The sequence below is a fragment of the Nostoc foliaceum FACHB-393 genome, assembly GCF_014698505.1.
Taxonomy (GTDB): Bacteria; Cyanobacteriota; Cyanobacteriia; order Cyanobacteriales; family Nostocaceae; genus Nostoc; species Nostoc foliaceum_A.
The window spans coordinates 1-115343 of sequence record NZ_JACJTD010000022.1 but is presented as its reverse complement, the minus strand read 5'-3'; the positions used below and the strand labels follow the sequence as shown (position 1 = coordinate 115343).

The 115343-nt window shown below is 40.4% G+C and carries 121 protein-coding genes and 2 pseudogenes (1 of these 123 running past the window's edge); 66 read left to right on the top strand and 57 right to left on the bottom strand.

From position 1 onward, the window contains the following. Both H6G92_RS19280 and H6G92_RS19275 read left to right on the top strand, forming a co-directional pair. Window positions 1–6698, top strand: partial view of a hypothetical protein gene (locus H6G92_RS19280; protein ID WP_190895222.1) — the 3' portion only. 1174 nt of this gene lie to the left of the window's left edge; the window shows 6698 of its 7872 coding nt (coding positions 1175–7872); the start codon falls outside the window, past its left edge; its stop codon occupies window positions 6696–6698. A 7-nt stretch (window positions 6699–6705) separates the two neighbouring features. Further along, window positions 6706–7476: a hypothetical protein gene (locus H6G92_RS19275; protein ID WP_190895221.1), complete on the top strand. Its 771-nt coding sequence runs from the start codon at window positions 6706–6708 to the stop codon at window positions 7474–7476. Here H6G92_RS19275 and H6G92_RS19270 read toward each other — a convergent pair. Then, window positions 7473–7718, bottom strand: coding sequence for a hypothetical protein (locus tag H6G92_RS19270; RefSeq protein ID WP_190895220.1), 246 nt, complete (start codon window positions 7716–7718; stop codon window positions 7473–7475). The genes H6G92_RS19275 and H6G92_RS19270 overlap by 4 nt on opposite strands. Window positions 7719–7980: 262 nt before the next feature. Between H6G92_RS19270 and H6G92_RS19265 the strand changes: the two genes are divergently transcribed. After that, window positions 7981–8769: a response regulator gene (locus H6G92_RS19265; RefSeq protein WP_190895219.1), complete on the top strand. Its 789-nt coding sequence runs from the start codon at window positions 7981–7983 to the stop codon at window positions 8767–8769. 4 nt (window positions 8770–8773) lie between these two features. On the opposite strand, the gene H6G92_RS19260 is transcribed toward H6G92_RS19265, so the two are convergent. From H6G92_RS19260 to H6G92_RS41325, 8 genes are all read right to left on the bottom strand, one after another. Beyond that, the gene (locus H6G92_RS19260; RefSeq protein WP_190895218.1) at window positions 8774–9394 is read right to left on the bottom strand and encodes a DUF6753 family protein; all 621 of its coding nucleotides are present in this window, start codon (window positions 9392–9394) and stop codon (window positions 8774–8776) included. Window positions 9395–9449: 55 nt separating this feature from the next. Further along, window positions 9450–10256, bottom strand: a complete 807-nt coding sequence (locus H6G92_RS19255; protein ID WP_190895217.1) for a hypothetical protein — start codon at window positions 10254–10256, stop codon at window positions 9450–9452. A gap of 23 nt (window positions 10257–10279) precedes the next feature. Beyond that, entirely contained in the window at window positions 10280–11191 is a 912-nt protein-coding gene (locus H6G92_RS19250) for a chromosome partitioning protein ParA (RefSeq protein WP_242059216.1), read from the bottom strand. A gap of 890 nt (window positions 11192–12081) precedes the next feature. Beyond that, window positions 12082–12528, bottom strand: coding sequence for a hypothetical protein (locus tag H6G92_RS19245; protein ID WP_190895216.1), 447 nt, complete (start codon window positions 12526–12528; stop codon window positions 12082–12084). Between the two features lie 198 nt (window positions 12529–12726). Next, on the bottom strand, window positions 12727–13893 hold the full coding sequence (locus H6G92_RS19240) for a hypothetical protein (RefSeq protein ID WP_190895215.1): 1167 nt from the start codon (window positions 13891–13893) through the stop codon (window positions 12727–12729). A 309-nt stretch (window positions 13894–14202) separates the two neighbouring features. Further along, window positions 14203–14394 (bottom strand): CbtB domain-containing protein, encoded by a 192-nt coding sequence (locus H6G92_RS19235; RefSeq protein ID WP_190895214.1) that lies wholly within the window; start codon window positions 14392–14394, stop codon window positions 14203–14205. A gap of 191 nt (window positions 14395–14585) precedes the next feature. Further along, the gene (locus H6G92_RS41330) at window positions 14586–14792 is read right to left on the bottom strand and encodes a hypothetical protein (protein ID WP_242059214.1); all 207 of its coding nucleotides are present in this window, start codon (window positions 14790–14792) and stop codon (window positions 14586–14588) included. A gap of 14 nt (window positions 14793–14806) precedes the next feature. Beyond that, complete coding sequence (locus H6G92_RS41325; RefSeq protein ID WP_242059213.1) at window positions 14807–14953, bottom strand: hypothetical protein; 147 nt, start codon at window positions 14951–14953, stop codon at window positions 14807–14809. Window positions 14954–15019: 66 nt separating this feature from the next. On the opposite strand from H6G92_RS41325, the gene H6G92_RS19225 reads away from it, so the two are divergent. The 8 genes from H6G92_RS19225 to sigB all read left to right on the top strand — a co-directional run bounded on the left by H6G92_RS19225 (window position 15020) and on the right by sigB (window position 27011). Next, window positions 15020–15337 (top strand): anthrone oxygenase family protein, encoded by a 318-nt coding sequence (locus tag H6G92_RS19225; protein ID WP_190895213.1) that lies wholly within the window; start codon window positions 15020–15022, stop codon window positions 15335–15337. A 691-nt stretch (window positions 15338–16028) separates the two neighbouring features. Then, window positions 16029–17123 carry a cysteine synthase family protein gene (locus tag H6G92_RS19220; protein WP_190895212.1) on the top strand — a complete coding sequence of 365 codons (1095 nt, stop codon included), beginning with the start codon at window positions 16029–16031 and terminating at the stop codon, window positions 17121–17123. Between the two features lie 29 nt (window positions 17124–17152). Continuing rightward, window positions 17153–18478 (top strand): hypothetical protein, encoded by a 1326-nt coding sequence (locus H6G92_RS19215; RefSeq protein ID WP_190895211.1) that lies wholly within the window; start codon window positions 17153–17155, stop codon window positions 18476–18478. Between the two features lie 676 nt (window positions 18479–19154). Further along, window positions 19155–20855: an efflux RND transporter periplasmic adaptor subunit gene (locus H6G92_RS19210; protein ID WP_190895210.1), complete on the top strand. Its 1701-nt coding sequence runs from the start codon at window positions 19155–19157 to the stop codon at window positions 20853–20855. Window positions 20856–21067: 212 nt separating this feature from the next. Further along, window positions 21068–21694, top strand: coding sequence for a class I SAM-dependent methyltransferase (locus H6G92_RS19205; RefSeq protein WP_190895209.1), 627 nt, complete (start codon window positions 21068–21070; stop codon window positions 21692–21694). A gap of 61 nt (window positions 21695–21755) precedes the next feature. Further along, on the top strand, window positions 21756–24911 hold the full coding sequence (locus H6G92_RS19200) for an efflux RND transporter permease subunit (protein ID WP_190895208.1): 3156 nt from the start codon (window positions 21756–21758) through the stop codon (window positions 24909–24911). Between the two features lie 163 nt (window positions 24912–25074). After that, on the top strand, window positions 25075–25761 hold the full coding sequence (locus tag H6G92_RS19195) for a SanA/YdcF family protein (RefSeq protein WP_190895207.1): 687 nt from the start codon (window positions 25075–25077) through the stop codon (window positions 25759–25761). 251 nt (window positions 25762–26012) lie between these two features. Further along, a complete protein-coding gene (gene sigB / locus H6G92_RS19190) occupies window positions 26013–27011 on the top strand; it encodes a sigma-70 family RNA polymerase sigma factor SigB (RefSeq protein ID WP_190895206.1) in 999 nt (332 codons plus the stop codon). Window positions 27012–27040: 29 nt separating this feature from the next. On the opposite strand, the gene H6G92_RS19185 is transcribed toward sigB, so the two are convergent. Both H6G92_RS19185 and H6G92_RS19180 read right to left on the bottom strand, forming a co-directional pair. Continuing rightward, window positions 27041–27658, bottom strand: coding sequence for a hypothetical protein (locus H6G92_RS19185; RefSeq protein ID WP_199344879.1), 618 nt, complete (start codon window positions 27656–27658; stop codon window positions 27041–27043). A 211-nt stretch (window positions 27659–27869) separates the two neighbouring features. Then, on the bottom strand, window positions 27870–30671 hold the full coding sequence (locus H6G92_RS19180) for a heavy metal translocating P-type ATPase (RefSeq protein ID WP_190895205.1): 2802 nt from the start codon (window positions 30669–30671) through the stop codon (window positions 27870–27872). A gap of 132 nt (window positions 30672–30803) precedes the next feature. On the opposite strand from H6G92_RS19180, the gene H6G92_RS19175 reads away from it, so the two are divergent. From H6G92_RS19175 to H6G92_RS19165, 3 genes are all read left to right on the top strand, one after another. Beyond that, on the top strand, window positions 30804–31208 hold the full coding sequence (locus tag H6G92_RS19175; protein ID WP_190895204.1) for an ArsR/SmtB family transcription factor: 405 nt from the start codon (window positions 30804–30806) through the stop codon (window positions 31206–31208). Window positions 31209–31494: 286 nt separating this feature from the next. Next, window positions 31495–32820 carry an Nramp family divalent metal transporter gene (locus H6G92_RS19170; RefSeq protein ID WP_190895203.1) on the top strand — a complete coding sequence of 442 codons (1326 nt, stop codon included), beginning with the start codon at window positions 31495–31497 and terminating at the stop codon, window positions 32818–32820. An 86-nt stretch (window positions 32821–32906) separates the two neighbouring features. Beyond that, entirely contained in the window at window positions 32907–33590 is a 684-nt protein-coding gene (locus H6G92_RS19165) for a tetratricopeptide repeat protein (RefSeq protein ID WP_190895202.1), read from the top strand. A gap of 424 nt (window positions 33591–34014) precedes the next feature. On the opposite strand, the gene H6G92_RS19160 is transcribed toward H6G92_RS19165, so the two are convergent. Then, window positions 34015–34701, bottom strand: coding sequence for a serine/threonine protein kinase (locus tag H6G92_RS19160; protein WP_190895201.1), 687 nt, complete (start codon window positions 34699–34701; stop codon window positions 34015–34017). Between the two features lie 300 nt (window positions 34702–35001). Here H6G92_RS19160 and H6G92_RS19155 point away from each other — a divergent pair, with 300 nt between their 5' ends. From H6G92_RS19155 to H6G92_RS19140, 4 genes are all read left to right on the top strand, one after another. Beyond that, a complete protein-coding gene (locus H6G92_RS19155; RefSeq protein WP_190895200.1) occupies window positions 35002–38121 on the top strand; it encodes an efflux RND transporter permease subunit in 3120 nt (1039 codons plus the stop codon). 186 nt (window positions 38122–38307) lie between these two features. After that, window positions 38308–38841, top strand: a complete 534-nt coding sequence (locus H6G92_RS19150) for a hypothetical protein (protein WP_190895199.1) — start codon at window positions 38308–38310, stop codon at window positions 38839–38841. A 306-nt stretch (window positions 38842–39147) separates the two neighbouring features. Continuing rightward, window positions 39148–39477: a DUF190 domain-containing protein gene (locus H6G92_RS19145; RefSeq protein WP_190895198.1), complete on the top strand. Its 330-nt coding sequence runs from the start codon at window positions 39148–39150 to the stop codon at window positions 39475–39477. 9 nt (window positions 39478–39486) lie between these two features. Then, window positions 39487–40401, top strand: coding sequence for a cation diffusion facilitator family transporter (locus H6G92_RS19140; protein WP_190895197.1), 915 nt, complete (start codon window positions 39487–39489; stop codon window positions 40399–40401). 226 nt (window positions 40402–40627) lie between these two features. On the opposite strand, the gene H6G92_RS19135 is transcribed toward H6G92_RS19140, so the two are convergent. Then, entirely contained in the window at window positions 40628–41596 is a 969-nt protein-coding gene (locus H6G92_RS19135) for an arsenic resistance protein (protein WP_190895196.1), read from the bottom strand. A 556-nt stretch (window positions 41597–42152) separates the two neighbouring features. On the opposite strand from H6G92_RS19135, the gene H6G92_RS19130 reads away from it, so the two are divergent. The 11 genes from H6G92_RS19130 to H6G92_RS19080 all read left to right on the top strand — a co-directional run bounded on the left by H6G92_RS19130 (window position 42153) and on the right by H6G92_RS19080 (window position 52741). Then, window positions 42153–42908, top strand: coding sequence for a CemA family protein (locus H6G92_RS19130; RefSeq protein ID WP_313889983.1), 756 nt, complete (start codon window positions 42153–42155; stop codon window positions 42906–42908). 126 nt (window positions 42909–43034) lie between these two features. Further along, on the top strand, window positions 43035–43499 hold the full coding sequence (locus H6G92_RS19125) for a DUF2808 domain-containing protein (protein ID WP_190895194.1): 465 nt from the start codon (window positions 43035–43037) through the stop codon (window positions 43497–43499). Between the two features lie 363 nt (window positions 43500–43862). Further along, a complete protein-coding gene (locus H6G92_RS19120) occupies window positions 43863–44351 on the top strand; it encodes a DUF2808 domain-containing protein (RefSeq protein ID WP_190895193.1) in 489 nt (162 codons plus the stop codon). Between the two features lie 250 nt (window positions 44352–44601). Continuing rightward, a complete protein-coding gene (locus H6G92_RS19115; protein WP_190895192.1) occupies window positions 44602–45075 on the top strand; it encodes a DUF2808 domain-containing protein in 474 nt (157 codons plus the stop codon). Window positions 45076–45185: 110 nt separating this feature from the next. Next, a complete protein-coding gene (locus tag H6G92_RS19110; protein WP_190895191.1) occupies window positions 45186–45665 on the top strand; it encodes a hypothetical protein in 480 nt (159 codons plus the stop codon). Window positions 45666–45741: 76 nt separating this feature from the next. Next, window positions 45742–46065 carry a hypothetical protein gene (locus H6G92_RS19105; RefSeq protein ID WP_190895190.1) on the top strand — a complete coding sequence of 108 codons (324 nt, stop codon included), beginning with the start codon at window positions 45742–45744 and terminating at the stop codon, window positions 46063–46065. 134 nt (window positions 46066–46199) lie between these two features. Beyond that, window positions 46200–46385 (top strand): hypothetical protein, encoded by a 186-nt coding sequence (locus H6G92_RS19100; protein WP_190895189.1) that lies wholly within the window; start codon window positions 46200–46202, stop codon window positions 46383–46385. Between the two features lie 324 nt (window positions 46386–46709). Then, window positions 46710–48398 carry an iron uptake porin gene (locus tag H6G92_RS19095; RefSeq protein WP_190895188.1) on the top strand — a complete coding sequence of 563 codons (1689 nt, stop codon included), beginning with the start codon at window positions 46710–46712 and terminating at the stop codon, window positions 48396–48398. A 552-nt stretch (window positions 48399–48950) separates the two neighbouring features. Next, window positions 48951–49703: a two-component system response regulator RppA gene (gene rppA / locus H6G92_RS19090; RefSeq protein WP_190895187.1), complete on the top strand. Its 753-nt coding sequence runs from the start codon at window positions 48951–48953 to the stop codon at window positions 49701–49703. Further along, entirely contained in the window at window positions 49690–51105 is a 1416-nt protein-coding gene (gene rppB, locus H6G92_RS19085) for a two-component system sensor histidine kinase RppB (protein ID WP_190895186.1), read from the top strand. The genes rppA and rppB overlap by 14 nt, the downstream gene beginning before the upstream one ends. 109 nt (window positions 51106–51214) lie before the next feature. Beyond that, window positions 51215–52741 (top strand): TolC family protein, encoded by a 1527-nt coding sequence (locus H6G92_RS19080; protein ID WP_190895185.1) that lies wholly within the window; start codon window positions 51215–51217, stop codon window positions 52739–52741. A 23-nt stretch (window positions 52742–52764) separates the two neighbouring features. On the opposite strand, the gene H6G92_RS19075 is transcribed toward H6G92_RS19080, so the two are convergent. The 3 genes from H6G92_RS19075 to H6G92_RS19065 form a co-directional block, all read right to left on the bottom strand. Continuing rightward, a complete protein-coding gene (locus tag H6G92_RS19075) occupies window positions 52765–53295 on the bottom strand; it encodes a WD40/YVTN/BNR-like repeat-containing protein (RefSeq protein WP_242059211.1) in 531 nt (176 codons plus the stop codon). Between the two features lie 155 nt (window positions 53296–53450). Next, a complete protein-coding gene (locus H6G92_RS19070; protein ID WP_199344878.1) occupies window positions 53451–53771 on the bottom strand; it encodes a hypothetical protein in 321 nt (106 codons plus the stop codon). A 96-nt stretch (window positions 53772–53867) separates the two neighbouring features. After that, window positions 53868–54356: a heavy metal-responsive transcriptional regulator gene (locus tag H6G92_RS19065; protein ID WP_190895184.1), complete on the bottom strand. Its 489-nt coding sequence runs from the start codon at window positions 54354–54356 to the stop codon at window positions 53868–53870. A 279-nt stretch (window positions 54357–54635) separates the two neighbouring features. Here H6G92_RS19065 and H6G92_RS19060 point away from each other — a divergent pair, with 279 nt between their 5' ends. Continuing rightward, a complete protein-coding gene (locus H6G92_RS19060) occupies window positions 54636–54887 on the top strand; it encodes a thioredoxin family protein (protein WP_010993969.1) in 252 nt (83 codons plus the stop codon). A gap of 126 nt (window positions 54888–55013) precedes the next feature. Here H6G92_RS19060 and H6G92_RS19055 read toward each other — a convergent pair whose 3' ends face one another. The 6 genes from H6G92_RS19055 to H6G92_RS19030 all read right to left on the bottom strand — a co-directional run bounded on the left by H6G92_RS19055 (window position 55014) and on the right by H6G92_RS19030 (window position 60373). Beyond that, window positions 55014–55892: a hypothetical protein gene (locus H6G92_RS19055; protein WP_190895183.1), complete on the bottom strand. Its 879-nt coding sequence runs from the start codon at window positions 55890–55892 to the stop codon at window positions 55014–55016. Between the two features lie 34 nt (window positions 55893–55926). Beyond that, the gene (locus tag H6G92_RS19050; protein WP_104902096.1) at window positions 55927–56130 is read right to left on the bottom strand and encodes a hypothetical protein; all 204 of its coding nucleotides are present in this window, start codon (window positions 56128–56130) and stop codon (window positions 55927–55929) included. A gap of 106 nt (window positions 56131–56236) precedes the next feature. Then, window positions 56237–56431: a heavy-metal-associated domain-containing protein gene (locus H6G92_RS19045; RefSeq protein ID WP_190895182.1), complete on the bottom strand. Its 195-nt coding sequence runs from the start codon at window positions 56429–56431 to the stop codon at window positions 56237–56239. A 240-nt stretch (window positions 56432–56671) separates the two neighbouring features. Then, window positions 56672–57085 carry a heavy metal-responsive transcriptional regulator gene (locus H6G92_RS19040; RefSeq protein ID WP_190895181.1) on the bottom strand — a complete coding sequence of 138 codons (414 nt, stop codon included), beginning with the start codon at window positions 57083–57085 and terminating at the stop codon, window positions 56672–56674. Window positions 57086–57194: 109 nt separating this feature from the next. Further along, on the bottom strand, window positions 57195–58100 hold the full coding sequence (locus tag H6G92_RS19035) for a cupredoxin domain-containing protein (RefSeq protein WP_190895180.1): 906 nt from the start codon (window positions 58098–58100) through the stop codon (window positions 57195–57197). 11 nt (window positions 58101–58111) lie between these two features. Further along, window positions 58112–60373 carry a heavy metal translocating P-type ATPase gene (locus tag H6G92_RS19030; RefSeq protein WP_190895179.1) on the bottom strand — a complete coding sequence of 754 codons (2262 nt, stop codon included), beginning with the start codon at window positions 60371–60373 and terminating at the stop codon, window positions 58112–58114. A gap of 652 nt (window positions 60374–61025) precedes the next feature. On the opposite strand from H6G92_RS19030, the gene H6G92_RS19025 reads away from it, so the two are divergent. Together H6G92_RS19025 and H6G92_RS19020 are read left to right on the top strand one after the other, a co-directional pair. Then, window positions 61026–61733 (top strand): DUF305 domain-containing protein, encoded by a 708-nt coding sequence (locus tag H6G92_RS19025; RefSeq protein WP_190895178.1) that lies wholly within the window; start codon window positions 61026–61028, stop codon window positions 61731–61733. Between the two features lie 309 nt (window positions 61734–62042). Next, window positions 62043–63434 carry an MFS transporter gene (locus H6G92_RS19020; RefSeq protein ID WP_190895177.1) on the top strand — a complete coding sequence of 464 codons (1392 nt, stop codon included), beginning with the start codon at window positions 62043–62045 and terminating at the stop codon, window positions 63432–63434. 240 nt (window positions 63435–63674) lie between these two features. Here the strand turns inward: H6G92_RS19020 and H6G92_RS19015 are convergent, their stop codons facing one another. Both H6G92_RS19015 and H6G92_RS19010 read right to left on the bottom strand, forming a co-directional pair. After that, entirely contained in the window at window positions 63675–65900 is a 2226-nt protein-coding gene (locus H6G92_RS19015) for a hypothetical protein (RefSeq protein WP_190895176.1), read from the bottom strand. Between the two features lie 558 nt (window positions 65901–66458). Then, on the bottom strand, window positions 66459–67643 hold the full coding sequence (locus H6G92_RS19010; RefSeq protein ID WP_190895175.1) for a hypothetical protein: 1185 nt from the start codon (window positions 67641–67643) through the stop codon (window positions 66459–66461). Between the two features lie 522 nt (window positions 67644–68165). Between H6G92_RS19010 and H6G92_RS19005 the strand changes: the two genes are divergently transcribed. Then, window positions 68166–68618, top strand: a complete 453-nt coding sequence (locus tag H6G92_RS19005) for a helix-turn-helix domain-containing protein (protein ID WP_190895174.1) — start codon at window positions 68166–68168, stop codon at window positions 68616–68618. 85 nt (window positions 68619–68703) lie between these two features. Here H6G92_RS19005 and H6G92_RS19000 read toward each other — a convergent pair whose 3' ends face one another. The 17 genes from H6G92_RS19000 to H6G92_RS18920 all read right to left on the bottom strand — a co-directional run bounded on the left by H6G92_RS19000 (window position 68704) and on the right by H6G92_RS18920 (window position 81701). Next, entirely contained in the window at window positions 68704–69210 is a 507-nt protein-coding gene (locus tag H6G92_RS19000; protein ID WP_190895173.1) for a hypothetical protein, read from the bottom strand. 270 nt (window positions 69211–69480) lie between these two features. Continuing rightward, window positions 69481–70746, bottom strand: coding sequence for a hypothetical protein (locus tag H6G92_RS18995; protein ID WP_190895172.1), 1266 nt, complete (start codon window positions 70744–70746; stop codon window positions 69481–69483). A 269-nt stretch (window positions 70747–71015) separates the two neighbouring features. Continuing rightward, window positions 71016–71504 carry an ATP-binding protein gene (locus tag H6G92_RS18990; RefSeq protein WP_242059209.1) on the bottom strand — a complete coding sequence of 163 codons (489 nt, stop codon included), beginning with the start codon at window positions 71502–71504 and terminating at the stop codon, window positions 71016–71018. 25 nt (window positions 71505–71529) lie between these two features. Continuing rightward, a complete protein-coding gene (locus tag H6G92_RS18985; RefSeq protein ID WP_190895171.1) occupies window positions 71530–71988 on the bottom strand; it encodes a hypothetical protein in 459 nt (152 codons plus the stop codon). Continuing rightward, window positions 71978–74149 carry a DNA translocase FtsK gene (locus H6G92_RS18980; RefSeq protein WP_190895170.1) on the bottom strand — a complete coding sequence of 724 codons (2172 nt, stop codon included), beginning with the start codon at window positions 74147–74149 and terminating at the stop codon, window positions 71978–71980. Before H6G92_RS18980 ends, H6G92_RS18985 begins: the two co-directional genes overlap by 11 nt. Before the next feature lie 10 nt (window positions 74150–74159). Continuing rightward, complete coding sequence (locus H6G92_RS18975; RefSeq protein WP_190895169.1) at window positions 74160–74987, bottom strand: glycoside hydrolase family 24 protein; 828 nt, start codon at window positions 74985–74987, stop codon at window positions 74160–74162. A gap of 26 nt (window positions 74988–75013) precedes the next feature. After that, a complete protein-coding gene (locus H6G92_RS18970) occupies window positions 75014–75685 on the bottom strand; it encodes a M23 family metallopeptidase (RefSeq protein ID WP_242059208.1) in 672 nt (223 codons plus the stop codon). After that, window positions 75669–76010, bottom strand: coding sequence for a hypothetical protein (locus tag H6G92_RS18965; RefSeq protein ID WP_190895168.1), 342 nt, complete (start codon window positions 76008–76010; stop codon window positions 75669–75671). Before H6G92_RS18965 ends, H6G92_RS18970 begins: the two co-directional genes overlap by 17 nt. Continuing rightward, on the bottom strand, window positions 76010–76501 hold the full coding sequence (locus H6G92_RS18960; RefSeq protein WP_185579984.1) for a hypothetical protein: 492 nt from the start codon (window positions 76499–76501) through the stop codon (window positions 76010–76012). Before H6G92_RS18960 ends, H6G92_RS18965 begins: the two co-directional genes overlap by 1 nt. A 22-nt stretch (window positions 76502–76523) precedes the next feature. After that, window positions 76524–77093 carry a hypothetical protein gene (locus tag H6G92_RS18955; RefSeq protein WP_190895167.1) on the bottom strand — a complete coding sequence of 190 codons (570 nt, stop codon included), beginning with the start codon at window positions 77091–77093 and terminating at the stop codon, window positions 76524–76526. A 4-nt stretch (window positions 77094–77097) separates the two neighbouring features. After that, window positions 77098–77940, bottom strand: a complete 843-nt coding sequence (locus H6G92_RS18950) for a phage terminase large subunit family protein (RefSeq protein WP_190895166.1) — start codon at window positions 77938–77940, stop codon at window positions 77098–77100. A 10-nt stretch (window positions 77941–77950) separates the two neighbouring features. Continuing rightward, window positions 77951–78169: a hypothetical protein gene (locus H6G92_RS18945; protein WP_011316696.1), complete on the bottom strand. Its 219-nt coding sequence runs from the start codon at window positions 78167–78169 to the stop codon at window positions 77951–77953. 61 nt (window positions 78170–78230) lie between these two features. After that, complete coding sequence (locus H6G92_RS18940; RefSeq protein WP_039744742.1) at window positions 78231–78491, bottom strand: hypothetical protein; 261 nt, start codon at window positions 78489–78491, stop codon at window positions 78231–78233. An 8-nt stretch (window positions 78492–78499) separates the two neighbouring features. Then, complete coding sequence (locus tag H6G92_RS18935; protein WP_190895242.1) at window positions 78500–79051, bottom strand: hypothetical protein; 552 nt, start codon at window positions 79049–79051, stop codon at window positions 78500–78502. Between the two features lie 22 nt (window positions 79052–79073). Further along, window positions 79074–79472, bottom strand: a complete 399-nt coding sequence (locus H6G92_RS18930) for a hypothetical protein (protein WP_029631351.1) — start codon at window positions 79470–79472, stop codon at window positions 79074–79076. A 394-nt stretch (window positions 79473–79866) separates the two neighbouring features. Beyond that, on the bottom strand, window positions 79867–80451 hold the full coding sequence (locus tag H6G92_RS18925; RefSeq protein ID WP_190895165.1) for a hypothetical protein: 585 nt from the start codon (window positions 80449–80451) through the stop codon (window positions 79867–79869). A gap of 5 nt (window positions 80452–80456) precedes the next feature. Beyond that, a complete protein-coding gene (locus H6G92_RS18920; protein ID WP_190895241.1) occupies window positions 80457–81701 on the bottom strand; it encodes an AAA family ATPase in 1245 nt (414 codons plus the stop codon). Window positions 81702–81786: 85 nt separating this feature from the next. Between H6G92_RS18920 and H6G92_RS18915 the strand changes: the two genes are divergently transcribed. The 4 genes from H6G92_RS18915 to H6G92_RS40385 all read left to right on the top strand — a co-directional run bounded on the left by H6G92_RS18915 (window position 81787) and on the right by H6G92_RS40385 (window position 83551). Next, window positions 81787–82587, top strand: a complete 801-nt coding sequence (locus tag H6G92_RS18915) for a peroxiredoxin-like family protein (protein WP_190895164.1) — start codon at window positions 81787–81789, stop codon at window positions 82585–82587. Between the two features lie 146 nt (window positions 82588–82733). After that, on the top strand, window positions 82734–83060 hold the full coding sequence (locus H6G92_RS18910) for a DUF5674 family protein (protein WP_313889984.1): 327 nt from the start codon (window positions 82734–82736) through the stop codon (window positions 83058–83060). Next, window positions 83060–83410, top strand: a complete 351-nt coding sequence (locus tag H6G92_RS18905) for a hypothetical protein (RefSeq protein ID WP_190895162.1) — start codon at window positions 83060–83062, stop codon at window positions 83408–83410. Before H6G92_RS18910 ends, H6G92_RS18905 begins: the two co-directional genes overlap by 1 nt. A gap of 9 nt (window positions 83411–83419) precedes the next feature. Beyond that, a complete protein-coding gene (locus H6G92_RS40385) occupies window positions 83420–83551 on the top strand; it encodes a hypothetical protein (protein ID WP_277926759.1) in 132 nt (43 codons plus the stop codon). Window positions 83552–83601: 50 nt separating this feature from the next. Here H6G92_RS40385 and H6G92_RS18900 read toward each other — a convergent pair whose 3' ends face one another. From H6G92_RS18900 to H6G92_RS18885, 5 genes are all read right to left on the bottom strand, one after another. Further along, entirely contained in the window at window positions 83602–84297 is a 696-nt protein-coding gene (locus H6G92_RS18900) for a GIY-YIG nuclease family protein (protein ID WP_242059206.1), read from the bottom strand. Window positions 84298–84351: 54 nt separating this feature from the next. Next, window positions 84352–84534 (bottom strand): competence protein CoiA family protein, encoded by a 183-nt coding sequence (locus H6G92_RS39580; protein WP_242059204.1) that lies wholly within the window; start codon window positions 84532–84534, stop codon window positions 84352–84354. A 177-nt stretch (window positions 84535–84711) separates the two neighbouring features. After that, window positions 84712–84915: a hypothetical protein gene (locus H6G92_RS18895; protein ID WP_190895161.1), complete on the bottom strand. Its 204-nt coding sequence runs from the start codon at window positions 84913–84915 to the stop codon at window positions 84712–84714. Between the two features lie 609 nt (window positions 84916–85524). Next, window positions 85525–86115: an ImmA/IrrE family metallo-endopeptidase gene (locus H6G92_RS18890; RefSeq protein ID WP_190895160.1), complete on the bottom strand. Its 591-nt coding sequence runs from the start codon at window positions 86113–86115 to the stop codon at window positions 85525–85527. After that, the gene (locus tag H6G92_RS18885) at window positions 86112–86471 is read right to left on the bottom strand and encodes a helix-turn-helix domain-containing protein (protein ID WP_094351998.1); all 360 of its coding nucleotides are present in this window, start codon (window positions 86469–86471) and stop codon (window positions 86112–86114) included. Before H6G92_RS18885 ends, H6G92_RS18890 begins: the two co-directional genes overlap by 4 nt. Before the next feature lie 165 nt (window positions 86472–86636). On the opposite strand from H6G92_RS18885, the gene H6G92_RS18880 reads away from it, so the two are divergent. The 5 genes from H6G92_RS18880 to H6G92_RS18860 are packed head-to-tail and all read left to right on the top strand — an operon-like array spanning window position 86637 to window position 90332. Beyond that, window positions 86637–87110 carry a multiubiquitin domain-containing protein gene (locus H6G92_RS18880; RefSeq protein ID WP_242059201.1) on the top strand — a complete coding sequence of 158 codons (474 nt, stop codon included), beginning with the start codon at window positions 86637–86639 and terminating at the stop codon, window positions 87108–87110. Beyond that, window positions 87085–88269 carry a ThiF family adenylyltransferase gene (locus H6G92_RS18875; RefSeq protein ID WP_190895159.1) on the top strand — a complete coding sequence of 395 codons (1185 nt, stop codon included), beginning with the start codon at window positions 87085–87087 and terminating at the stop codon, window positions 88267–88269. The genes H6G92_RS18880 and H6G92_RS18875 overlap by 26 nt, the downstream gene beginning before the upstream one ends. Before the next feature lie 4 nt (window positions 88270–88273). Continuing rightward, window positions 88274–88702, top strand: a complete 429-nt coding sequence (locus H6G92_RS18870; protein WP_094351996.1) for a DUF6527 family protein — start codon at window positions 88274–88276, stop codon at window positions 88700–88702. Between the two features lie 47 nt (window positions 88703–88749). Then, on the top strand, window positions 88750–89652 hold the full coding sequence (locus H6G92_RS18865; protein WP_190895158.1) for a nucleotidyltransferase domain-containing protein: 903 nt from the start codon (window positions 88750–88752) through the stop codon (window positions 89650–89652). Then, on the top strand, window positions 89649–90332 hold the full coding sequence (locus H6G92_RS18860) for a Cap15 family cyclic dinucleotide receptor domain-containing protein (protein WP_190895157.1): 684 nt from the start codon (window positions 89649–89651) through the stop codon (window positions 90330–90332). The genes H6G92_RS18865 and H6G92_RS18860 overlap by 4 nt, the downstream gene beginning before the upstream one ends. A 508-nt stretch (window positions 90333–90840) precedes the next feature. Here H6G92_RS18860 and H6G92_RS18855 read toward each other — a convergent pair. From H6G92_RS18855 to H6G92_RS18845, 3 genes are read right to left on the bottom strand one after another with little or no spacing between them, the layout of a single operon-like run. Beyond that, entirely contained in the window at window positions 90841–91692 is an 852-nt protein-coding gene (locus H6G92_RS18855; RefSeq protein WP_190895156.1) for a hypothetical protein, read from the bottom strand. A 14-nt stretch (window positions 91693–91706) separates the two neighbouring features. Further along, complete coding sequence (locus tag H6G92_RS18850) at window positions 91707–92501, bottom strand: hypothetical protein (RefSeq protein WP_190895155.1); 795 nt, start codon at window positions 92499–92501, stop codon at window positions 91707–91709. A gap of 20 nt (window positions 92502–92521) precedes the next feature. Beyond that, window positions 92522–93556 (bottom strand): hypothetical protein, encoded by a 1035-nt coding sequence (locus tag H6G92_RS18845; protein ID WP_199344877.1) that lies wholly within the window; start codon window positions 93554–93556, stop codon window positions 92522–92524. A 233-nt stretch (window positions 93557–93789) separates the two neighbouring features. Here H6G92_RS18845 and H6G92_RS18840 point away from each other — a divergent pair, with 233 nt between their 5' ends. Next, entirely contained in the window at window positions 93790–94377 is a 588-nt protein-coding gene (locus H6G92_RS18840; RefSeq protein ID WP_190895154.1) for a hypothetical protein, read from the top strand. 62 nt (window positions 94378–94439) lie between these two features. Beyond that, window positions 94440–95954, top strand: a complete 1515-nt coding sequence (locus tag H6G92_RS18835; RefSeq protein ID WP_242059200.1) for a DNA cytosine methyltransferase — start codon at window positions 94440–94442, stop codon at window positions 95952–95954. Here the strand turns inward: H6G92_RS18835 and H6G92_RS18830 are convergent. Next, window positions 95911–96108 (bottom strand): hypothetical protein, encoded by a 198-nt coding sequence (locus H6G92_RS18830; protein WP_190895153.1) that lies wholly within the window; start codon window positions 96106–96108, stop codon window positions 95911–95913. The genes H6G92_RS18835 and H6G92_RS18830 overlap by 44 nt on opposite strands. A 284-nt stretch (window positions 96109–96392) precedes the next feature. On the opposite strand from H6G92_RS18830, the gene H6G92_RS18825 reads away from it, so the two are divergent. From H6G92_RS18825 to H6G92_RS40380, 3 genes are all read left to right on the top strand, one after another. Continuing rightward, a complete protein-coding gene (locus H6G92_RS18825; protein ID WP_242059195.1) occupies window positions 96393–97241 on the top strand; it encodes a 2Fe-2S iron-sulfur cluster-binding protein in 849 nt (282 codons plus the stop codon). Window positions 97242–97330: 89 nt separating this feature from the next. Beyond that, the gene (locus H6G92_RS39575) at window positions 97331–97678 is read left to right on the top strand and encodes an MOSC domain-containing protein (RefSeq protein WP_313889982.1); all 348 of its coding nucleotides are present in this window, start codon (window positions 97331–97333) and stop codon (window positions 97676–97678) included. A 10-nt stretch (window positions 97679–97688) separates the two neighbouring features. Further along, window positions 97689–98003: a 3-alpha domain-containing protein gene (locus H6G92_RS40380; RefSeq protein ID WP_277926758.1), complete on the top strand. Its 315-nt coding sequence runs from the start codon at window positions 97689–97691 to the stop codon at window positions 98001–98003. Window positions 98004–98164: 161 nt separating this feature from the next. Here the strand turns inward: H6G92_RS40380 and H6G92_RS18815 are convergent, their stop codons facing one another. Beyond that, window positions 98165–98800: a hypothetical protein gene (locus H6G92_RS18815; protein ID WP_190895152.1), complete on the bottom strand. Its 636-nt coding sequence runs from the start codon at window positions 98798–98800 to the stop codon at window positions 98165–98167. A gap of 98 nt (window positions 98801–98898) precedes the next feature. Beyond that, window positions 98899–99723: a hypothetical protein gene (locus H6G92_RS18810; protein WP_190895151.1), complete on the bottom strand. Its 825-nt coding sequence runs from the start codon at window positions 99721–99723 to the stop codon at window positions 98899–98901. A gap of 420 nt (window positions 99724–100143) precedes the next feature. Between H6G92_RS18810 and H6G92_RS18805 the strand changes: the two are divergent. Next, window positions 100144–100383 (top strand): annotated as a pseudogene (locus tag H6G92_RS18805) (hypothetical protein); the annotation flags it as partial. An 82-nt stretch (window positions 100384–100465) separates the two neighbouring features. Continuing rightward, complete coding sequence (gene msrA / locus H6G92_RS18800; RefSeq protein WP_190895150.1) at window positions 100466–101143, top strand: peptide-methionine (S)-S-oxide reductase MsrA; 678 nt, start codon at window positions 100466–100468, stop codon at window positions 101141–101143. 49 nt (window positions 101144–101192) lie between these two features. On the opposite strand, the gene msrA (H6G92_RS18795) is transcribed toward msrA (H6G92_RS18800), so the two are convergent. The 3 genes from msrA (H6G92_RS18795) to H6G92_RS18785 all read right to left on the bottom strand — a co-directional run bounded on the left by msrA (H6G92_RS18795) (window position 101193) and on the right by H6G92_RS18785 (window position 102944). After that, window positions 101193–101684: a peptide-methionine (S)-S-oxide reductase MsrA gene (msrA, locus tag H6G92_RS18795; RefSeq protein ID WP_190895149.1), complete on the bottom strand. Its 492-nt coding sequence runs from the start codon at window positions 101682–101684 to the stop codon at window positions 101193–101195. A gap of 297 nt (window positions 101685–101981) precedes the next feature. Then, window positions 101982–102578, bottom strand: coding sequence for a peroxiredoxin-like family protein (locus tag H6G92_RS18790; RefSeq protein WP_190895148.1), 597 nt, complete (start codon window positions 102576–102578; stop codon window positions 101982–101984). 177 nt (window positions 102579–102755) lie between these two features. Then, a complete protein-coding gene (locus H6G92_RS18785) occupies window positions 102756–102944 on the bottom strand; it encodes an NAD(P)-binding protein (RefSeq protein ID WP_390666296.1) in 189 nt (62 codons plus the stop codon). Between the two features lie 74 nt (window positions 102945–103018). On the opposite strand from H6G92_RS18785, the gene H6G92_RS18780 reads away from it, so the two are divergent. Then, entirely contained in the window at window positions 103019–104056 is a 1038-nt protein-coding gene (locus H6G92_RS18780) for an AIPR family protein (protein ID WP_242059221.1), read from the top strand. 51 nt (window positions 104057–104107) lie between these two features. On the opposite strand, the gene H6G92_RS18775 is transcribed toward H6G92_RS18780, so the two are convergent. Further along, complete coding sequence (locus H6G92_RS18775; protein ID WP_190895147.1) at window positions 104108–104590, bottom strand: hypothetical protein; 483 nt, start codon at window positions 104588–104590, stop codon at window positions 104108–104110. A 258-nt stretch (window positions 104591–104848) separates the two neighbouring features. On the opposite strand from H6G92_RS18775, the gene H6G92_RS18770 reads away from it, so the two are divergent. The 16 genes and pseudogenes from H6G92_RS18770 to H6G92_RS18700 all read left to right on the top strand — a co-directional run bounded on the left by H6G92_RS18770 (window position 104849) and on the right by H6G92_RS18700 (window position 114251). Continuing rightward, window positions 104849–105931, top strand: a complete 1083-nt coding sequence (locus tag H6G92_RS18770; RefSeq protein WP_190895146.1) for a tyrosine-type recombinase/integrase — start codon at window positions 104849–104851, stop codon at window positions 105929–105931. A 141-nt stretch (window positions 105932–106072) separates the two neighbouring features. Further along, complete coding sequence (locus tag H6G92_RS18765) at window positions 106073–106762, top strand: hypothetical protein (RefSeq protein WP_190895145.1); 690 nt, start codon at window positions 106073–106075, stop codon at window positions 106760–106762. 301 nt (window positions 106763–107063) lie between these two features. Further along, complete coding sequence (locus H6G92_RS18760) at window positions 107064–107594, top strand: hypothetical protein (protein WP_190895144.1); 531 nt, start codon at window positions 107064–107066, stop codon at window positions 107592–107594. A gap of 27 nt (window positions 107595–107621) precedes the next feature. After that, window positions 107622–108170, top strand: a complete 549-nt coding sequence (locus H6G92_RS18755) for a GNAT family N-acetyltransferase (protein WP_190895143.1) — start codon at window positions 107622–107624, stop codon at window positions 108168–108170. A 22-nt stretch (window positions 108171–108192) separates the two neighbouring features. Beyond that, window positions 108193–108732: a hypothetical protein gene (locus H6G92_RS18750; RefSeq protein WP_152591053.1), complete on the top strand. Its 540-nt coding sequence runs from the start codon at window positions 108193–108195 to the stop codon at window positions 108730–108732. Window positions 108733–108802: 70 nt separating this feature from the next. Further along, complete coding sequence (locus H6G92_RS18745; protein WP_190895142.1) at window positions 108803–109102, top strand: HNH endonuclease; 300 nt, start codon at window positions 108803–108805, stop codon at window positions 109100–109102. Window positions 109103–109237: 135 nt separating this feature from the next. Then, window positions 109238–109405 (top strand): hypothetical protein, encoded by a 168-nt coding sequence (locus H6G92_RS18740; protein ID WP_190895141.1) that lies wholly within the window; start codon window positions 109238–109240, stop codon window positions 109403–109405. A gap of 87 nt (window positions 109406–109492) precedes the next feature. Beyond that, window positions 109493–110095, top strand: coding sequence for a siphovirus Gp157 family protein (locus tag H6G92_RS18735; RefSeq protein WP_190895140.1), 603 nt, complete (start codon window positions 109493–109495; stop codon window positions 110093–110095). A gap of 432 nt (window positions 110096–110527) precedes the next feature. Further along, a complete protein-coding gene (locus tag H6G92_RS18730; protein ID WP_190895139.1) occupies window positions 110528–110977 on the top strand; it encodes a hypothetical protein in 450 nt (149 codons plus the stop codon). Window positions 110978–111325: 348 nt separating this feature from the next. Continuing rightward, a complete protein-coding gene (locus H6G92_RS18725) occupies window positions 111326–111700 on the top strand; it encodes a hypothetical protein (RefSeq protein ID WP_190895138.1) in 375 nt (124 codons plus the stop codon). Between the two features lie 372 nt (window positions 111701–112072). Continuing rightward, a complete protein-coding gene (locus H6G92_RS18720; protein WP_190895137.1) occupies window positions 112073–112441 on the top strand; it encodes a hypothetical protein in 369 nt (122 codons plus the stop codon). Window positions 112442–112511: 70 nt separating this feature from the next. Continuing rightward, window positions 112512–112790 (top strand): hypothetical protein, encoded by a 279-nt coding sequence (locus tag H6G92_RS18715; protein ID WP_190895136.1) that lies wholly within the window; start codon window positions 112512–112514, stop codon window positions 112788–112790. Between the two features lie 2 nt (window positions 112791–112792). Continuing rightward, window positions 112793–113071, top strand: a complete 279-nt coding sequence (locus H6G92_RS18710; RefSeq protein ID WP_190895249.1) for a hypothetical protein — start codon at window positions 112793–112795, stop codon at window positions 113069–113071. A gap of 82 nt (window positions 113072–113153) precedes the next feature. Continuing rightward, window positions 113154–113267: pseudogene (locus H6G92_RS39565) on the top strand (HNH endonuclease); the annotation flags it as partial. A gap of 187 nt (window positions 113268–113454) precedes the next feature. After that, window positions 113455–113895, top strand: a complete 441-nt coding sequence (locus H6G92_RS18705) for a hypothetical protein (RefSeq protein WP_190895135.1) — start codon at window positions 113455–113457, stop codon at window positions 113893–113895. Between the two features lie 134 nt (window positions 113896–114029). Next, window positions 114030–114251, top strand: a complete 222-nt coding sequence (locus tag H6G92_RS18700; RefSeq protein WP_190895134.1) for a hypothetical protein — start codon at window positions 114030–114032, stop codon at window positions 114249–114251. 93 nt (window positions 114252–114344) lie between these two features. On the opposite strand, the gene H6G92_RS18695 is transcribed toward H6G92_RS18700, so the two are convergent. Continuing rightward, a complete protein-coding gene (locus H6G92_RS18695; RefSeq protein ID WP_190895133.1) occupies window positions 114345–114779 on the bottom strand; it encodes a hypothetical protein in 435 nt (144 codons plus the stop codon). Between the last annotated feature and the right edge of the window lie 564 nt (window positions 114780–115343).

Below are 115343 nucleotides of genomic sequence, written 5' to 3'. Positions count from 1 at the left end.
GCAAAACACTGACGTTTGAACGGGCAATGGTCATTCCCTGCAAAGACCTACAAAATGGGGAAATCTGCATCCCGCATTATCAAAGCGGGGAAGAAGTTCTCAACTTCCGCTCCCCTTTCCTCAACTCAAATGGTCTGTGCGTCTCAACTAACAAAGTTGTAGAAGATATCCTTGGGCCTGATGGTCAACCTCTCGCGGGTGCGATCGCTGTCTCAGACGAAACAAGCGATCGCATTTATAACCGTCTAAACGAGCAAATTAAATCTGTCCTACCCGAAGCCCAAAGTAAAAATCTCCAATTAGAAGGTATTGAAAATTACTTAGATAAAAATATCGACAAGCTCGAAACTAAAGACAAAATCGAGTTTACCAACAAATTTAATGAGTATATTTTAGAACTAAAGTCAGCTGGTTACGAACTAGAAATTCTTCCTCAAGAGTCCGAACAAGAGCGTCAGGCACGCGACTACGATGGTGATTGTATTGGCTTTGAGCGGGCAAGTAGGTATCCAAACCTCACTGCCGAGGCAAGGGAGCGCAACCTGCCTGAAAACGCTTACGATCCAACTGTTAAACTCAAAAAACAATCTTTTTACCAGGAAGATGGCAGTCAGCCAGAATTTGAAGAAATCGCCATCCACATGAGCGATGGCATTAGTGTCGGTGTTATCAACAATCACCTGACCTCAATCGAGGCGTTAGAGTCAGAAATTACTATCCTGAAAAACTTTGGTAGCGAGAGAGAGCAAATCGAGTACGTACAGCAGGTAGCCAAACACTACGAAGATTTATTTAAAACAGAAGCCTGGGCAAAATCCAAGGGTATTGAAGGGAAAGAGCTTCCTGTCAAGTATCGCGGTTACATGGAAGAGTTTATCAAAACTGTTCGGCAAGAACCCCTAAACCAGGTCAATGCACTGGTGGCAATGAATACTAACATCGAAATATACCGCGAAATGATTGCCGAGGCAGCATTTCAAAACCAAATTGCAGTTGACCTCTTCAAAAGTGCCAAAAAACCCGAAATGCAAATTATCCGCAACAACAGTCGGATTCTCCACCGGGAAGTTAACTATATTAAGGATAAGAAGAAAGATGTCTATATTGACAATACAATTCAACCGACGGGATACTCGCCTGTTGAATTACTAATTGCTCAAACCAACCAGTATTTTGAAAAAGCTCGTCTCGAATCGCGTGAAATCGCTCAATTTGAAGCTTTATTTAAAGGTGTCGAGTTTTCTAACGAACAGCGATTAAGAGCTACTCTTGTAAAAAAAGAATTCGACAAATCCTTTAACCAAGCGAGTCAGCTATCTAGACAAAGAGAAACTGAAAAAGGGCCGTCTGCAAATATTACCCTTGCTAATGGCAATCAAGTAAGTGTAACTAACCTTTTACAGTATGACAACGAATTTATCTGGAAAGCTAATAAAATTACAATCAAGCTATCAGAAATATTTGAAGACAAGCGCAACAGTAACCGCCCACATAAATATGTAGTTTATGCCCAAATTAACGATGAAACTGAGAACAACAAACCCAAGTTTAGGGCATTAGGAACACTTGCTAAGGAGCAAGAAAATAAAGCTGAAGAGATAGGAATTGCACTTGGACAGGAAGTAACGTCTAACAAAATAGCCTTCCAAACTGAACTTAGCGAAGGTCAAATTAAACTTCTTTACCAAAAAGCCTACCAGATAGCAGAAGAATTTTACAATTCAATTCCAGAAGGACAAAAGCTAGCAATGGCAGCTGCTACCTGGGCAGTATCAACTACTCGTGAGAGTAGTAATGATAAAGGTAGCGATTACCAAAAGAAAGTTTCTAATTTCGCCTTTGCGTCGTTCCCTCAAGAGATTATCAGTCAGTTAGACACACTCAAATTTAACGAGTTTAGTATCACTGGCTTCGACAGAAGTAGTGAATTGTTTCATGAAAATAAACCTCAAAATATTCGATTTAATCTAGCTGAAGATGGGAAAAGTGTCATTGAAATCCAGAATCAGGAAGGTAATTACGAAACATTTGGAAATATAGAACAAAGTAACGCCCGATTACCAATTGGTAGTGTTGCTATTGCCAGCATTGAAAAAGGTGAAGTTTATACCACCTCTGTTACAACCAAAGTACCCGGACTACCAGAACTTACCTTCAAAGTAGGTGAAGTTAATAAGTTTGGAAATTCCCAGAGGTTCAATAATGAACCTGTAATGTTAACAATTGAAAAGGTTGATCTTATTCGTGAAGACTATAGTATTTATCTTCAAAATGGTAATAAACCTGAGAAACTAGGCAACATTGATAATGAATCAATCAAGGAGGGTATTGCTCAAGGTTGGCTAGCAGAAAAACCTGGTAATGGGCAACAGTTACAGCTTAAAATTCAAACCATCATCACCGGACAAAATGCCTATGCAATAGCAGAGACATCTAAGGGAAATTTTTTACGAATTAATATTACTAATCCAAAATACAAAAAACAGGAGATTAGCAACCAAGCATTTAAAGAAAGTTTAGTTAGAGCATTTGATAAAAAGCACATTTATATTGCTAAAATTGGTGATCAATCACTCGGTATTATTGGTCAGCATACTGAACGCCTCGAAGCCGAGTTAAATAGAGAGAATGTACAAAGACAGTGGCAAAGGAAAGAAAGTAGCACTGTACAAAAACTAATTGATACAGGTATTATTCGCTTAAACCAACAACGAACTACTATCCCTGTAGAAATTACCAGTAATGAAAGTACCTGTAAAATAACTATTAATCCAGAAACAGTAGAGTATCCCGATAAATGGGTTAAGCGCAGTCAGCTTATCAGTAATGAGCAGCCTGTGAGAAATGAACAGCAAGAAAAACGTAACCAAATAATCGGTAAAATTAACGAACGTCCTGCAATCATGTTCCAAGATAAAGAACAAAAATTAGTAGGGCTTTTAGGATTAGCAGTTGATGAAAATATAGCCGAAAAAACCAAAAAGTATCTCGAAAAAGTAGGAGTATCATACGAACAGCTTGCCATATCACAAGCTCGATTAGAAGCCAAAAAAGGTATGACTGTATTCGTACTTGATGAAAGTACTATTAGTGACGAACTAAAACAAACCTTTATTGACCGTGCTGGTGGTAATATCAAGAGTGCAGATACATCATCACAACCCACTCCATTCGTTCCAGAACAAACTGTATATTTTTATAACCCAAACCAACAATATAGTTCTCCAGATGGATCGCAGGTAGAAACTAAAGAAGCTCTCGGATTAGTTGTTCCCGCACAAGACGCGATCGCTGTAGCTACTTGGCTAGAATCAAAATCTACTGAAAATCATTATTTTATTGAGAGTAACACAGCTACATTTATTTTTAATAAAAATGAAATTCTCGAAGAAATAAACAAAGAATTAAATAGTTTACTTGGAGAACCGATTAATATCGGTGAAGTTGATGGATTTGACCGTTACGAACAACTTAGTGCAGAGTTAAATCAAAAAGTTGCGGCTGAAGGTAGTCGTTTAGAATTAAACCAAATTCTAGAAAATAGTGAGTACAAAAAAGCTCTACAAGCACTACCTAACCGTCCAAGAGAGCTTAATCAAGAAGATTCTCCAGTACCAATTATTCCTGCAAAAGCTGTACCAGAAAATAATATAACTAACATTCAATCAAATACTAACGCTACAGTTGCAGGTATTTCACAAGTTTACAAAAACGCAGTTGATATACAAGTATCAACAAACACAAAATTAGAAGCTGATAACCAAGCAATATTACTACCAAACTCGCGCCAAGCCGATCAAACCAAAGCTATCGAAATATTGGGTAAGGTAAGCGAGGAAAAAGTAGAACAGCTGCGATCGCACCTTGAAACCCACCTCAAACCTATACTTCAAAACGATAAATCCAACTATGCACTACTAAGACAAGTCGCATGGGTCGGTGCAAAATGGGATTTGAAGGATAAAGACTTCAAGCCAGGGGTACAGGACGACAAGTTAATGGAACTTGTCAAGCAAGTATATCCTGATGCTGATATTGTGCTGGTCACTTACTCCGAGAACCCCGGCGCTGGCATCAACTACCACCGCGATGACTCCTATGCCGCAACGGAAGCCCGCAGCATTAATATCGGAAATTGTGATTGGGGGTATCGCGCTGCTAAGGAACGAATGGCATGGACTAGGGAGGAAAATCAGGACGCACAATACCAAGAGTTTAAACTTGAGTCGGGTACTGTAACCCGCTTTAACTGCAAGAACGAACACGCTGCACTCAATACTGAGGCTGGCAGATGGTCTATCAACATCTGGTCAATTAAAAATGACCTGGGCAGAGAAAACAGCGATCACCAGAAATTTGAAAACTTCCTCGCCTCAAACCAACCTCCTCGTGCAATAGTCCAAAGCAACAGCGACCTTACCATCAAAACTAACGAGTGGACACCTGGGGGAGAAATTAAAGTAGAACGTAGCTATACAAGCCTCAGAGAAGTCACCCGAAACATACCTTCACACCCTTCAAACCAACCAACTGTAGAAGAAATTATCGCCATTGGGAATTCCACTGCGGCACGCGCTGCTAACCCTCAGATTCCAGGCAACCCGACTATATCTGGAAAACCAGTACCAATGGTTTATTCGCTGCATCTGCACGGCGAATCTTCCAAAGTACCAGCTGATACAACTATCGATGCCATGCGCGGACACGGTAGAATACACACCACCAGAGGTGTAGATTACCAAAAAACTTATGGTGTCAAAGAGGGAGATATTGCGATCGCCCAAGGTAAAAACGGCGAGCAAGTTGCTTTCCGAGTGGGTAAGCAGTACAAAATTACCCCCGAAATGATTCAAGATCCAAGTTACCAGCAAGCCTGGGCGAAATGGGAAAAACATTCATCTAAAGAACTTACCCAAACCCAGGCGAGTAAGAGTCAGGTATATGGCTTATTCATGGAGCCTCTAGGGGATTATGTCAATGGCAAAATTGTTCCGTTCCCAACCATTCAAAAACAACCTGCAACTCCAGTAAATATCAGCCCCGACTCCAAAGATGGTCTTGGAGTAGCACTCAGCCTTGCCACTGCACTCGCAAAAGAACAAGGCAAGCTGCAAAACGATTACCAAGTTTCAGTCAATAATAATCCAGAAGCCCCCGCCGGACGATATGGAGTAGAGAACCACAGCCAAAAACCTGAAGGAGTAGCATACGCATCTGCCGAACACGCATTTAACCACCAAAAGCAGTTGCATCCATCAGCTGATGAATACAAGTTAATGGTAGAAGTGCTTCAGGCTAAACTCGAACAACACCCCCGGCTAACAGAGGCGATCGCCAAACGCGGAGGAACTGAGTGGCTGGAAAACTGTACCGCAGCTGCTACAACGGGGGGAACCCCAACGGACAGTTCGCTCAAGTCGGGAAACCCGCTCACGCGACTGTCCTCCGCAACGCACCGCCTCACCAATATAACTAACGCCCAGGATAAACAGTGGGAAGGTAAGGGTAAAGAATCCGCATTTATTCAAGCCCTCAGCGAAGCATACACCAATGTAGTTGAAAAGTCACAACAAACTACAGCAAAAACTCAGCAGGAAAAATCCGAACAGACTGATCGTCCGCTAACAAATCCACTGTCCCAACTCGAACCCATAAACGCCGCCGTCGCTGAACACATGAAAAAAGATATTGCGATGGCACAAATAGCCACCCAGTTTATCGGTAAATCAGCTGCGCCCCCCGAAACACCTTCAAGCACCCGTAATTACGAGCAAGCATGGGGAGAACGCGCCAACACAGGAAATTACTCAAAAGACGACATCATTATGGTATCCGGGTCTGGCCCGTGGCGCGGAGTAAGAAGCGAGGGAATTACCCAAACATTTGAAAATCACTACAAACCGTTACTTAATAAGGCAATAGAAGCGAAAAGCTCTTTCATAGTCGGAAACGCACAAGGAACTGATCAATTAGTTCAAAATTATCTTCAAGAAAAAGGGTACAAGCTAGAACAAACTTCCCAAGGATACGCTGTATTTAATCCTGTAGAAAATACCAAAATTAGTACCAACACTATTTCTTCCAATACACAAGTATCACATAACCCATTTCTTGCTAAAGACAAGAGCATTTTCCCTCCACAACAAAGTCAACAACCAAATATTGACCAAGCACTCGCATCACCTTCTCAACCCAGAATACAGCAGGTTGGAGCGATGGATAACATTATCGAGCGGATGAAAGCTAATACAGTGCAAAATCTTCAAGACTGGTATATAGCATCTGAAAAACTCGGTAAATCAGAAACATATCTCAATAGAATTCATGAGATAACTGATTTATACATAAAAGAAAATATCAGTCTTGAGAACGCTTTTAAGGCAATGGAGCGAGATATTAAGGAGCTAGAAAAAATTAATGAAATCACCAGTCTTGCCCAAAGTTTAGTTAAAATCATTGGACAGGAAGATATCAATGGCATTATGTCAGTACAAACAGAAAAATACCAAATTGCTACAAAAGCCCAAGACAAAATTTACTTAGTTAAAGATAAAAATGACAATATATTATTATATGTTAAAGAAGGAAAAACCCAAGTAAGTAACATCAGTGATGAAACATTACAAGATTTTAAACTCATGAATTTACGCATAAATAATGCGCTCAAAGATGTCAAAAAAGATTTAGTGGAGAGGTAATTTTAGTATGAAACAACTAATCGAACTTCCAGTAGAAGGTTTAACCCCAGCGATGCAAGCCAGTCTCCTAAGAGAATTGATAAAACAGCTTAACATCCCTGATGATAAATTTGAAGAATCTGCAAAAAAACCTCCAACGGCTGAGGAACTAAAAGAGGCTGTGCTACGGTTTAATTCGGAAATTAACAGAATCAGTGAAGTAGTGCAAGATGAAGTAAAAGTAAACTCTACAGAAATTAAACCTATCACTTTTGTTAATCAAGTTAATCAAGAGTTATCTTCACAAGCCGAAGCAAGCCAGTTCACAGGAATGACAATTGAACCAGATGTTCTAAAAAACCCCACAAATAAAAATGACGACAATAATGGCAACCCAGTAGAAGAGAGTCTAGAAGATAGAGTACAATCTCTTACCGCCGATTTCCAAATTAGACAGTTTGTTATTCCTGTAATTTTAGACCGCTTAGATATATTTGGAAAATCAGATAAAGAGACACAAGGTATCATTTATAAAAGTGAAGAATATACTGCAAGTCTAAAATTAGAAGAAGATTCGCAAACTCTTAGCCTTGATAAAAATTTGCCTGATTACGAAGAAAGTCGAGAGGCACTCTTGGCATCTCGTGACAATAACTCAGAAGAGTACTCTATCATCATTAATAATCTCACCAAAGAGGAATTTGAACGTTTCAAGACTCTGTTCAATGAGCAACAAGCACGCCGCGAACAGAGTCAAAAACAATTCAAAAACCAGGATTCTGGTAAAGAGCTAGATTAAATCAACCCAAACCACACACCATACATAAAAGCTATAAACCCAAAAATTAGCTTTTTATTAAAACTCAGGGGAGTCTTAGGACAAATAACAACTGCAACAGCAAAATAGTAAAAGGACGTAGTAAAGTCAAAAAAGCTCGTCGGGTTAACAGGCAATCTGCCTAACCCGACTAAACATAACATCCCCATCAAAGACCAAACAACAATATTTTCTATCCATCCTAAAACTTTATCGCCTTTCATAAAAAATTATCTATTCCTCCATCAATTCGCTGATAACTATTAATTAAAACCAGTACTGATAAATAAAATCATCTAGTCAATATATTGCTTAATGAAAACTACACAAACCACCCCATTACTTTGTAAAGTTTTTACAAATAATAATAAAGATTTTAAATAAGCTAATTATTTTATAGTAATTGTAAAGATTAAAAATTCTAAAAAAGGTAAGTGCTATAAGTATTATTATCAGGGAAAATACCAAACCAAAAAAGCATATAATATGAAACCTATTAATGTTGTCATCATTGAAAATGAGAACATATCTAGGATTGGCGCGGCAACAATATTATCTGAAACTGGTGCAATCCAAGTCTGTGGCGTTGCCAAATACGGAAAACAAGGAATAGAAATTGTTGACAAAGAAAAGCCAGATATCGTAATTATAAATATTGATTTACCGGATATCGATGGCATTGATGTAATAAGTGCAATTAAATCCAAACACGCATCAATTAAAATTGTGGTTATGACTGCAAATAGCAGCCGAGATACCATTAACGCAGCAATTAGTAATGGCGCAGACTGCTACTACTGTAAAAATAGCCTTAGAGAAGAAGTCGGAGAAAGATTCGTTGAAGCAGTAATGGCTGCGTACAATAATGAATCATGGATTGACCCAACTATTAATCGTATTCTGATTGATAGTCTCAGGTCAAATGACATACCCGATAGAAATACACTAGATTTGTTAAGTGATTTCTCTACTAAAGAAATCACTGTTCTTAAATTAGCTGCCGGAGGCATGAAAAATAATGAAATTGCCAATGTAATGTATGTTTCAGAAGGTACAGTAAGGTCATATCTACATAATTCATTTATCAAGCTAGGAGTTAAAGATAGGTTAAACGCTATCCGCGAAGCAATCCGTCTGGGAATCCTTAGCTTTACAGACATGAAAATTGAAGAAGAAGTTACTCAAGAAATCCGCACAAGAGTCAAAACCAACCACAAAAGTCAAAAAGATACAGCTAAAACGAGTAATAAGGGATACAAAAGCTGGGTTGCCTAGAAAATTAATCAACTGCAATTATGCAGCCACCTGAATACTTTTTATGCTGGCGGCAAGTTTTAATGATGGCGGCGTTTCTAACATAAATACTACGTGCTATCTTACCTTCATTGGATTTAGCCCAATCCAGAAGCTTTTTATCTTCGGGTTGTAAGATGGCAGATCCAGAAGCCGCCTGCTGAAAAGTTACACTTCCAGCAATGGTCTTATATGTAAAAACACCAATTGCAGTCCCTAAGGCCAGTACAAAACCCAATATCCCCGCCACTTGTGCCAATCGCCAATTACTTACATCCAAGTGAGGCAAAGCCCCGCCAGCTTGCTTAGTCATCTTAACCAGATCCTTCGCCGCTTCTGCGATCGCACTCTTTTGTTGCTGTATTGCCACTTTAGAAGCACTATTAAGCTTATCGTCTACCATGTCAGTCCAACCCACCACAAGGGAGTCAAGCCTACCTGGTAGTTGCTGCAACGCAAACTGAGTTGTACCTAGTTCGGCGTATAGGTTAAACAAGGGGTCATCAGGCCGAATACCCAATTTAAGTATCCAATCAGTAACCTCTGCTTTTTTTTCTTCAGAATATTCTGCAACAACTTTTTCAACAACTTTTGCAATATTGGTCATAGGTTGTTTAAATAGTCAATTTGAAATCTCACTGTTAATTTGGTAAAGCAAATAATTACCATTTCTCAGATTCAACATCTTCAGTTACATCAAGATTGGAAGGACTTTGTTTATTTGCACTTACAGAAGCTAATTCTGCACAGTTCGTACTCAACCCTAGATAATTAGAAGCTATTCCATTAGAAACAATAGATTTATGAAAATTCTCCATCCAGTTGAATACTATCGAACGCTGAATAGTATTAAGAGGAGAGTTAGTTTCAATAAGTTGAGTATAAGGTAAACTAGCATCCTCAAGCAACTGGTAAAAGTCATTATGCAATCCACCTAAAACTAGTTCCAAGCCGTTTAATTTTTTAATATCAGCCTGGAATTGACTCCCCTCATAGTGTCTAAATTGCTTGCCAAAGTAATGATTTTGGATAACAACATAATCAACCTGGCTACCAAAATGCTGAGATAAATCCTGAAGATAATCTTCAACACAGTCTTTACGGTGTGATATCGGGTGCAAGAAAGTAACACGATATCCCAGACAATTAAGATTTTCTATCAGTGAAACATCCCTCTCAAAAAACTTGAATTCTCGGAGGTTTTGACCTGGCATATCAGTCAAAATAACTTCAATTTTTGGAAACATTTCTAAGTCGAGTAATAACCTATCAGAATCACCCCTAGAGAATCCCAAATGGTTTATCTCAAAGCGTTGTGTTTGATACATCGATAGCTTATTGCGATGCCCGTGGTAGAAAACACGCACATTGAGTTTATTTTTCAAGTACAACTCTAGCAAGAGCCTAGAAGCTGTAGACTTACCTACACGAGCATCACCCGATGTAATCACAAAACGCTTTATAAACATAATAAACTAAGCAAACTACTAAATTAAGCAGCTATATTTTCAGATTGTAAATTTGAATCTTGATTTTTAGCTTTTTCTTCATTTTCTCTAAGCTCTTTAGACTTTTCAACAACTGCGGGATAGTAACAATCATCTGGTTGTATATCAAAGCCAAATAAATTAAATGCTGGCTTAATTTGGGCTTCAAACTCAGCAAGCCAAGATTTAATTCTCGATTTAATCACAATATTTGTTCCTTTATGAGTCTGACCTTCATTAAATGTCAGAGCATGGCGGTCAATAAAGTCGTAGGATTTGTAGAATAAATCTGGCATCACAAGTTCTACCAAACCTTCTGCAAGCATATTTTGACGCAGAAAAGCGTCATTATATCGCTCAAATTTTTCTTCTTCACCATGAAATAAGTTCTTGACAACAACATAATCTACTTGATTTTTACAAAGTTCACGCAGTTTTTCTAGAACATTTATGGAATCAAGAACCCTACTAATCACTGAAACCATCGTAACTTGACAATTAATATCGGTTTTAAGCACTTCAAAAAATGAAAGCTCTTTGACATAACTCTCAAAGAAACCTCCAGATTGTGCTGGTAAGTCTAATAGGGTAATAGGACAATCACTCTCATCTAAATTAATTAATAAGTCGTCAGCACCACCTCTATGGAAAATATCAATGTAACGTATTATCGGTCGGTAGTCTTTTTTGAAATATCTTTCTAACTGAGGATTTCTTAAGTCAGCTTCATAAGTAACACAAGGTAAGTTTTTATTAATGTACAGTTGAAATAGCGCTCGTGCAAAGGTGCTTTTTCCCACACCACCTTTATCACCTGTGACAATTATTAGCCGCTTTTGAGGTTTACTATTATTACTATTGGTTGTATGATCATCCGACATGACTTTTTTACCCTTCTTGGTTCTATTTTGAGACATAAAAATCCTCTACAAAGCAAATACACTTTGTTGATATAAACCGAAATTTTTAAACCTTATTTTTCATAAAAAATCATTTGTAATAGTTGAAACACGTTTAGTATAAGCAAGCTTTAACGATGAAACTAATTGGTTATATAGGTTATCTGCAAACCACATAAAATGGCTACATCATTCTATGAATACTTCCAGAATAAATAATCATAAATGTACTTATGCAAAAAAATTAATATCTGTATCAATTCTAAAATGCTCATATACTTGCCCTGATAATTAGCTATATAAGGAGGCAAATAAATACTCATTATTCAATGAAATCTGACTACTCTGTTTTACATAGATTGGTTCTATTATATAAGCTATATCTCAAAAAGAAAATCAACAAAAATTCAATATTTAACGAACATTCGTTGATATATAAATTAGTAATAAATTTCATACAGTTTGCTTTAAATACGGATGGCTACATATTTATTAATAAATTCAATAACTTCATAAAAACTAATGTTCAATATTTTCAAAGTTTGGGTAAACCCTTATTCTAAGAAAGTTTAACTATACCTGAGACACGCGATTTAATTAAGGGTATTAAAGCTAAGTATTTAACATCAGAACAATCTGAATCGAAAGAAGTAAAAGTAATTATTCAAAAAATCAGTAGTGGATTATCTGAGATAACTTTAGCTAATGCTAGTCGTGAACAACTTCAATCTTTACAAGAAATCTTGGAGCAGAAATTAAATGAAATTCGTAAGTTAATCGGATAAAACTTTTTTTATTTGGACTGTACTGACTCAACAGCCTGCTCCAACTCAATCAGCTAATGGTGCAAAAACTTAAACTCAAAGCCAAAAAAATTAAAATTTAAGTATGCTGTCCCTTTCAATGTACTAGCTTGCTAAACCAGGCAAACCCCGCATCTGACGTAGAGCATTTAAGCAGGGTGGGCAATCGCAGCCGAATAAAGCTATGGAAGTTTCACTCTCTTCATCAGTGAATTCTAACTCAGGAAGCTCTTGGATAGAGGCATAGGCTAACTCTACAGCCCTACCCTGCTCTAGTTGGGCTTCGGGAGCGGTAAACTCTATAACTCTATCCTCATTTGGTTGACCTTGGGCTGGTTTCACCCCTGGTGTAGATGCAGAAGCAATAGTATTGCTAACCCGTATGCAGACCATTTTCTTCGTTGCTGAGTGGGGGGATTGTATACAAGAAAGACGGTTGCCTGCTGCATCCACTGTCTGATTTGCTTGAGATGGTTGAGTCATCATGACCATAGAGATCACAGATGCAAACAGTGCAGGGCTAGAAAATAAAGTGAGAAAAAATTTGTTCATTTATTCAAAAAAGTTTGTGACTGCTCACACCTTTAAATTATTACTGAGTAATTTCTATATAAATATAGTTGATATCTCAGTAGATAAAAATAGTAATGGGAATTTTACCAGAGTTTGTTTATGTTTATAACGTCTAGAGAGCGTAGAGCTAGCGAGGCTTTACAGGGGCGCACGACTCACGCTCATGCACTGATGCTACTAATTTGTCCTTGAAAGTGGTTTTCGCCAAGACTGTATTAGCAATCCAATTGCCATACCAATGCCGACAATAGCAGTAAAGTAGAATAAACCAATGAACCGGATATAAATCGGTGGTGCGATTCCTTCAACTTCAACTGACTGCGCCACTTTCACCGATGGAAATTGACGGTTAGATCCAGGTTTGGGAGTTGCTTCTACCTCGACTTTGTGGGGTGAGCCATCAAAAAATTGCTCCTGCCATATTAACTTGCCCTGTTGGTCGGGAATACCTTTGTAGGCAAAGACTGTTAAATTATCTTCAAGAGCGATCGCCTTCACTTGTAAAACTACATCCGTCAGAGGCTGTCCTGTTGCAGTATCCTTGACCTGCAACGCTAAATCCGCAAGTTTTCCTACAGTCGCGTTTTTATCGCCTTCAATGCGGACTTCCACCCCCTGCGATTTTTGCGTTGATGGTGCAATGGCTTCAGTACTGCTATTGTGTTTGCTGCCGTGAGCCTCTGCGACTTCTGCACTAATGTTAATAAACAATAGGGTGACTATAGCTACCACTGTCAACGCACTTAACAATAGACGGACTGACTGCGGCGCAATTTCTCCTTGTCGCAGTTGTTCTTGTCCGCCAATAACCCAACCGCCTAATAATCCTACTGACAGTAAAATAGCTGCAATAACAGCAGTATATTTATATTTGACTGGATTTTCCCGGACATTCAGATTCAAGGTTTGCTCATAAGGAGCGAAAGCATTTGCTACTAAGGGTGAGACATTCACGCGCAGTTGGTAATTGCCACGGATGGGTAATATCTGCTGAATTTCTAGCTTTCCATCAGGTGCGCCGGCATCCATTTCCAGCAATTTTGTTCCCTCGATAAAGGGAAAATCTGTTGCCAACCAAGGAGTTGGCGGCGGTGTCAGAATTTGTAAGCTAATTTTGGCATTTTCTAACGGTTTACCCACAGCATCAACAGCTTGTAGTGTCAGGGTAACGGGAGATTGTGGTTTTTCTGTTCCTGCTTCAAAAGGATGAATACGTTCTAGTGGTGGATTGGTGGAGAGTAGCACTCTGGGTGGAGGAGTTTGGGAAAATCCTACAAAGGAGTAAAGAATTGACAACGCGATGCAAACAGCGCCAATCATCCCAAACAGTCGATATTTTTTCATAAAACTCAACTCTAAGTGTAGAAACCTGTATCTTTGGTGACTGGTACTTTGATAGCGGTAGGTGAAACTTACCTTACTTGATTCAGCGTCTATTTATCAGCAGTGGAGGAATTCCAGTCAAAAATTTAGTAATTAATTAGACATGAGATGAAATTAAAGTTAAGCGATGTAGAGATTGAAAAGAAAATATCTCTACATCGCCTAAAATTCTTTTCCAGCAAAGGCATTAGTGCGAAAAGAGCGGCATTACTTTCTCAAGTGTCAAAGCATTACCGAATTCACCTAAAACATCTGGGAATTCTGACAATTTTAGTGACACGCAACACCTAAAGTGTGGTGACGCGCTGAGTGTGCTGTGTTATGAGCCGCCGGATAAGTAGAGAACAACACAGTCCAGATAATCAAAGAAGATAACAGCATATAAAGCGTTACCTGCACAGGCTTGGATAGGGTAACACCTGCGGTCTTTTGTAACACTGAAGTAGAAGAAAAAACAGTCATTTTGAACCTGCTATGAATAATTGGGATAATTTATCAATCAAAGGAGATTTTGCCACTTGATTGCAAAAAGATATACCATAAACTTTGTATTTGACAAGTGTGTATAAAATGTGTTTTATCCCAGATTAGCCACTTGTTTTTTTAACTATTTTCATCATCAGTTTATACACTATCTTCTAGGATGGTGAATATCAACAGAGTAAAGGTGAGAGTGGGGTATCAATTTGTGTTGATGAGGATAAGTATATCGCACCTGCATAATCATTTTCACCAATCACTAGAGGAATTGTAGCTTGGTAAGTCGGCGTGAAGAAGGCATTGAAGACGTTAAGAGCAAATATTAGAATATACACTTGCCAAACCTGCGTCACAAAAGGTAACAGACTGACAAGAGCCATCCGTACACAATGCGTTACCACCAGTATCTGCGGTCAACACGGTCAGCTAAAACTCCTGCCAAGCGAGACAGCAAGACAAACGCAGTAATCCGCAACGTCAACACAAAGGCAAGTACAACCGCGCTATTATCTCCAGCTAACTCGAAAGCAAACAGAGCCAAACCTACCCAAGTAAGCGCGTACAGTTGGGCCTTTTATACGCACACTTTATGCAGATGCCAGGGAAATTGTCATTACCTCTTGATTGCCACATCTTGGTACAAAATCAAGTAATTAGCTACAAAATCAAATTAGCTTTCATTGAGATTCCCTCTGTTGTCTTTGCTATGCTGGCAACTCTTTTGATTCGCCCTCAGCGAAAGTCTTTCTGGCTCACCTTAGTTGGATTAGTTTGCATGATTCTGATGTGGCTTATCTGGGCATTATTTATTCAACCGATTAATCAGCAAATTGATACTTGGATTCCAGTTAATGCTCCAAGTAACTGGGCTGAACTTCGTTATCAGTGGCATTTTTACCATTTGGTTCATCTCGGAATTGCATAGCTGGGGATGCTGGCACTAACCTTATCATTGTTAGTTGCAAAAAGAGTGAAATGAGAAGTAGAGTAGAAAGTTACATTAAGAACTTAATGACCCAGGTTTAATATTTTGATCACCCTAATTGAATCGTCTGAAATTTAGGAGTCTCAGACCCTTGCTGTGTTGTATCAAATCACTGCACCAAATAGGGTTTAGACTATGGACTGTCTGCAACTCACAATTTTGTACATCGAAAGTGGCAGTGGTACTAAACAGTTTTTTCGGGGTATAAACCATATCATAACTACTGCTATTTGAAAAAATATTTAAGATTTTATTTTAAATTTCATCTTGTTTTCATAGTCAGCATTCAACATAGAAATATAAGTTCTACTCAACTATGAATAGAACTTATATTTTTTGTAATAGGCTTGAATAAATGACTCTATTAGACATGAATTCCTCCCTAAGAGTGATATTTTGTCATTCTGACACACCATTTGCTACAGCACAAAAGCCAATTTACAAATAACTGCGGTGGCTGATGTAATTAGACATTGCAATAGAGCTATACACAACATCCTCTTCATTTGCAATCTCACTAAAATTAGGCTGTAAATATAATAGAAAATAGGCCTTATTGAGTGAGCGAGTTCATGAAGCAGTACTTACGGTAATTTTGCAAAATTACTCATTCTTTTAGTAGATGTTAAATATGAATTATCTCACCCAATCTTCATCGTTCAAGAACTTTTCTAGCTCTGAATGTAACAATCATAATAGATACAAAAAGATTGGCTCTGTAGATGTTACCCAAGCACTGGGAAATGTACCGATTGTACGGCTTGGAAACATCTCCCGTGTATGTCTTGAATCAGAATGTTTATTGAAGCTTGAGAGCTGCAATCCTGGAGGATCAATTAAGGAGAAAAATGCGGTTTACCTCGTTACGCGTGCGGAGGAGGAGGGACTTCTTACACCTGGAGGTACAATTATCGAGTCAAGTTCAGGCAATTTTGGCGTTGGGCTGGCAATGGTGGGAGCGGCACGAGGGTATCGAGTCATTATTGTAGTTGATGCAAAAACTGCTCCACCATTTCGACGAATGCTTCAAGCATACGGTGCAGAACTTGTGGATGTACCTCTTCACGAAGCAGACGAATCGGGATCTATGCAGAAGGCACGAATGAAAAAAGCAAAGGAGCTGGCTGCAACTATTCCTCATGCTTGGTATCCGTGTCAGCACTTAAATCCTCTGAATCATGAGGCACATTTGTACTACACGGCGCGTGAGATTGAAGCCCACTTTTCTTCTGACCTTGATGCCGTGGTGGTTGGTGTTAGCACTGCGGGGCAGATAATGGGAATTGCCCGCTATCTTCTACCCCGGTTTCCTGGACTGCACGTTGTTGGTGTCGATGTTGAGGGGTCAGTGATTATGGGAACACCAGCAAAACCATACAAGATGACAGGTATTGGGTTATCATTTTTTCCACCTAATCTCGATCTCTCGCTCCTAAGTCGTGCTTATGTAGTGCCTGAAGCGATCGCCTACTCGGTGTGCCATGCACTTGCACGTCGTGAGGGATTACTTCTGGGTGCGTCAACTGGGGCAATTGTGGCTGGTGGTTTGCATCTGGCGCGTGACCTTGGCCCCGATGCACGTATTCTCATGATCAACCCCGATAGAGGCGATCGCTATCTTGAAACTGTGTACGATGCCAATTGGCTTTCTCATAACGGGTTTGCACTGATGGAGGGGGAGCATCTTGATGATGCGATCGCCTCACTGAGTCCCGTGTATTTTTAGTACCTCATCGGATAGCATTAAAAAATTTCATGAATACCCCACCCCAGCTTGAGGAAGGTAAGAACGCACTTCAAAAGCGATCGCTCCTGACGCTACTCACCCAATTTATCCCTCTTTCTCTGTCCGATGTAGCCATGACCCTTGGTGATCCGCTTCAGACAGCAGCACTCAGTCGCCTTGCATTCCCTCAAGAAACCTTAGCAGGAGTAGGTGTCGTCAAGGCAGTTGCTGTATTTCTGGAAAGCCCCATCATTATGATCCTTCATGCCTCAACCGCACTGGGGAACCATAGCGCGTCTCGGCGTGCGCTTTGGCAGTTTACAATGATTGCAGGACTCTCCCTCAGTGGGATCTTTCTGGTACTCACCTGGGAGCCTTTATATAACTGGCTTCTTCTTGATGTATTTGGAGTCAGTTCTTTCATCGCCACACGAGGCAGAACTCCCTTTCTTTTGATGTTCCTGTGGCCGTTCGTCATTGCTTGGCGACGATTCTTTCAAGGGCTTCTGATCCGCGCTCGAAAAAGTGTTCCTGTAGGATGGGCAAGTGTTGCACGATTTACTTGGGTAATTGTAGCCCTGGCGATAGGAGTGAATCTTAAAAGTGATGGGGCAGTGCTTGCGGGTATTACTATGATGGGAGCAATACTTATTGAAGCAATGCTAGTCACATGGTTCTGTTCGCGTCTTAGTATTACCTCTATTCTTGACCAGCAGACACACCAGGATATTAAGAAGCTTCCTAAAACCTTTCAAGGTGTCACATTTTACTATCTTCCCCTTGCCTCAACAATGCTGGTAATCTGGGGTGCGAGGGCAATACTCTTGAGTTTCGTTGCTCGCTCATTCGATGGTAGTCTTGCTCTTGCCGTATGGCCTGCTGCCTGGGGACTGGTTCTTTCTATTGCCAACGGTACACGAATGGTTCAGCAAGTAGTAATTTCCTCTTATGAAGAGACTTCAAAGCAGACACTTGCTACTTTCGTAGTTCTTGTCGGTTTGGGTTTTACCTCGATACCGTTTTTTCTGGGGTTTACCAGCCAAGGATTCTCGCTGCTTCACCAGTTTTTTGGTGATAATCCATCTCTTGTAGAAGCAGCAATTCCAGTCATACAAGTGCTTTCGTGTTTACCCCTCCTCCTTGCACTCCAAAATACATTTCAAGGGCTTCTGATTCACCGCGCAAAGAACTGGTTCATTAATCTGGCAACATTAATTGCGGCTGCTCTCACCTTGATAGTATGTGGAAGTCTCATTTTCACCGGACATAGTGGAGCTACTTCAGCAGCCTATGGAATGATTGCAGGAATTGTGAGTGAAATTCTGGTACTTATTTTCGCACTGCAACGTCAATAATTCAGTGCAAAAATGGCGTTGCCGAATTGAATGATGAAATTCCAAATACAGGAGCGATCGCACTAGACAAACTACTATGGTGTATGGGTTATAGATGTTTGCATGGGTGCGATCGCTCCCTATTTCTAATTTACAGTTTTCCACTCGCTTCAAGGTTATACCAATTCTTTGTAAGGCTGCGCCAAACCTTTTTTACTTCTTCTTTCTTTGCGTCCTTGACGTCCTTCTCTACGAGACGTTAAGCGTTGGCGGAAGCCGACGCACCAGAAGGCGGTTCGTTTTTATTTCTTGCACTTCAGTCCTAATATGGTTTAGCGCATCTTCATACAGACTTGGTATTATACATGGCTACAAATTTTGGATTCATCTGCCGTATTAATTGCCATACAAGCGTTTTAGAGTAGATAGCACATTTGTATGATGTAAGTTCATCTGAAAGCTGCAATATTTTCCTGATTTACCCTCACAACACTTTCACAGTTATGTTCTTAATTTCATCCTAATTTCATATCTGTGTGAAAAACTATTAAGTTAAGTGGTTAAGTTGGCTTCGTGAACAAATTCCAAGAGCAAAACCGCTTGCTTGCCAAAAGCGGTTCTCGAAATCCCGCTTAAAAAGTCAACCAACGTCTAAGCACAAATCCAGACCATAGTAACTCAAGGACACAAAATAGCGATGGGAATCTCTAACAGTCTCCAACCACCTACAGTAATTCGTTGTGTTTCCGGCACAGTTCTGAGCCTTTTATTACTGACAACTCCCACGGCTGTGTTAGCTGGTGCTGGACACGATCATACTGGTGGAAGTTCATTTCAGGGTAGTGGAAGCGAAGCAAGTGGTTCTGTCGAAGTTGATGCCGAAACCGCCCAGAGGCTAGGAATTAAAGTCGAGCCAGTGAAACGGCAACGGCTAGCTTTGGGTATTAAAAGCACTGGACAGATTGAAACCTTACCTAGCCAAAAAGTGGAAGTGAATACCCCAATTACAGGGGCAAAAGTGGTTGAATTGTTGGTGGAACCCGGTGCTGTAGTCAAAAAAGGTCAACCCCTTGCCGTTGTCACCAGTCCTGACTTAGTGGAGTTACGGGTTAGTTCCCAAGAAAAACGAGCGGAAGCTATAGCTTCTTTGCAGCAAGCGCAAGCCGATTCCAAATTAGCTCAACAAAATTATCAAAGATATTTACAAATATCTAACGCCGACATTGCCCAAGCCCAAAGCCAGGTAGCATTTGCTGAAGAAAAATATAATAAAGATTTACAGTTAGCTAATGAAGGCGCTTTACCACGTCGCAACGCGCTCGAATCTCAAACACAATTAGCGGAAGCAAAAGCCAAACTCACCTCAGCCGACAGCAGACGAGATATCATTGAAAGCGAAGCCCAAATGAAACGCGCCCAGTCTGCTGTTCAAGTAGCACAAGAGCGTTTACGTCTTAGTGATTCTGCTTATAATACTAGACTGCAACAAATAGGCAACCGTCCTAACGCCAAGGGATTGGTGACAGTGACTGCTCCCATCTCCGGTAAAGTTGCCGATCGCCAAGTTACCCTTGGTCAAACTTTTAATGATGCAGGTGGCACACTCATGACTATTGTCAATGATAGTCGGGTTTTTGCCACAGCCAATATTTATGAAAAAGATTTAGACAAAGTAAAAGTAGGTCAAAGAGTAAGTCTAAAAGTTGCTAGCTTACCAGACCGTACCTTTTCTGGAAAGATTACACAGATTGGTGCGGTAGTACAAGGGGAAACACGGGTTGTCTCAGTACAAGCTGAAGTAAATAACCCAGGTGGACAACTCAAACCTGGAATGTTTGCGGAATTGGAGGTACTAACAAACCAATCATCCGCACCTATCTTGGCGGTTCCTAGCTCGGCTGTAGTAGATGCGAATGGGAAAAAAATGGTCTACGTCCAAAATGGGAATGCTTTCCAATCTGCGGAAGTGACCTTGGGTCAAACCTCTGGGGACATGGTTGAGGTGAAGACGGGTTTGTTTGAGGGAGATGCGATCGTCACCCAACGTGCGCCCCAACTTTACGCTCAATCATTGCGGGGTGATAGTAAACCAAAAGAAGAAGAACCCAACGAAGAAAGTGGTTCTCACGCAGAAGAAACTGAAGTTCAAACTAACAGTTTCCCAGTACCTTTGTGGTTAACAGCAGGTGGAGGAGTAGCACTTGCGGTAGCTGCTTTCATGGGAGGTGCTTTTTGGTCTAATCGTCGTACCCGTTTAGTACCAGCAGGTAATTTAGAGTACGACGGGTTCAATTATGAAACAGAGGTTTATCTCGACAACCACAAGCAACCAACCATATCTACTTCTGATAAAAATGTTGAGGAGCATGATCGTCCTCGACATTCAGATGGTGGTTAGTGATTAGCAAAGTTGCAGATAATAAATACCTGAAGTTTGGTTCTGCTAGATTTTCTAACATCAAGCCAACCTACAACAAGACTATTTAGATTGTGAACAAAACAGTTTATAAATCTCACGCTACAGACGCAAAGAGTATAAGAATGTAGTTTGTTCATATCCTATGTAGAAATGCTGTAAATTTATAAAAACTATCAACTCCCTGTGTACTTATGAGTGAGACAGTAGTTCGCCAACAGTATGACCAAATGGCGCATTTCTATGACCAGCGGTGGAATACTTATATCACCAAGACACTTGCTTTTCTCAAAACTTGGGCGCATATTTCGCCACAAGCCACAATTCTTGATGTCGCCTGTGGAACAGGGGAATTTGAGCATTTACTACTCAATGACAATCCAACACAACAGATTATGGGAGTAGATATTTCTGAAAATATGCTGCTGGTTGCTAAACATAAATGTCGTAATTACCTTAATGTCTCGTTTTCCATTGCATCTGCATCGGCATTACCTTTTAGTAGTAGCAGTTTTGATGTAGTTGTATCTGCTAATTCGTTTCACTATTTTGATGACCCCGATGCTGCATTGGCGGAAATGAAAAGGGTTCTCAAGCCTGATGGTAAATTAGTAATTTTGGATTGGTGCAGAGATTATATTTTGTGTAAAATATGCGACTTTTTATTGAAAGTATTTGATTCAGGACACAAGCAGTGTTACTCCCAAGCTGAATTTCATCAACTGCTTACTTCCTCAAACTTTGAAATCTGTAGGGCAACTAAAGTTCGCTTTGGGTTGATTTGGGGCTTAATGCTAGCAACAGCCACACCTAATATTTAAATTTTTTCACTCGTTTATCACAAAGAAACAAAACCTTCGCCATTTCTTAACCAAAAACCAAATGATTAGTACAGTTGCTAGATGGGTAATTTATCGACGCTGGCTCGTAGTAATTGCTGCGCTCATTTCCACATTAGTCATCATCTTTAATACCATCCCCAAAATGCCGCTGGATGTTTTTCCAGCCTTTGCACCTCCCCAAGTTGAAATTGAGACAGCAGCCCCTGGACTAGCGCCAGAAGAAATCGAATCTTTGGTGACATTACCAATTGAAAGTACCATTAATGGGACTCCAGGCTTAACTACGGTTCGTTCCTCTTCTTCAGCAGGACTTTCTGTAGTCAGAGTTGTTTTTGGCTGGGGAACAGATATCTTTCAAGCCCGCCAGTTGATACAAGAACGACTGCAACAAGCCATAAGTAAGCTACCAGAAGGAGTCGAAACCCCACGAATTGCCCCCACAAGCTCCCCCATCGGTACTGTATTAAAGTACGCCTTGACTGTGGAAGGGGAAGGCAATAACCAATCTGCTACTAAAATCGACCTCATGGAAGTCCGCAGAATTGTTGATTGGCAAGTAACGAATCGCCTCTTAGCAGTTCCCGGTGTCAGTCAGGTACTTGTGTATGGCGGCGATGTGCGTCAGTATCAAGTGTTAGTAGACCTCAATAAACTACAAGCTTTTAATGTATCTTTACAACAGGTAAGTGAAGCCGTACAAGCGGCAAATGTCAATGCTCCTGGTGGCTTTTTGACTACTCCTGACAAACAAACTTTAATTCGGGGAATTGGGCGGATTGAATCCCTTGATGATCTTCAACAATCTGTCATTGTCGCCCGTCAAGGAACGCCCGTCCGGTTGGGAGATGTCGCCGAAGTGCAAATTGGTGGTGCTGTGAAAATCGGCGATGGTAGTTTAAATGGGAAAGATGCTGTTGTGGTGATGGTGAATAAACAACCGCTAGCTGATACTCCCACCGTCACCCGTGCTATTGAAGCCGCAATATCTGAGCTAAAAGCAGGTTTACCGAAAGGAATTAAAGTAAATCAAACCTTCCGCCAAGCAGATTATATCGATGCTTCGGTGGAAAATGTCAGGTCAGCCTTGGTGGAAGGTAGTATCATTGCAGCAGTTATCCTCATCCCTTTTTTAATGAATTGGCGGACTCTGGGAGTTGTGCTGTTGAATTTTGCCCTGACTTTTATATTTTCATTGCAAGTATTATCTTTTTTAGGCTTGGGGCTGAATACAATGACTTTGGGAGGATTAGCGATCGCCATTGGTACAGCGATCGATGATGCCATTGTCTATGCAGAAAATGTTTTTCGTTTGTTGCGACAAAATAAATACTCTCCCAACCCTAATCCAGTACTGGAAATTGTTTTTGAAGGAGTACAGGAAGTCCAAGAATCTCTGATTGGGGCAACTTTAATTACTATTGTCGTCTTTTCTCCAATATTTGCCCTCGCTGGTGTGGAAGGTCGGATTTTTGGCCCGATGGGTCTTAGTTATCTGGTGGTAGTTATAGTTTCTAGCTTAGAAGCGCTGCTTGTAAGTCCGGCTTTGTGTGCAATTTTATTACCTCACGATAAAATGTCAGCAAGGGAACCCTTTATACCGAGAATTTGCAAAAGGATTTATTACCTTTTTCTCGATTTTGCTATCAGCAATTCGGTAGTTGTTATTATTGTGGCTGCGGCGGGAATGATAGCAGCAATTATAATTTTCCCAACTTTAGGACGGGCATTTCTACCTGAATTTCAGGAATCAACTTTAGTAAATACCTTAGCACTTTACCCAGGTACATCTTTAGAAGCTACCAATAGTGCTGCTTTTGCTTTGGAAGATAAACTCAAAGACGACCCTAGATTAAAGTATATTCAATTACGCGCCGGACGCGCCCCCAATGATCCGGATGCTGCACCCGTGAATTTGGCTCACCTTGATATTGGGTTAAGTGACAAAGGAATGAAAACTCGCGCAGCTACTGTGGAATGGTTGCGGGAAGAGTTTAACAAAATACCAGGCGCTGCATCCAATATTGGTGGATTTATTTCTCACCGGATTGATGAAATTTTGTCTGGAGTGAGGAGTCAAATCGCAGTCAAAATTTTTGGTTCCGACTTGGAAGAACTCCGCAAGCTTGGAAAGCAAGTTGAAGACGCAATGAAATCTGTTTCGGGAATGGTAGATTTACAACTCGAACCACAAATTCCTATTGAACAAATTCAAATTAAGTTTGACCGGGTTGCTGCATCTCGTTATGGTTTAACTATTGGACAATTATCTAATATTATTGAAACTGCGCTTAATGGAAGAACAGTCTCTCAAGTTTTAGAGAAGCAACAAAGCTTTGATTTGGTTGTGTGGTTGCAACCACAGTATCGCAAAAATCTACAAACAATTGAGAATTTGTTAGTTGATACCCCTGATGGGAATAAAATTCCCTTAGCTAAAGTTGCTACGGTTGCCTATGGCACTGGGCCTAATACTATCAATCGGGAAAATGTTTCGCGTTTAATTGTGGTGTCTGCTAATGCTAAAGGCAGAGATTTGCGCTCTGTAGTGACAGATATTCAAAATAAAGTTAAGGCACAAGTTCAACTTCCTTCAGGTTATTTTATCCAATATGGAGGTCAATTTGAAGCAGAAGAACGAGCCTCACAAAATATTCTGGTTTTCAGTGCTATTTCCTTTGTTGTAATCACAGTACTAATGTATCTTTCTGTGAAATCAATCGCTTCAACAGCAATGATTATGATTAACCTGCCCATTGCATTAGTGGGTGGTGTAATTGCGGTAGCTTTTACAGGTGGAATTGTTTCTGTAGCCTCATTGGTGGGGTTTGTAACTTTGTTTGGTGTGGCTACTCGAAACGGATTATTATTAGTAGATAATTACACCTCAAAAATTGCGTTAGGGATGTCTTTAAAAGAAGTATTAATTTCTGGGTCAATGGAACGACTAAACGCTATTTTGATGACATCTTTAACTTCAGCTTTGGGTTTAGTTCCGTTGATAATTTCAGTGGGGCCAGGGAAGGAAATTTTGCAACCTCTTTCGATTGTAGTGTTAGGTGGGTTGTTTACTTCTACGGCGTTAACTTTGTTGGTTTTACCTGCTTTATATTCTAAGTTTGGTAGGTTTTTGTTACCTAAGCGAAGTGCGACTGTTGTGGAAAATGGAAAGGTAGCTGGGGTGGTGGTGGAGAATTAATTAGCATCACTAAGTTAACCGCACATGGGACAGCAATTTTGATAAATATAGCCAGTGAATTCCTTTGCTGGCTCATAATATAAGCAGTAATTTATAGGTACACATAAACTTCCGATAGGGTGTGTCGCTGATCAAATGAAATACTCTATACAATATTACTTCTATGAGATTTTCTGAAAAAACTATAGGGAAAAAATATTTCAAGTTTTTCTGTCGCCTGCGATGGATTTTGCTAGGTTTAGTAATTAGTGTGTTAGCAAAACCTTTAATAGCAACTGCTTATATAGGTTTAATGACGAATGGCTCCCGCTACGTTCAACCAGAATTAGTCCCAAAAGAACAGGTTGCAATAGTATTCGGTGCAGGAATTCTTCCGAATGGTAATCCCACACCGATGTTGTCAGACCGTGTAGAAGCTGCTGTCAAACTTTATAAAATGGGAAAGATTAGTAAACTCTTGATGACAGGAGATAACAGCACAGTTTTTTATAATGAAGTCAGGTCTATGCAGAAATATGCTCATGATTTGGGTGTACCGATGAAAAACATTAGCTTAGACTATGCAGGTTTCAGCACTTATGAGAGTTGTTATCGCGCTCATAAGGTTTTTGGTGTACATAAGGCTGTTGTTATCACCCAAAATTATCATCTTCCCCGCACTGTTTATACCTGTAGCCAATTAGGGGTGAAGACAGTTGGTTTAGGAACTCCAGATATAGAAATTTATGGACTACGGGGAATGATTCCCGATTTAGTGCGGGAAATGTTAGCGAATGTCAAGGCTTTGTGGGAAGTTTACATTACCCTTCCCCGACCTACTTTTTTAGGACGTTTTGAGCCTATTAATTGAGTATTTTACAAATTTCACTCAGTAGTTAGACGCAGAATTAATCACAAAACTAGCACTAATAACAAAACCCAAAGCTGCAATAAATAAAATAATCCAAATCTTTGGATTCGCTCTCAAGTTTTCATTAGTAAATTCTGGTAATTTCCCAAAATCTAGTTTTATTAAAAGTGAAAATTTATTATCTCGATTAATTTGTGTTTATTGATGATTATGTAAACATTTGAATTTATTCAATGGAGGATAACCTATTCATGTCTAATTCAGCATCCCAAGTAACTAAACTTAAGAGCAAGAATAACGAATTTTCATCTACAGCAGATATAGTGCGTATCTATCTTCGTCAAATTGGACGTATACCTCTGTTAACCCATGAAGAAGAAATTTTTTTTGCTAAACAAGTTCAGCAAATGATGGCAATTATTACTGTGAAGGAAGAACTATCTGAAAAATTACAGCGTGAACCCACTCTGCAAGAATGGGCTGACAAGATGCAGTTGAAAGAAGATGTGCTGCTGCAACAACTAAGTCAAGGACAAATTGCCAAGCAGAAGATGATTCAGGCTAATCTGCGGCTGGTGGTGTCTATTGCTAAAAAATACCAGAAACGCAATATTGAGTTTCTAGATTTAATTCAAGAAGGTACATTGGGGCTAGAACGAGGGGTAGAGAAATTTGATCCAACTCTTGGATACAAGTTTTCTACTTATGCTTATTGGTGGATTCGTCAGGGAATTACACGAGCGATCGCACAACAATCCCGCACCATTCGTTTACCCATTCACATGGCTGATAAGCTGAACAAAATTAAGCGTGTTCAACGAGAGTTATCTCAAAAGCTTGGTCACACCGCCGACGTGACTGAAATCGCCCAAGCGCTTAATCTGGAACCCAGTCAGATTCGAGAATGTTTGCAGTTTGCTCGTCAACCTGTTTCCTTAGATATGGGAATTGGGCCTGAGCAGGATACTCAATTGCAGGATATGCTGGAGGATGATGGAATATCTCCCGAACGCTACGCGGAGCGGGAATTACTCTATCAAGACGTTCACAATCTATTAGCAAAGCTGACTCCCCAGCAAAAGGAAGTATTAATCTTGCGCTTTGGTTTAGCAGGTGGACACGAACTTACTCTGGTACAGATTAGTCAACGTATGGGCATTTGTCGGGAACGAGTGCGACAAGTGGAACAACAAGCTCTCACACTTCTACGAAGATATGGGGTTAACTCACGCAGCTATCTAGCTGGCTGATGCTCCCTAGTTTTGAAAGCTTGTAGTAGTTATTTGACTTTCACCCTTTGCTTCATCCACCAAAAGGTTCCCAAACCTGCAATCATGACACCGAGCGCCATAGCTCCAGTAAACCATTGATTTCCAGAGTTGGTTGACTGACTGGATGATAATTCTTGCTCAGTTTTTTGAGAACTTGTAACTGGTGCTGGTGTCGATGCTGCTACACCACTAGCCACTATTACCTCATACTGCATCTGGAAGGGTTTAAAATTACTTTCGACTTTGGGAGTGCAACCTAACTCTAACTGATAAGCTCCTGTCTTAGGAAAAACAACATCTGCACCAGGAATACCCTGATATCTCTCAACTGAAATCGCTTGCACCGTAGGCTGTAGTACAGGCGAATCTTTCTGTTTACGAGGTTGAGAGTAGACAGCCATTTGGCAATTCGCCTCCGACACTGGCAAGATTTTCCCTCCCTTGCGGGTAAGTGCAATCCAGACTCTCGCTGTTTCTCCTGCTTTGGGACTGTGATTTGGTTCAACGTGCCAAGTACCAGCCACATCCCCCGATAGTTTAATGTTATGTGCTAACACTGGGGTGACAAGCAGTGACAGAAATACCGCTCCCATCAAGCTTATATTAATCTTTGATTGGTGTGACATTGTGGTGTATGGCAGCTGGTAGTCGAATTCTTAACTATGGCGATCGCTTCTGTCAAGAGACAAGGTGTCAGACTGAACCGAACGTCATAGCTTGCAAGTAAGTTAAAACTGCCTCAAAAACTGTAAATTTGTACTTCATGCAAACGAAAACTGCTGTATCTTTAATTATGGCGTTCGCGTAGCGGCTGCTTTGCAGCATCGCCCGCTAATATTAATCCTCAAAAAACTTGCTTCTAAACAGCCGCATTCCATTCGCGGTCACTAGTAAGGAAGTTCCTGTGTCTGCTAAGACGGCTACAGCTAACCCAACAAATCCAAAGGTTCCCAACAGCAGAAATAAACCTTTTGTGACTAAAGAAAAGACAACATTCTGTTGAATTACAGATACAGTGCGACGGCTTAGTTCTACTGCATAAGCAAGTCGTCTGAGGTCGCTTCCCACGATCACGACATCTGCTGTCTCCAGAGCAATATCTATTCCACCAACCGCAAAACTGATATCCGCAGCAGCAAGCGCAGGGGCATCGTTAATACCATCCCCAACCATACCTACTACTCCTTTTTGACGCAGGAGTTGAATTTCTTCAAGTTTATCTTCGGGTAGTAGTTCTGCTCGGTACTCTGTAATTCCAACTTGCTGGGCAATCTGTTTAGCAACAGCAGTACGATCGCCCGTCAACATCACCAACCGCTTTAATCCAACCCGCCTCAACTGTCGCAGGGCTTCTGTCGCTTCCAAGCGGATGCCATCGGAAAGTGCGATCGCTCCTAATAACCCTTCGTTTGTTCCTATCAGCACGGGAATTTGACCAAGTTGTTCAATTTCAGCTAACAAAGATTCAGCTTCACCAGATAAGCGAATACCTTGGTCTAAAAACAACCTTTGATTGCCTATGAAGTACAACTGCTCCCTCAAGTTCGCCTGAATCCCTTTCCCAGGTAGTGCTGTAAATTTAATAGGTGCTTCTAACTCCATGCCTTGCTCATGAGCCTTGGCTACAATTGCCTTGGAGAGAGGATGCTCAGACTGCTGCTCAACTGAAGCTGCAATCTGTAACACCATGTTTGCGCTTACCTTGCCAAGGTCATAAACCTTTTGTACAACGGGTAGCCCTTGCGTAATTGTACCAGTCTTATCAAAAGCAAAAGTAGTCAAACGTCCGGCGGTTTCCAGCGCATTACCTCCTTTGAACAAAACGCCCTTACGAGTTGCTGCACCAATGGCGCTGACAATTGAAACAGGAGTAGAAATTACTAAAGCACAGGGGCAAGCTATTACTAACATCACTAGCGCCCGATAAACCCAGACGTTAAAAGGTTGAGCAAAAGCCAAAGGCGGAATTAGGGCAATGGCGATCGCAATCAAAATTACAATTGGGGTGTATATCTCTGCAAACCGATCTACCCACTGCTGAGAAGGAGCGCGACTTCCTTGAGCTGATTCTACCAAATGAATAATTTTAGAAACAGTTGTATCACTAACAGTGTGAGTTACTTTTACTTCTAAAAAGCCTGATTGATTCAATGTTCCAGCAAAGACAGTATCGCCTTTTTCTTTATCTTCTGGAATTGACTCTCCTGTAATTGGCGATTGATCAATGGCACTGCTACCAGAAATAACTATGCCATCCAACGCCACGCGCCCTCCGGGTCGAAGCGTCAAAATTTCACCAACTTGAATACTTTCAACGGGAACTGTAACTTCTTTATTCCCCCGCTTGACAGTAGCAGTAGGTGGAGTTAAATCCATGAGAGCGCTAATAGCATTGCGCGTGCGACCAAAGGTGAAAACTTGCAGTGTTGTACCCAAAGAAAACAAAAACAGGACTAGCGTTGCCTCAAACCAGTCCCCCAAAATTACTGCCCCAATAACTGATATGGTCATCAGCAGATTCATATCGGCACGGCGCAAGCGCAACTCAAACAAACCTGCCCGTGCAATAGGATAGCCTGCAATTACTATGCCAATTCCATAAAAAGCCCTTGCTATCCAGATCGGTAATGCCAAATGTTGAGTCAGCAAACCCAGGACTAACCCCAATCCCGCTAAAATTACGCTCTGTCCTCGGCGGTTGTTAATCCAGAATTTCCAGCTTGCTGGGTCGCGTTTTTGAATTGGTTTCGAGACTGAATTATCGTGGTCACGACTGTGGGTATGTTGATGAGAGCTTGCTTCACCAATCTGTTCAAATGTATAACCCAGAGTCCGAACTCGATCTGAAATTGTCTGTTCACTAACCTGTTGCGGATCGTAAGATACTTGCATTCTTTCAGTCGCAAAGCTAACCGATACCTCTATAATTCCGGCGATTTGCTGCAAGCCAACTTCAACGGTTTTACCACAGTTGCCACAATCCATCCCACCGATTTTTGCTTGTAGTTTTTGAGGAGAAGCTACTTCCAAATACTCATGGTCGCTGTCACGGGAGTGGGTGTTATGGTGGTCATGGTTGCCATTACAGTCAGAGGTGTGATTATGGGGCTTTACTTCATGACTCTGTTCAACTGTATAACCTAAAGCTTTAACTCGGTCGTAAATTGTTTTTTCACTAACCTGTTGCCGGTCATAGGATACCTGCATTCTTTCAGTCGCAAAGCTAACCGATGCCTCTAAAACTCCAGCGATTTGCTGCAAGCTAACTTCAACAGTTTTGGCACAGTTGCCACAATCCATCCCACCGACCTTTGCTTGCAACTTTTGATTAACGTCCGCTTTAACGTGGTCGTGATTATGGTCGTATTCACCTTCACAAGAATCGCTGTGATTATGAGACTTTAGTTCACCACTCTGCTCAACTGTATAACCCAAGACAGTTATACGATTTATAATTTCAGCTTCTCTCAGGATCTCCGGGTTATATAAAACTTTGGCTTTTGCAGTTGCAAAGCTCACTGAAGCTTCCATCACACCGGGTAGCTGTTGCAAACTGGCTTCAATCGTCTTAGCACAGCTTCCGCAGTCCATACCATCAACTTGCAAAAACTGGGTTTTGAGGTCAGGGGTTTGAGTCATAGCAGCTTTACATAAAAAACTACAAAGTTAACTGCCAATATCTTACTACAACAATTGAATAATTATTCAATTGTACAATGGTTATCATTTTAGATACTATAAAATTGATAACCATTACTTACGCACAACACCATGAACAAGAACAAGGCAAAGCAAGACTTCGACAATCGACAAAACTCTGATGTGCCAAGCTGTGACACTCATTTAGTGCATTTAGATAATGTACGTTCAACTCAAACGCAAATATTAGCAACTTCTAAAGCACAGCAAATAGCAGAAATTTTTTCAATCCTAGCAGATCCGAATCGCCTACGCCTCCTCTCAGCTTTGGCTTTCCAAGAGTTGTGTGTTTGCGATTTAGCTGCATTAACAAAAATGACCGAATCAGCTGTTTGTCATCAACTGCGATTATTTAAAGCGATGCGTTTGGTCAACTATCGTCGAGAAGGTAAGAATGTCTATTACAGTTTGGCTGATAGTCACATCATTAATCTATACCGTTCTGTAGAGGAACACCTAGATGAATCAAATCTTTAGTTGCTGATTGGTCATTTTTTTACCTCTCATAATTAATCTAGGTAATTCATCAATCAAAAAGCATTGTGCAACTTGATTGCAAAAAAATTCTTTACGAACTTCAAATTTTATTAGATTTTTGTTCTATCAAAAGTATAAAAAATACAAGAATTATTGGTGAAAGACAAGATTTCATAAGTAAAAATCTTGAGAAGATTAATATTCATGCCAGATATTCCCAAATAATGAGAAGAATATGAAAAGATAAATTATGAAAATAATATGAAAATATTAAACGGCAAAGTAAATGACTCCCCCAGAAAACAGACCTAGCTTACCAGAGGTTCACCGCAGTATAAAAGTCCCTAACAGCAACAGCTTTTGGCGCAAGATGCTAGCTTATGCAGGGCCAGGGTATTTGGTTTCAGTCGGATACATAGACCCTGGAAACTGGGCAACAGATATCGCTGGGGGGTCAAAGTTTGGTTATACTCTGTTAACAGTGATCCTGCTGTCGAACCTGATAGCAATATTGCTGCAATCTTTGTGTGTACGTTTGGGAGTTGCTACGGGGCGAGATTTGGCGCAGGCCTGTCGGGATTATTTTGGACGAAGGGTAAGCTTTTGTTTGTGGATACTGTGTGAGATTGCGATCGCAGCTTGTGACTTGGCAGAATTACTGGGAAGTGCGATCGCCCTGCAACTTTTATTTGGTATTCCCTTGATATGGGGTGTGTGCATCACTGCGCTGGATGTCCTAATATTGCTATTCCTGCAACATAAAGGCTTTCGCTATACAGAAGCCTTGGTAATAATGCTGGTAGCAACCGTAGGCTTCTGTTTCACAGCAGAAATTCTCTTCTCCCGACCTGATATGGGAGGGATTTTATTGGGATACCTGCCTAAGAAAGAAATTTTACAAAACCCAGAAATGCTCTACATTGCCATTGGCATTTTAGGCGCAACAGTGATGCCTCATAACTTATATTTACACTCCTCTATTGTGCAAACCCGTGATTGGCAACCTAGTACTGAAAAAAGATGGGAAGCAATTAAGTTTGGCACGATTGATTCAACTTTTGCTTTGTCGTTGGCACTATTTATTAACTCAGCTATTTTAATTGTGTCTGCGGCTACATTTCATTTTTCTGGTAATCAGAATGTGGCAGAAATTCAAGAAGCTTATAAACTGCTTTCACCATTGTTAGGTGTTAGTGCTGCTAGTGCCATCTTTGGGATTGCCTTACTTGCTTCTGGGCAAAGTTCGACACTAACTGCAACTCTAGCTGGGCAGATTGTAATGGAAGGCTTTTTACAATTTCGCCTTCCATCGTGGTTACGGCGTTTAGTTACCCGTCTGCTTGCTATCATTCCAGCGTTGATTACAATTATTATCTTTGGGGAACATAGCACAAGCAGCCTCATAGTTCTTAGTCAAGTTATCCTTAGTTTGCAGTTACCGTTCGCAGTAATTCCATTGGTGATGTTTACGAGTAACCGTCGCTTAATGGGAGAATTTGTGAATCCTTTGTGGCTCAAATCTCTAGCTTGGCTGGTTGCTATTATTATCGTCGGGTTAAATGTTTGGTTGCTATTACAAAGTATTTTGGTTTGGTTGGGTTTCAATCTCTAAATCTGTTTAAACCGCTTAGGATGGATCTAGTCGAGGATAATCCCGCGCATCTGTCTTGATATATCTATCAAGGAGAAAGTCAAGCTATGAACTATATTCGCAAAGCTGCTACCATCTTAGGAATAACAACTAGCGTACTGAGTGGAATACCTGTTGCTGTCCATGCTGCACAGGAAGCACCAACGCGCATCCAACAGATGAATTTTCAGGAATACTATAATCAGGGAGTGCAAAAGCTTGAGCAAGGTAACTTCAACGGCGCAATAGAAGATTTTAGTCGGGTAGTACAGTTAAATCCCCGATACTATGAAGGTTTTTGCCTTAGAGGTTTAGCAAAGTCTCAATTAAAAGACTTTAAAGCAGCCGTTAGCGACTTTGATCAAGCACTGCGACTCAACCCCAACCATACAGATGCTTACAACGGTCGAGGAACTGCTCATGCGGAACTAGGAAGCATTGAAGCAGCTATTACCGACTTTAACCAGGTACTTAGAATTGATCCGAAGTCTGTAGATGCTTACTACAATAGGGGCTTTTTGAATTATAAACAGGGAAATCATAAACTGGCGATCGCAGATTTTAACCAAGCCCTACAAATCAACCCCAATTTAGCTGATGCCTACGGCAACCGAGGACTTGCTGAATACGCTTTAGGCGATCGCAAAAGCGCCATTAATGATTTAGAGCAAGCTGCAAGTCTGTTTCAACGGCAAGGAGATACCCCAAGGTATCAGCAAACACAAGCTCTCCTTCAGCAGATTCAGATGTAACTAATTCAAATGATTATCAAACCCAACTTTTCAAAAAACCTTACGAAATAGTTGGGTTATTCAATTTTGTTATCGAATTGTTGAGGAAACTATGGGCTGCTTTAGCTCAATTTTTTCCAGTTATTACCGCCATTTTGTGATTGAAAGACATTATTGATAGTCTGCTGATTTAGCTCATACGCGCCAAAGTGTAACACCCGCTTGTGTTGTCACTTTCTCTATTATTTTTCCCCTGGCGATTGAATTGTCTGACAAATGAGACTTGGGTATGATAACCGAGTTCGACTTTAATAAAAATGAACTTAATTCTTGATAAAATTTAGTTTTTGTGAATAGCGTTCCCTTGGCTATACAATTAACTCTAGATTGGGTACTTATTTCGGCTAGAATATAAACACTTAAGTCTGTTTGATTGCTAGATAAATTACCGTTGCTTTAGCCCGGTGAGGATGTCAAGACAGGAAGTTTTGAAAGAAGTTCCTAAACGATAACATTTGCGGATCATATCTAAGGCAAAGTATGGTACGCGCAATCGAAGTGGGTAAAACACGGGGAGATATAGGCAGTAATAAGCCTTTTTCAGGTCATTCCACTTTGAGCAGGCTTCTGGATGCAGAAAATCTGAGATGTCTACAACTAATCCTTTGCCTTGGTGCATCATGACATTACGACCGTGGACATCATGAGGGTGGAGTCCACGACTTTGAGCATAGTCAAGAGCTTTATCGATGTCCTGTATTACTTGTTTGGGAATAGGTAAACCCAAGTACATACAATCATAGAGCGTTGTTCCATAAAGCCGTTTCAAGACTAAAAAGGCATCTTTGGCATAGAAACATTCAGAGAATGCCGGATGAGAACCTAGACGATGGTAAACTTCTACTTCCTCTTCATAGCCTGGCCGTCCTGGGGCATAAATCTTGACTACAGACTCAGGGTGGTTAGGGTGATAGACTACTGCGGCATAATTTCCTTTACCAAGCAGCCGCCAGGGTTTTGGAAGATAGCTAACCTTGATTGGATTCCGGGGATTGACGCTTTCAATTTGTAAGCTAGGCAGTAGTTGCTGATAAATACTTTCAAGCAGCTGCTTTGGAGGCGATTTGTCCATATTGGATAAGTATCTTACACCCAAGAAGAAATTAAACTACTTTATGTCAACTATTACGGTAACAATTGGAATCATGTAAAATCATCAAGGCTGACGTTTGCTATCCTACTGTTGATGGTTTAATCACAATGCTCAAAAATTCATCCCACGCTTCCTTTTGGGTGAGATGTGGGGCAACTTTAAGTTTAAGCTAAAAATTTCATCTCAATTTCATCTTCATTTGGGAGAGTAGGTAAAGTACTTAATCTTTAAACTTACCTTAGCTGCACAGCAAGCAGACATCCCTTAAAACGTTTAAAAATGCTTAATTCTATTGTTAAATGGTCGATCGCTCAACGCTGGATAGTAGTTATTGCTTCCGTCCTCATATCAGTTTGGGGCTTTCTCGTCCTTACGCAAATGCCACTGGATGTATTTCCCAACTTTGCTCCACCGCAAGTGGAAATTATGACCGAAGCCCCAGGACTTGCACCAGAGGAGGTTGAATCCCTAGTTACTCGACCGATAGAAAGTGTGATTAACGGCACTCCCGGACTAGAAACATTGCGTTCTGCCTCAGCTGTCGGTCTTTCATCTGTGAGAGCGACTTTTAGCTTGGATACAGAAATTTATCGCGCCCGCCAATTGGTAACGGAACGGTTGCAACAAGCACGCAGTCAACTACCGCAAGGTGTGGAAAACCCAGAGGTTCTGCCTGTTAGTTCACCTTTGGGATGGACTGTCAAATATGCCTTTACTTCTGAAACCACTCCGATGATGGAGGTCTGGCGGATTGTCAATTGGCAAGTGAAAAACCGCCTGCTTGCTGTCCCTGGCGTAAGTAATGTCGTCATATTTGGTGGGGATGAGCGTCAGTATCAAGTGTTGGTAAACCCAGATAAACTAAAAGCGTTTAATGTTTCCCTTGATGATGTCACCAAAGCAGCACAAGCAGCCAACGCTAATGCACCAGGGGGATTTTTAATTACTCCTGACCAAGAGACATTGGTGCGAGGGGTTGGACGGATTGAATCTATTGAACAGCTAAAGAAATCAGTAATTAAAGCCAAAAATGGCACGCCAATCCTGTTGGAACAAGTGGCGGATGTCCAAATTGGTGCAGCGCTCAAACGCGGCGATGGCAGTTTTGCGGGTAAAAAAGCGGTAATTTTGACAGTCAACAAACAGCCAGCAGCAGATACGCCAAAAGTAACGAAGGCAGTTGAGACAGCAATCGAGGAAATTCAAGTCGGTCTGCCCAAAGATGTGAAAATTACAACTACTTTCCGTCAGGAAGATTTTATCGAAGCCTCACTCAAAAACGTTGAAGAAGCTTTGCGTGATGGCACAATCATCGTTTGTGTGATCTTGATTTTATTTCTGATGAACTGGCGCACAGTGATTATTAGTTTGAGCGCGATTCCTGTATCTTTGTTGTTGGGAATGATGATCCTGAATTGGACAGGACAAGGCATCAATACAATGACTTTGGGCGGACTTGTTGTTGCGATTGGTTCAGTGGTGGATGATGCAATTGTCGATATGGAGAACGTCTACCGCCGTTTGCGAGAAAATCAGATAGCAGGCAATCCTGTACCACCACTGCAAGTTGTTTTTAATGGCTCAGTGGAGGTGCGGGTAAGCGTACTGTTCTCGACAATCATTATTGCAGTCGTCTTTGCACCAATTTTTGCTCTTTCTGGTGTAGAAGGTCGGATTTTTACACCGATGGCTGTAGCTTATCTGCTGTCAATTGGCGCTTCTACCTTAGTAGCACTGACATTGACTCCAGCACTGTGCGCCCTTTTGCTAGTAAATCGGCGTTTACCAAGTACAGAAACTTGGGTTGAACGATTTTCCCATCGCCTGTATCGTCCACTTTTGAAATTTTCTATTCGTCGCCCCAAGATTATTTTGACAGGTGCGATCGCTGCCTTTGTGGCTTCAACGATGATTCTACTCTCGTTAGGGCAAGTTTTTTTACCAGAATTCCAAGACCGCTCTTTGGTAATCGCCGCAGTTTTAATGCCTGGTCAATCTCTGAATGCGACTAATCAAGTAGGGTTAGCGATCGAAGAAGCCCTGAAAAAAAATCCTGGGGTTGAAACGGCTCAATTGCGCTCTGGGCGGGCTGTAGGGGATACTGAGGTAGCTGGTGTAAATGGGGCGGAAATAGATATCCAACTCAGCGAGGAGGGGGCAAAAGATCGAGAAAAAACAATTGAAATGATTCGTAAAGAATTTGATAAAATTCCCGGAGTCGTTCCCAATATCGGCGGGTTTATTTCGCACCGGATGGATGAGGTACTCTCAGGTGTACGGAGTGCGATCGCTGTGAAAATTTTTGGCCCCGATTTGGAAGAACTCCGTACCCTTGGTGAACAAGTACAATCAGCTATGGGCCAGGTTTCGGGTCTAGTAGATTTGCAACTAGAACCGCAAGTACCAATTAAGCAGGTACAAATTCAATTCGACCGCGATGCAGCAGCCCGCTATGGTTTAACTATTGGCGAATTGTCAGAGGTAGTAGAAACTGCACTGAATGGGCGAGTCGTTTCCCAAGTATTGGAGCAACAACAAACCTTTGATATGGTGGTTTGGTTGCAAGAAAAATACCGTAACAATATTGAAATTATCGGTAATTTGTTAGTTGATACACCCAACGGACAAAAAATTCCTTTAGCCCAAGTCGCAAAAATCAACTATGGTACAGGCCCCAATACCATCAACCGCGAAAACGTCTCCCGCTATATTGTCGTATCCAGCAACGTGGGTGGACGAGATTTAGGTTCTGTAATTAAGGATATTCGGGACAGAGTTAAGCAACAGGTGCAATTACCCGCTGGATATTTTATTGAATACGGTGGTCAATTTGAAGCCCAAGAAGGAGCGACGAAAACTTTACTTTCGGCTGGGGGATTAGCATTTGTTGCGATCGCAGTCCTGATTTACTTTGCTGTCAAGTCGATTCCTGCCACCATCATGATCTTGATAAACTTGCCCTTGGCGTTAGTGGGTGGAGTCATTTCCATCGCCTTGACTGGCGGTATTCTCTCTGTAGCTTCAATGGTAGGATTTATTACCTTATTCGGCGTTGCTACACGCAATGGACTATTACTGGTTGAGAACTACAATTCTAGGATGGCAGAAGGACAGCCTCTACGACAGGCTTTGATGGAAGGGTCGGTAGAAAGGTTGGCTGCTATCTTAATGACGGCGCTATCATCAGCTCTGGGTATGGCACCCTTGGTAATTGGTAGCGGAGCCGGAAAAGAAATCCTTCAGCCACTAGCCGTTGTGGTTTTAGGTGGATTGTTTACCTCGACTGCTTTAACTCTTTTGGTACTTCCGGCTTTGTATGTACAGTTTGGTAGATTTTTAGTTCCAAGAAAGGCTGAACCAATTATTCAGCCAGAAATTGCAGGAGAAGCCAGAGCCTAGTACCGCAAGGCGGAATTTGAAATGGGCTACGCCTCACTACGCTAACGGAATTAGGAATTCCTAATTCCTATACTCCAAGGGTTTCATGGTTACTGAGCTTGCCGAAGTATTGATTTGAAATGGGTGGTTTACTTACAACGTGCTGCATTAGTTTTTAATTCACAAAACATCAAGGAGTTTGAATTCATGAAATTTCTGAAGACCAGTTTAGTAATTGTTAGCAGTATAGGATTAATTTTTTTGGGTGCTTGTGGTAGTGGGAATCAAGCTGCTAACTCGGAAAGTGCTACCAAGACAGCAACTACAGAAACAGCTGCCAAAACTGAACCCGTTGCTAAAACTGGGGAAGCGCATAATGAAAACGACGGTCATGGCCATGATCAAAAAGGTGGTCATTCCAATAGTGGAGAGAAGCGTAGCAGTCAAGTTGTAAATTCGGGCAAATATCATTTAGAGTTCACACCAGATATAGAAAAAGATTCTACTCATTTAGATATAAGCGTACACGGAGAGCAGGATCAAGCAATTACTGATGCCAAGCTCACGGCTCAAGTTCAGCTACCAGATGGCAGTAACAAAACCCTACAAGTTCCTTATAATACCGAGGAAAAGCAATATACAGTAAATCTGCCTGTAACTGCAACGGGAGAGTATAAAGTTGTTATTCAAACGGATGTAAAAGGTGAAAAATTTAATGGCCGCTTTGCCTTTAAACGATAATCCGAGCAATTGAAGAAGAATTCAGGAGTCAGAATCAAGACGCTCGCAGACTCGCTACCGCTACGCTATCAGTCGCAGGTCTGAATCCCCGACTGATAGCGTAGCGTTAGCGAGTCATCGAGCGTCTTGAAGACCACCAAATCTACGATTTGGTGGGGGTATTAAACCCGGTTATTCATGCGCCAGTCGTACAAAATTCATTCTGTTAGCGGATAGCTAAGGTTTAGCCCATTCTGACTCCTGACTCCTGAATTCTGTTTGATAAATAATTAGCGATAATAGCGATACCAGTATAGGAAAAGCTATATGACAACATGGAAACAATTAACAATTTATGTTAGCGAGTTGGATTGTTGGGAGCATCAACCCCTTCATCAAATTCTGCTCGGAATGGCTCGCAGACAAGGATTAACAGGGGTAACGGTAGTGCGGGCAATTTCTGGATATGGCAAACATGGCGTTTTTCGTACTCTAAATAAGCTAGACCCATCTATTGAGTCATCTGCACTACCGCTTCTCGTTACAGTTATTGATAGTGAAACTGCAATAACCGAATTTTGTTCCTTGGTCAAACATATGCTTAAAGACAAGTTTGTTACTTGTCAAACCATAGAAGTTCTCTCCACCGAAGTGTGAAAAACAGTCATGTCTCATAATCATAGTCATGGACACGACCACGGTGGCAGTAATTACAACCGTGCTTTTCTGATCAGTGTCGCTCTCAACACTGGTTTTGTCGTCATCGAAGCAACCTATGGCATTGTTGCTAACTCCCTTGCCTTGATTGCCGATGCGGGTCACAATTTGAGTGATGTTTTGGGTTTACTACTTGCTTGGGGAGCAAGCATCCTCGTCCGTCGTCGCCCGACATCACGTCGCACTTATGGGCTGCGTCGTTCTTCAATTTTGGCTGCGCTTTTAAACGCCGCCTTTCTCCTAGTTGTTTCTGGCGGTATTGGCTGGGAAGCAATTCAACGGTTTCGTGAACCTGCTCCGGTAGCAGGAGGAATAGTAATTACAGTAGCAGCTATAGGAGTTTTCATTAACACAGTGAGTGCCTTGATGTTCTTGTCGGGGCGTAAAAGTGACTTGAACATCAGAGGCGCATTCTTACATTTAGTTGCAGATGCTGCGGTATCTGTAGGGGTTGTACTAGCTGGTATTGCAATTATTGCTACAGGTTGGCTGTGGTTTGATCCAGCGGTGAGTTTGATTGTTACTGTGGTGATTGTAGCTGGCACTTGGGGACTTTTGCAGGAATCCTTGAATTTAATTACAGATGCTGTACCAGCAGGAATAGAACCTTTGGCTGTCCGTACTTATCTAACCGAACTCCCTGGCGTGGCTCAAGTTCACGACCTACATATTTGGGCAATGAGTACCACAGAAACAGCACTCACTGCTCACCTTGTCATTCCAGCAGGTTATCCTGGTGATACTTTTTTAGCACGGGTAGTCCGTGAGCTTCACGACAATTTCAGCATTGAACACCCAACTATTCAAGTGGAGACAGGCGATCCTAGTTACCAATGTCCTTTCGCTCCTGATAACCTAGTTTAAGTCAATTGTTAGGTATTTAGTAATGGCTATACACTTAGCTACATCTAGTAGTAATTCGTCTTTCTCAATAAAGCTCGCCCATTCGCATCAGAACTACCAAGTATTATTCCCACATTTGATGGGTCTTCCAGGGAAAAACCTGTGTTCATAATGCTACGACTCTTTATAATGTTAAGCTATTCGCTTTAAACGTCAAGCTGAATATGCAATTGTAACGCCAATTTAGCTATTTCTCCATCTGAGAATACCGCCCTTTACGACGCAGAAAGAGCAACAACTGGGAGACTAGCACCATGACAGGCAGTTCGATAAGTGGTTCAATAGCCAAAACAAGGGTAATCAAAGGACGATCAGGAAAAACAGATGTAGCGATCGCTAATGCAAGGGGTGAATTGCGTGCAAGTGTTGTACAACTGAAACAAGCAAAATCCTCGTAACTAAAGTTGCCGAATCGTGAGATTACTTGAGTCAGCAAAAAGGTAATTACATAGAAAATAAGAATAGGCGGTAACATTTTTAGCAGTACATCTGGACGCTGAATTAGGGTTTGCCCCTGCGAGGCAAATACCGCTGTAATTGCCAAACACAGAAATAGCGTTTGCCCTGCTGCTATTTTCAGTGGAATTTCACGCCAAAACCCGTTTACCTTTGGTATTAACCACTTAGCGATAAACGCTAAAAGCATAGGAACAACTAAAACCAGTGCAATGCTTTCGAGAAAAATCGCTGTATCAATCTGCACCAATTTTCCAACAAAAACTAACAGATAGACGGGTAGGAGAACCACTTGCAAGATCATATTCCAAGGAAGGAAGGCTGTAGCTAAAGCAACATTTCCTTTGGCAATCCCTGTAAAAATGAGATACCAGTCAGTACAAGGTGTGACCATCAGCATAATTAGCCCAACCCAAAGATCGGGAGAGTCCCGTAGGAAAATAGCTCCCAATCCCCAAACAAAAACAGGTGTCCAAATAAAGTTAATTCCCAAAATAAGTCCGGTCATCTTGTAGTTTTGAAATGCCTGACCTAAACGATTAAGTGGAATATTTAGAAACACCCCATAGAGCATGACCATCAAGGATGGAACAATCAAAGATACAGCATTTTCCTCAACCCATTTGATTTGTCCCAGTATCAGCCCAATTAAGATGGCAATAATAACAAATACAGATTGAAGTTTTTCAGTCAAACTCATCTTGGGATGTCTCCATTAAGTCTTTGAAGAGAACAATAAATAGAGTTGTCGGGAAATAAAAGATGAGTTAAGCATTTGTGAGGAAGATGGAGATTGTCATATTGCTTCTGCGCTTTCCTCTACGTCCCTCTGCGTTTAAAAACATTGATCCTGTACCTCACTCAACTGGGAATTGCTATATATGTATCAAGTATTTTTTGACGGAAATCGAGGGAATATGCTTTTATTTTTACCTTAATAAGATGCACAGGTTTATTTAATTAAGTGTACTTCATTAGACCGGGAAACGCTATAAATAGGTACTGTATGAACAAAAGTTTGATTTTTTATTATTGAATATTTAGTATTATATGATTTATTTCATCCTAATTTCATCCTGATTATATATAGTAACTTTTAGGAGCTTATGCCTTGGCTTTTCTCCACACTATTCTCAGGCTTTTTAGTTCAGCTACAACGGTAATGCTAATAGCCTGACTTTATCGAACAAATGAGAATGAAACCTAATCCAAAATCTCAAAAACTTAGCTTTGTTCCTCGGTCGATACTACAAACTGTGGGAAAGCTAAAACAAGCACTAGAGCCAAATGCAGAGCATAAGGTTGTTGAAGAGTTTCGCGCTTCTCGTCAGAGAACAATTAGTTCTCTCCGTTATTTGTTAATTCTATTTATTGTTCCATTATTAGTGAATAATCTGTTTAAAACATTTGTAATCCAACCTTTGATTTATAAATACTGGAGCCAAGAAACATCAAAAATTTTCTTAAATTCTTATCAAGAAGAAAAAGCCTTAACCGAATTGAAAAAATTTGAGCGAAAAATTCAATTTGAAGTACTCCTGGGAAAAGCTCCAGAACTTTCTTCAAATATTGTAGAACAGAAGGTCAAAGATAAGGCTATTGCGTTATCCCAAAAATACAAAACTGAAAGTATTGATGCAGTTGCTAATATCTTTGCTGATATACTTTCATTATTGTCATTTATTATATTATGTGTCTTTGGTAAGCAGCAGCTTACCACTATTCAATTTTTTAGTGCCGACTTAATTTATGGCTTAAGCGACTCCGCGAAAGCTTTTTTCATTATTCTCGCTACTGATATCTTTGTCGGCTATCACTCTACCTATGGTTGGGAAATAATTTTAGAAAACACCTCAAAGCATTTTGGTCTTCCAGAAAACAAAAGTCTGATTTCACTATTCATTGCTATTGTCCCAGTTGTCATGGATACAATTTTAAAATATTGGATTTTTCGCTACGTCAACCGCAGTTCTCCTTCAGCCGTAGCTACCTACCATAGCATGAATGAATAATTTTCCCAAACCAGCCAAAATTTCATCTTGATTTCATCGTGACCTGTCAAACTCATAATGTAAAGGTTCGTTCAATAAGCAAAAATATGTAGCTTATTTTACATAAAATTTACTTAAAAATTCCAGATGAAGAAAACATTGATTTACACAGGTACAGTGTTTGCTCTTGCCACTACAGCTTTCATTTCTTTTAGTCATGCAAGTGCTAAAGAGACTAATATTGAGAATAATTTGCAATATCCAACTAATAGTTGGCGGCTTGTCAAACATACTTTTCGATTAAACATCCCCCAAAACAACAACGCTCTTTCTCAACTTATTATTGAAACTCCATCTACTGTAGCAGTGAGTAATGACATTGATGTCTTCGATGCAAATGATCAGAAAATTAATACTAATATTTCCGTCAATAACAAACAAATTATTATAGATTTTCCTGAAAAGGTTATTTCTAACACTAAACTCTTAGTTAATTTTAATCAAGTTCAACAACCAGTGACAGGCCCAGCTTCTGTATACCACTTTTCAGCGAAGGTTGTTGGTAGTGAGGTAGAGATTCCCGTTGGTGTAGCTCAATTCCCTACATTTTAATCCTTAAGTTTTGAAATTCATCAAAAATTTCATCTTGATTTCATTCCGACCTGTCAAACTGATCAATAAAGGTAGTATACCTTTTGAACTTCAAACGGTAAACAAGTTAACGGTAATATTTCTAACTTCCTTTAATTAACGTGTAAGCGTAGACTGACTTTTCATGGAAATTTTTGAAAATGTTGGTATTACGAGGTGTAAGAGTGTAACAAATTCAAACCTTTACACATAATCTTTTTTTCACATTGTGAAAAGTAAGAAACGTAGAAGGTAGTTAATTTTAGTTTTACCAGATTGTTCCGTATTGATTTATCACAGGTTCATTTTGATTTGTTGACATTAGTGATTAAGTGAGGAGAAAACATGAAGAAAGTGCTAGTTTACGTTGCTATATCTACTCTAGCTGCTGCACTTTTAATTCCTACCAACTATGCAAGTGCTAATGAAGAAGATGGTAACGTTCCTCATGTTGATGGTAACTCTCAATTTCCTCAGACTCGCTGGATGCCTGTTAGACATACTTTGCGAGTACACGTTCCCAAAAACAGCAAGAGTGTTTCGCAGTTAAAAATTCAAGTTCCAAATACTGTCAGATGGAGTTATGATACTAAGAATGTTGTTATAAACGAAGAGAATGGTCGCAAAATTAATACTAATGTTTCTGTAAATGGCAAAACTATACTGCTAGCTTTTGCCGAACCAATTGTTCCTAATACTAAACTAAAGATTGACATCAAGAATGTAAAACAACCATTTCTTGGTAATGGCCCTGTCTACCATTTATCTGCTAATATTGTTGGCATTAATGCAGAAATACCTATAGGTGTAGCTAGATTTCGTGTAAATCCTTAAACTTAGCGCTATTCAATAAATAAAGTTCATGACATTTAACTTATAAATAAGTTAAATGTCATGAACTTTTTTGATTTTTTAAACCTATATTTCAAATATTATTAATCATCAATAGTTTTAATTGTTGCATTTAATAACTATATTTTAAATTTTACTTAACATAAAAATATTTCATCTCTATTTCATCAATACCTTTCACAATTATAGATATAGAGGTAATTAACCGATTAACAAAACAAGGAGAATATTGATGAAAAAGCTGATTTACACATTTGTTTTTACTTTAGTTTTCGCATCTTCAGTTCCTACTGCTTGGGCGAAAAATCCAAATGATGCTAAATTTTCCCATCTCGGAAATAGTGCTGCTGTTCCTAATAATGCCCGTACCCTAGATGCTACTCATAAGTTTGATGTTCATGTCCAAGGTAAAGCACTTTCAGAATTGGCGATTGATTTACCAGAGGGGGTAAGTATTGATAAAGGAATTGAAGTCCAAAATAAATTAGGTCAAAAAATTCCGACAACGGTTTCCATTAACAACAGAAAAGCTACAGTAGCTTTTTCGGAACCAGTAGCCCCTGGTACAAGCATATCAATTCGTATGAAAGGAGTTAATACTCCAGGTTATGAAGAAACTTGGCATTATCCAGTATCTGTCAAAAAGGTTGATATGAAAGAAGAAATTCCACTTGGTTTAGCCCGTATTCAGACTTACGGTGGCTAGGCTAAGTAACTGCTGTTAATTTTAGCTGTGGCTGTTAACTAAATTAATCGGTCGCTATAGGGTGGGATGGTGGATCTTCCTTACCCTACATTATCTTGCCGGAGTTAGTTATGAAAAAGTTAATTTATGCGGGTGCAGCATTTTTTCTAATAGTAACTTCTTCATTTCCATCTGCTTGGGGAAGCGAAAACAAGGACAATTCCAAAGTCTCCTATATTGGTAATGGCGTAGCATTTCCTAGCACTGTTGGGTTTCCAGGTGCTACCCATGAGTTTCAGGTTCATGTTCAAGGACAATCTCTATCAGAACTGGCTATTGATTTACCTGATGGTGTAAGCATTAACAAGGGAATTGAGATTCAAAATCAATCTGGTAAGAAAATTGATGCTCAAATTTCTGTAAATAAACAAACAGCTACAGTGATTTTCTCCCAAGCTGTGGAACCCCAGACAACGCTATTAGTTAAGCTGCAAGGTGTTAATACAGCATTTCGTAACCACGTTTGGCTGTACCGAGTATACGGCAAAATGCCTAATCTAACAGCACAAATTCCTCTTGGTACAGCTCGAATTCAAACTTCCGGTCGTTAAGTACTCAAACTTGGCTTACCAAGATTATTTCATCCAATTAGTAGCATAAATTGCTTATTGTTTGAGGATTTTAGCTATGAAGATACTTGTCATCCGAACTGCATCTATTTTGGCAATTCCCTTGGGAATAGCTTTACTTCACGTATCGTTGGGTTCTGCTGCTTATGGAAATGCAGATACCTCAAAAACAGGAGTTTGTCAAAATATTCCCCCAGCAAGACCCACTGGCGGAGCTAGTTTAGCAAGACTACAAGCTTTACAAAAATGTTATAAAGGGCTTCCACAAGGTACAGTACAACAATCCAGTAAAACAGGAGCCTGTGCAAATATCCCACCAGCAGAACCTACTGGCGGAGCAACTTCAGCAAGACTCCAAGCCTTGCAACGATGCTATAAATAAATTTCGCCGCAAACCACCACTCTATCTAAATAAATACTGTGAGTCTGTGAATTTATTCCCTCGGCATGTCTTGCTGGAGGACATAACTATGAGCAGGCTCCTAGTTTGGGTCTGCTTTTCTTTAATAGCAGTAAATGAACAACAGCCCTAGCGATCGCCGCCGTTCATGCGCTGGCATTCGCTTCAATACACAATTAGCTTTACAGCTCAATCCTTTATCTAATTCCCATGTACTTGCTGCTACCTCTCTAACCACAGTTTTAAAGCTAATGCCGATCTACGTTGCTCCAATACGCGATTTTTTTATACCCACTGGCTGAGTCCACTAGAGTTAGCCATTTCTCTATAATTTAGTGTTTTGATGTTTGTTTAGATTGAACTGAGAAACAAGTTTCTCAAGTGGTTTTTACTCGTTGAATTTATTTGATTAAGTAATTTGTAATTTCATCCTAATTTCATCATACTATGCTTTAACTTTTCTGGGATATTGACTTGACAACTATCTAATAAAATGCTCAATTTACTCGCCAAGTTTGTTTTATTCAAAATTTTAAATTTCATCTTAATTTCATCCTCCTCTGAGAATCTAGTTATAGGGGTATACCCCATAACACTTATTACTTTGGTGTGAAGAGCAAACAGTCATGTCTAAGTTATTTTGGAAATGCCTACTAATTAGTCCTGGAGTTTTATTAGCCAACTTAGCTTTTTCAGGAGCAACAATAGCGGCTGAAACTCCTGTTTCAACTGAAGTTAAACAAGAAGCAACCTCTCTTCCAAAAGATTCTTCTTTAAGCCAAATTCAACAGTACAGTGGTGAGACTGGCCAAGTCACATCCGTTTCGCAGTTTTCTGACGTGCAACCCACAGACTGGGCATTCCAAGCATTGCAATCCCTAGTTGAACGTTACGGTTGTATTGCTGGTTATCCCAATGCGACTTACCGAGGTAATCGTGCTTTAACTCGTTATGAATTTGCTGCTGGTTTGAATGCTTGTTTAGATAGAGTTAATGAACTGATTGCTACAGCAACTGCTGACTTAGTAACAAAACAGGATTTGGCTACCCTACAGCGTCTGCAAGAAGAATTTTCTGCGGAACTAGCTACTTTGCGTGGTCGTGTAGATGCTTTAGAAGTACGCACTGCTGAGTTGGAAGCTAATCAGTTCTCAACTACCACCAAGTTAATTGGGGAAGCAATTTTTAATGTATCTAATGTTTTTGGTAGCGATCAGAGGGCAGTTCCTTCTGGTATAGATCCAAGTACTGCTCCCGACCTAGATTCTAATACTATTCTAACTGACCGAGTTCGTCTGAGATTGGAATCAAGTTTTGTTGGTACAGACCTGTTGCAAATCCGTTTGCAATCCCGGAACATCACTCCCTATGACACAAATGTGACGGGTACTAACATGACCCGCTTCGGTTTTGACGGAAATCAGAACAATGAGACTGTCATCGATAAAATTAACTATGCTTTCAACCTGAGTAACGCAGTGCGGGTCAAAATTGATGCGGCAGGCGGTAACATATACGACAACATCAATAACTTTAACCCTGATCTTGCCAGTGATGGTAGGGGCGCTTTGTCTCGCTATGGTCGATTTAGCCCTATCTATCGCACTGGTTTCGGTGGTGCAGGTGCAACCATAATTTTCAATCCTACAGGAGCTTTCACTGCATCTGCGGCTTACATAGCTCGCACAGCTAGCAATCCTGGTTCAAATGGAGGTCTGACAAATGGTGCCTATACAGCCCTTGGTCAGGTAGCTTTCAGTCCTAGTGATGCATTTAATATTGGTCTTACCTACGCTCACAGCTATCAAAATAGTTTATCCAGTGTAAACATGTTTGAGGGTACAGGCAGTGTTTACGCAGGTAATCCGTTCAATGGAGTTGCTACTACTGCCAACCACTACGGTATAGAAGCTACCTTCAAACCCAGTTCCAAGTTGACTATTGGTGGTTGGTACGGTTACAGCAACGCTGAAGCCAAGGGAAGTGGTACGGGTGTAAATCAAGGTGATGAAGCATCAATGAATTACTGGGCTGCAACCCTAGCCTTCAAAGACTTTGGTAAAGAAGGCAATTTGCTTGGTCTGATCTTTGGTCAACCACCCAAAGTCAGTGATAATGATGCATTCGCTTCCGCCGCAAGAACTACTAGGCGTGAAGATAACAACACCTCTTACCACCTAGAGGCTCTGTACCGCCTACAGATCAACAATAATATTTCCATCACTCCTGGTTTATTGGTCATCTTCAATCCAGAGCATAATAATAACAACGACACCATCTACGTTGGTACACTACGTACCACTTTTGCTTTTTAAAACGCCTAACAGATAATGGTTAATAGCTATTAGCTATTAGCTATTCTCATTTGGATAAATTTTAGCTCGCCTGCGGGCGGGCTTTTATATGGAAAAATTAGCAATGTCTTGAGATTTTTAATTGATATAAATAAGGGTTGTTTTGTTTAGGGTGATATATCAAAACTAATGCTTATTTGCTAATACATGAACGAAGTCAAAACCCTAGCTTTTGATTTGTGTATTGTAGTTAGGTTTAAGTGCAGTTAGAGATTTCCTCATCTGACTTAATATTTCATCTTGATTTCATCTTTACCTGTCAGAATAAAAAATAACTCAGTAGACCTATTGCAATTAGTTAGATTTGTTAACTTCTCTAACTGAGTATCACTCACACCAATTGAGCAATGGGATATACTGAGTTTTTCTTATAGGTTATCTACTGCTAAGGCGTAGCATCTGTTTATGATCTTAGATGGCTTGCTTGTATACATGATTTAATAACTCAGAATTTCATCTTAATTTCATAAACTTCTGTCAATCTATTTCTAAGGGATAACCCTGTTATTAACTATGCTGATTTCACAAAACTGCCACGAACCTCTAACTTTTCAATTTGATATGCGTGTGTTGCTAGTCGAAGATGAGTCAGATTTGGGCGCTGCTATTAAGCGAACGCTGAAGCAGCAAAAGTATTTAGTTGACTGGGTAATGGATGGTAATGAAGCATGGGCATATTTAGAAAATAGTTCGGCACAATATACAGTGGCGATTTTAGATTGGATGCTCCCAGGATTTACTGGTTTGGAATTGTGTAAAAGGCTGCGTTTAAAAGGAAATTCTTTGCCTGTCTTGATGCTCACAGCTAGAGATAGCATGGAAGATAAAGTTGCTGGTTTAGATGCGGGTGCTGATGATTACTTGGTGAAGCCTTTTGGAATGGCAGAATTACTGGCAAGGTTGCGGGCATTGCAGCGGCGTTATCCCCACTTACAACCTCAACAACTAACCGTTGGTAACTTTACTTTAGATTACAGCAATAGTACAGTTGTCGGTCAAAATACGACGGGCGAAAAACAGGAAATTTCTTTAACTAATAAAGAATTCCAACTGGTGGAATATTTTATGAAGCACCCCAATCAAATTGTTACCACCGAACAGATTCGCAATCAGCTTTGGGAAGTAAGTGCAGAACCTGCTAGCAATGTGGTAGCAGCGCAAGTACGTTTGTTGCGTCGCAAACTAGCCTGCTTCGACTGCACCAACCCGATTGAAACTTTGCACGGTATGGGATATCGTCTGAATGTGACTAATGAATCAAAATAAACTGTTTCGAGGAACTCGTGTTCGTTTAGCTCTGTGGTATGCCCTCGTCATGGGTTCAATTTTAAGCGTTTGTGCTTTTGGTGTCTATAGAGCTGTTTTCCATGCCCATGTGGTAGCCTTAGACAGTGAAATTGAGTCTGTAGCCGGAACACTGCATGACACTATTGAGTTTAAGCTCAGGCAACCTGGGAGTTTGGAACCTGTTGTACAGCAGCTATTCCCAAATATAAATATATGTAGAGTTGGAGCCGGCTGTACTCAACAGCAGTCAGATACTAAACGCCATTTTCTAGGTGTAGTTAATAAAGATCACTACTATGTGCGTTTTTTTGATATTTCAGGACGCTTGATTGCTACTACCGGCAATTATCCAGAAGGACTGTCTACTGTCTTCAGCAATGAAAAATGGTTATTTCTCAAAGACAGCAAAGGCAATGATTATCACCAAAATTCTTTAATGCTACACACCCAAGATCATCGGGATTGGGGCTATATGCAGGTGGGGCGAAGTCTTGAAGAATTTAATCGTTATCTGGATAGTGTGAAATTAAGTTTAGGTTTGGGATTGCCGATCGCAATGGGTATGGTTGCAGTTGCTAGTTGGTGGTTGGCTGGTTTAGCTATGCAACCAATTTATCAATCTTATCGACAAATTCAACAGTTTACAGCAGATGTTGCACACGAATTGCGAACGCCTTTGGCTGCAACAGGCGCAACGGTGGAATCAGCGCTTTTAATGTCGCATCTGGATGAAGAAGAAACGCGGGACATTCTGCGAACTATCCACCGTCAGAATCAGCGACTTATTACTTTGGTTGTAGATTTATTATTATTAGCTCGTTTAGATAGGCAACACTTGCTAGTACAACTAGAAGAATGTTGTCTAAATGATATTGTCAGCGATTTAGTCGAGGAATTTGAAGCGATGGCAATTGCGGCAGGTGTAATGCTGCAATCTAGGATCAAGATAAATGAGCCAGTAAATATTGTCGGTGATAGTGACCAGCTTTACCGTTTGGTTTCTAATTTAATTGTCAATGCAATTCAGTATACACCCAAAGGAGGGGAGGTTACGGTTTGCCTGGGTTGCAGTGACCATCATGCTGTGATTCGAGTTCATGATACGGGTATTGGTATCCCAGAGAAGGAACTGACTCGAATTTACGATCGTTTTTATCGGGTGAATAGCGATCGCTCTCGTAGCACTGGCGGTTCTGGATTAGGATTGGCGATCGCCTCTGCAATTGTTCTGGTACACCACGGTAGTTTGAATGTGCAAAGCGAATTAGGTAAAGGTAGTACTTTTACCATCGAACTACCGTTTAATGTTATCCACCTAAATAGCGATCGCTCTTTTTCGCCATTTAAATGGCTGTTTCGCCGCTTACGCCAATCTAAATAGAAGATTTCGTATTTAACCTATAGGTTTTCTATCTTTTGTTACTACCCCTGCTTTTAGAGTGTAGTCATTTTTTGCTGTGTGGTGTGAATTACAGGAGTTTAAATAATATATGTCAAAGTATCGTTATCTAGTAATTGCGGGTATTAGTTATGTATTTACCTTAAGTGATTTTGCTGGTAGTTCAGTTCAACCTGTACGTGCTTTGACTCAGCTTCAGAGTAGTCAAACAGAAAAAGTTGCTTCTCAAGCAGACTCATTACTAACTGCTCAGTCTGCATCTCCCACTCCGACTTTACTCGATAAACTCAACCCTAATCCAAATTCTCTCCAGTTTCCTACCAAACCAGAAGATGTCAAAATTCAGATAACTCAGCCAATCACTCTGCAACAAGCTTTGGAACTGGCACAGCGGAATAATCGGGAGCTACAAGTATCAATACTGACTTCAGAACGAAGTCGTGCAGTTCTACGTGAAACACAAGCTGCTTTGTATCCCAATGTTAGTTTAAACACTGACATTTCTCGCCAACAATCTGCTGGCAGTCAGCTTTCTGCTGAACTGCGTTCTCGAAGTGGGATACCTTCTACAGAACAAGCTCCAAGTACAAACTTTTCTGGAGCGGCACAACTGAGTTATAACATTTACACCTCTGGCTCCAGATCGGCTCGCATCAGAGCAGCTGAGGAACAATTACGTTTTGATGAGTTGGATGTAGAGCGTTTGTCACAGGAAATTCGGCTGAATGTTGCTACTGAATATTACAATTTACAACAAACAGATGAACAAGTACGAATTAATCGTGCTGCTGTAGAAAATGCCCAACGAAGTTTAAAGGATGCTCAAGCATTAGAAAGGGCTGGAGTTGGTACGAGATTTGATGTTCTTCGTTCTCAGGTAAACTTAGCAAATGCTCAACAAGCGCTAACTAATGCTATTAGTCAACAGCAAATTGCTGCAAGGCGGTTGGCGACGCGGTTGAATTTACCACAATCTGTAAACATCAGTGCAGCAGACTCGGTGAAATTGGCGGGTTTGTGGAATAAGACACAGGAAGAAAGTATTGTGCTTGCTTTTCAAAATCGTGCAGAACTTCAACAACAGTTAGTACAACGCAATATTAGTGAACAACAGCGACGTTTGGCGCTTTCTGAGGTTCGTCCCCAAGTTAGTTTGGTTGCTAGTTACAACTTGTTGGACGCTTTTAATGATAGTGTTGGCATTACAGATGGCTATTCACTGGGAGTTAGAGCCAACTGGAATTTATTTGATGGTGGAGCAGCTAAGGCTAGGGCTGCTCAACAGAAAGCCAACATTGCTATTGCCGAAACTCGTTTTGCAGAGCAACGCAATCAGATTCGCTTTCAGGTGGAACAGGCTTATACTAGTTTGCAATCTAATTTAAGTAATGTTCAGACTGCTACCGTTGCTCTAGAACAGGCTCAAGAGGCTTTACGTATAGCAAGGCTGAGGTTTCAAGCTGGTGTAGGTACTCAAACAGATGTTATTGTTTCTGAAACTGAGCTTACAAGGGCTGAAGGTAATCGCGTTACGGCTATTTTGGATTACAATCGTGCTTTAGCTAATTTGCAACGTGCTGTTAGTGCTAGTTTTTCTACAGCTACATCACAACCGTAAGGTCTTACGTAGACGACAGACAGTTAATTTAACTCTTTCCAGCTATTGCCTTGATTCTGCGATTGAAAGACAGTATTGTTCTCATTCACTGCATAAAGCATTTGGGGATTGTTGGGAGCGATCGCTAGTTTCACAACGACTCCATTAGTTTCAGTCCAAAGTTTCTCCCACGTCTTACCACCATCACTGCTGCGATAAACACCCGGCGCTGACTTGAGAAAACGATAGCCATACATTACAGTGCTGTTACCCTCTTTTTGCAGAGCTAGACTGGCAACAGGAGCTTCCCGCGTATTAGGTACTAGCATCCAGTCATTACCACTGTTAGTGCTTTTGTACATTCCCGAACGGGTAGTTGCAAACAAATGCTCAGGGTTACGGGGTTCAACCACAAAGTCAAAAGGAGTATCGCCTAATCCATTCATGCGGGGTTTAGTCCAAGTTTTGCCACCATCAGTAGAAGTATGCAGCCCTTGCGCCCCAGAAGCAGGCCATCCATAAAAAACGCAAAAGCAAGTGCGATTTGAGCTTCTGGATAAAAGGAACGAGTTCAATAGTCATAATGGTTTAGCTTAAGTTCCTTAGCCAAACCATAAAATGGCTTCCTTAGCAATGAGTTCATTAGCCTTTTTCGGCGAGATTTTTCTAAGGACTCCTAGTTTTTCTGACATTTTCAAAATGTGCTTCCCGCCGAGGGATTTATCAAGCTCTATTTTGATGGACTATCTTGGTTGTTCATCATTCCCGGCATATTGTTCATCATTCCTGGCATCTTATTCATCATTCCTTGGCAACACTTACATCCCGTTTGGTTTGGCTGCTGTGGCGTTTGATTCGTTGGCGCTGTTCTTTGACTGGTCAGCACTTGAATTAGTTTTGCTTCGTTTATAGCCCTGGCGGATTGATTCGGTGTCACAGTTACCTTGGGGGTGTTGGCAAAGGAAGCAGTAGTGGTTAACGTAAGCAATGCAAAACTAGCTACGGCTCCGCTCAATAGTGTCTTAACGCCTGTACTAATGTTAATGTTCATTTTGTACTCTCCATTATTCTGTTAATTTAGTAGTTTCTGAGAAACTAAGGCCATTCTAAAGTCTCTATTCGGGTATAGAGTCAAGTAATAAATTTACTAGTCTCGGAAATTGTGAGGAGGTATATCAGAGCAAGCAACTTCCTCAATCAAGCTACAAAGCTCTTTATTACAGGGATTATCCAAAGGTCGGTTTTCCCAACGTTGTTGATATGCCTCTAGCTCATCCTTCAGTTGCTTCATGCGATAAATCTGCTCCTCAAGATGAGCAATTTTCTGTTTGAGTAAATCCCGAACTAGTGGACAAGCAGGGTCGCCTTGGGAACGAATGCCTAGTACTTGTTGAATTTCAGATAGGGAAAACTGTAAGGATTGGGCTTTTTTGATGAATTGCAGCCTGTTGATTGCCTCGCAGTCGTAATAACGGTAGCCACTTTCACTTCTTTCAACTGGTTTTATCAAGCCCAAGCCTTCGTAATACCGAATTGTTCCCACTGCCACATCAGTTTGCTTCGCCAGCTCACCAATTTTCAGCAGCTTTTTTGGGGATGATACTTCACAGCAAACTTGTTTCACGACAGCAATCATAGTTATTTACTACTATGTGTTGTTATAACTTTAAAGTCTATAGTCAGCTAGAGAGTCAAGTGATAATTGTCAATTTTTGTGTAAAGTTTAATTACAATACTTGTAGGCAAAAATATTAGCTTAAAACTTGACAATGCAGGCTTGCAAATTTTAGGGAATGATATGTCCAATAAATTTTAATAAAGGTTATTTGAAAAATAATATTTACCTATGGGGTTGACTCTATAGCCGACTAGAGGATTCAGAATGAATGAGTAGAAAAAATTTTTGGTAGACATCATGACAAAACGTCAAATTGAGATTTTTACAGCTGACTGTCCTCTTTGTGATGAGACAGTGCAAATGGTGCAAGAACTGACTTGTCCTGACTGTGAAGTATCGGTTTATAACTTGCGACAAGAACAGGAGAAAGCCCAGCAGTATGGAGTAAATGCAGTACCAGCGATCGCAATCAATGGAAGACTTGTCTTAACTGGTAAACCGAATTTAGAGCAGCTGCGAGCAGCTGGTGTAGGTCAACCCCTAAATTAGAGGCAGTAAGAAGGAGGAATTTACTACCCATTTGGGTGGTAAATTCGCATAGGGTACTGTGTACATATAAAGTTAAAAACACAAGAGTTTTGCACTTCTCGTTTTACTGATAAAATATCAGCTAAATTAAACAACATTTATCCAAAAATCAGCTGTGACGATTTTGCCATTGCGATTAAACTGACCCCAGAGTTTATACTTTCCTGGTTGAGGAAAGCTAGTCATAAAATGAACCTGTCCAGCAGGGGTATCTTTTAGCGCGTGAGCATGAATGTAATCTGCTGCTGTTAATGAGGTTGACTGTCGCAGAATAACTAAATGTCCTTTTTCTCCTAAGTATGGCTGCAAGTCTGTAAGCGGTTGATTGTTAGAAGCTTCTTGTAATTTAAACATTAAAGTGACTTCTTTACCCGCTTTCACAGTAGGTTCATAAACAGCAAGATTAACTTTAGTATCATTGAACGTTTTACTGCGATTTAGGTTAATTTCTGGGGCTGCAATACTGTTCCCAGAAACTTGTGTTTTCAATACTGAGACTTGTTCTGTTTGACCAGCAGGTTTGTAGTCACTAAAAAATGTGTAATTGCCTGCTTGCGGAAAACGGGCTGTAACTTCAAACTGCCCATTTTCCTTATATGTGGGATGAAGATGACTGAAAAACTGAAGATCATCGCTGACAAGAATGAGGTGCATTAGCTTTTCTTGGAAAGTGTTAAATTTGGCGATCGCTTTCCCATCCAAATCTTGAACATCAATCAATATAGGAATACTTTTATTGGGGGTAATGATGCTTAGAACTTTGAGTTTTGCCTGAGTCAATGCTTTCTTCTCATCACCCGCGCCACTTGTTGAATGTTCTCTGTGATTTATCTCACCCATCGAATGCTCCTCATGCTGATGTGTGGCAGCAGATATTGGTTTCCCTTCGTCTCTAACTAATAAGGAGCAACTTTGAGCCAGTATCAAAGTAGTAGTTATAGCAATTGCATTCAGAAATCGATTCATTGATTTTGCTCCATTTTTTAATAATTGAAGTTATTCAAAAGTCTGAATTCGTCTGGGGAGTTAATATGGCAAGCATTAGAACCACAACTTTTAGTTGCCAAGGTGCTAATATTAAACTGACAATTAGGCAAGCAACTGTAGATAAACTTGTTAATTCTGCCATGTCGTCACTAGAATTTTTAAACAAATAACTAACTGCTAAACCAATCGTCAGTGGAATCAGAAAAAGTAAACTCATATAAGTCACCTCTCTTCTAAAAGCAGAAGGACTTTTCTGAAATGAATATTTGACTATCAGCAGTTCATTCAATGCTGACTACTGATAGTAGAATAAACTCAAAAACCTAAACAGATGGATAGCCTCTGGCAGCTATTACTTCTTTAATTTTAGTTTCAGGTGCTTGAGTTTCTATACTGACAATTTTTGTTTTTGTATCAGCTTGCACTGTTGCTGTAGAATCAATTGATTGAATTGCTTTGGTGATAGTATTCGCGCAAGCAGAACAAGCTAGTTTGGGAACCGTTAGTTGCAGCGTCATAGGATTAAATTCCTTAGTGAAGATAACTACTTTTCTGAAAATTGTTGAGTAAATATACGATTAATCTACTCAACTAAAATTAGTTTAATTTCTCCAGCTTACGGGAGAGTCAAGAGGTAAAATTAAAAAAAATAAGTGATTTATTTATAAATGATTAATTGAATTAATAAAGAATCAGCACATCAACTTAACTTAATACGTCGATGTGCTGATAAAAAATTAAATGAACAGCCTAATTGTTTAATTTCTTTCAATAATAGGACAAATTGTTTGTTCAGGATTTTCAGGTATTGTTTCCCAACCAGAAACTAGTCCTGATAATTCTTGCCTGAGAATGAGTAATTGCTGAATTTGCTCATCAATGGCTGTTATCTTATCTTGCAGTTTAGCTTTTATATGTACGCAGGGTAATTCACCTCCGTCGTGAACATTTAAAAAATCTTTAATTTCTGATAAGGTCAATCCCAAACTTTGGGCACGTTTGATAAAGTTCAAGCGAGCCAAAACATCAGAGTTAAATAATCTAAATCCACCCTCGGTTCTCCCTAATGACCTAAGTAGACCTAGCTCCTCATAATAGCGAATAGTTTTAATTGGTACACCGCTAGACTTAGCAACATTACCAATGAGTTTTGGCGCTTCTTGGACTAACATAATTAGCTGCTCTCATGCTAGATAAGTTTATTTACCTTATCTTAAACTCTCTAGTTAACTGGAGAGTCAAGTGAGAACAGGATCATCTTGCTAATTATTTGCTACTGGATTATGTGGCAGGCTTTACTTCCACAACACCACGATACATTTTCATACCGCAGGTGAACTCATATTCACCAGGATACTTAGGAGTAAATTCTACTGAAGTGGTTTGGTTAGGAGCAAGGTCAACGGCTAAGTCAAAGTCTGGTATTAGTAATTTATCAAAGCACTTGCTTAGATTATGACGTTGGAAGTCCAATCTCACTGATTGTCCCACCTCCACAATTACTCTTTCCGGTTTGTAACCCTTTTCAACCGTAACAGTCGCTTCTTGAGTGCCTTCTGGTGTTTTTACTGCTTTTGTTGCTGACTCTGTAGGCAAAGAAAGCTCTGGTTGGATCTGTTGAGTAGATTGAGAAGTAGTTACTGAGCTTGCTTTTGCAGTGGAGTCAGTAGGTTGAACTTCTATAACTCCTCGGAACATATTCATACCGCAGTTGAAAGTATGAGTACCAGCTTTGTCGGGTGTGAACTCAACGGATGTGACTTCGTTAAGTGGTAGGTTTTTGGCAATATGGAAATCAGGTAGCCGTATTTCTTCAAGGCAACTACTAGGGTCACGGCGTAGGAAATTAAGGCGGACTCTTTGACCGGCATTGACTAGAATTCGACTAGGTTCATAGCCTCCATCTACAGTAATGCCAACTTCTTGAATACCATCATGGGCTTCGGCTTTTTGGGACTTTGGTTTACTTAGGAGAAACCACCAGATTTCTAGTCCGATTAACCCCAGACCGACTGTTGTAACTGCACCTTTTACCGAGAATGGTTGCTCAATGCGGCGGAACTGAGTTGTCTTTGCTCGCTCCGTAGTTGGCATTTCATGATTCATCTGTGCAATTACTTTATCTGAGACAACACTGAATGCCAATCCCAAGCTTGCTATACTGCCAAGAATTACTTTACTCAACATTTGCTACCTCCTTATGCTACTGGTTTAGCTTGAAATTTACGCAGACGTAGGGCATTCGTAACCACTGAAACCGAACTAAATGCCATTGCTGCACCTGCAATAATGGGGTTAAGCAACCAACCGAAGATGGGGAAGAGAATACCAGCGGCGATTGGAATGCCGGCAACGTTGTAGATGAAGGCGAAGAATAAGTTTTGACGAATATTGCGAATCGTAGCGCGGCTAAGTTGAATGGCAGTGACAATGCTTCGCAAGTCACCGGATATCAGCGTGATGTCACTAGCTGCGATCGCTACATCTGTCCCAGTGCCAATTGCCATTCCTACATCGGCTTGGGCTAATGCTGGTGCATCATTGATACCATCACCAACCATAGCCACAATCTTTCCTTCTGATTGGAGTTTCTTTACTGTAGCGGCTTTTTGGTCGGGGCGGACTTCTGCCAAAACACGCTCGATACCAACTTCACGGGCAATGGTTTCTGCGGTGCGGCGATTATCTCCCGTGAGCATCACCACTTCTAAACCCAGTTTTTGCAAAGCGCGAATTGCCTGTATGGAGGTGGGTTTGATGGCATCAGAAATCCCCATTAATCCCTGAATTTGTCCGTCAACCGCGATCCAAATCGCGGTTTTGCCCAGATACTCCAAACGCTCTTTATCTTGTTGTAAGACTTGGGCATCAATGCCTAATTCTGACATCCATCGTTGCGTACCAATTTGCACAAGATGACCAGACACTATACCTTGTACACCACTGCCTGTAATTGCTTCAAATTCCTTGACATTTGCTAACGCCACTTCTTGAAATTGGGCGTATCTCACAACAGCTTCTGCTAATGGATGTTCAGAATTGCGTTCCACAGATGCCGTAAGTTGCACCAACCTCATCTCATTGCCATTAGCAGTACCATTGACGGTGACAAAATCGGTAACTGTTGGTTTACCTTGAGTGATAGTTCCAGTTTTATCTAGCACGATTGTTTGAATTTTGTGTGCCAGTTCTAGGCTTTCGGCACCTTTAATCAAAATGCCATTTTCTGCACCTTTACCCGTTCCTACCATCACAGATGTTGGTGTGGCTAAACCCAGCGCACAAGGACAGGCGATAATTAGTACCCCAACTGTGGTGATCAGCGCCAAAGTCATGTTGCCTGTAAAATTAAACCAAATGATGAAAGTGAGCAGTGCGATCGCAATTACCGCAGGTACAAACCATCCAGTTACTTGGTCTGCTAATCTCTGAATTGGAGCTTTAGAACCCTGTGCTTGCTGTACTAATTGGACAATCTGCGCCAGCACTGTATCACTTCCGACTCGTGTCGCCCGAAACTTGAAACTCCCAGTTTTGTTGATGGTAGCTCCAATCACCTCATCGCCTGGTTGCTTTTTGACGGGTAAACTTTCCCCTGTCACCATCCCTTCATCAATTGTGGATGCTCCCTCAATAACTTCCCCGTCAACAGGAATTTTCTCACCAGGGCGAACCAGTATCACATCTCCAATAATTACTTCTTCTATTGGGACATCTACTTCTTGTCCATTGCGAATCAAACGCGCTGTTTTAGCTTGTAACCCAATTAGCTTACGGATAGCTTCTGAGGTTTGTCCTTTAGCGCGATTTTCAAATAATTTTCCTAGCAAAATCAGGGTAATGACAACAGCAGCAGTTTCATAATATACATCTGGCGTTAAACCCTGATTGATGAAAAAGCTGGGAAATAATGTAGGAAACAGCGAATAAAAATACGCCGCACTTGTACCCAAAGAAATTAGGGTATCCATTGTGGCAGCGTGACGTTTTAAAGCTTTCCAACCATTGATGTAGAAAGAGTAACCACACCAAAACTGTACAGGGGTAGTGAGTATCAACTGTACCCAAGGATTGTGCAACCATGCTGGGATAAAGGGTAAGTGCAACCCTGTCATCATGGGCAGTGAACCTATGACCAACACAGTGCTAATGATGCCCCCTGCCATCACTTTTCGCATTAAATCACGGGATTCTCTTAAGCGATATCTTTTTTCAGCATCATCTTCTCCCGCCATTAGGTTTTGTTCTTGGAGTGGGTAGGCGGAATAACCTGCTACATCTACCGCCTCTTGAATAGCTTTTAAATCAGTTCGTCTAGGGTCATATTTAACTGTTGCCTGTTGTGCTCCAAAATTCACGATACATTCATTGACACCTGGGACAGAATTAATCGCGTCTTCAATGCTGCTAGCACAAGAGGCACAACTCATGCCGCGCAGTTTGAGTGTGGTATTCTCCATCTGACTACTCCAATAACTAAATGGCGCTAACTAACATCTAACTGATTTCATCTTGAATGCTCCAGTACACTGGAGAGTCAAGGGTCGTGCTGAAAAATTTTTCAGCCACATATTAGATACAGCGCTCTAAATGCTTACACTTAGAGATATAGATGGTGAATATGTGGCTCAAATTGCTATCAATACCAGCAGCGAAATAAAGGCAAATACTAATGGAACCAGATGACTGCCGCATTTCCAAGTCACTTTGAGTTCTTGTATAGCCATTTCTTCACCTTCTTGAAATTTTTTGAGTTTACTAGAGGACTTATTGTCTCTAGACTCACCTTAAAGATTTGCGGGTGCGTTCGCGGAGCGTCTCGTAGAGAAGGTATCGCGTCATACCAATGAGGTAATAAATATTTCTAGCTACTGAGGTATCAGGATTTCATGCAGATTTTATATTTACATGCATTCATATATTATCTGTACGATTAGCACCAAACTTTGATTTCATCCTGATTTCATTTTTGGCTGTCAAACTATGTAGTAAGTGCCGCAGTCGCTTTGTGAATAACTAGCTATCTAAGCAAAAGATAGATCACCTAAATGATTGACTCTCCAGCTAACTAGAGATTTTAGACTGTAATCAGGAAATATTTAGATCATCCCTATGCAATTCCTTACTCTGAAAAACAGCTTTTTGACATTTGCTTTGGTAGCGATCGCCTCTTTTTCCAGCAGCGTGTTAACAGCCTGTTCTACACCCACTTCCCAAAGCCAAAGTCAAGCACCAAACCCCACTAACACCGCCACTGATACTAGCGACAAACAACCGATGAATCACGACGGTGGCATGATGAACCACAGCATGGCAATGGATTTAGGCCCAGCCGATGCTAACTATGATTTGCGCTTTATCGATGCGATGATTCCGCATCATCAGGGAGCAACGGTAATGGCCAAGGAAGCACAGCAGAAATCGAAACGTCCTGAGATCAAAAAGCTAGCAGACGAAATTATCAAAGCACAAAACCAAGAAATTACGCAGATGAAACAGTGGCGTACAACCTGGTATCCCAAAGCGGGAGATAAACCAATGGCTTATGATACCAAAATGGGTCACATGATGGAGATGTCACCTGATCAAATGCAAGCCATGATGATGAACATGGACTTGGGTGCAGCTGATACAGAATTTGACCTGCGTTTTATTAACGCGATGATTCCTCACCATGAATCAGCTGTAGTTATGGCGAAAGATGCCTTGCAAAAGTCTCAGCGTCCTGAAATCAAAAACTTGGCTCAAGAAATTATCAAAGCCCAAGAATTAGAGATTAATCAAATGAAACAGTGGCGCAAAGCTTGGTATAACAAGTAGTTTCAAGTTTCAATGTATATTGAGAAACGGGTGCAAAGTTTACCGATGCAATTGAGAATTCTGGATGTCAAAGAAAGCTAGTTTCTCAGTTTTAAATGGCAAAGTACCAAAAGCAGTTTTTGAGCAATGATGGTTGCTACAGGAACATCACAGCTATAACTAAAAAACACTACACTCCTTCGAGAAAACAGCAGAGTGGTGAAAATGGTCTTGGCAACGCAATTTTCTGGCTTTGAGAAATATGCCCCCTCCCCCCATTTCTGTTAAAATCTTGATATAAAAGACTTGTGTAACTATGCCCTCTGATAAATGAATACCTTGACATTTTTCCGCAGCTTGAGAAATCCGGTATTTGCAAGGCTGTACACTGCTCAGACCAGTAGTTTATTGGGCGATGCACTCACTTGGGTGGGTTTAGCCCTTCTGGCCTTTGAGTTAGCTGGAAAAAATGCTGCGGTTGTGCTTTCAGTCGCTTTGACTCTGCGTGTCACTGCTTTTGTATTGCTGTCTCCCCTTGCAGGTGCGATCGCAGACCGCCTAGATCGTAAGAAAATCATGGTTGTTACCCATATATTCAGAATGTTAATTGTGGGTATGTTGCCTTTTGTGACGCAGATTTGGCAAGTTTACGTATTAATCTTTGCACTTAACGTCTTTAATGCTTTCTTCACCCCAACTTACCAAGCCACAATTCCATTAGTCACAGGTGAGAATGACTATGCAGGCGCGATCGCTCTTTCAGCCGCTACTTTTCAATTACTTGGTGTACTTGGCCCAGGTATCGCTGGGAGTGTCGCCGCCTTCATTGGTGCGAGACAAGTTTTCTATTTGGATGCTCTCAGCTTTGCGATCGCGGCAGTCTTAATCTTCACCCTACCAGGTCAGCTCGTCGTTACACAAAATCAACAGTATTCCAGAACAACACGCCGAACATGGGGAGACATTAAAGACGGTACAACTCGCCTACTTACAGACACACCTATTCGTTACGCGCTCTTCATGCAGCTAGTCGCATCAATTGCCGGAGCACAAATCTTAGTAAATACTGTTGGCTACGTCCAAGGTACACTCAAATTGGGAGAAGTGCAGTACGGCTGGGTGATGGCAGCTTTTGGGATTGGTGCAACCCTGTGTGCAGTGATTTTTGGTACGTTCAATAGAAGTTTGCCACGTACAACGTTTGTTTTGATTGGTGCAACTTTGATAACATTGGCTTTGTTGCCTGCTAACTACGCAAATTTAGCACCACTGATGCTTTTATGGTTGGTGGCGGGTGCAGGGCAAAGTTTAGTGAACTTACCCACCCAGACATTAATTGCAGACCGCATCCCAGCTGGTGTACAAGGGCGGGTTTATGGCGCACACTTTGCCTGGAGTCATCTTTGGTGGGCAATCTCATACCCTCTTGCCGGTTGGTTGGGAAGTAACTTTGCTGAACGTGAGTTTCTTTACGGTAGTTTGATTGGCTTGATGCTGCTAGTAGTAGTACAAATTACCCTCTCACATCAGGAGCATGAACACAAACATCTCCACTATCCTAGTGTGCATGAACATAAACACATCCACGATGAACACCATCAGCATGACCACAATGAGGGGATGGCTGTAGGCGAATCTCACAACCATCTTCACGAACATACGATGATTATCTATCACAACCATCCTCACAAGAGAGATATTCACCATCGCCATAGTCACTAAATTGCTGTTACTACAACTGCACGAATTCGTATTAAAAGAAATGAGTACATATCGAAGAATGTCAAAAGGACTGGGAGAAACTACTCAGACTTAATAAATTAGTTGTAATAGAATTAAATGGCGGATATTTCTGTTTTCAAAATACTGTTAATACAGAATACATTCCATTGCGGCAAACTGTTTTCAATCCCATGTACCCGTATAGGCATCCAAATCACTCTCACCTGTGAAATTCAGCCATCACGTCTCACCTTCTTGAAACGCTAACTCCAACGAAAACGGTAGGCACCCAGGATTAGCAGCTGCCCACTCGTTGGCTTGTGCAATTAGAGTTTTGTTACCCGAATCGAGATAAAATTGCATTTTGGCACTCTGCTCCAGTCTTTCGCGTTCCCTGCCTCCAATTAGGCGTCGCCCAATTAGGCAATACTCTCTAGCTACACGCTTGGCGTGAGATGCTGCTTGGAGTCGCAACTTAGTCAGATTCTTCAATTCTGATAAAGCGAGAGTTGCTGCTGAATCACCTGAAGATATACTTTGCTCGCTAACTTCGGCTTTTTGTGACGCTTCAGGCAGCACAATTGCAGGTGTAGATGCAGTAGGTGGAATACTGACAGAATTGATTAATAAGTTTTTATTATTGTAATTTTCAACCGTGCTGGGATTAGAAAGGTATTTAAAATTCTTATCTGAAGTACTTTCATTAAGATTTTCAGCTAATTCTATAATATTTGAAGAGACTAATGAATTATCAGAATTATTGACATCTGAAGTTAAAGACAGATCCTTTGGTTGCAATAAATTCAATTCTTCGGAATTAATCTTAATTTCCTCAGATTGATCTTGTACCTGTAGTACAAATAATTCTCCTTCAGACTCAGCAACTTCTTCAAAACTTGCTACTGCCGACTGCCCTGTAGGGGCATCGGCAGCCAAAGATAAACAGTTACAAAAAACCTTCATATAGTAAAAATGACCGTCATTTCGCTTTTGGTAAGGGTTTTCAACACTCTGTTTTGCAAATGAGTTTTCAAAACTATCAAATTGCCCGTCATTACTTGATTGATAAGGGTTTGAGCTATTTTCTGCCCACGGATCTAAGATGTAGCGCGTGGGATGCCACAAATGCAAGTGCTTTTGTAGTGTCTCTTGTGAGATAGTTTTGTGAAAGCGGCGCTTGTACTCAGCACGTATCACTTTACCCCGTTCAGTAGCCCCTACTGGCAACCCTCTATCCCACTCTATTGCCCTTACTACTATCTGGATGCGTTTTTGGGCTTGTTGGCTGCGTTCCCAGTTCTGTTGCTTACGACGGTCAAATGGGATTACGTTGTCTTTGGGTTTATCAATGCTGCTAATGCCTGCTATGGCTTCTGCAAATGTGTTGGCGAATGTACCCAATAGCCGTTCGGGATAACTAATGTAGGCGCTGTACCATTTGTTGCGAATTGTGGATTCTACCCAATGCCGCACTCTCGCTTCGATTTCGTGTTGGTGTCGGCAATATTGGCTGTAGCCGGGGGCGTTAATTGCGGTAGTAAGGCAAAATTCTACTAATTTCTCACTCTCTAAGTCTAAAAAGACGATTCCGTAGCCTACAAAGATTTGTAGGAGGGTGTTTGTTTGTCCTTTTCCTGTCCAGCCTGTGGTGATGATTTCTTCCCAGTTTGCACGCCACTGGGCAACGTCAGCAGATTCTTGCTTGCGATATCTCTCCCGTGAAATTTGTTTTTTGGCTTTGTTCGCTACCCGTTTGAGTTTGGTTAAATCTTGCCGACTTGCCGCGCGATCGCAATAATCGAGGAAGATAGAAACTGAGTCGCTAATTGGTTGTAGGTCATCATTAAGTAAAAATGACCCGCTACCCGGTTGCATGGGGCAACGGATGGCTTTGTAGTTGGTTATTTGTTTGGCACTATATGGTTTGGTATTGGGGAAGATTTCTAGGTGTCCTTGGCGCAGGATAAAGCCCGCGTTTCTCAAGGTAATCTCTAGGGCGCAGGCTAGGGGAAAGGTGGGCAGGGAGGAAGCAAAGGTTAGGATTAGGTGATAGCCGGCACTAAAGCTGGACTGGAGGATGATGATATCGACTATGCCGATGTCCTCTAGCACTGCTTTGATGCGATTTATAGATTCAATGTTATGGTAGTCGCCTTCTAGGTCTAAATCGATTGTGGCGTAACGAGTTGTGTCGTTAAAGCGCAGACCTACTAGTTTCGACTTGTCTTGGTGCAGGTTCCACAGTTGGGAGGGTTGGAGGTAATAATCGATGGTACGCCATGCTGGTTTTACACCTTGTGCTTGATTTGGGGCAACTATCGCCCCAAATGGATGCCAAAAGCGCTCTACGTAGCGTTTGCCCACGGATTCTGCGGGCAGGTGGGGTTTGATTTTCTTTTTTGAAGGCTGTGAAAGGCTTAATTGGGGCTTGTTATCAAAATCTGCCCCGAAATTTTCTTGGTACATGAGTGACTGTCCTGATGATTTTTGTGCATCAGGTAGTCTCGCTGTTGGTCAAAATGTGTTAGCCTAAATTTGAAATTTTTATGTTTAAGCGGTTGGTTATCCGCTTGTTGGAGGCGACTGGTAATCGTCTCATGGTTGAAAGCAAACAAAGGTTTATACTTGTTTAGGCTTAGACATACGTAGGCTTAGGCTAAGATTTAGTCCAACACGCTTCACCAACAACAATGCGACTACCCAACTTTTTTTTAGTAATTATTTAAATGAGGCAGTTCTAGCGAAGTTGTCACTAAATCGACAAAAGAGTTTTGGGATAACAATGCAAAGCTAGTAACACCCACAAGTGTCACCTTACATTGGCTCTCGTTAGTACAACTGGTGAAGATGAAATTACTCATACTCCACCACCGAATTAAAAAACAAAAAACGGTCAAATATCTTGATACGAGTTCAGCACCCAAAAAAGTGAACTCGTACTGTAATCAGTATTGAGATGCTAATCTAGTAAGTAATGTTAAATTGTGGGATAAATTCTCTACTAAATTAGCAGCCCACAGCTACCTATGCAGCACAAATCTTATCCTTTTTTCTATTTGTAGAAACTTCCATTGCTTTCATTTGGGTCTTATAATCTTCCCAAGTTTTTTCAAATACGTCAGACTCATACATCCGCAATAAAACCTCCTCTTTATCAGTTAAATTTGGGAGTTTTAACAACTCCGCTAAAGATACCTGAACTGGGAAAACATCACTAAACTTTTGCATTAAGTGAAATATTCTTTTCCTCTGTGATGCAGATGGTTCATCCTGCAATTCTGCATCAATTTGTCGCGGACGTAGATTCACAATTTCTAGGCTCATATTCACTAAATTCCTCAATCCAAACACAACAAACTCATTAGTTATACCAATAACCCGTCCCACAATTTCCAACTCCGGCCGCAGTCTCTTTTTGAATTGATATACTTGGTCAAGCTGGAAACGTCGAAACGGATTGCGTTCGCCATTCAGCATCCAAGCAATACCATCGCCTATACTACCTATCTCCGAAGCCTCCAGAAGGTCTATCACCTGGTAACACATATCTTGATTGCAAACAAACTTGTACGCTGCATCAATACTCCGGTTAAACTCCATCTCCAGTGCAACAACTGCCTTAAATTTTTCCATTTCTCGTAATTGAGAAATTAATTCAAAAACTTTCTTACCCTTGTGATAACTACCAACACTTATATTTAAATTCTCCGATACCTCCTGAATCACGGGTTTACCCTTCTTTAATTGAGACTTACTCTCATTTATCGAATAATTCAAATTTGAATACTTCGATTCATTCAAACGACGAGCGCTCTCCCTTTGTCTTTCTTTCGCTTGGGGACGAAGTACGCTCTCCCAGTACTGCCCCTCGTGAAATTTCTGGTAATGAGTCTTCCCACCTTCCCGGTGGAGATTAAAGTCAAGCACTAGTTTCAAATCTTCTTCAGGCGAACCAGACTCGACAAATTCCACTTTCACAGTGGAAATTCCTAACTGGCGAGCTATCTGCAAACGACACTTACCTGCCAAGACTACATTGACACCAGTACGTGCAGATACCTTTAAAGATTCAAGAATCCCTTTTTCCGAGATACTTTTTTCTAAAGCCGGACGTTCCTCATTCTCACCATATATTTCTATCAGCTTCGGATGAACAACCAACTCCGCAGGCGAAATATATACGATTGCCGGATTCTGCACAAGAGACATATTTATACTCCGGTTCACAAATTGTCAGTCAAAAGATAATTTCAAGAAGTGAAAATCCCAAAAATCAAGCAGGAAAAGCCTATACAGCAACATTTGCAGCGCTTCTATCCCTTGGGAAAATTGATTATTTTAAAAAATAATTAATTCTTGTAAATACCAAAAATTACCTACCAGAAGATTCTCTTTGAGAGATTTTCTCCCGCAGTAACTATTATTCTCAACCCATTGACAACTAATACAACTGAAGAGATATTTAAAGCACTGATATTGGCACAAAAAGCATCTATCCGAAGAAAGATTTGTAAAACTGTGTAAACTCATGATATGATGGCTCTAGATAACTAAATTGACAAAACGAAATTCCGTCCTGTTTTAGTAACAGGTGGGTTTGTTTTTTTCTCAAAGCCCTGTTTGCACCAGGGCTTTGAGTGAATTTTTAGGAAAAATGGACTCTACAAAAAAAGTATATCAGGCTTCATTCCATTTGGCAAAATTGTACAGTAAAGAGGGGTAAATTTTTAGATGCCTCGTCTTCAAATACTAAATTCTATTGAAAAGCAAGCACTAGAGCACATAGCAGCGACCAGCAGCGATGAAGTTAGCAAAAGAGCGAAAATTCTGCTAGGACTAAACGAAGGCAAAAAATATGTAGCCTTAGCCCAAGAGATTGGCGTAACCGAAAACTCAATAGCAAAGTGGAAAAAAAGATGGACATCAAGTACCATCTTGTCAGAAACCCAGGAGGGGGCGATCGCAAAAGCTAACGAGGTATTAGGTGTCAACGTCGGTAGACCTAAGAAGTGCAAAAGTACAGAGGCGAGCAAAATCGTCGAAATCAGCGAATGGAGCAAGAACCGAAAACCCAGTCGTTCAAAGCACCATTACCATACCCAGGTAGCTGAGGAAGCTACTCGGAGGGGATTACCGACATTATCGCCAAGAAGTATAGGACGCATCTTAGAAGCCCAAACTTAATAGAAGGACTTATCAAGCAAGTACCATCCTATATCAAGAAAGTAGTTTTGAAATCCCAGTTTTTACCGAGGCTTTTCATTAAACTCTAAGCAAGCATTTCCACAAACTCGACTACTTGAGCAGAAGTCACTTGTTGTGTGATCAGAAAGTCAACCAGTCCATCGAGTTTTTTACGGTTGTAAACGCTAGAATAGCCTTGAATCTGACGTTCTTTGCAGAACTGTCGCAGCTTCCTCGCACCTAAATCCAAAAGCTTCTTCCTTTCTTCCGTAACCTCTATTAGCACAAGTTGTATGGCTTCATCTGCAATCCTAGTTTCAACAGATGGCGGCGCAGTTTCAATAATCGAAGATTCTGGTTCAGAAAATTCTTTTTCATCATAAACAGCACCAACCACAGTCAAATACCCCTGGGTTTCCAAAACTAGCGACTCTTCAGAAATCACCCCAGCGCTATTACTAACTTGAAGTGATGCTGATTGAGCAGGGACAAAAATCACGTACAAGATTGGGAAGATAGTCAAAAACAACTCGATTGGAAACAAAACATCGTTAACAGATTGCACAAAAGGTGATGTTGCAAAAGCAGACATAATGTGATTCCTCCATAAATTACTGATGAGCGGCGTTATAGCGACTTGCCACCCAGTAGCGGGGGAAACCCCCGTACTGAGTGAAAGCCTTTATACGTATCCCATCTACCAGTAGGAGGAAGGAGGGTAAATTGCCTTTAAGCAATTAGACGAACCAAGTTTTCCAAAATTTGCAGTTGTTGAATTTTAGAAATTACCAATCCAAGATACAGAAATTACAAAAATGCGATTTTTCCGACTTGCACCCGCAGCTTTTAGAAACTTCCTTATTCATCCCAGCACTCCAGATTTTTTACTCTTAAGATAGTTGACGTAACTAACCAAGTTGTAGTTATATCTGAGTTCTTGGGGAACAAAAGTTGAGTAAGGATGCAGCGCTACACCATCACGGCGAAAGCAGTGACAAGGCGCATATATATCAAAAAAGATAGATATCTCATCACCATCAACCTCGATTTGGGCTATGCCCTTAAGTTCCTTCGTAAACTCCGAAACTCGCCCTGATGCTACGTAGTCAAAGACCACTACATTTCGAGTGCGGAAATACTGGATGTAGGAAAGAAGTCTCGCTTCCGTACCAAGCTCAAGCAGTCTATCAGAATGTTTCAGCAAGATACCGGAATAAGAAAAAGAAAACCTACGATTAGCGTATTCATCCCACAAAATAAGGTCGCCGTAAAACTTGCAAATATTCGCCTGATTGGACGATATTTCTCTATTTAAGCTTTCGACAACAGCATCATCTTCAAATGGAAACAACGCCTTACGTTCATCCCATTGCTTATCTGGACAGCAACCATCTTCAAACCATCCGTATGGATGAATGCCACAAACAATATTATTGGCACCATGCAGTAACTTACACCCAGTACACACTTGCAAATAGCAAGAAGTAAATTCTTCGCTATTAACTGCATTAACATAGCGTCGGTGTATATCTAAATGTTCCTCTAAAGCTTCACAAAGTAAAGGCTTATATGAGGAAAAAGTTTGTCCAATTAATCTGTCTGGATCAATTTCATCACAGATTACTGCCAAGTCGTCAATGTGGTGAGAACGTAATTTCTCGTAAAGTACTAATTTACGACACGGTTCTTCCTCAAATCTGCAAACAACCAAGCCCTTAAAATCAGAATGCCCCTCAAAATTCATCACTGTATAGGTGTAAATAAAAGGCACGCCATTAGATTTTTCAAAGCTCTCAGGTTTTGTAAATACAAGCGGTTTTATGTCAGTTATTTTTGCAGGTTCTATACCCGAATTAGTTTCCTCCAATTCTTCAACAACACTTAAGAAAGCACCGCCCAAGGAAGCAAAAATAATTCCGGTAAAGCCTAATACAATAGCACCAATGCCGGTAGAGGCAATTTGTTCAGAGCGTTCTTTCTCAACAATTGGGAATCCGCCCCTAGCTAAGTACAATAAACCCAAACCAGAAAAAGTTGCTATAGCGCCCAAACCAATAGCAGTCAAAGACACCATTCCAAAAGCAGCATTAAAGTTCCTCAAGCAATTAAACGCAAACTTCTTCAACATAATTCATCCCTCCAAAATGCAGGTTACAAGGTTTTTAATTACTCTTGCCCCGGCATAAATTGGGATTTGCTGAGAACTACACTACTAACCTACCCCTTACTCTATTAACAATTCCAAAACTATTAATAGATCCGTACTCGTTAATTTTCAGTATCGGCAGTAGTTTCATTCCCAATGGTGATAGCAAGAGTCGAACTTACTTTATTGCTTAAAACAACACTCCACCCGGAGTAAAATATCACCAAAAAGGATATTTACAAACAATATATCTACCGTCCAAAAGTCCAAGTATTAGTTTCGTTCAATTCCAATTTTTCAAAATAGTTAGCAAAATCTGGAAAATGGAAATATTCTAGCGGCATACGAGATATTAACAGTAAAGAAAAATTTTCTAGTTGAGCTAAATGTTGTAATCGGAATAAGTCGTGACTAAAAGTATTGCTAACAAAATGCAATCTATCAAAACTATCTATCACCAGCAGCCTATTATAACCATCAGATAATTCGCTTATGATATTTTGCCAATCCTGCTGGTAGTAAAAACTGAAGCTAATAGGAATAACGTTGAATAGATGATCCACACTAAAAGGATATTCAAGATTGAGGTAAACAGACTCTAAGTTAATATCCTTGAGTAAACAGTTTTTAACAGTAAGAGTCTTACCAATATTTTGCTTGCCCCATAGGTTAATATTTTTACCTGCATTTACCTGATCGATTAACTGACAGTAGTCTTTATAACGTAACATTATGGTCATCCTTTAAATCCAATATATCTAAAAATTAAGTTAACAGTAAATATGTAATTTTTTGACTATGCTTTTCTAAGCTGTTTCGGGAAAATTGGTTAGACACAATAAAATTATCTAACAGGAAATCAGGTGATTGTGAAAGTCTCAACAGTACACCATCATCACCACTACTGCGATGATAATAATGAACTACAGGTGATTGGATAACTATCAAGTTATCGTTACGGATTGCTTGTCCTGTAACCAGACCATCCATGATAAATTTGGCGGCAGCAGCTACGTTATCGCTATCTCGTCCAAAATTTTTGACATACCAATGAAATTCAATCCAAACTGCACCATCTAAACAAAATCCACATTCTCTAACAAATTCACCAATTAAGTTTGTCCAGTACTTCTTAAGTCCAGCGCTGGCTTGCCAACCTGACCGTGCCTGGTTAATAATTTCGTTCATACTAGGAGGTAAAGGCATCGTTAATTCAAATATCATCTTCCTCACCCCGCTTCAAGCTATTTAAAAATTCCTCAACAACATTTCTAAATTTCTTGTACGACCTACCATCTTGACGGGATAAATTGAATACCGCTTTGACAATTTCATCAAGTTGATAGCCCTTTTGGTACAAATTAAAAATTGAGTTTCTTGCTTCCTCGTCAAGCTGTACCTTAAAGTTAAAACTGCCCTCAAAATCAGTTTTATGCTGTTTAGTTTTAATAACAGCAGTAGCTTTAGATTTACCTATGTCCTTACTATTGCGCTCGCCGTACAAACTAGCGACAAATTCATCAAAGTCTAACCCAGACTGCCAAGCTGTGTAGGGGTCGTTTTGATTTTTAGCTTCTAGGAGTAATTGCTGGAAGTATTCAGGGTCTTCATCGTCAGCTACATAAAGCGCCTGAAGTCGCACCACCTCAGTTGTTTTATACAAGAAATCCCCGTATCCCAGTAAGTAAACCGCACGTTTGTCTTTATCGTCCCCAAGGATAATACAACTGTCTTCAGGGCGAGTCGTAACAAAGGCTGTCTTTGCCGGAAAGTTTGAGCGAATCAACGGATCAATCACGTTTTTATCAGGCCGTTGCGTGTACAACAGTACATGAATCCCTGCACCACCAGCTTTTGCAAGCAACTTCATCAGCGCAGTCTCAATGCGATCGCAGTAGTTATCATCAGAAAGTAGATCAAAACACTCGTCAATTAGACAAATCACTCGCGGCATGACAAAATTAGGTGCAAACCGTAGGTTGTACTGTGCGATCGTTTCAATACTGCTGTGGCGCTCAAATTCCTGGTACCGCAATTCCATCTCTTCAACCAAGTAATCAAGCAAGTTAGCAGTCGCCTCCGCGTCACGCGCAACTGGGGCAACAAGATGGGGTAGCCCATCAAATTTACCAAAGGTCACGCGTTTGACATCCGAAAGTGCCAACCGAACAACAGAAGGTGGATACCGCCGCACTAAATATAAGATTGCTGCTTTCTCAAATTGCGACTTCCCACCCCGCGTCCGCCCACCACCCAGGATATGAGTCACGTTGTCGCTATAAAGTGGAATTTCTACATAGGTGCCATCTACATCAACACCACCGGGGATCGATACCGAATAAATATCAGGTTCGCCGTCAAAAGTAAAATAATCGCGGAAATAAGCAAATTGTCTATCTAATCGGGGTATGTCAAATACAACTCCTCCAGGCACTACACTCACCATTGGTGCAAATTTTAAGCCTAACTCTTCACCAAGCTGCTGCACTAAGTCATTACCGATGTCTTCTACTTTCTTGTAACTAACACCCCGTCCCAGTTTTACCCTAATACGGTTAAAAGTAGGGCCATTTTTGGCATCAACATACTTAGCATTAATATTAAAATCTTCTAACGTTTCAACTAATAACTTCCCTGCCTGTAAAATAGTTAATTTTTGTGAAGTAGCAATCTCATTTGCACCAGTATTTCTATCTAAATATTTAGGCTCTTTTAAAATAATTGAGCCATCACCTGTCAGTTTTAAATCTAATGGCTTACCTGTGGCACGCGCAACAAGCACTGCCGTTCGGTAACAATAGTTTTTAATGCATTTATCTCTAGATTTATTAGCTAAATCAGTAAAATAACTAGTTTCTTTATTTCTTAAAAATAAATTATAAAGATTCTCTTGAACTACTTTATATCCAATCTGCTTAAGATGAATATTTTTGATTGATTCAATGTATTCAAATAAAGATTCAATTGGTGATATGTTAACTATCTCAATCATCTTATGATATACGTTATTTTGCTCCCAGTGTGATGGCATTCGATTGAGGTGAATATACTCAAGAGCATAACGTACAAATTCATATTGGTTTAAAGTACAGTGTTCTGCACATATTGATAATATTTCTTCATCACTTGTACCTGCAATTAATGATTCGTATATTGACTGAAATAAAAATTCTAAATTAAATTCTATAACCTGACGTGATAATTTTGCTCTAAAATCTATTTGTTGTAGAACAGTTTCAGCATAAGAGACCATTGGGGAAGGTAAAGTCTCCCGTACATTATCTATAATCTCTTCATTGCCCAAACCATCTTGTTTTGCCTGCACAATTGCAGTCAAAATCTGTTGTTTTTGAGATTCTATCTTATCGTTGTGGGGTACTAACATTAGTAAATATTCACCTCTTAGAAATTTCAAATTTTTGTAATTGCTGCTGATAGTAAATTCTCAACTGCGCTAAAGATTTTGGGTTTTGATTGTACGAGTTGCAAATAAGACTGGCCCATACCCTACCTACTTTACATACAGCAGCATCAAAGTTTCCTGCTTCAACATCACTTAAGGCATTATTACGACGAATATATTCAATTGCCATCTTGTCCTGAGAAGCTGGACTAAAATCCTTCAAGTTTAACTTTGGCTGAATATCATACCAACTTATATCTAACATTTGATAAGCACCAGCCGCAGTTGAACAAACATTTTTACCATTAATAGGAGCGCACTGTTTCTTTAACGGGTGTGTAGAAAAATCATTAAAAGTTCCGTTAAATACTAACTTGCGATAACTTTCTGTCTCACTAGTTCCTGTTTCTGCCCAACGAATTGTCGCTAAAAAAGCACTTAACCGTGGTGAATCAGGATGTGGTGAGTAAGAACTTGTACTAACTCTTCCTCTTAAAGTATTTAATGATGCTGAAGAAACACCAGTACTTTGAGAAATTGAAAAATAAATGCCCAAAGTAATTAAGGAAGCAGTTGACAGATGAATGGGTTGAAAACGGGATATAAATTGATGGCGAGGACTCAAAATCAACCCAGCCAAACCACCAACAATAAACCCAAATTTCCAACTATCAAGTGCTTTACCAAAACTACGCACCTGACAAACAGTATCCGCACCCTTTGATACCAATCCACATGGCAGTGAAGCTACTCCGTAAGAAAATGCAACAGAGCAGGCTGCACCAACTACACCTGATATAAAAATCGGTACAATTTGCATCTCTCTTGCCAATAGCTAAATAACCTTCAACGGTTAGCTAAATACTTATGTAAATAAGAACGGGGGTTCTGTGTTACACCATTAACGTGAACTTCAAAATGCAAATGCGGCCCCGTCGAAAAGCCCGTACTACCTACTGCCGCAATCATCTGTCCACGCACAACTTGTTGTCCCTGCTGTACATACAGCTGACTGGCATGACCGTACAGAGTAGATAAACCTCCCTGATGCTGAATAACAGCCGCTTTGCCATAACCACCCTTGTCGCCCGCAAAAACCACTCGACCAGCATCAACCGCATAAATTGGTGTCCCCTTTGCTGCACCAAAATCAATCCCAGTATGAAACTTGTGTTTGCCCGTAATGGGGTGTGTCCGCCAACCAAATTCACTAGTTACAGGAGTACCAGCCGCAGTAGGAAAGACAATTCGACGATTATTTAAAACCTGATTACTAACAACAGTTCTACGTAGTATTAGACCCTGGAGAGATTTAACTAACAGTTGAGATTCAATCCACCCAGAAACCTGGGGAATGACCATAGCTGCAATTAAAACTGAGGTTGCGATCGCATATCTCCAATTTGCACTCGAACTAGTATCGACCGTCTCATTCAAACTAGTTACAGTCGAATTACTAACCTCCTTGTCACCGTCAGTTTCAAAGATTATTCGCATTCCCTCAACGCCTTTTCGCATTAGCAGGAGAAACCTGCCAACAACCAATCCTTGCAGTACTCAATACTTCCTCAAAATCATTCCTAGCCACATGGCAATCAGGAGAATTTAGGCCATCCCCAGATGTTGCAGGTTCCCTTACTTGAGGAGAGTAACGTATAGGAACAGAAGTAGAAGATATATTCACGCCAGGTGCAGCAGTGGGTACAACAGCCGGCGATGAAAACTGAAGCTTTTGTACCAATGCCACAGCATTACGCCAGTTATAAAACTGCAAATATCCCGGTTGCAAAATATCTGCAATCCATACCAGCAGTACGAACCAAAAAATTGCCTTTACCGTCATTATTCCAATTGCTTAACCACAGGCAGGGCAAAAGAGGGAACTTCCTTGGGTACAACTTCAATCTTCTTCCCAGACGCATACCCCGGCCCGGTATAACTGCCATTTAGGAAAAAATTCAACAGCATTATTAACAACCACACTCCCACACCAGCCACACCCACAGGAGATTTAATTACATCCGATAAAAAATATACTGGATACCAGCCGAATCTCCAGGGGTTTTGTGGGTGCAGCCGATGTGCTTTCCAAGTCTCAATATAAGGAATCTCTATCTGAGGAACCCTCGGCTTATAAGCAGTAGGTGCATTGATATACCTAACCTCTACTGGCTGAGTCTCATAAGTAGTCATGGGAGAAACGTTAGGTTGCTGATTTACTATTCCTCCTTGTTGCTGTACCTGCTGCAACATGTTTTGCAAGCGGTTTGCAGGCACAATTGCTCCACCTTCAGAATAATCAACATCAAAGTTGCGGCGCTGATTTCTGCTCATAATATGACCTCAAATTAAGTAACTAGCTGGCGGGTTTATCATTTACCTGGGAGTTAGTATCTTCCCAGAAATCTTCATCCTGAAGTTGGGCGTAAAACTCCTCTGGAGATAACATTCCAGATTGGTTTTGCACTCCATCTTTAACAAATTGGCTACTATGTACTCGCCCTAATCCAGAAACACTAGAACGAGGAGAAAATTGGACTACATTCTTGGCAGAGAATTCGCTATTTAATCTCATCCCAGAAGAAGGTGATACTGGGGGCATTAAAGAAGGCTGAATATCAGTATCAGAAGCACCAACATGAAGTTGTGGATTGCCAGGATTAGCCAAGTTATCAGACAGTTCGTCTCTCTCTTCAATTGCATTGTTATAGTCAGAAATTCCCCAGCCCAAAAAACAAGCAAATCCAGCCAGAAATATAACTGCACTCATCCAATGCACTCCTGAATTGGGAGATGGCATCATCTCGACCGTCGTGCGAGTTGAACCTTCAAGGGTAGTACGAATAGGGGTACGTTTGACTGCCGCTACAACATTGAGCGAACATAAAGCTATGCAAATTATCGCAGCAGCAAACTTGACATACATGACATCACCCCCTCGATTTATTAACAGGCTTTCTATTAGGAACTGGCTGAGGTAATTGCTTCTTCATTTGTTGGATATACATCCGCCTTTCCTCCTCCCGTTGGCGTATTCTCTCGCGGATGTCTGCCACCTGTGCCATCTGCTCTACTGGGTCTAAATACCCCCGCGCTCGTAACAGCTGTGCCTGTGCAAGAGAATATGGTTCTTGAGCATTCTTAATCTGAATTAGCATTTGATTCAGATCAACCGATGGTTGAGATTCTAAGTTTTGAGCGTAATCAATTGCCTCTAATTTACCCAAAATCAAAACAGCAGCCGCCCCAGTTGGTATCTTCTCCTCAACTTTCGTACCATCGGTTTTGCGGTACCCCCAGTAAAAACTATTATTTCCAGAAGCCGCTTCTAGTAAAACATCCAGCGAGTTGAATTTAACTATCTCCAGTGCCGGCATATAGTGAAGGCGGTAAAACCCAGATTTATCATTAGCCTGCATTCTGGATATTTCACTTCGCAATTGCTGTCCCCACAATGCCGCCGCCAACTGTCGCCAGCCCGTAAGAGTAGGCACACCCTCTACTGAGGAGTAACTGGAAAGATGGTCTATATTGTAGTCAGTACGAGAAAGCTTTTCTAAGTACACTTCCCGAATTTGGGAAACTTGCGCCTTTACCTGTTGTACCTCCGATATTTGATTACCTGGAACCTGTTGCTTCCATCCAACCATCAATGCAACCGCCCCAATAACAGACAGCGCACTAACAGTTGAACAAACCGTCCACAGGGTAACATTTACCTTTTTCTTTCTGCGACTTGGCTGTTTATTTCGCACAGGTGTAGGAGTAAACATAATTTACCCCTCATGTATTATCAACAACCAACTGCAACTGAGGGCGCTTGTTTAACTCGCGTGCGATCGCAATTCCCGCACCACCGACAACTATTCCAGTAAGTAGCAACAGAGGATGCAAGGCAAGGGTCGCCCCGACTCCCAATAATTGTCCCACCATCCCAGAAACACCCAGGTTCATCAACAAACCACCTGCCGTGTTAACCAAAAAGTCAAATGCTGCACTCATAACTGCTCCCTGGCAATAATGCGACTAAAATGAGTAATTCCCTTGATGAGAGAAAAGTTGATTAGGTTTTTTGTTCGTCCCTGGTAAACCAAATTATTACTAGTGCCAGAATCAAACCAACTAATTCACCTATACCCACACCAATCAAAATTGGCTGAATACTCGGAATTTCCTGTCTTTCTTGAGTTGGGGGGACTGCTACCCACGTCCCAATCACAGTCCCAGCTACTACTGAAAGTAAATTTATACCAACTGCCTGGGTAGATGTCTTTCTCAAGTTGAGTAAACTCTCATCCCGTATTTGATAGCAGATGGGTAGCATTTGAGCTACTATTTCTTCGGAGATTGCCCGGTTTTCGGCTGCGAGGACTTCAACTGTCTCGGCTGCGGTGTCGATGTACCGACTAACAGTGGATGAGTCTCTTCCCCCCAGTTCACTTTGCCGAAAAAATCGTTATCGATGCGCGAGTTAATTCGCTCTTGCGCTTCATCGTAACCAGGTGGAACGGAAGTATTACCTTCACCAAGTAAACTGCTGCCATGAAAAACAAATTCTTCTAGAGCAAGTGTCGAAGATTCAAGCACCACTTTATGGCGTAATTCCCCTAACTGAATACCCCTATCTGCATCTCGGTAAAGTATTCCTACAAAGCTGTCAGGCAAAGCTTGTTCTGGGTCTACGCCAAATCGCTGTTTTATGTACTCCCGCTTGTCGAACTTATGTTCGCCTACTTCTGATTTGCGATCGCGCATTGCAATCAAATGCTGGGCTGCTTCTTCAAGAGACATACCTTCACGAGAGGCTATCTCTTTAAGTTGAACTAGCTGCTGCTCAACAGTTTCGTCAAGCGTATCATTTGGCTGCAAAGCTAAATCCAACAACCGACAGCAGGTACGTACTACATCAGGCGACACCTGCAAAGTCTCTGCCACTTTGTTGATATGCTTCATTTCGCTCAATTCTCCTAATTACTGCTTGCACAATTGGGTTATTTTTTTCTTCATCAGATATATGCTTAGTCAAAAAGTCATAAAGGCTTACGTCATTGACTTTTTGCAAATAAGCATCTAAGCCACCAGCAGGAATCACCTGCTGTAAATATTCCTCACAAGTCAACCGCCGAATCTTGATAGCAACGTAAAAAACATCCGCAATCTCGACTGTTGTTGCATCAAAATATCCTCCCCGCTTTCGGGGTTTAACTATACCGGCATAGGGATACCACCGTTGTAAAGCAGCGATTGAAATCCCGTATCTTTCGGCAAGTGTTTTCTGGGTGTAGATAACGTTCTCACATATCATTAAACTCTATTCCAACTGAAAGACTTCATCAATTGAAAGCGAATTAAACTAGCACCTTGCAAAACTGTTTGTAGATTAAAAAATAATTTACAAATCATGTCAGTTTAGTACAGGTATAGCTCAACTCAAATAAAACTCAATTTCAGTTCATGTCCTAATAAACTGCACAATAGCCAAGTTACATACTGCCTGTTGAGAATGCAAGCACGTTTGTATATATGAGTTAAAAAAATAGAAAAATAACTCTTTTGGTAAGAAACTGCTCTAACAGAAATATATAACGCGATGTGCTACTTAATAGTCTGTAACAAGTTCATTGAACTTTTACCCATTTATCTTGCCATATCGTGTTATGAAAATACTTGCCTTCACAATCTGATAACTACAAAGCTTATTATTGTTGAGAAATAGCCTGCTGCTGTTTCTTTACCGCGCGCGCTATCAAAGGAGCTTTTTTTTCTAATCCTTGTAAAGTCAAATCCCCATCCAAATAAAGTTGATACCATTGTTGACGCTGGCGCAAGACTCTTTCATCATCCCGTAACCGCAACCGTTCCAAAGTAAATTCTGCCTTTTGACGTTGTTGTGGAGGAACTTTATCGGTTAATACTAATTGTAGGGAAGGGAGTAAAATTTCAAACCAATCTTCTCCCAAATCCAAAGGGTCAAGTACCTGGTCATCAAGCGTACCTTTACTACTGTTTATCCAGGCAGAAGCAAAGCGTAAATTGCTCCATTCGTAAGCTAAATTGCGATAATTTTCACGGCTGCGATAATGATCTACTGTACCAACTGGTTCATACATAACGCTATAGCCACACAGATTATTAAATCCATCAGCTAAATCACTTTTGAAAGGCGACCAATAATCTCTGGTTCCTTTTTTAGGATTTGGATTTTTTGCCAACCAAGCATTTCCTGTTTGTCGCACTTTTTTATCAAAATCAGGTGGTTCTGGAGGAGGATTAAATGGCATCATCTGTGTTATACCCCTGATAACCCAGAATTTCTTTTCTCCGTTGTAACTATCCAACGGGGCCAAAATGGGTCATGTCCTGGTAAAACTCTTTGAAGTTCCTGATGAATTTGTGTTGGTATTCTCAGATTTTCTGGAAACGCATTCATATCATCAGCACGCATCCAAGCCTCTGCTGCTTCAATTGCGATTTCTGCTTCTTTGGAACGGGCTTGTTTGAGTCCAAAAATGTCTGAGGTTAACCATCCAACTATGTCCCCTTGTTTTGACCAAGGTACTTCGTCAAGGCTAACCTCTCTATCTTGTAATTTAAATAAAAATAGTTGATCTTCTTGCTCATTAAAATTTGGCTCTAAAGAAGCAAGAACAAGTGGAGAATGAGTAGTTACTAAAGCCTGTATCTTCATCCTGGGTTGTAATTCTGTTACCACAGATAAAATAGCTGGTAAAATCACCCTCTGCCAACGAGGATGCAAATGAGATTCAATTTCATCAATTAGTAAAACTATCTGATTTACTGGCTTTTGTTGTCGCAGTTCTGAAGCTTTTTTGTGTTCGTACCAAGTCCACACTAGTAAATAAGCTAGTCCCAAAATACGCTTCATTCCGGCTGATGTTTGAGTAACAGGAACATTCCCATAAGGCAGATTAACTGTAGGAATATCACGCACATCTTCAATAGAAACTCGCGTTGGTTCTCCCACTTCTATCCATTCAGAAGGGTGAGGTGCAAGTTTTTTAATGACATTAGAAAAGAGTTCAAATGGATATTTATTGGGTTGATTCTGCCATGTAACCCAATCTTGAATTAGACCATTACAAATAACTTTACCTTTTGACTTTAATCCATTCCAAAGTGTATTTGGATTAAAATTATAAGCAATATCGCGTTGGCGAGCAGGGTCAAAAACAGAAAAACTACCATCAACTCGCACATAAATAACTACTTCTTTTAATAAAGGCGGCATTTGTAAATTACGCCATTGCTGTTCAGAAAAATCAAACTGGCTCTGATACTCTCTTATATTTTTTTTATTGCTAACTACGGCAGTAATTTGTGGATTTTCACCTCTGACTCGCTGTGGGTACGCTGGTTGCTCTGCCCAATTTGTAGTCATCACCCACCATGCAATATCGAGTAAAAAACTTTTACCTAAACCATTATCACCTGTAAATATATTGAGCCTATCGGCAAATGCAACATCAAAATGGGCAGCTGGACCAACTTGTTGGAGGTGAAGTTCTTTTAACATTTGGCTCTCATACATAAATTTATATTGATCAACTTACTTCTTATAAATTAAAATTGGATAGCTCAATAGCAGTTAATCATTTTTGATGAATCCCTACAATATCCTTAATCAGACTGAACTTCAGCGTGTTAGTGATGGCATGACCCGACCCCTACTAGAAAATTGCGAGACTGCCTCACATATCCTGATTTTAGTCTGGCCACAACTTGGGGATTTTGATAGCCTTGAATATGCATGGTGGTTACAGGGCAAAGCTAAAAAATTGCCTCCTGAAAAAGTCGCTATTCGTGCAGTGGGAATTGGCTCACGCACCTCTGGAACAAGATTCTGTCAATATACAGGATTTTCACCGGAAAATTTATTTGTTGAACCCAATGCAGAATTACATCACCAACTTAAACTTTATTCAGGTCTGAATCTGACTCTACCTGGACTTTCTGTGTCTCATCAAGCTTGGCTAAATCTAATGTTAATGTGTGCAGGGTTTGGAAGTCCAGGAACGCTAAGAGAAGTTTTTCGGGGATACAGGGGAGATCGTCAAGCCCCTCAACTAATTCTTGATGATGAAATTATTCAAGGTACTCCTCTACCTGCTTTTAAAGGCTCGTTTTTCCGATTAGCTGGCGGAAATGGTTTTCAACGTCCCTTTGAATTAGCAACTCTACGGCTACGTAATATGGTGGAAGTTCTGAGCAATTGGCACACTTATGTACCAAATTCTGCCTACTTAACTCAGCGTGGTGGAACTTTTTTGTTTGATAGTAAAGGCCAGTTACTTTACTCTCATCGAGATCCAGGAATTCTGGGCTTTGCTGCTAATATGAGTCAGCCTTTATCATTTTTATCCTTTATCGAAGCAAATAGCTTTACGATGGGTGATGCGTAAAGGCCCCGAATGCGCTTTGCTAAATTCGGGGGATATAAGCGAACTTTCCTGAATTTATTCATCAGTGTTCAATTGTTTGGCGTGATTAACTAATCTATGGAATGATCTTGTTGATTGCTACTTGGGACTAAATTCAATTAATTTTAATAATCCGTGAGCCTGCTAGTCGTGAAGAAATAGACGAAATGGTGAAAACTTGGGATGTATTCATTAAAATAGCAGTAGACATCGAACGCAAAATTCTTGCAGGTTGTGGCGTTCGCCATTACGAATGTGAACAAGAGTTACTCAAAGACGGTAGCAGACAACGAGATATTTGGGGTGTGGATTGGTCTGTTTTCACTCAAGAAATCGTGTTTGAGTCAATCATCAACATTCGCCCAAGCCAGAATAACCGTAGTATGATAATACAGTCTAGCCAAATTCGAGAACAAGTTAGCCAAATCACCAAGCAATTGCTAGGAGGATTGTAATGCCTAACTGGAGTGCAATTGAAGCGAGTTTTTTACGTCAATCCCACGCGCAACAATTAGGAGAATTGGCAGCTAGTTTGGCACGCCTTAACTCTTGGTCACAAAAGAGTGCAATTCGTGAATTAGTTCCAATATTGTTGTCAGAAAGTTTGTTGTACGTGTCTTTAATACAACAAAAAAGTGAAATAAATAATGTTGAATTAAATCAACTCCAAGACTTATTACAAAACTGGATCAATGTTTGGGACAAATCAATGGAAATTACAGATATTGCATCTGTTGCGTCTACTTGGTCACAGCGAGTATTGGAGATGTCGGGTTTGCTAGCTTCTGAATCTGTGAGTGCATAGTCTCAAGTAATGCACTTGACCACTGCGATCAGCTACGCTGGGCGGTTACGCCATCGCTCCTCAGTAAATACTGCTGTATCAAAAGTCGGCAGTCGCCTCATCATCAGTGGTAGAGTATTTAGAGATATAGCAATAAAATAATTATTTTTGCTTGGTAATTAATTAGATTTTGCTACGGAATTATGAGAATATTACACAGCAATTTCCTCCCAACTAGAATTCTCCTCAAGAATATCTATTTCATCTTGAGATAGTATTTTAGGTTGCATTTGTTGCAGGTCGTGCAGTACCATTTTGGTATCCTCAGCATTAAACTTAAAATACTCAGTTAAACTTCCGATGGGATAATTAAAGCCCTGATAGCGGTGTTTGAAATACAGTTCAACATTACCTCTATGCTCCCAAGTTCCTAATACTCTAATAGCAACACTCGAATAATGAGCAAGTAAATCAATTTTTATTTCTGCTACTCGCTTGACAACGGGTCTTTGGGTTACTCCTATCTTGTACAAAATGCCAATATTCGTTTCAATCTCTAAAAAATATAGGCTATAGGATAGAATACGTTGGAGTTGAGCGCGATACAGCTTCAAATCAGTAAATCGATATGCTAAATCTGGAGCATTTTTGTACTCAGCGTGTTTCAAAGCTAGCTCAAGTTTCAGCAGTTTTTTAAGTAATAGTGGCTCCTGTACATCATTGAACCGCGCAAACTCTAGCGCTCCAACAGGAATTTTACCCAAATCACTAAATTCATACTCAGGTGGGGTTAAGTATAGGTTTTTTCTTAACACTCCTGCTTTGAGTAAACCAGAAGTAATTAAGTAGGAACTAATAGGGTAATTTTTGGCTCCGTACTCCTGCCAAAGCAGCTTTAACTGTGCCAAATCCTTGCCAGATAATTGAACGTTGAAATTGTCATAGAGTGGCAGAGTAGGGAATTATCGGTTAGCTATGGGGCGGCAGGTTTGGTCATTATGAGCAAAATGATGCTCTTTCACCTTGCCTTTTTTAGCAGTTAAATTACTATGGCAGTAAGGACACTTAAGTGAAGTCTTCCCCCTGTTGATATCTTCAATACATATCAAGATACCTTCTTCATTTACACCATATTTCAGCCACATTGCCACACCATTACTGAATAGTTAAAGTTGCTCTTACAAGTGTGCTTTAACTTTTCCAATATGTCTCTATCTTCTGGAGTAATATAATGTTTATTTTAAGAACTAATGCACCAACTAAAACCCCTCCAAGGTTGGAGAGGTAAAGTAGCTTTTCAAAAGTTGTACTGAAACTATGCTTTATTCAAAGTTGCCAATACCCATCATGTGATAAGCAATAACAGCAGTATCAAAAGGTTGCAGGTAATTGATATTTATGGGATTACTGGGTAAAGTAATTGATGTTTCACTCTTGTTAGAAGTAGCTGTTTGATTGTTAGCGATTCTAGGTAGTAAAATAGAACCAACAAGATTTGCCAAATTGAGCGGGTTAGCGAGTTTCATAGGTGATTCTGTGTTGGTTATTGAATATATATATATATTTAACTGAAATAATCTAACAACTTATGCATCACAGTTAATCATTTGTAGGTGCGATCGCCTGACTACAAAACTAAAAAGATGGGGGCGACACCGAATAGCCCGCCGCAGGCATCGCTCTTTTTTCCTCTCTACGAGACGCTGAACGCGAGCGCTTGAATGAAGGGCGATAAGCAAGAGCGACATGGCTGGCGCTTACCACAATTCCTGTTATTCAATTTTTTATTCCTGAACCACCAACTCTTGCAGTAAGGCATCATTTATCCTTTGTGCCTCTTTCCCAGTACTTGGCATCACCGTGCCAAAAAAGGTTTTTTGTACGCTAAGGAAAATTCTGAGCCAATGCCACGCAGAGTTGTTGCGCGGTACTGGCTTTGAGATGCAAAGTAAGAAACGTAATTATCAACGTTTCTTAAACCAAACTTCTAGTTGCTTCTCTATCTAATGAAATATTACCTCAGAAAGGTAGGGCGGAAACTATTGCTGTACAAGGATTACAGCCTTAGCATACAATTTTACCCTTTTGGCGCGGTGATGCCAGAATCTTCAGGACAGGAATAGCCATAGCTATGCTTAACGAGATAGCTGCTTCTCTACGCCCGTTATACGTAGTCGATACTTGTACAACTCCTTACTAACACCAAAATAATCGGCCGCAGCTTCAATATCCATCTTCTGACGATGACTGGCAGCGATAGCAGGTCTAGGGAGTAAGAGACAAGCACCCAACCAATCGGCTTCGGCCTCCTGGCGCTTATCAAATGTACGAAAGCCTATGCCAGTGCTATCAGATACGATGATCTGGGATGATTCATGGTTAAGAATGATGTGAGCCTGCTCGTGCATCAGATCATTGGATTGGCGGGCAACTGAATGGGACGGATTGAGTACGATAATGTCTTTTGTTCCTGAGCGGACGGTAACAGCAGACCATTCATCGCCCTCCGTTGATTGAAGGTAACGAAGCGTTTCACGGGGTAAGCCTGGCACATTGGCGAGTTCCCAGATAAATACATTTAAATACTTTGCAAGTTCGCGTGCAGGCAACGGGTCTGTATCTTTCAGACCTAAATGTGACCTGACCTGAATCGCAGTGTTCTCGCATCGTGATTTGAAACCCCGGACGAACAGTGCTTCATCATTTTTTGATATTGGGCCGATCATTCGTCATCCTCTGCCACGGCAGCTTGATGAATAGCAAGAATTAATGCACCCAAATGTTGCGCGGTCTTTGGACTCATTGTCTTGCCTGCCTTAAAGTGAGCAAGCATGACCGTTTGGTTGGGCTTGGATGCAGTTTCTGTTTCTCCCTGCTCCTTGTAACCCAGAACCTCGCCAGGATCGACTCCAAGCCAGGCACAAATTTTTGTAAAGGAGTCTAGATCAGGCTGTTTTCCTGCCTCTACTCGTGATAGGGTTGCCGCACTGATATTCATTTCTGCCGCAACTTGTCTCAGTCCTCTGCTACCCCTTCGTTTCTTGATGAGGGGGCCAAGTTGCTCAAGTGTAAGCCTAGCCATAAAAAATCCTTTCGTTTTTGTTTCACTATTGCAACGCTGTTGCAGAGGTGATATAACAGATTTGAATCACTGAAGCAACGTTGTTGCAGAGATGGAATAGTTTCACTCTATCACGATTAGCATCAGGGGTTTGTATTGTATTAGCTATTTTGGTGTGAGGATTTAATGATGAACGAAAAAGAACACAAGCATGATGTAGGGCATAGTAAAGTCCGTGTCCATATAGATCGTAAGCAGTACGAGTCGCCGAATCCAACAACAGGTTCAGCGCTTTATGTACTTGGGCACGTTCCTCATGGATTCGAGCTGTTTCAGGAGGTAGAAGGAAAGCAGGAAGATAAAGTCATCCCGAATGATGGAAATGAGATTCATCTCAAAGAAGACGAGCATTTTTATAGCACTAAAGAATTCAAGATCATCGTGAACGGTCGTCCCAAAGAGGTTACTTCAAAGGAATTATCGTTTACCGAGATTGTCTCTTTGGCATTTAGTAATCCTCCGACAGGCGAAAACATCCTTTTTACAGTTACATACGAGAAGGGCAAAGGCAGCAGGCCTGAAGGAACTCTAGTCGAAGGACAATCGGTACATATTAAAAATGGGATGATCTTCAATGTCACAGCAACTGATAAGTCGTAGCATTGACTTAAAGCGTCTACAAGATGAAGGCTTTGATCTGGAGATCAACTCAGGCTATCTACTGGTCAAAAATATTCCGTATTTAAACTCCAACCGAGAAATCAAATACGGGATGCTTGTTTCAGAATTGACTCTTGCTGGCGATGTAACCACTAAACCTAGTACACACGTTATTGAGTTTGGCGGTGATCATCCTTGCCATAAAGACGGGACAGAAATAACTCAGATCAAACATGCGAGTACAAGAAAGCAACTCACTCAGGGAGTTGAAGTTCAACATACGTTTTCAAGCAAACCTCCTCAAGGCTATTCAAACTATTATGAAAAGCTGACTACGTATATCGCTATTATTTCTAGTCCTGCACAAGCAATTGATCCGGCTGTCACAGCAAAGAATTTCTCAGTTATCCAATCGGAGGAAGGAGAATCGCCATTCTGTTATCGTGATACCGCATCAAGTAGGGCGGGTATCAATCTAATTTCTCAGAAATTAGCACTGGAAGATGTTGCTATTATTGGCTTAGGTGGAACGGGAACATACGTGTTGGATCTAGTAGCCAAAACTCCTGTCAAAAGAGTTCATCTATTTGATGGAGATAAATTATTTCAACATAACGCATTTAGGTCTCCAGGTGCGCCATCAATTGATGAACTGAGGGAAATTCCTTATAAGGTAATTTACTTCAAGGAACTGTACTCCAAAATGCATCAAGGTATTGTTCCTCATGCTTTCTATATTGAGGATGAAATAAGCGTTAATTATTTAAAGAAGATGAAGTTTGTATTCCTTTGCCTTGATAGAGGTACAGCAAAAAAACTAATTATTGAAAAATTAGAAGAATTTGGCATTCCTTTCATTGATGTCGGAATTGGTGTGAATTTAGTTGATGAATCGTTAGGGGGGATACTAAGAGTCACGACTAGCACTATAGAACAGCGTGAGCATATAAATAAAAGAGTTTCTTTTTCAGACAATAACGGTAACAACGACTATGCTCAAAATATTCAGATTGCTGATCTGAATGCTCTTAATGCAGCCTTAGCTGTAATAAAGTGGAAAAAAATATTTGGATTCTATCGAGACTTCAACGGGGAACATAATACTACATATACCATAGATGGCAATACACTAATTAACGAAGACCAGTTAGAAGGCTGAAACAGTGCTTAGACACGAATTTGTTGAATATATTCCTGATAACCTCAATGACAACACTATCTATGTGTCTATAAAGTTTGGAACCGTAGCTCATAAATGTTGCTGCGGATGTGGAAATGAGGTTTTTACTCCACTAAGCCCAACCGATTGGAAGTTAATCTTTAACGGTAAATCAATTTCGCTTGAGCCTTCAATTGGTAACTGGAGTTTTGAGTGTAAGTCTCATTATTGGATCAGACATAATGATGTTATATGGGCTGTCCAATGGTCACAAGAAGAGATTGACGCTGCCAGAATATATGATCGTTCTGCAAAAGAGAAATACTTTGAAGATGCTTCTAGTAACGTGATGACAGAGAAACCAAAGAGCGATAAACAAAAGCAAAGTTCTTGGATGAAATTGAAACAGTGGTGGTTGCAGTATTGGAAGTGACTGTAATAATATACCGCCCAAGAATGAGGTAGGGAGACTTTTAGTACATGAATATATCCGAAGATACCTTTGTTTCTTGGTCGAGGGGGCCTAGCCAAACAGAGTCTGATAAATGTGAGAACGCAGAGAGAATTGTTCGCAAAGCGATCAAAGCTGATGTTAAACTATCAAGCCTAGACATTTCCGTTTTTGCTCAAGGCTCTTACCGTGCCCGCACAAATGTTAGACAGAACAGTGATGTAGATATATGTGTCCGCTATAACTCAGCATTCTTTCCAGACTATCCCAGTGGTACTACACGAAACACGTTTGGTAATGTGGGTAGTGCTATATCCTTTGCTGAATTCAAGAATATGGTTGAGCAGGCGTTAGTCAATTACTTTGGTAGAAATGGGGTTACACGAGGTAATAAAGCTTTTGATGTTCATGCAAACACTTACAGAATTGATGCAGATGTAGTGCCTACTTTCGAGCATCGACACTACACAGGAAGATGGAACACAGATGGCACTCCTCACTACATTTCAGGTGTTGCCTTCAAGCCGGATAACGGTAGTTTGATACAGAATTGGCCTCAGCAGACTTACGATAATGGGGTAAATAGAAATAATAGTACAGGCCGGAAATATAAACGGGTTATTCGCATTTTGAAACGTCTCCGAGACAAAATGCAGAGCGAGAACGTATCAGGAGCCAAAAACATTTCGTCGTTTCTTATCGAATGCCTGGTTTGGAATGCTGCATTGGAAGCATTCTCAAAAGAGTCATACACAGAAATTCTTCGATATATCATTGTAGACATCTGGAGTCGCACACGTAAAGATGAAGATTGTTCTGAATGGGGTGAAGTAAATGAATTGAAGTATCTCTTCCGCAATTCTCAACCGTGGACTCGCCAGGAGGCGAATAATTTTCTCCAAGCAGTCTGGAATTATATTGGATATACATGAAGAATCTGAAAGCCAAATCATTTGCATATTTTCTTTTTGCACTGTTTGCGATTTGTTTTATCAATGTCGCACTTGTCACAGGTGCAGAGATTACAGACATCTGGAGTGCATTGAAGATTGCCTATAAAACAATTCCAATTCTGGTGATTTTATGGGTAGGGTTTGTCACCTATGCTTGGAAATGGCGAATTTTTCAGAAGTGGCTTGTTCCCTTCCCTTATATTGAAGGGACTTGGCAAGGAAGCATACAAACGACCTGGAAGAATCCGCAGACTGGGGAGACTCCCGGCCCCATACCCACAATTCTCACAATTAAACAGTCCTTCACTCATATTAGTTGTGTTATGCGTACAGCAGAGATGACAAGTCGAAGTTACTTCGCCGACTTCTGGCTGGATAGTGATGAGCAATTACGAAAGCTTGGATATTGCTACACGAGTTCTCCCTCTATATCAGTTGCAGAACGTAGCCAGCCCCACGATGGCACAATTGCTTTAGAGATAATCGGTAATCCTGTAGAAAAACTTCATGGTATTTACTGGACTACGAGAAAAACAACAGGTGAAGTTACCTTAAGATTTCGTTGCCGTGAAAAACTTGACGAATATCCATCTGATCTAGGCGATCATCCGATGAAAGGTAGGGCGGAAACTATTGCTGTACAAGGATTACAGCCTTAGCGTACAATTTTACCCTTTTGGCGCGGTGATGCCAAATATTCAATACACATTAACTTGAAGCGTCTAGAATGCCCTGCGTAATAATACGCAATAAAATCAATGTGAATTATTGTTATTTTTAGGACTTACGCATCGTACATAAGTACTACACGCAATTTGGCTATTTCAGCCGTGTTTAGCACTCAGCGATGTCTACGACGGGCTACGCCTACGCAAATATGGGAATAAATCGGGGTTATGCAAAGCGCCTGAAACGACCAAAAATCGTAACCCATACTATGGCCAATCTGTACAGTGTGTAAGTACTAATTTTGTTAACTGCAAGTAGAATTATTTACAAAAATTTTGCAGATATATTTAAATCCTCTGCTATGTAAAAGATATAGCTTCTGGTGATGGAGTGCTGATTTGAAAATCTAAATCGTAAGGCGGGAATTTATGCGAGCCTCTCAAAGGGAGGAGCTTCGCTAACACAGATTCGTTGATTAGCTCGATTCAAATGAGTATTCTATCGTTTAAAAAATAACAACATTCCATGTGGATTATCTAAAAATACATCTTTATTACTATTGTGATTTTGCGATTCATCCCCTTGTAAATCTTGACTTGAAAGTGAGTACACATCAGTTGCAACTAGCTGATATCCTTGAGTATTGAAATAACCAACTAGTTTATCAGGCATGACATGAGATGCACCGTAAATTGGTAACAAATTATGTTCAATTTTATCCTGGTCTAAAATATTTAATTGCACAACACCTGTACGACAAAATATATCAAAATCAATCGGCTCGACTAAGCCACTTGTAGTAATTTCTATTGAATCTAATTCCATCGCCAGTTGCTCTATACTCGCAAAATTACACGACCACGGGTTGCCCATTAAAAATAACCGTATCGATATTGCCTCTGGCTGCACCTTCACAATATCAAGTAATGTTCTCGTAACGGCATCTGGTTGCAAGTAATCTAATACTCCATGAACCGAAACTAGCCGCAGGCTATTTGGAGTGTAAAGTTTTGTCAGTTCTAATTCTGCTAGATTGCGATCGCAAAAATAATTTAACTGTAGGTTTGGGTATTGGCTGCGTAAAGCTAAAAACTTTTCTGGCGGATTAATAGCAATGTCGTAACAGTCGATTGTCGGAAGTTGGTAGCGCGTCAAGTCAACTCCCTCAAAACCAAAAAAAACTTCACGTTCGGCAAAACCTGCACCCAAGATAGCTGCACTGTCACCATTACCTGAAAGAATCGCTTCCCAAGTGAGGGGATAAACATTGGGGGTAAGCTCTAAAAGTCTAGCTCGACTAATCTCTAGAATATTGCCACTGCCCTTATTTTCTAGGAATCTTACTGCCATAAAACCTCGCTATATTATGAAATAACCTTGGGACGACTGATTAGGGTGATATCTTTACCTTCGCCCAAACGGTACACTTCTGTGCGATCGCCAACATCAATTTCAAAAAACCGATAGCTTGTAGTAAACCGCGCCCACGGTGCCAAAGGATTAATTTTTGGGAGATTGGTTGTTGCTTGGTAAGTAATTTCAAACCCCACTCCCCCATCTTGCTTGAACATCCGCAAAAAACATTCGTAGTCTCTAGCGTGCCAAAAATCAGTCGTTCGACGACGCACCACATCTTGTGAGTCAGAACTCATCGCCCGTGCTGCTGATGCGGACACGATTAATTGCAAATTGTCAGACATTCGCGTTAAAGCAAGTTTCTTGTCTGGGTTTGAGAATATTTCATCAACAATTGGTCTAAGCTCAGGGTGCAAACAAGTTTCAGCAATGTAAAACCCTGAATACTTGCTGATAACATTCTTAAATTCCCGATCAACTAGTCTTTCGCAGTCACAACTAACCGACTTTCGTAGGCTTGCAAAAATCAAGTCTTCGTATAACTTCTGCTGCGATGCTGGCGCTGCTGCAAGAATTTTGAATGCAGACCCACGCATCCCCTGAGTTCCTATCAAAGCACAGGTACAATCGAGGGATGCCGCCCACATTGCTAGAAATTTCCGATAGTTGGTATAAAGCATTAATGCTTCCTGGTAGTCAGGAGCTTTAATTTTGAGTAGATGCTTTACTGGATTAGGTTTAATTTCCCATCCAGGCTTGCATAGTAAAGTCCACAACGTTGAGGAATCTTCAATGGCATCCATGCATTTATCCCCTCAGCAAATTAATGACAATTATTTGTCTGTCCGTTCTTGTCAAACCTCATGCGGGATATTAAATCCTTAAGATGGGCTGGGTCTACACCAAACCTATGAGCAATGTCATACTCCTCATCTTCAGTTGGCGGTGCATTTAGTGTAAGTAAATGCTCCAAAAAAGGTTGCGACCCCCCTAAAGGCAAACCATCATCCGTAAAAGGTAATCTATGTTCGTGCATTGACTGCTCAAACACCGCAGGGCGGGTATTTTGTAGCCACGCTACAACCTCACCAGGTTTTGGCGGCTCTATCCCCAGTCGATCGCATTCTTCTAATAACTCGTTTGATAATTGTGATTCTACTGCGGAGATGCTGTGCGATGCTCCTTGAGGAGCCGCCAAGGGCAATTCTCCTGCGGAGACACTGCGCGATCGCACCTCCAAATCCTGCAACCATTCCTGTAGTTTTCCTGTCTCTGGTAACTGCAAATCCAGCGCCCGACAAGCAGCTAAAAATTCTTGTCCAATAGCAGCATTAGCATATAACTGCCCCAACCAAGTAGCAAATTCCTCATTTTGAGGTAATTCTATCCCTTGTTCAAGGCTAAAAGTTTGCAGTTTCTTTCCTAAACGAATTCTTTCTAAAAGCTTTGTACCAGTATCTTCTTCATCATTAATAATTTGAGGGTCATTTGACCCAAAAGCCATTTTGTCTAAAAGCCAAATAGCTATTTGTCCTGATTTTGGAGCTGACAAATTTAGAGTTTCACAAGCAATCAGCAGCTCAGTTCCCAAAGACGTATAACTTGCAAGCCACTCCTCTAAATTACCTGACCGAGGAGCAGTAAATCCCTTTTGAGATAAACCAACAAGCTCTAAACCCAAATTCACCAAGTTCCTAACTACCATTGACAAGCTTTTACCCATATCAGGTATTAGCTTCTCAATTTGACCTCGCATATCAACACTAATATGGACTGTCACGCGGTCTTTCTCTGCATCTACAGGACGACCACGCTTCGGAGGTAGCTTCGGGTTTTGTTCGGGCTGTTGTTTACTCATGTTACTTCAGTCTATCGGAACCACAAAGCATATTTGAAGCCTTTGTATGCTGAATCGTTAATAAACGTAACTATTTGGCAGTGCAATTTGTTTTTTACACTGCTAAAAAATTACAAAATGTAAATAAAACACATACATAATTAGTTGATTTGGTATTCTTCAATCAAAAGCACAAAAAAGTTGAGATGGCAGAAAAACACCTGTTTCAATCAAAATTTCTGCACGAGTCCAATATGAAATACTGCGAAATCTTCAAAAACTTACCCAAAGAAGGCTTAGAACCCAGACAATTTCTACGCCACTGTTTTGATATCGCTGAACTCACTCCCAGAGAACTGCTCGAAGAAGAAACCGACTCACAATACCGCAAAAAATGTATCACTGTACTGTGTGCAGTCTTAGGTGTACAAAGACCAACAGTTCGCAAGTGGGGAAGTGACCTCAACTTTGACGGGATGCCCAACTACTGCAAAGTTTCACTTGCTTACATTCATGCCGCCGAAATCGTGCCAAAGCAGCTAAAGAGCATCTTGAGAGGAGAATATAGCGCACCGGAAGTAGATGCTCAAACGTTTCTAGAAAAAATACTCCTTCAAGGGTTAACTGAACAACAAGTACTACAAACCGTGTCTCACGCCAATTTTCGCGCAACTTGTGTCAAAACTCTCACGCAAGTATTACATATTGGCACCAAGTCAGTCCAAGATTGGGGTCAGGATATGTCGTTTCACAAAATGCCCAAAATTCATAAACACACCTTGGGCTATGCCTTGGCTGCTATCTCCAAATCATCATCAGAAAATTGGGAAAAAGCGGCCTGACTTATTTAACTAGTCGAATTAGGAAACTTAGTCTTAGATATTAAGACCGCGCATACAATATCATGACTACAACAACTTTTGCAAATAAATTATACGTCGAGCAGCATCAGGTAGACTCCAATCCTACCACCCACATAGAGCAAAGTACCCTAGAGTACCTCCATACGGCTTTCCTACTCTATGAGTACAAGCAGACTTACACCAAAAAAGAATATCGCGCACTGTTAAAAGAGTATGGCTGGGATAAGGGCAGTACTGAGGAAAGGCGATCGCTCCGAATTGCCGAGAATTTTCAAGCATTTATCAGTTGCCCGGAACACTTGGCAGTTTTACCAATAATGAACTCAACAGCAGCAAACAAAAAAATAGCTGTTAGCCTATTCTCCGGGGTGGGTGGATTTGATTTGGGATTTAAAGCAGCAGGATTTGAAATAGCGATCGCCATTGATAATAATCCCATCGCCCTAGCAACATACCAACATAATTTCCCGCACACCACAGTCTTGTGCAAAGACATTCGGGAGGTGACAGGAGAAGAAATACGCGCCTGTATTCAGACGAAGTATGTAGATTGGGACGGGGAAATTCATGCCGTTTTTGGTGGCCCACCATGCCAAGGATTTAGCGTTGCCGGACTGCAAAATGTTGAAGATGAGAGAAACTCGTTGGTAGGGGAGTTTGTTCGGCTGGTGTTGGAACTCAATCCCCTTGGGGCAATTATGGAGAATGTGCCGGGGATTGAAAATCAGAAGTTTGGCTGCATTACTGCGAACTTCCAAGCAGTGCTAGAAGAACATTATTTTCTCTCAAAGTGGAACCTGAACGCTTCAGATTATGGAGTTCCGCAAGCTAGAAAAAGGGTGTTTTTTGTTGCATCTAAGTTTGGAGAAATTATACCGCCAAAGCATCAACCTCAACATACAGTTAGAGATGCGATCGCGGACTTGTTGCCAGTCCCCCTACTCCCCAAGCAAAACACTCAAGAATGGCATCCAGATTGGGTGAAGGGAGAATATGCTAAGTATCTTGAAAAAATATTCCCAAATATTGGTATAGTAACTAACATTGAGACGGGATTCGCAGCGACAATACATGCACCACAAGTAATTCAGCAATTCATCAACACTCCCCCAGGTGCGAGAGAAGCTAAATCCAAATCAAAAAAGCTGCAATGGGATGGATTCTGCGTGACGTTAAGAGCGGGGAGTGGCAACCGCACCGCATTACGTCCCCTCCATCCAGAACAGCCACGGGTTATATCTGTAAGAGAAGCTGCTCGCTTACACAGTTATCCTGATTGGTTTAATTTTAGTGAGGCAATACTCAACGCCCAAAGAGAAATCGGAAATTCGGTACCCCCATTGCTTGCATATGCTGTGGGAATGCAGGTTAGAGAACATCTAGAATGCAATACCACTTATCAAATTAAGTGCCAAAATTGGCAAAACTGCCTATTTTTACCAAATTATTGCAATTTTAAGAATATAGTCGTTTTTGTCAATGAAATACTGTCTTTAAGCGGGTTAAGCAAAATCAGCAAAGAGCGATCGCCTCCACATCTGGAAGTAGAAGTGTAACAGTATCTACGGACATATAATCTCGCAACCACTCAAGCAGCCTATTAAATGTTGTAGTCAGCCTAGTTTTTGTACCATTTTGTTCACTAGCTACAACCGCATTCCAACCCCTGTAAGGCATTGGTTGTCCAGTGTCATCTCCCCAAAACACCATTGCTCAACTCCATTAACTATAAATACTGCCGTTGCTGTGATTTTGAGTACTCAGCTTTGCACTTTAGGGCGTGTCAAGCAAACACTAGGTTAGTTATTAGCATTTTCCCGTATCTTTTTTTACATTTTATCAGCCGTAACCTAAAAATTTAAATTTGGCTGAGAAATCTGTAAGAAGTTTCTAAGGTAAATATCAGTTTTTGAGATATCAATCCTTATCTATTCATAATCTTTAGATAAATTATTTAAGCAATAATCAGTTTAAAGTTCAAGCCAAGAGCTATATTGCTGATTGATGCAGAACCTGCACCGAACGGATTAGATGTTATGCCCGGTATAGCATCTAATTTTATGCACGATCGCATTCAGGAAGGTTCAGTAATTGCAGCGAAACCACCAAACGGTAAATTTGTTTTGGATGTACAGAAATCTATCCCCGCAGTGTTGATTAGCAATGGTGTAGGAATTACGCCAATGATTAGTATGGCGAAAGCTTGTGCCCTTCTTAATCCTACTCGTCCTATTTGGTTTTTACATGGTGCTAGAGATGGTAAATTCCATGCTTTTAGGGATGAAATGAGGGAAATTTCTCGACAAAATCATAATCTGAATGTGCATTTTCGCTATAGTCGTCCTACACCTGAAAATAGAGGTAAATACCACAGTGTTGGTTATGTTGATGCTGCTCTGATTCAAGAGTTAGTACGACAAGAAGCTGAGTATTTTTTGTGTGGTTCTCCATCTTTTATGCAGTCCATAATGCAAGGATTGAAGGAATCGGGAGTACCTGACAGTAGAGTATTCTTTGAATCTTTTGGTAAACCGATGAAAAGTCAGTCTGATAAACAAACTGCGATCGCAACTGGAGATGAAAGATTTGCAGAGATTGTCTTTGCAAAATCTGGCAAAACTTTGACATGGCAACCTAGTGATGGCACTATCCTAGAATTTGCCGAAGCCAATGATATTAATCCACCTTTTAGTTGTCGTGTAGGTGTTTGCGGTACTTGTATGTGTAAAATCCGCGAAGGTGTAGTTGCTTACCAAGAAGAACCAACTGCAACAACTGATAAGGGTTTGGTGTTAATTTGTATTTCTCAACCTGGAACGGCAAAATTGGTGTTAGATATTTAATAAATTCCTCTAATAATCAAGTAATATCAAGCATATTATCTATCAGGCTTAATATCGGTACAAAATTTTATTAGAGGAGATATGAAATTGTGCAAGTTATCTCAGTCAACGTAGGACTTCCCCGTGAAGTACTTTGGAAGGGCAAAACAGTTACAACTGGGATTTTTAAAGAACCAGTTGAGGGACAAGTGATGATGCGAGCGCTCAACTTAGACGGTGATAGACAAGCTGATTTGAGTGTCCACGGAGGGAAAGACAAAGCAGTTTATGCTTATCCATTCGAGCATTACGACTATTGGCGGCGCAAGTTACCTGACATGGATTTGCCCTGGGGAATGTTTGGTGAAAACTTTACCACAGTTGGGCTGTTAGAGGATGAGATTAATATTGGCGTTCACGAAGTGTGCGCGATAGCGCTCTCGCTTCCGAATCGGTAGCGCAGAGGTAATGGTGACTCAACCTCGAATGCCTTGTTATAAACTGGGAGTCAAGTTTGGACGTGCTGATATAGTTAAACAGTTTTTAGATAGCCGCCTAACGGGGTTCTACTTTGCGGTGCTGCAAGAGGGTCAAGTCGGAAATGGTAATAATTTGGAGTTAATCAGTCGAGACTCAAACAATGTCACTGTTGCTGATATTACCCGACTTTATGCACGAGAAACACACGACTTAGAACTGTTACACCGCGCCGTACAAGTTGAGGCTTTACCTACAGGTTGGCGAGACTACTTTCAGCAGCAAATCGAGAAGTTTAAAAGATGAATTTTATTAATGTTAGAAAATAAAGCTGTAACCCATTCTCTGTATAAATTATTTTATTTTGCCAGAGTTATGCAGGAGATTAATCTGTCACAGCGATCGCACTTCTATAGTTTCTAGTTTAATGATTCTACGCGAGAAGCAGTGTTTAAACTTAAAGTTTTTTAGTGTTGCTGAATTTCAAAGGCTGCTTTCCAAAATTGGAGCATTTCAGGGAAGGCAATATCTAAATTTATTACACACGCATAAGAAGATTTCATTTTAGCTTCATCTAGATTTGCGATATCCAGATGTTCTAGTAATTCATATTCAGACTTATCAATGGGCAAGGACATTCTTGCTTCAAAGTGATCCGTATTAAAGAAAAATTCAACGGATGATGGATTTTTCTTTATTTCGTTTCTTATTTTTCTAATGTGAAATATATAATTAATATTTGTTTTTAAGAAGGAAATAATTTCCAGATTAAGATGATCGATGTCCCCACACATTAGACGTTTGGCAAACGGCAGAAAGTCTTTCGGGGTTTGATTCCCTGATGAAGCTGTTTGCTGACTTATTCGACCCAGCAGTAGGTCAAGCAATTCTCGACTGTTCAAATAAATATCTCTAAAGGCGGAGAGTAGATTGATCTCATTTCCAAAACCTTTCAGAAACAATGCTGTGTGTTCGTCAATTTTGTGTAGATATGGCTCTTTCAGCTGTTCAGCAGAGAATTTAAATTGAGCGATTGCCCTGTTGATTAAGGCCAATCGAACATCGTCTTTTTCTAGAAATTGGTGATGTTGACCGAAGCGCATAATGAAGTTTTAATTATTTATTAAGTGGTATGGTGCGTTAGCGTGCAGCATAACACACCCTATTATTTGTTAAACTGTGCTTTTGGAATATTTATGTATCATATTTGCGATGATTCTGTTTTATCTGATTTTGAAATTTTTATTAACTCTATACCTTGACATTTACTCGCCACTTCGTTGTATAAAGGTACAAAGGCTTTAATCTCACTAAGTACACCATGTTTGGGTGATTTTACAAGAGTTACATTTATGATGGCTACTGGTTCACCATTTTGCATATAAAAATCAACTACTGTGCCATCAACACTCATTAAGCTCCATACATCAGGATGCCCACTGTCCCTTGTCCAACCGTAAACATCCAACGACAGAAGGTACAAGATTTGCTCTAGGCAACTTTTCATACACTTTAAGAAAGATAATATATCTACGTAAATCCAGTAGTCTTCTGGTCTAATTACAGCGATTTTATCTATATGTGAATCAATCTTATCTCTTACAATACGCAAATTACTTTTATTATCTGTAGGTACTTCTACTATAAATTTTTTTTTCCTACTGATGATCTCTTTGTGTTGAGTAGATCCTATCAGTGTGTAGTCTTTGGCATTACTTTCTAATTCGTTAAACATATCCAGAATGCCAGATCCCAAAGCAAAAAGCGGGGATGCAAGTTGCTTTACTAGTCGCTTCTCGGAAGTAGGATCATTAAGTTTAGCTAGACCTTCCATGCTTTTTGAAAGATCCCGCATCGCTTCGAGGCATCGGAGTAATTTAAAAGATATGTCATTTGAGCCACGCCAAACTGTAGTGGCTTGTGATAAAGCTGGGTCATTAATTTCTGGTTCACTCCGATCAGCATATAAAGGAATACCTCTTTTTGGCTCTTCTCCACTTTTTTTTTCCGTCTTTTTTTCCGACATATTATACTTCGATCTGTGTTAGATTTATAGTCTAATATAGCAACTGAAAAACGATTTGATTGGGCTACTTATAATTTAAGCTTGATTAGCAATTAAGATTCTAGTTGAAACAAATTCAAAAATTGATCTTTCATCAACTCTTAATACCACTCTCAGCACATTATAGGATTCATAACTGATAATCCAAATATCGATCGCCAGAAAGAGTGTTGACTTATGTGTATTGAATTTGGACAGTAAATCTGATTTATTTTGATAATAAAAATTAATATAAATTTTTCCTGAGTTTATCCGAGATTTTTATTTATCAATTCACCTAGCAAATTTTAATCAAAATATCAGCCCAATCTTTGATAAAAACGTGATACTCAATATATCAAATTAATTAAAATAAAGTGCAGATATGCACGGGGTGAGATGATGACAACTCCAACCCAAGAAGAAATCAGATTAGCAGAAGCCCAAAATCAGATATCCCATTGGCGCAGATGGGGGCCTTATTTAAGCGATCGCCAATGGGGAACAGTACGCGAAGACAACAGCCCCAACGGTACAGCTTGGGACTATTTCACCCACGATCAGGCTCGTTCTCGCGCCTACCGTTGGGGTGAAGATGGAATTTTTGGTATTTCTGATAATCATCAGCGACTTTGTTTTGCGTAGGCGTAGCCCGTCGTAGACATCGCTCTATAGCTGAATAAACTCGGTTCTTCTTCTATTAAATAAAGGAGTTCACAACCTCATGTCAATTCATAACTTTACTCTCTCCCGTCAGTTATTACGCAACTTGTCCATCATTTCGCTGACTTTTTTACTCCTATACGGTGCGTCTCGTGTGATGCTTTCTGCTCCCGCCACTGATATCTCGAATGCTGCACCGCAGGGAAAGCAAGTAGCGGTTTTCGCTGGTGGGTGCTACTGGGGAATGGAAGCAGTTTTTGAGCATCTATTAGGTGTTTCTGATGTCGTTTCTGGCTTTTCTGGAGGCGATGCAAGAACCGCAGACTACACACTTGTCAGTGCTGGATTAACTAATCATGCTGAATCCGTAAAAATCACTTACGATCCATCAAAAATATCATATAACCAGCTTCTGAAGGTCTACTTTTTGGTAGCGCATAACCCAACAGAGTTAAATCGACAAGGCCCAGACTCAGGTAAGCAATATCGTTCGGCGATCTTTTTTGCTAACGATGAGCAGAAACAAGCTGCACAAGAATATATCGCTCAACTCAACAAATCGCAAATCTTCGACAAGCCGATTGTGACGGAATTAGATCCTTTGAAAAGTTTTTATCAGGCTGCGGCATACCATCAGAATTATATAGTGCATCATCCGAGCGATCGCTATGTTGTAATGAATGACTTGCCGAAGCTGGCTAAACTTCAAGCAAAGTTCCCTCATATGTATAGCAAGTAAGGGGATTTGTAGCATTCGGCTTTTAACATCCCCCTGAACCAGTGAAAGATTAGCCTATCCTGTAAGATGCTCGTCCATGCTTCTCCAGATATTGCTGATGATACTCTTCCGCTCTATAGAATTGCGGTGCAGCTACAATCTCCGTCACAATTGGATTTTTGCGATAACGAGAACTATTTTCAAGCTGCTCCTTGGAGGCTCTTGCTAATAATTCCTGCTCTGGAGTGTGGAAAAATATCACTGACCGATATTGATAACCAACATCTGGTTCCTCGTGGTTTGATGCTGTGGGATTGTGCTTATTCCAAAACACATTTAGCAGTTGATCGTAAGATACTATTGCTGGATTGTATTCCACTTCCACTGCTTCAGCATGTCCAGTTTTGCCTCTACAGACATCTTCGTAGGTTGGATTTTCAAAGTGTCCGCCACTGTAACCAACTGCTGTAGAAGTTACTCCTTTTACTTGACGAAATGCTGCTTCAACTCCCCAGAAACAGCCTGCTCCAAATGTCGCTTTTTGTAGATTAGCGTTTTGCATGTCTTTGACAACTATTTTGTGATAATTCTAAATAAAAATCATCAAATCAGATAGATACTTGAGAAGGAAATATTTTCTCAAAGCTGCCTGATTTATTTTAATTATTAGAATTACAGATTATCCTGATACGAGTATGGTATAAAGCTGAATATTATCTAAGAATTGGAAAAAATAGTTAAATCTAAAATTACTACTACAGCACGGCGTAAATAAAATACCCATTCCAAATCAATGGAAGGCTTGCAGTATCTAAATTACGAATTACGAATTATGAATTACGAATTACGCATAACGGTACTAGCTTTTGCTAACTGTAGGAATATTTCGTAGAATACTCACTATTTCAATTGGGTCTAACCGTTTAGTATAATCTGCATCAACAAAAGCATAAACGATTTTTCCGTCTCGATCAACTACAAATGTAGCTGGAATAGGTAGTTCAAAAGACTCATCTCCATTGTATCTAGGTAACACATGACCCTTTGACTCTAATATAGGTCTTAGATACTCCGGGATTTGAAACACAATTCCAAATTGACGAGCAATCATATTGCTGCGATCGCTTAATACTTCATAAGTTAGTTCATGTTTTTCTACAGTTGATATGGTATGACGAGTAGTTTGAGGTGAAATAGCAATTAGTGATGCTCCTAATGTTTTAATTGCAGGTAATGCTTGCTGGAGTCCTGCTAGTTCTAAGTTACAGAAAGGACACCAAGAACCTCGAAAAAAGGAAATAACTACAGGCCCACTAACTAGTAATTTTTGTAATTCTACTGCTTGACCGAAAGCATTAAGTAGAATGAAATTAGGAATAATATCTCCTACCTTTAAAGTTTGGTCAATTATACCTGAATAAATTAGCTCATTTTTGATAGACTCTGTAAAATTCATCGTAATTTTCCTGAAAGTTAACTTATACTTTTATGTACCTTTCTAGAGAAATACTGTTGCAGTGAATTTACTGAAATGAGAAAAGTAGACCCTTGGATTTGCATTACTGAGATAATTGCTTTAGGTTCCAAGGCATGATTATCATCTACTATTCTTGTTGTTTTTATACACGTTAAGCTATCCGTTCAATGAGCCGGGAATAATCCGTTCAGCACAAGTGGCGCAAGTGTTTTCGCCGCTTAGTAGTTCGTACAATAACGGCTTGAAACTGAAGCGATCGCGCTGTTCAATTAAAATAATCGGATGGGAATAATTTTGCTGGCTTAAGTGTAAAGCTGTAAACAGTCCAGCGAAGCCACCACCCAGGATGACTGTGGGATGAGACTGAGACGCTCGAGAAGAATAATTGAGAATGTATCGCTAAGATGCAGAAACCACCCATGCCGAAAAACTGGATTATTAAAGTAGACAACTATTTCCATGCAAACCCCAATTGCATTATCGCCACCGCCCATGTGGACAGGTTTCCCACAAACCTACCCCTAGAACCCAACATCCGGGAACCAAACCGCAAAAGTGCGACATACCGACAAATCTTTGACTCTGTGACGACTCAACCAGAAAAATTCTTCTCTCGTCACAGTGGAATCGTTCTGTCAGCCAATAAAGTTAAACCTAGCAAAAACAAAACCGAACTGGAGTTAGAAGTCTTAGAAGCTAGCGAGGGGGGTAGCGATGGCATTATCAACGGAGGTCACACAGTTTTAGCATTTGAGCAAGCTAAAAATTACAAATATGACCTAACCCAAGCCAGAGTCAAAGTTACCATCCACATCGGACTCCAGGAAGAGGAGGCTAAAGATATCGCTCTCGCCTCAAATACCACATCGCCAGTGGATTCTCGCTCCAAAGTCAACGCCAGGGGAGATTACAAATTTATCAAGCAGTATTTAGCCCAGTTAGAAAGAGCAGAAGATAGAAAATTTAGAATAGCCTATTACCAAAACCAAAGCGGCGCTCCTAGAAATGCACAGTGTAATGTTAACCACTTGTTCAAGCTGATCAACTGCCTCGACAGAAATAGATACAATCCCGACGGCAATAAACGAAGCAAGCACCCTACAGGTACGAATACCCCAAGCCAAATCACAGACACTGAGAGAGAAAGATTAACTCTTCTACTGCCTCTACTTCCCAAAGCTCTGTGGATAGAGCAAAGACTGTACGAAATCATCCAAGAACATATCAGCAACCCCAGAAGAAAGGGTGTCAACGATTTAGCATCAATCGATACACGCAAAAGTACCTTGCTTCCCGATAGCAAGTACTCGTTTGGGTTTGGTGCGCCAACTGACCTGGCACTACCCATAATTGCATCCTATCGGGTATTCCTAGACCAAGACTATAACTACCTGGTGCTTGAAAGCATGGCAGAAAGGCGCAGGCGAATTTATTCTCTACGAGACGCTGCGCGTTAAGCGTAGCTATGCCGCAGGCTTTACGCCGTCCCCATTCTTCAATTCCCATGCTTAAGTTAACGGTAGTTCAGCACCGGAGTCTTCTCCAAAAAGCCAATCGCCATCACTGTTTGAATTTACCTCGCCATCCACTTGAAGATTTAAAGAAGGCACCAGCTGTTCAATTTGGCTTTCAAGTCGGGAGAGCGCCAACGTCAAAGAAGCAAGTTGCTCCCTATCCTTCTTAATTTCATTTGAAATTCCCACCCGCAATTGATTTACCCTTTCCTGGAGGGTATGCACTTCCGTTTTGGTCGCAGAAGGAATACTCACTTTCTCTGACAGGGCGGCGATTTGAGCTTTCAAAGCTTCAATTTCGGCAGCAGTTGCACTATCTGCACTATCGGGACTCTCTTCTACAAGTGCATTTCTAATACAATCCAGCACAAACTCTTTAAAAGTTAAGCGCAAATCCTCAGCACGCTGCTTGGCCTGCTTCACCAACTCCCGGTCTTCTTCTGACAGAAGTTTTATATTTATCTGCGGATATTCCACCAGTCCCTCGCGCTTTTGTTGTGGAGAAGTGATTTCTAACCAGTTCTTTAACCATTTGCTTTGAGTTCTAATATTTACTCACTCCCCCTACCTCTCTATCTCCCCCTACTATCATCGCATACGGGATATCCGCGTATATACGATATAGATGATTCTAGATGGGCAATTGGATCGTGTCTGGGAAACAACTATCATAAAGATACCGGGAATTATAGTTCTCGGCATCATAATTATCAGTGGGGGTTGGGGATTTATCTTATGGAAAATTTACCTGTATTAAGCGTGGAATCACTTGCAGTGGAGATGGTAACTCTGCCGCTTGATCAAGCCCGGGTTGCGCTTGTGGATTATTATTTTCCCAACCGCCAGAGAATTAATTCGACGGAGCAGCTAATTGAGCTATGGGTGCATTCTGTCACTATTAAAAGCGACCAAACTCGACGGGCATATCGGCAAATTGGTTATGAGCTTGCTGATTATATGCAGTCGCGGTTTGGGATATCTGATTTGAGGATGGTAACGTTATTCCATCTACACGCTTATCTTGCTTGGCTGAAAGATGAAAAGCCAGTACGGGGACAGAAAAATACTTATGGAATTAGTAAAAATACGGCAGCTAAATACACTGCGGCGATTAAAAGTTTGTGGGAGTGGGGTACTAGAGCTTCTATTGGTTATTTTGCTATCGACTTGGGCAAGGACTTAAGTATCCAATGGGACGATAAGCTCGCAGAGCGCATTCTGTCGGAACGCGAGATTGCTAAGTTGGAAAAAGCGGCGATTGAAGTAGATTTGCAACACAACACTAATAAGATGCATTGGCTGCTGTTGACTCTCGTCTTTTACAGTGGAGTGAGGGCGGGAGAAATTGCGCGGCAAACTTCTGATTATGGTAAGCGTATAGTTACGCCGGGGTTATTTTGGCGGCAGTTTCGGGAGGATGGAGATTGTCTATTGTTAACTGTGACGGGGAAACGAAATAAAACCAGAACCATTAGTCTCGATCCGGAGACGAGTGCAGTGCTACTGGATTACCGTGGCGATGCCAGCAATGATCAGCCGGTGTTTCCTAGTCCCAGCCGGCGGGATAGGGGTAAACCTCTAAGCGATCGCGGATTGCGGTTGATGATGGCGGAAATTTCTGCTAGTGCGGGAATTAAGTTCAGTGCCCACTTTCTGCGCCACACTCATGCGACGCTGGCTAAGAAAAATGGAGCTTCTGATTTCGACTTGCAAGCAGATTTGGGCCATGCTTCGCCTGCGACAACTGCAAAGTACATTCACCATGTCGGGCGTGTTGGGACTTCTCACGCACTGCGTAAAAAAAGCAAACATCGGTAAAAAAGCAATCGCCACCGGTTCATGGCGGGTACGCCATCGCGCTCATGCGCTCCAAAATGATACTGTCAAGGTAGTTATCAAGATGGATGACGCGCTTATTCGGTCGTGTCCAGTCCCGGTTAACCTAGATAGTACCTAGACATGAGCCAAACAGGGAAAAACAAGAAACTGGCATCTTTTAACTGTGACCAAAAGATGTGGGAGCAGTTTATCGCCCGTTGCCGGGAGAAAGGCACGACGGCAACAGCCACGCTGACCCAATTTATCGAACTCTACCTAGATGATATAGATAACCTTGATGCAATTGGTGGCGATAATTTAGATAAACGCTTGGACTCTAAGATTAAGGCAAGTGTTGAGGAGTACTTAGTTAATGGTAATAATAGTAACGGCAGTCCTACGAATGAAACGATATTAGCTATTTGCTCACGACTTGATAAGCTGGAGTCACAGTTTTCAAGTGAATCTAATAGCAACGAAACCACAGCAATCCCTAATCTCACCAATTTATCAGAAAAAGTGGAGGGGATAACAGCCCGAATGACACAGTTTACTGAGGCGATTATTAAAATTCAAAATCATCTCAACAACCAACCGAGGCGGGGCAATAAATCGTACAATAATTCATCCTTCCAAGGGCATACTCCCCGAATCCAACCGTTGACGGAAGAAGGTTTAGCTTCAAGACTTGGTGTAAGTCAAGAAACTGTACGCGAACAGCGAATGAAGCTGCACCCACCGCTTTTTGTGGCATGGTGCAAGGGCAAGGATAAATCGGGTATGGGATGGGAATTTAACGAAAATACGGGATCATATCATTCGGTAAGTTAGTATTTTTATTATTTTCAAGAATTTCTGAATTTACACTGATTCGCTCGCCGAATAGAGCGATCGCAGATAAGAAAAGGAGCGCAATCATTATTTTTGCAGCAAGGTAAAATATATTGGAAACGCTCTTTTATCCGAAATGACGCCAACCATAAATAAATTTATGCGACTCCAATTCGTTCTATCAATTGCTACGTAAATTATTTTCTCATCCATAGTTAAAGTATTCTGATTATTCTGTAACTGAAAACTAAAATTTTAATCATGTAGGGTAGGAGTACATCTGACGAAGTAATGCAGGGAAATGACCGAACTATATAAGGCTGGAATCATTGAGATAACAGAAGCAGAAGATGAAGATGAAGATGAAGATGAAGATGAAGATTTATTTGACGTTGCGGTGCATTTTGACGGCGATATTTTTCTTCCCAACGTCGTTTTTGAAGGCAAAGACCACGCATTGCGGCAAGCTAAAAAGCTCTATGATTGGCTAGAAGCTAATCCAAAAGAAATCAAGGGAGAGCAACTGCGTTGGCAATCATACACAGTTAATCGTGAATCTCTAAGAGAGTATCCAGCCTGCTATTTACCTTACTACTATTCAACATATGAGCAAAGTTTAGAAGTTTCAATTATTGAGCGAGACCAAGAAGCCATTGCTTATGGTTGGTTGAGCGCTGAACCTTTACCTTACTATATGGATAAAGAAGATAGTTTGGTAGTTCTTGGAGACATTTCAGATGATGCTGTGCTTGCTGGTTGGGATAAAGCTATTGATATACGCATTCACATTTACTCTTTTATCTACCAGTCAAATAGCAGTCACAAGCTTTAATAATCAGTTGAAAATTAGGAGCTTTAGGTGCAGCGAAAAATCGAATTAAAAAGGGGTGTTGATAATACATCTGTTGAAGCCTATTTGGGAGATTTAGTCCAAAGACATGTTGATGATTATGTCAATTATTGGGTAGAAAGCTTAAGGTTATTTAGTCAATCAGATAAATACTGGGATTGGATATTCAAATTAAGATATATTGCCAATCAAGAAAATCTTGAAGGTTACGCAATTGAGTGCGAAAACAAAACTCAAGGATTAATGATAATAGAAACGCAAATGCACGGTTCCCGGTTAAATATTGGTAAGAGGCTAGTTTATGTTGATGGTATTGCCACTGCCCCCACTAACCGAATCGAGATTCAACGCCCGCCTCAATTCAAAGGTGTTGGTCAAGCACTATTAAATTTCGCAAGAATTAGAAGTGTTGAGCTTGGGTATGAAGGTAGAATTGGGTTGCATTCCTTACCAAGGTCTGAAGGATTTTATGAAAAACAAAACATGTTGAACTGCGGTTCGGAAGAAGAATATGATAATTTAGTCTACTTTGAGTATGGTGTATTGAGACGAAGATAAGGGCTGATCCGGGTAAAAATTTATGAACCATCAACAGCAAAAGGATAATTTTGAGGCAAACGAGTCAATAACAACCCAAGAAGCTATAGATTTACTTTTTGGTGAAGGATGGCTCGAAGAGGCTGTTTGCATCGAAGATGAAGCAAATTGCACGATTGGCGCTGGTTTGGATTGGGGTAATGCATTACCACCTTTAATGCTCAACCTTCCTTTATTTGGTCGCCTATCAACGCTGCGTGTATCTCTCAACCGCGAGGTCAGGCTAATAATTGAAACATGGGATTTAGGTATAGGTACAACTTCTGCAACAGAGACTGCAAGGACACGCATTAAAGAGCGGTTGCTATCTCCTACGCCTGAGTTAATACCTCACTTGGAAGCTACTTTGTTGCAAGATGATTTATACGGTGAGGAGTTTATATCTAACCGCGAAGCCCTCAAATCGCTACTTGCAGTAGTTCTTACTGATGCTGATAGAGAAGAAATTGCAGAGAAGGCTGCTAATTCAATACGCACACAAGTTATGTCACAGGTGAATTTTTCCGGAAAACTTTCTGCGTAAATATAATCACAATAATATCGCGTCAAATTAAATCGAAATTAGTTTTCTGCAACCCAAAAGGAACTGATTAATGACTGGTAAAAACCGCAGTCGCTATTCTTCAAACTGGGATAATATCGCACTTGAGGTCAAATCCAAATCAGACTGGAAATGCACGCGCTGCGGTATGCAATGCTTACGTCCAACTGATAAAAGAGATGGGTTAAATCGTAGAGAACGCAGCATTAAAACATTAGTGGTTCACCACCGAAATTATACGCCCGAGGACAATCGAGCAGAAAATCTCGCGGCTTTATGCAGTGGCTGTCATATGCTGTTTCATACACGCAGACGGGGAAATGTATCGCCAGGACAACTATCTTTGTGGTAGAAAAACTAGTAGTTTAAGACAAATCAATAGTAGATAGTTATGATAAAGGGAAAAGATAAATATTATCTTTCTAATTCAAGATAACAACATTTGCTGACGCAACAACTTCGTTGAAGCAATTGAAGTTGTATAGACATGAAAACTACTACGAGTTCTAACCTAAAAACTAACAAAGAATTAGTAAAATCTGCACAGCAAATTCAAAAAAGAAGCACCTTCATAAGCGAAGCAGATTACTACGACTACGAAGCAGAATTAGCACAAGAAAAATCAGACTACTATCACTTGCAGTACGGATACTAAATTCAATCTCCCTTCAAGCATCAACTCTTCTTAGTCAACAACTAGTAGCAACTAACTGCTAGTTGTTTTTTATATCAAAAGTAAATTATGACTCAAGCAATTGAACGCAAAATCAACCAACTCACTCTCAAAGAATTAAGCCTAGATGCTGCTAAACTTTGGTCACAGATAGAAGAAGCAAGCGAGTTAGGCGAACAGGGTAATGTAGAACAACTCTTACAAGAAGTTATGGGTGTTCAAGATGGTATCGAAACCAAAATCGATGCGATCGCCTGGGTAGTTGACCAGTTAAATCTTGACTTTGAAACCTGGGAGGAAAGAAAAGCGCGAGTAGCCGAACTCCACGACCGGGTAATTTCACGTCGCAAAACTCAACTTGAACAAATCAAGCGCACCCTCATCCATCTGCACGAGATTGGATTAATTAGTGACAAAAACATCGGTAAAGAAAGGATAATTGAAATCAGGGATAACCCACCAAAGGTCGCTAAATTACTAGTAGAAGTAGATGATGAAGATTTTCCTGATGAATTTAGAGTTATTAAGTACCAAGCTAATAATAAGGCAATTCTTGAAGCTTATAAATCTGGTAAAGATATTAGCAATCTTGCCGAGGTAAGTATCGGGAAGCAGGTGCGGTTTAAGGTGCAATCAGGTAGTAAGTCTCGCAACAAGAAAAACCACAACTAATGGCATACGCCCCAACCATGTGAATCAAACATAGGTATATCCCATCATTTTACAAAAATATCATCAAATGGTTAAGGGTCAAATCTTAATCATTTTTATTTTTTTTAACCTATAGCACCATTTTAAACTTCTTCAAAAAATCATCAAAACTTTGCCTGAATTTAAACTCCGTGAAGATATAATCGATGAAATTGTAGATATCAATGACAGCAACAGTAACTATGTCGGATTAGGTACAAACATCGTTACGATAGGTTGGTATATTTAACCTTATTTAGTGTGGCTAAATAGGTAATTGCAATTGATTAGGTAGTTTCTATTTTCAACTATCAATATGATAATTCAAACTACTGCTAAGTTTAAGTTTAATCTGAAGGGATGCAATCACCCTAAATAAAAACTTAAATATTAGTTATCGGGAGCAAGCTTAAAATGTCATATCACAAAAACCGAAGTATAGTTATCCATAACGCTATTATCGACAGTTTTTTTATCCTCTGGTGTTTAGTTTGGCGTACTGGTTTGGGGCTAACCTTTTTTATCATCTATGCTTCCCTTGGCTACATATATAGCTGGCCATTCTATCTTCCAATTTCGATTATTTTGGGATTTGCCCCTTGGGGTTGGAAGGTACAAGAAGAAAGAAGGGATAGAGAAGAAGAACGAAAAATGAGGAAGTTGGAAAATAAAATTGGGGATGGTTTTATCTATGCCAGAGCTGAATCAAATATCGAGATAAATTACAGGGGAGTTATCTTCCTCAACTCAGTATTTGGTCTATTTATTAGCGGCTTTTGGGGTATAATACTTGGCTGGAAAGCTATTTTGGGTATGATAGTACAGTTAGTAGATAATATCAGAACAGTTATTAAGTACATATAGATAAACAGGTTCATCTAACCAAACCAAACTCAAAAGTTATCTTATCACTATTCCTGCATCAGTTTGATACAGAAAGTATCAAAACTTGAGTTGATACTGAACCTTTGCTTAACAGGAAAGTTATCATATCAATACTCCCGAAACTCCCGACACCAACCAAAACTAAATAATTAAAATTCATTTACCCATATTAAATATTTCTGGTTTTGGGATAACATCAAAGCCGATATAGTAGTATTGTAAAAGTTATTTTTAATATCACACAAGCTAACGCTTAATATAAATGGCAACCTGGCATATCGCTTCATAAATAGCCAGTTACTAGTTATATCAACAGGAGTTAAAACAATGGAATTAGCACAGTATATCCTAACAGGACTTCTCTACGTTATTATTTACGGATTTTCTACTCTCTTTATTTTCCAATTCTTGCTAGATATATCTATCGCTTTTGAAAAACACTGTAACTGCACTACACCTACAAAACATAGCGTAATTAAAACCGAGACCTTAACTGGAAAATCCAAAATTAATATATCTAACAAAAACAAAAATAAACTATCTACAACCAAAAAGATGACTGTTCAACACTTAAGAAAAAGATGCTCACAAGCTGGAATAAAATGGAGTTATGCTATCCAAGAATCCAAAACAGGTAAGAAACGACATCTCAACCGAGAAGAAATGTTAATAGCTTTAACCAAGATTAAACAGTCAGCATAATAAAACTATAAACTGATAGTAATTTATTCTACTATCAGTTTATATAAACCTGTGATCTGGGCGATCGCTCATCTTGGAGGCTAGCTATAACATCGAAGCAAAACACCAATTGGCATCCAGGTTTTGTGGCGAGGCTGGTTAAAATTGAACGACCTCTGCGTTCACGTAGCGTCTGTCTGCGACACGCTGCGCGAACGTAGAGAGGGTTGGCAGCGATCTTGAGAGACTTAACGGGAAAAGTCAGCTAAATTTTTACGTACTGCACGCTTCAGGAATACCAACTGATGAGCAAGGCGATCGCCCCCACCGAAATAGAAGTGATCGCCTTTGCTTTCAGGCAATAAAATATAAGAAAACTGATTGGGGGCAGAAATGACAAAACTAAAAATTCAAGAATATATAGCGAAACACAAGGGTGAATTTCCAGATGGGAAAATTCACCATGAATTGCCTATGCCTACAGATGCAATATCTGTAGTTTCTGATCCACAAAACTGGCATTGCTATCCAGATAATGTGGTTAGAATTTTTCTTTCTTCTTACAAGGAAGATGGAGAGGAACAATATTTAGTAGGGGTTGGGGATTACAAGCACCCAACTATCTGCACAAATGTTTATAGTTCCCTAGATGATGTTTGCAGTTTTATTGCTAATCGCCCAGAGCAGATTTCTAAAGAGTATCTGGAAATCTGTGGATTTTATTTTCTAGAAATCCCTATATCAAGGGCTTATCGCATCTAATTGCACATCCATTCTAAACTTGCTGATCATTTCATGGATCTACAAAAAATCTGTTAACAAGATTAAACAAATGAGTTTAAGTGAGGCATACATCATCCTTGGAACTTTGTTCACGTATTTAGAAAATCATGGTTATAAGGAGCATCAAGACTTTGGTATTAATCATGAAGAACCGCAAAGCTGGTATTTAACTAGCAGACCAATGGAGTTTCTCAATTCCGGCTTCAAAGTCACATGGTATACGGTCTGCGAGTCGGATCATTTTTACGTTGAAACCCAACCTAATGGCTGGTGTCTAATAAACTTGCAGGCTTTTGATGATTATATTGTGAAGTCAGAGGAGATTTAAAAATGGCGGTCTCCAAAATAACTGACCTAATAATCGCTTATAAAACAGAAATTTCCTACCTAGAAGGAGATTTCATCTACTTAATAGAAGGGCGAGTTTGGGAATTAGATCAAAATCTCGAATTAACCACTGAAGATATTTTTGATGCTGTGTGTCAAGAATATCACCTAAATGCTGAGTTGATAGAAAAAGAACTAAATTGTAAATGTCCATTTGCATTAACTGGCTTTTTAAGGGAGTTAGAACCGACAGAAGTTTATGATTCTTCAACACTTGATTAATTAATCTATTACCTCTTTCATCGAGTCAAATCAACAATAAGCTTTTGACCACCAACACAAAACTCTAATTTCCTGCCTTATTGATAATCGTCGAGAAAACTTATATGCCTTATGCACAGCTTGTCACCTGAGTTTTCATACTCGACGCAGGGGAAATGTATCGCCAGGACAACTATCTTTATTTGGAGTCAGCTAGGGATTGAACTAAGGTACTTCCCTAAAATAAATTGCTCAAGCACAATGTGGTTTTTTCAAGGATTATTATTTTTGTGTATTACTGACTTGACTTTTGATATTCTTGATTAACCTAGTATCGTTGGTTTTAATAACTTTACAACCACAATTTGAGTTTTATAGGTGCTCAGGTAGCAGAGAATTAAATTATGTTGATCGAGTTCAATCCACTAGCAACAAGACTGGAAGATTACGCCGCGATTGCAAGGAATGCAAAAATTCGCATCAAAGCCAGAAAGCGAATCGGTACGCGCGATGATGATGGTACAGCAATTATCGAAGAATGGTGGGCTACCACTGATTTACTTGCATATCTCCCTGCATGGGATTATGAAGATAGGCAAAAGGGGCGTGATTATGCCGTAATTGCTCCACAAAGTGAATTCTATCCATCGTGGTGGTATAAGTCTTGGGAATGGCGCAAAAACCAAACACAAGAGTTAACGCGAGCTAGAAGCAGCTTTGACATTCATCCTGACGATTATGCTCAACTTCTAAGCTGTTGCGCTCGCCTATTGGATAAACTTAGTAAGCCTTTCTTAATTAGTCGTAGTGGCATTTTTTGGAACTGGCAAGACTTTAAAATTTAAGAACTATCTAAAAACTCCATCGTTCAAAAAGTGCTAATTTTGACGATGAATATTCAGCACTAAAAGCGATTGAAGATTACATAGATGTTATTCTGGAAGCTGCGAGTTCATAAGATAAAAAGGGAATTTTGATTATGGCGGATGACGTAATGCGCTCTAAAGCAGCAGAAGCAATTCAAGAAATTTCCGAACAGACCTTGTTCAAAAAAGCAACAGAGCTATGGAAACAAAAATGGCTTGCATGGGATATCCATAGACACTTATTAAGTCTGGGAGTGAGCAATGCCGTAGCCGATAAAATCACGCTTCAGGTCACAGAAGTAGATTTCTCTGGCACTAATACTTGGTCATTTTAATAATTATGACAAGGAATGCTAAATAATAAGGATAAACGCGAACACGATATAGTTTATCTGTACTATTTTGGTCAAAATTTAGAACCCATTTAACTATTGTTTATTGCAATAACTCAGTAAGTGCTTGGTGAACAACTTAGATGAAACTGGGTAAAACACTGGCTCATAGTCAGCGTTCAAAAAGAAATGCCAGCGATACTTGGTGTCAAAATCAGATGCCCATTCTTCAAAGCTGTAGTCGTAACGTTGCCCATTTCGCCATTGCTTTGCATGAGCAACTATTGTGTCAGCTTTCACCCCAAATCTTTCAGCCATTTCATAAGCAGTAAGAAAAGGTAGCTGGGTAAATTCTTCTTCTAGCTCAAATTCTTGCTCCACATTAGGTGAATCATTGGCTATTCCATCCTGTAAAGAATTTACAATTTTTTGGGATTTTTGGGTATCAGTTAAAAAAGCTGATACAAAGATGAGACCTAGCCCACTTAAGGCAACTATTTCAGTAAATGTAGTTAAAATTTCTTGAATCATGATTGGTTTGTTGGATTCTTGGGTAGATGCAATCGATATATATTCCAAAATGATGCTTTAGTAGGTGTCTAGGGTGTTGACTCTTATGTTGAAGGATTCGGAGTGAGAAAAATTAATAAGCTGCAAACTACAACATTGTACGTTTGATTTACTGATACACGTTAACGAGCGCAGTTTTTAATAACCCAAAGTAATGGAATTGGATCGAGCCATTCAATAAACCTCTACCTGTTTTAGAATCAGGAAATGCCAATAGTGAATCCAAAGCTTGAAGTTTTAAAACTTGAATTCTGAGAATTTTGCACAACTATTTATAAAAATTATCTCCCATCGTCATGTTAGAAAATGTTACTGCATGGGAACCCTAAAATGCAAAGCCATGAGGCTATTGATGGGATGTGGGTGCAATGAATTTTACTAGCAATTCTAGGGTTATAGGGCGGCTTTTACAGGAACTATCGTGGGTTGGTAGTACGATTAAAGAATATCGAGATGGTGGACGAGGATTTGAAAACGTTCTCACTGCTGAAGTATTTCTTGCATTAGACTTTCTTCCTCGTCAAT

What these genes read in the sequence shown, in the direction of transcription:
- H6G92_RS19275 (WP_190895221.1), top strand. Translation starts at nt 6,706, where the DNA reads ATGAAACAACTAATCGAACTTCCAGTAGAAGGTTTAACCCCAGCGATG.
- H6G92_RS19270 (WP_190895220.1), bottom strand. Translation starts at nt 7,718, where the DNA reads ATGAAAGGCGATAAAGTTTTAGGATGGATAGAAAATATTGTTGTTTGG.
- H6G92_RS19265 (WP_190895219.1), top strand. Translation starts at nt 7,981, where the DNA reads ATGAAACCTATTAATGTTGTCATCATTGAAAATGAGAACATATCTAGG.
- H6G92_RS19260 (WP_190895218.1), bottom strand. Translation starts at nt 9,394, where the DNA reads ATGACCAATATTGCAAAAGTTGTTGAAAAAGTTGTTGCAGAATATTCT.
- H6G92_RS19255 (WP_190895217.1), bottom strand. Translation starts at nt 10,256, where the DNA reads ATGTTTATAAAGCGTTTTGTGATTACATCGGGTGATGCTCGTGTAGGT.
- H6G92_RS19250 (WP_242059216.1), bottom strand. Translation starts at nt 11,191, where the DNA reads ATGTCTCAAAATAGAACCAAGAAGGGTAAAAAAGTCATGTCGGATGAT.
- H6G92_RS19245 (WP_190895216.1), bottom strand. Translation starts at nt 12,528, where the DNA reads ATGAACAAATTTTTTCTCACTTTATTTTCTAGCCCTGCACTGTTTGCA.
- H6G92_RS19240 (WP_190895215.1), bottom strand. Translation starts at nt 13,893, where the DNA reads ATGAAAAAATATCGACTGTTTGGGATGATTGGCGCTGTTTGCATCGCG.
- H6G92_RS19235 (WP_190895214.1), bottom strand. Translation starts at nt 14,394, where the DNA reads ATGACTGTTTTTTCTTCTACTTCAGTGTTACAAAAGACCGCAGGTGTT.
- H6G92_RS41330 (WP_242059214.1), bottom strand. Translation starts at nt 14,792, where the DNA reads ATGGCTCTTGTCAGTCTGTTACCTTTTGTGACGCAGGTTTGGCAAGTG.
- H6G92_RS19220 (WP_190895212.1), top strand. Translation starts at nt 16,029, where the DNA reads ATGAATTATCTCACCCAATCTTCATCGTTCAAGAACTTTTCTAGCTCT.
- H6G92_RS19215 (WP_190895211.1), top strand. Translation starts at nt 17,153, where the DNA reads ATGAATACCCCACCCCAGCTTGAGGAAGGTAAGAACGCACTTCAAAAG.
- H6G92_RS19210 (WP_190895210.1), top strand. Translation starts at nt 19,155, where the DNA reads ATGGGAATCTCTAACAGTCTCCAACCACCTACAGTAATTCGTTGTGTT.
- H6G92_RS19205 (WP_190895209.1), top strand. Translation starts at nt 21,068, where the DNA reads ATGAGTGAGACAGTAGTTCGCCAACAGTATGACCAAATGGCGCATTTC.
- H6G92_RS19200 (WP_190895208.1), top strand. Translation starts at nt 21,756, where the DNA reads ATGATTAGTACAGTTGCTAGATGGGTAATTTATCGACGCTGGCTCGTA.
- H6G92_RS19195 (WP_190895207.1), top strand. Translation starts at nt 25,075, where the DNA reads ATGAGATTTTCTGAAAAAACTATAGGGAAAAAATATTTCAAGTTTTTC.
- sigB (WP_190895206.1), top strand. Translation starts at nt 26,013, where the DNA reads ATGTCTAATTCAGCATCCCAAGTAACTAAACTTAAGAGCAAGAATAAC.
- H6G92_RS19185 (WP_199344879.1), bottom strand. Translation starts at nt 27,658, where the DNA reads ATGTCACACCAATCAAAGATTAATATAAGCTTGATGGGAGCGGTATTT.
- H6G92_RS19180 (WP_190895205.1), bottom strand. Translation starts at nt 30,671, where the DNA reads ATGACTCAAACCCCTGACCTCAAAACCCAGTTTTTGCAAGTTGATGGT.
- H6G92_RS19175 (WP_190895204.1), top strand. Translation starts at nt 30,804, where the DNA reads ATGAACAAGAACAAGGCAAAGCAAGACTTCGACAATCGACAAAACTCT.
- H6G92_RS19170 (WP_190895203.1), top strand. Translation starts at nt 31,495, where the DNA reads ATGACTCCCCCAGAAAACAGACCTAGCTTACCAGAGGTTCACCGCAGT.
- H6G92_RS19165 (WP_190895202.1), top strand. Translation starts at nt 32,907, where the DNA reads ATGAACTATATTCGCAAAGCTGCTACCATCTTAGGAATAACAACTAGC.
- H6G92_RS19160 (WP_190895201.1), bottom strand. Translation starts at nt 34,701, where the DNA reads ATGGACAAATCGCCTCCAAAGCAGCTGCTTGAAAGTATTTATCAGCAA.
- H6G92_RS19155 (WP_190895200.1), top strand. Translation starts at nt 35,002, where the DNA reads ATGCTTAATTCTATTGTTAAATGGTCGATCGCTCAACGCTGGATAGTA.
- H6G92_RS19150 (WP_190895199.1), top strand. Translation starts at nt 38,308, where the DNA reads ATGAAATTTCTGAAGACCAGTTTAGTAATTGTTAGCAGTATAGGATTA.
- H6G92_RS19145 (WP_190895198.1), top strand. Translation starts at nt 39,148, where the DNA reads ATGACAACATGGAAACAATTAACAATTTATGTTAGCGAGTTGGATTGT.
- H6G92_RS19140 (WP_190895197.1), top strand. Translation starts at nt 39,487, where the DNA reads ATGTCTCATAATCATAGTCATGGACACGACCACGGTGGCAGTAATTAC.
- H6G92_RS19135 (WP_190895196.1), bottom strand. Translation starts at nt 41,596, where the DNA reads ATGAGTTTGACTGAAAAACTTCAATCTGTATTTGTTATTATTGCCATC.
- H6G92_RS19125 (WP_190895194.1), top strand. Translation starts at nt 43,035, where the DNA reads ATGAAGAAAACATTGATTTACACAGGTACAGTGTTTGCTCTTGCCACT.
- H6G92_RS19120 (WP_190895193.1), top strand. Translation starts at nt 43,863, where the DNA reads ATGAAGAAAGTGCTAGTTTACGTTGCTATATCTACTCTAGCTGCTGCA.
- H6G92_RS19115 (WP_190895192.1), top strand. Translation starts at nt 44,602, where the DNA reads ATGAAAAAGCTGATTTACACATTTGTTTTTACTTTAGTTTTCGCATCT.
- H6G92_RS19110 (WP_190895191.1), top strand. Translation starts at nt 45,186, where the DNA reads ATGAAAAAGTTAATTTATGCGGGTGCAGCATTTTTTCTAATAGTAACT.
- H6G92_RS19105 (WP_190895190.1), top strand. Translation starts at nt 45,742, where the DNA reads ATGAAGATACTTGTCATCCGAACTGCATCTATTTTGGCAATTCCCTTG.
- H6G92_RS19100 (WP_190895189.1), top strand. Translation starts at nt 46,200, where the DNA reads ATGAACAACAGCCCTAGCGATCGCCGCCGTTCATGCGCTGGCATTCGC.
- H6G92_RS19095 (WP_190895188.1), top strand. Translation starts at nt 46,710, where the DNA reads ATGTCTAAGTTATTTTGGAAATGCCTACTAATTAGTCCTGGAGTTTTA.
- rppA (WP_190895187.1), top strand. Translation starts at nt 48,951, where the DNA reads ATGCTGATTTCACAAAACTGCCACGAACCTCTAACTTTTCAATTTGAT.
- rppB (WP_190895186.1), top strand. Translation starts at nt 49,690, where the DNA reads ATGAATCAAAATAAACTGTTTCGAGGAACTCGTGTTCGTTTAGCTCTG.
- H6G92_RS19080 (WP_190895185.1), top strand. Translation starts at nt 51,215, where the DNA reads ATGTCAAAGTATCGTTATCTAGTAATTGCGGGTATTAGTTATGTATTT.
- H6G92_RS19070 (WP_199344878.1), bottom strand. Translation starts at nt 53,771, where the DNA reads ATGAACATTAACATTAGTACAGGCGTTAAGACACTATTGAGCGGAGCC.
- H6G92_RS19065 (WP_190895184.1), bottom strand. Translation starts at nt 54,356, where the DNA reads ATGATTGCTGTCGTGAAACAAGTTTGCTGTGAAGTATCATCCCCAAAA.
- H6G92_RS19060 (WP_010993969.1), top strand. Translation starts at nt 54,636, where the DNA reads ATGACAAAACGTCAAATTGAGATTTTTACAGCTGACTGTCCTCTTTGT.
- H6G92_RS19055 (WP_190895183.1), bottom strand. Translation starts at nt 55,892, where the DNA reads ATGAATCGATTTCTGAATGCAATTGCTATAACTACTACTTTGATACTG.
- H6G92_RS19050 (WP_104902096.1), bottom strand. Translation starts at nt 56,130, where the DNA reads ATGAGTTTACTTTTTCTGATTCCACTGACGATTGGTTTAGCAGTTAGT.
- H6G92_RS19045 (WP_190895182.1), bottom strand. Translation starts at nt 56,431, where the DNA reads ATGACGCTGCAACTAACGGTTCCCAAACTAGCTTGTTCTGCTTGCGCG.
- H6G92_RS19040 (WP_190895181.1), bottom strand. Translation starts at nt 57,085, where the DNA reads ATGTTAGTCCAAGAAGCGCCAAAACTCATTGGTAATGTTGCTAAGTCT.
- H6G92_RS19035 (WP_190895180.1), bottom strand. Translation starts at nt 58,100, where the DNA reads ATGTTGAGTAAAGTAATTCTTGGCAGTATAGCAAGCTTGGGATTGGCA.
- H6G92_RS19030 (WP_190895179.1), bottom strand. Translation starts at nt 60,373, where the DNA reads ATGGAGAATACCACACTCAAACTGCGCGGCATGAGTTGTGCCTCTTGT.
- H6G92_RS19025 (WP_190895178.1), top strand. Translation starts at nt 61,026, where the DNA reads ATGCAATTCCTTACTCTGAAAAACAGCTTTTTGACATTTGCTTTGGTA.
- H6G92_RS19020 (WP_190895177.1), top strand. Translation starts at nt 62,043, where the DNA reads ATGAATACCTTGACATTTTTCCGCAGCTTGAGAAATCCGGTATTTGCA.
- H6G92_RS19015 (WP_190895176.1), bottom strand. Translation starts at nt 65,900, where the DNA reads ATGTACCAAGAAAATTTCGGGGCAGATTTTGATAACAAGCCCCAATTA.
- H6G92_RS19010 (WP_190895175.1), bottom strand. Translation starts at nt 67,643, where the DNA reads ATGTCTCTTGTGCAGAATCCGGCAATCGTATATATTTCGCCTGCGGAG.
- H6G92_RS19005 (WP_190895174.1), top strand. Translation starts at nt 68,166, where the DNA reads ATGCCTCGTCTTCAAATACTAAATTCTATTGAAAAGCAAGCACTAGAG.
- H6G92_RS19000 (WP_190895173.1), bottom strand. Translation starts at nt 69,210, where the DNA reads ATGTCTGCTTTTGCAACATCACCTTTTGTGCAATCTGTTAACGATGTT.
- H6G92_RS18995 (WP_190895172.1), bottom strand. Translation starts at nt 70,746, where the DNA reads ATGTTGAAGAAGTTTGCGTTTAATTGCTTGAGGAACTTTAATGCTGCT.
- H6G92_RS18990 (WP_242059209.1), bottom strand. Translation starts at nt 71,504, where the DNA reads ATGACCATAATGTTACGTTATAAAGACTACTGTCAGTTAATCGATCAG.
- H6G92_RS18985 (WP_190895171.1), bottom strand. Translation starts at nt 71,988, where the DNA reads ATGATATTTGAATTAACGATGCCTTTACCTCCTAGTATGAACGAAATT.
- H6G92_RS18980 (WP_190895170.1), bottom strand. Translation starts at nt 74,149, where the DNA reads ATGTTAGTACCCCACAACGATAAGATAGAATCTCAAAAACAACAGATT.
- H6G92_RS18975 (WP_190895169.1), bottom strand. Translation starts at nt 74,987, where the DNA reads ATGCAAATTGTACCGATTTTTATATCAGGTGTAGTTGGTGCAGCCTGC.
- H6G92_RS18970 (WP_242059208.1), bottom strand. Translation starts at nt 75,685, where the DNA reads ATGCGAAAAGGCGTTGAGGGAATGCGAATAATCTTTGAAACTGACGGT.
- H6G92_RS18965 (WP_190895168.1), bottom strand. Translation starts at nt 76,010, where the DNA reads ATGACGGTAAAGGCAATTTTTTGGTTCGTACTGCTGGTATGGATTGCA.
- H6G92_RS18960 (WP_185579984.1), bottom strand. Translation starts at nt 76,501, where the DNA reads ATGAGCAGAAATCAGCGCCGCAACTTTGATGTTGATTATTCTGAAGGT.
- H6G92_RS18955 (WP_190895167.1), bottom strand. Translation starts at nt 77,093, where the DNA reads ATGTATGTCAAGTTTGCTGCTGCGATAATTTGCATAGCTTTATGTTCG.
- H6G92_RS18950 (WP_190895166.1), bottom strand. Translation starts at nt 77,940, where the DNA reads ATGTTTACTCCTACACCTGTGCGAAATAAACAGCCAAGTCGCAGAAAG.
- H6G92_RS18945 (WP_011316696.1), bottom strand. Translation starts at nt 78,169, where the DNA reads ATGAGTGCAGCATTTGACTTTTTGGTTAACACGGCAGGTGGTTTGTTG.
- H6G92_RS18940 (WP_039744742.1), bottom strand. Translation starts at nt 78,491, where the DNA reads ATGCTACCCATCTGCTATCAAATACGGGATGAGAGTTTACTCAACTTG.
- H6G92_RS18930 (WP_029631351.1), bottom strand. Translation starts at nt 79,472, where the DNA reads ATGATATGTGAGAACGTTATCTACACCCAGAAAACACTTGCCGAAAGA.
- H6G92_RS18925 (WP_190895165.1), bottom strand. Translation starts at nt 80,451, where the DNA reads ATGATGCCATTTAATCCTCCTCCAGAACCACCTGATTTTGATAAAAAA.
- H6G92_RS18920 (WP_190895241.1), bottom strand. Translation starts at nt 81,701, where the DNA reads ATGTTAAAAGAACTTCACCTCCAACAAGTTGGTCCAGCTGCCCATTTT.
- H6G92_RS18915 (WP_190895164.1), top strand. Translation starts at nt 81,787, where the DNA reads ATGAATCCCTACAATATCCTTAATCAGACTGAACTTCAGCGTGTTAGT.
- H6G92_RS18905 (WP_190895162.1), top strand. Translation starts at nt 83,060, where the DNA reads ATGCCTAACTGGAGTGCAATTGAAGCGAGTTTTTTACGTCAATCCCAC.
- H6G92_RS40385 (WP_277926759.1), top strand. Translation starts at nt 83,420, where the DNA reads ATGCACTTGACCACTGCGATCAGCTACGCTGGGCGGTTACGCCATCGC.
- H6G92_RS39580 (WP_242059204.1), bottom strand. Translation starts at nt 84,534, where the DNA reads ATGTGGCTGAAATATGGTGTAAATGAAGAAGGTATCTTGATATGTATT.
- H6G92_RS18895 (WP_190895161.1), bottom strand. Translation starts at nt 84,915, where the DNA reads ATGAAACTCGCTAACCCGCTCAATTTGGCAAATCTTGTTGGTTCTATT.
- H6G92_RS18890 (WP_190895160.1), bottom strand. Translation starts at nt 86,115, where the DNA reads ATGATCGGCCCAATATCAAAAAATGATGAAGCACTGTTCGTCCGGGGT.
- H6G92_RS18885 (WP_094351998.1), bottom strand. Translation starts at nt 86,471, where the DNA reads ATGGCTAGGCTTACACTTGAGCAACTTGGCCCCCTCATCAAGAAACGA.
- H6G92_RS18880 (WP_242059201.1), top strand. Translation starts at nt 86,637, where the DNA reads ATGATGAACGAAAAAGAACACAAGCATGATGTAGGGCATAGTAAAGTC.
- H6G92_RS18875 (WP_190895159.1), top strand. Translation starts at nt 87,085, where the DNA reads ATGTCACAGCAACTGATAAGTCGTAGCATTGACTTAAAGCGTCTACAA.
- H6G92_RS18865 (WP_190895158.1), top strand. Translation starts at nt 88,750, where the DNA reads ATGAATATATCCGAAGATACCTTTGTTTCTTGGTCGAGGGGGCCTAGC.
- H6G92_RS18860 (WP_190895157.1), top strand. Translation starts at nt 89,649, where the DNA reads ATGAAGAATCTGAAAGCCAAATCATTTGCATATTTTCTTTTTGCACTG.
- H6G92_RS18855 (WP_190895156.1), bottom strand. Translation starts at nt 91,692, where the DNA reads ATGGCAGTAAGATTCCTAGAAAATAAGGGCAGTGGCAATATTCTAGAG.
- H6G92_RS18850 (WP_190895155.1), bottom strand. Translation starts at nt 92,501, where the DNA reads ATGGATGCCATTGAAGATTCCTCAACGTTGTGGACTTTACTATGCAAG.
- H6G92_RS18845 (WP_199344877.1), bottom strand. Translation starts at nt 93,556, where the DNA reads ATGAGTAAACAACAGCCCGAACAAAACCCGAAGCTACCTCCGAAGCGT.
- H6G92_RS18840 (WP_190895154.1), top strand. Translation starts at nt 93,790, where the DNA reads ATGAAATACTGCGAAATCTTCAAAAACTTACCCAAAGAAGGCTTAGAA.
- H6G92_RS18835 (WP_242059200.1), top strand. Translation starts at nt 94,440, where the DNA reads ATGACTACAACAACTTTTGCAAATAAATTATACGTCGAGCAGCATCAG.
- H6G92_RS18830 (WP_190895153.1), bottom strand. Translation starts at nt 96,108, where the DNA reads ATGGTGTTTTGGGGAGATGACACTGGACAACCAATGCCTTACAGGGGT.
- H6G92_RS40380 (WP_277926758.1), top strand. Translation starts at nt 97,689, where the DNA reads ATGGTGACTCAACCTCGAATGCCTTGTTATAAACTGGGAGTCAAGTTT.
- H6G92_RS18815 (WP_190895152.1), bottom strand. Translation starts at nt 98,800, where the DNA reads ATGCGCTTCGGTCAACATCACCAATTTCTAGAAAAAGACGATGTTCGA.
- H6G92_RS18810 (WP_190895151.1), bottom strand. Translation starts at nt 99,723, where the DNA reads ATGTCGGAAAAAAAGACGGAAAAAAAAAGTGGAGAAGAGCCAAAAAGA.
- msrA (WP_190895150.1), top strand. Translation starts at nt 100,466, where the DNA reads ATGTCAATTCATAACTTTACTCTCTCCCGTCAGTTATTACGCAACTTG.
- msrA (WP_190895149.1), bottom strand. Translation starts at nt 101,684, where the DNA reads ATGCAAAACGCTAATCTACAAAAAGCGACATTTGGAGCAGGCTGTTTC.
- H6G92_RS18790 (WP_190895148.1), bottom strand. Translation starts at nt 102,578, where the DNA reads ATGAATTTTACAGAGTCTATCAAAAATGAGCTAATTTATTCAGGTATA.
- H6G92_RS18780 (WP_242059221.1), top strand. Translation starts at nt 103,019, where the DNA reads ATGCCGAAAAACTGGATTATTAAAGTAGACAACTATTTCCATGCAAAC.
- H6G92_RS18770 (WP_190895146.1), top strand. Translation starts at nt 104,849, where the DNA reads ATGGAAAATTTACCTGTATTAAGCGTGGAATCACTTGCAGTGGAGATG.
- H6G92_RS18765 (WP_190895145.1), top strand. Translation starts at nt 106,073, where the DNA reads ATGAGCCAAACAGGGAAAAACAAGAAACTGGCATCTTTTAACTGTGAC.
- H6G92_RS18760 (WP_190895144.1), top strand. Translation starts at nt 107,064, where the DNA reads ATGACCGAACTATATAAGGCTGGAATCATTGAGATAACAGAAGCAGAA.
- H6G92_RS18750 (WP_152591053.1), top strand. Translation starts at nt 108,193, where the DNA reads ATGAACCATCAACAGCAAAAGGATAATTTTGAGGCAAACGAGTCAATA.
- H6G92_RS18745 (WP_190895142.1), top strand. Translation starts at nt 108,803, where the DNA reads ATGACTGGTAAAAACCGCAGTCGCTATTCTTCAAACTGGGATAATATC.
- H6G92_RS18740 (WP_190895141.1), top strand. Translation starts at nt 109,238, where the DNA reads ATGAAAACTACTACGAGTTCTAACCTAAAAACTAACAAAGAATTAGTA.
- H6G92_RS18735 (WP_190895140.1), top strand. Translation starts at nt 109,493, where the DNA reads ATGACTCAAGCAATTGAACGCAAAATCAACCAACTCACTCTCAAAGAA.
- H6G92_RS18730 (WP_190895139.1), top strand. Translation starts at nt 110,528, where the DNA reads ATGTCATATCACAAAAACCGAAGTATAGTTATCCATAACGCTATTATC.
- H6G92_RS18725 (WP_190895138.1), top strand. Translation starts at nt 111,326, where the DNA reads ATGGAATTAGCACAGTATATCCTAACAGGACTTCTCTACGTTATTATT.
- H6G92_RS18720 (WP_190895137.1), top strand. Translation starts at nt 112,073, where the DNA reads ATGACAAAACTAAAAATTCAAGAATATATAGCGAAACACAAGGGTGAA.
- H6G92_RS18715 (WP_190895136.1), top strand. Translation starts at nt 112,512, where the DNA reads ATGAGTTTAAGTGAGGCATACATCATCCTTGGAACTTTGTTCACGTAT.
- H6G92_RS18710 (WP_190895249.1), top strand. Translation starts at nt 112,793, where the DNA reads ATGGCGGTCTCCAAAATAACTGACCTAATAATCGCTTATAAAACAGAA.
- H6G92_RS18705 (WP_190895135.1), top strand. Translation starts at nt 113,455, where the DNA reads ATGTTGATCGAGTTCAATCCACTAGCAACAAGACTGGAAGATTACGCC.
- H6G92_RS18700 (WP_190895134.1), top strand. Translation starts at nt 114,030, where the DNA reads ATGGCGGATGACGTAATGCGCTCTAAAGCAGCAGAAGCAATTCAAGAA.
- H6G92_RS18695 (WP_190895133.1), bottom strand. Translation starts at nt 114,779, where the DNA reads ATGATTCAAGAAATTTTAACTACATTTACTGAAATAGTTGCCTTAAGT.